A 110,940-nucleotide genomic window follows, 5' to 3' on the forward strand; every position below is an offset into this window, starting at 1 on the left:
CAGCGAGGTGCCGCTGTGCGGGCATGCCACCCTGGCGGCGGCCAAGGTGCTATTCGACATCTATCAGGAACCGGCAGAGGTGCTGGATTTCACCTGTCTGTCCGGAGTGCTGCAGGTCACCCGGCAGGGCGAACGTCTGCAATTGGATTTCCCGGTGCGGCGCGCGGAGTTGGTGACGCGGGAATTACACGAGCAGGCTGAGCGTGCGCTGGAGCGTCAGGTGGAGCAGGTACTGGCGCTGGGTAATGCCGATGGCAGCGTGCAGGAACTGATGGTGGTGCTGGATTCCGAGGCCGAGCTCCGCAAGCTGAAGCCGAACCTGCTCGCGCTGGCCACCTTGCCTGGGCTTGGCGTGCTGGTCACGGCTGCCGGGGCCCAACATGACTTCGTTTCGCGCTACTTCGCGCCCAGTATCGGTATCGATGAAGACCCGGTCACCGGTTCGACCCACTGCATCCTGATGCCCTATTGGGTCGAGCGCCTGGGCCGCAATACGCTCAGCGCTTTCCAGTGTTCGGCGCGTGGCGGCGAGCTGCTTTGTCGTCTGGAGGGTGAGCGGGTGAAGATCGCTGGCCACGCGCGGCATATCGCCAGTGGCCAGCTGATGCTCTGATCAGTTGCTGCTGACTCGGCGCACGCCAGCTGATTCGCTCAGCTGCAATTGCGCGGCGACGCTGCCAAGGGCCGGGAAGGCCACCAGGTGGTCGGCGGCGATGCGGATACCTACTTCGTCGCCCGGCTGGTGATCGGCATGACTGGGGAAGATCGATTCCAGCTGGCTGCCGGTCGGTAGTTGCAGGCGATAGAGCGTGGCCGCGCCGAGGAAGGTCTTGCCGACGATACGCGCCTTCAGTTCGCTGCTTTCGTCCGGAACGATGTCGTCCGGGCGCAGTAATACGTCCACCGCGCTGCCCTGCGCCCAGGTATAGGCACGGTTGCCGCGGATAATACCGAGTTCGGTCTGCACCGTTTCCGGGCTGAGCAACTGGCCGCGGATGAAGTAACCCTGGCCAATGAAGCTGGCGACGAAAGGTGTCAGCGGCTCGTGGTAGAGGTTGAACGGCGTATCCCACTGCTCCAGACGGCCATCCTTGAACACGCCGACGTGATCGCTGACAGCGAAGGCTTCTTCCTGATCGTGGGTCACCAGGATGGCGCTGGTGCCGCGCGTCTTGAGTATCTCGCGCACTTCATGGCTCAAGCGACGACGCAGTTCGCCATCGAGATTGGAGAAGGGCTCGTCGAGCAGTAGCAGCTTCGGCTCCGGTGCTAGGGCGCGGGCCAGGGCCACACGTTGTTGTTGGCCGCCGGAAAGTTCGTGTGGGTAACGTTTTGCCAGGTGCCCGAGCTTGACCAGCTCCAGCAGCTCCTGGGTGATGCGCTCGGCATTGGCCTGCTTACGAATGCCAAAGGCGACGTTCTCCGCCACGCTCAGGTGGGGGAACAGGGCATAGTCCTGAAACACCATGCCGATCTGGCGTTTCTCCGGTGCCAGGGTAAAGCCGGCGCGGGAGATCACCTCGCCGTCGAGTTCGATCTCACCTTCGAGCACTGGCTCGAAACCGGCGATGGCGCGCAGCGTAGTGGTCTTGCCGCAACCCGATGGGCCGAGCAGGCAACCGATATCGCCCGGGTTGAGGTGCAGGTCGAGATCCTGCACCACCTTGTGGGCGTGGTAGCCGCAGTTCAGCCCGCGTAGCTGCAGCAGGGGCTGGCTCATGCGTAGTGGTACGCCGGTTCGACCAGCATCTCCAGCAGCGCCTTCTGTGCGTGCAGGCGGTTCTCGGCTTGATCCCATGCAACCGAGCGCGGGTCGTCGAGCAGGTCGAAGCTGATTTCTTCGCCACGGTGCGCCGGCAGGCAATGCATGAACAGCACGTCTTCGGCGGCGGCGTCGAGCAGCTCGCGGGTGACCTGATAGGGGCGGAACAACGCCATGCGCTGCTCGGCCTCGTCTTCCTGGCCCATCGAGGCCCACACGTCGGTGCTGACCAGGTGCGCGCCGGCCACCGCTTCGCGCGGGTCACGCAGCACCTGCACACGCTCGCCGGCCTGGGCCAGGAAACGTGCGTCCGGCTCATAGCCAGCAGGGCAGGCGACCTTCAACTGGAAATCGAACTGCATCGCCGCTTCGATATAGGAGTTGCACATGTTGTTGCCGTCGCCGATCCAGGCCACCGTCTTGCCGGCGATACTGCCGCGGTGTTCGAGGAAGGTCTGCATGTCGGCGAGCAACTGGCAGGGGTGCAGGTCATCGGACAGGCCGTTGATTACCGGCACCTTGGACTTGGCGGCGAACTCGGTGAGGTTGCTGTGGGCGAAGGTGCGGATCATCACCGCATCGAGCATGCTCGACATGACGATGGCGGCATCGCCGATCGGCTCGCCACGGCCCAGCTGAGTGTCGCGCGGCGAGAGGAAGATGGCCTGGCCGCCGAGCTGGATGATGCCGGCTTCGAAGGACAGGCGGGTGCGGGTAGAGGCCTTCTCGAAGATCATGCCCAGCACGCGATTCTTCAGCGGCTCGAAGAGTACGCCACTGTTGCGCAGATTCTTCAGCTCGATGCCTCGGCGGATCAGTCCCACCAGTTCGTCCGGTGTGTAATCCATCATCGAGAGAAAGTGTCTGACGCTCATCGTTAACTACCTTTATCACTACATTTCGCAAGCTTGCGTTCGGGGATAAAACCGACAAAAACAGCAGAGCTTGCGGCAGGAGGCCGCAGGGTGCGACGAAACAGGGGAAGGCGCGATCCTATAAGGAAATGACGAGACGGCGCAAGTTAACGCCTACGGGCGCGCAGAATGATGTTTTACAAGCCTTTTTAGCCAAAGCGCTGGCGCCAGTGAGATTGACCGCGGCAGTGCCAGGGCTTCATAGGTGGCGCTGCTGAATCGGCAGGCTTGATGCCTGTCGATTCATGAGGCGAACGCTGCTGGCGTCGCCCTTGCGCTCGGCTCATAGTTCATGACCTGCGACCTGACCGGTCGTCTCGGATCAGAACAAGAGGCCAGGCCATGACCAAGTCCCTCCATTACCGTGCATGTCATCTGTGCGAAGCCATCTGCGGCCTTGCCATCGAAACTGAAGTGCAGCCTGATGGCAGCGTGCAGATTCGCTCGATCAAGGGCGATGCCCAGGATAGCTTCAGCCGTGGCCATATCTGCCCCAAGGCCGTGGCGCTGCAGGATATCCAGAACGACCCCGACCGTATCCGTCAGCCCATGCGCCGCATTGGCGAGCAGTGGCAGGCCATCGGCTGGGAGGAGGCGTTCGAGCTGGTGGCTGAGCGCCTGAGCACGATTCAGACCGCCCATGGGCAAAATGCCGTGGCCGTGTATCAGGGCAATCCCAGCGTGCATAACTATGGGCTGATGACCCACAGCAACTATTTCCTCGGTCAGTTGAAAACCCGCAATCGCTTTTCCGCCACCTCGGTCGATCAACTACCGCATCACCTGACCAGCCATCTGATGTATGGCCACGGTCTGCTGATTCCGATTCCCGATATCGATCACACCGACTTCATGCTGATCCTGGGCGGCAACCCGCTGGCCTCCAACGGCAGCATCATGACCGTGCCGGATGTGGAAAAGCGTCTGAAGGCCATCCAGGCGCGCGGCGGCAAGCTGGTGGTGGTCGATCCGCGTCGCAGCGAAACCGCGGCCATCGCCGACCAGCACCTGTTCGTGCGCCCCGGCAGCGATGCCGCGCTGTTGCTGGCGCTGCTCAACACCCTGTTCGAGGAAGGCCTGACCCGTGACAGCCATCTGCCGGTGGAGGGACTGGAGCAGGTGCGTGAGGCGATTGCCGGTTTCGATGCCGAGGCCATGAGCGCGCGCTGTGGCGTGCCGGCAGAAACCATCCGCCAACTGGCGCGGGATTTCGCCGCTGCAGATAAGGCCGTGTGCTACGGACGCATGGGCGTTTCCACCCAGGCGTTTGGCACCCTGTGTCAATGGCTGGTACAGATCATCAATCTGGTAACCGGCAACCTCGATCGCGCGGGCGGCGTGCTCTGCACCACGCCGGCGGTGGATCTGGTAGCGAGCACCTCGGGCGGGCATTTCAATCGCTGGCAGAGCCGGGTATCCGGCCTGCCTGAATACGGTGGCGAGCTGCCGGTTTCGGCGCTGGCCGAAGAGATGCTCACCCCCGGCGAGGGGCAGATCCGTGCCCTGGTCACGGTGGCCGGCAATCCGGTGCTGTCGACACCCAATGGGCGCCAGCTGGAGCAGGCGTTGGACGGCCTGGACTTCATGCTCTCGGTGGATTTCTACATCAACGAGACCACCCGTTACGCCGACCTGATTCTGCCGCCGACCGCGCCGCTGGAGCACGATCATTACGACACCACCTTCAATGTGTTCGCGGTGCGCAACGTCACCCGCTTCAACGAGGCAATCCTGGCCAAGCCGGACGGTGCCTTGCACGACTGGGAAATCTTCGTCGGTCTGGCCAAGGTCTTCGCGGCGCGCAATGGCCTTGAGCTGAAACCGACCATGGCGCCTGAGCAGATGATCGACATGGGCCTACGTTTCGGCCCCTATGGTGATCGCAGTGAGCGCAAGCTCAGTCTGGCTGCATTGCGTGAGCATCCGCATGGGGTCGACCTGGGGCCGCTGCAGCCGAACCTTGCAGCGCGTCTGAAAACGCCGAGCAAGGCGGTGCAGGCCGCGCCTGAGCTGCTGCTGGCCGATCTGGCACGTTTCGCCGAGCAGCAACAACCGGCTGCTCATGAGCTGCTGCTGATCGGCCGTCGTCACGTGCGCAGCAATAACTCGTGGATGCACAACTATCACCGCCTGGTGAAGGGCAAGCCGCGTCATCAATTGTTGATGAACCCGGCGGACCTGGCCAGTCGTGGCTTGGCCGATGGCCAGCGGGTACGGGTGCGCTCGCGAGTTGGCAGCATCGAGGTGGAGGTGGCCGCCAGCGATGAGGTGATGGCTGGCGTGGTCAGCCTGCCCCATGGCTGGGGGCATGCCCGCCCTGGCGTGCAGATGGACATTGCGCGTGCCCAGCCGGGTGCCAGCGCCAATGATCTGACCGACGAGCGCCAGCTCGACGCGCTGTCCGGTAATGCCGTGCTCAATGGGGTGCCGGTGGAGGTGGTGGCTGCGTAGCCCGGATAAAATTCGGGGTTGGCTCGACGCTATTGGGCGACGGCAAGGCCGAGCATTACGCTCGGTTTTTCGCTACAATCGCGCCACCGTGGCGACCGTCGGGTCGCGAAGTCTATGCTGAGGTGCCCCATGGATATCATCGAAACCATCAAAGAGCAGATCGCCAACAACACCGTTCTGCTGTACATGAAAGGCTCGCCCAACGCGCCGCAGTGTGGCTTCTCGGCCCGTGCTGCTCAGGTCGTGATGGGCTGCGGCGAGAAGTTCGCCTACGTCGACATCCTGCAGAACCCGGAAATCCGCGCCAACCTGCCGAAGTACGCCAACTGGCCGACCTTCCCGCAGCTGTGGGTCGGCGGTGAACTGGTCGGCGGTAGTGACATCCTCACCGAGATGTACGAGAAGGGCGAGCTGCAGACCCTGATCAAGGATGCCACGAGCAAAGCCGGCGCCTGATTACTGGTCGTGCAATGCAAAGAACCCGCCTAGGCGGGTTCTTTGGTTTCTGCCATCTGCTGTCTATTTCTGCAGCCACTGGCCGTTCAGTTGGATGAGCTGGCCCTTGGGCGTGCGCTCGATCGCTTTCTTGCCGGCGATGGCCTCCACGTCGCTCAGGCTGATGCCGTTGTCCTTGGCCACCTTCTGGTATTCGGCACGACGTGCCTGGTTGATCAGCCGGGCGATTTCATCGGCCTGGCCGCCGGCTTTGACCACGCCAAGGTAGCCATTGGGTTGCTCGCCCAGCTGGCCACTGGCTTTGGCATCGCCGAGGGCGCTCATGGCCTGGTTGAGGTTCAGTGCGTAGGCCGGCAGGCTGAGGGTGAGTGCCAGCAGCAGGGTCGAAATGTATCGAATCATCGTCTCTCTCCGTAGGACCTGTTCATGCCGAAACAGTGGGCTCAAAACAGACCGCTGCCTTCGCTAAATACACTGTCCAGCGCCTTGTCCACCTTGATGTAGATTTCGTGCTCGACCTTGACGTTCAGGTTGATGTTGATCGGTTCGTTCGGCATCGCCAGTTGTACCGTTGGGGTACAGGCCTGGCACAGCAGCCCCAGGCTCAGGACTGCGAGGAGGCGGTACGTGCGCATGGCGCTACTCCTTTGATTCTTGGGGGACACGCTGGCGCATCCATTGCTGAATCCGTTGCTGGATGATGCCACTTACCTTGTCGGTCAGTTGCAGGCTGGCCAGCAAGGCCGGAATGTCTTCTTCCAGATTGATGTTGAAATGGATGGGCCGGCCCTTCTCGATGGCCGGGTTCAGCCCATGCAGGCGCATGCCTAGCTGCAGTGTGCCGGACTGATCATAGTCGACGCTACTGCTGAGCAGATCGTAGTGGAAGTCCTCCAGTGCGTCGGTGACCAGCTTCATACCCGGGTTGGCCTGGCCCATGGCGCGAATGCGCGGCGAGTGAAAGCTCAGTTGCCCCCCTGGTGGCCTGGCTTCGATCAGGCCCTGTTCGATACTGATGGCGCCGCTCAGGCGCAGCGGCAAGGTGCCGTCGATCAGTCCTTTGCCGGCGAGCCCTTCGGCCGGGTAGACGCGAAACAGCTCCTGCAGATCCAGGCCGCTGAGCTTCAGTGGCAGCAACTGGCTGGGGTGATCCAGTGCCCAGGTCGCCGGTTCCAGGCTCAGGCTGCCGCCGAGAATGCCCAGCTCCGCGCGTTGGTGGGTCAGGTTGCCGGCCAGAGGGCGTTGCAGGCTGGTCTGATAACTGGCTTGCAGCTGCAAGGGGCCTAGGGCGATACCGGGGTTGAGCTGTTTCGCGCTCAGGCTCGGCAGTTCCAGTGTCAGGCGCTCGCCCGCGAGGCGCAGGTGCAGTTCGGCGTCCACACCGCTCAGCGTGCTGCGGTCATAGATGCCGGCCAGGCCTTTGCCGCTGAGCTTCACCCTCAGTTGCAGAGACTTGCCAGTGGGCAGGCTGAGGCTGGCGTCGGCCTGGATACGGCCGTTGTCCAGCGTCAGCAGCGGCGGCCAGCTCGCTAGCGTATGGGCCAGCGGGTTGCCTGCGCGCAGGAAGACTTCATCGACTGTGGCGTTCAGCCCCAGTGCATCGGCGGTGTTGTTCAGGCGCAGCGCCATACCCAGCCCCGAGTCCGCCAGCAATGCACCATCGAGTGCCTGGCTGACGCTGTCAGCCTCCAGCCGGCCTTGCCATTGCCAGCCCTGCGCCTGCAGTTGCGGGTGTTGCAGGCTCTGTATGCGCAGCGTCAGCGGCCCGGACAGCATGGGTGAGTATGGCGCGCCAGCAAGGTCGAGACCGGCGAGTGTTAGTTGAGCTTGCTGCAGCTCAAGATCGCTGCTGCGCAGGCGCTGGATTGCCAGGCGAGAGGTATCGGTGGTCTTGAATTGCACCTGCTGCGTGGTTGCACTACCAGTCAGGCCCAGGTTCAGGTGCAGGCCATCGGCACGGCTGCCTGCCATATCCGCGCGCTTGCTGCGGGCGTCGAGTTGCAGCTGACGGACGTTCAGCGACCAGTCAGGGGATTGATGCAGACCGAGCTCGGCACTTGCTTGCAGCTCTAGTGCTCCCTGGCCGGATAGCTTCAGTTGCACGGTCAGTTCGTTGTCGAGGCTGCTCTGCAGTGGTGTGAGCTGCATCTGCAACTTGTGGGGGCGTAGGCCGCTTGGCAGGGCGGCCAGCCAGGACGCGTCCTGCGTGTCGAGTTGCAGGTTGCCGTGCAGCTTGCGCGCTTGCCAGGTGCCGCTGGCGTTGAGCAGGTCGAGCTGCAGTTCGCCGCTGATCATGCCGACGCCGGGCAGCGGCCAGGACTTCGGCAGCTGGGCATCGACACGCAGCCATCCCGGCGCGGCCAGCAGCTCGCCTAGCTGGCGGGTGGTCTGCGGAAGTTGCAGCTGCCACTGAGCGATGATGCCGGCTTGCTGCGGCGTTGCGGGCAGGTTGGTGGCGTCGAGTGGGGTCCATTCGCTCAGCCAGGCGCCGACCCAGGCGATCTCCTGCAGAGGGGCGAGCAGCAGGTTGCCAGACCACTGCAACGCATCGCCCTGGGCGAGCACATCGCTGTGCAGCTCCATCTGCTGCTGGTCGTCGAGGTGCAGGCTCATCTCCAGCTGGCGTGTGCTGTCCGGCGTACTGTCCAGACCCTGCAGGCGCGCATGTAGCCGTGCACTGTGCGTCTCACGCTCAAGTTGCAGGTGCAATTGCAGTGCATCGTCCAGGTGCTGCAGGCTGAGGTTGCCGTCGAGCGTACATTGACCGCCATGGCAAGGCAGCTGCGCGTGGGCGTCGCGTACGTCGATCTGTCGTGGCAGCCATGGCAGGGTGTTGAGCGTGCGCTCGACGAGGTCGTCGAGGTCACTGTCGGTCTGGTTTTGCGTCGCTGCCGGGGCGAGTTGCCAGGCAACTTGCAGGCCTTGGGCAAGCAGGCGATAGCGCGGCGCCTCGCTGGCCAGCCATTCGAGTTGCAGTTGGCTGGCCTGCGCACGCAACTCACCGCTCTGACGCTGGGTCATACGCACATCGTGCAGCTGCACGCCTCGCCAGGACAGGCTCAGGCCTTGCCAGTCCAGCTCGATGTGCTGCTCCTCGAGCAGTTGCTGCACGCGGTAGCCGGCATAGCAGGCGAGTAGCGACAACACTGCCAGAGTCGCTACGCAGATGCTCAGCCAGAAACGCCGGCGGCTCATGAGTTCTCCTTGCCAGATGCCGTGCAAGGGACGGTACCCCATGCTCGAGTGGGTGCCAAGCGGCTTTCCGTGCTATTGTGTGTTTACAGCTTTTATTGATTTATTTGTTCTAAACACGCGTAGGAGGACATGATGAGTGCAGTGACTCGCAGCCAGCCTGACGCCGATGCGGTACTGGCCAAGGCCTTGCTCAATACTCGTGAGCACCTGGGGCTGACTCAGCAGGAGTTGGCCGATATCGTCGGCGTCCATCGCAGTGCCATCAGCCGCTGGAACGAGCAGGGCGGTTTGCGCCCGCAAAGCAAGACCGGCGAACTGGCCCTGCTGTTGATTCGCGCCTACCGCGCGTTGTTCGCCCTGTTTGGCGGCAATCAGCAGGACATGCGCCATTTCCTGCGCACCGAGAATCGCCATCTGGCTGGCGTACCGCTGCAGCAGATGAGTCAGGTGCAGGGCTTGGTGCGTGTCGTCGAGTATCTGGACGCCATTCGCGGCAAGGTCTGAGCACATGTAGGGTGCGCCATGCGCACCGATTATCGGCGCGGTTCGCGGCAGCGATATGAGGCAGGGAGGTATCGCCATGGACATCTGGCAACTATGCGATGGCGAGCGGCAGGTGCGACCGCTGCGCGGCAAGCTGTTGCGCATGGTGGAGAGTCAGGCGCAGGTCGCGACCCTGCAACTGGTGGATAACCTCGCCGAGCAGGCCTTGCTCGAGGAGTTGCTTGAGAACAGCAAACCGCCGCTGCCGGAGGCTACCGAGCCGCTGCACTATCTGTTGAAGACGCCGTTTCGTTATCCACCGCTGCGCTGGGGGTCGCGCTTCGGTACCGTACACGAACCCAGCCTGTTCTACGCCGCCCTGCGCCTGGAAACGGCGATGGCCGAGGCTGCCTACTACCGTTTCGTCCTGTGGAACGGCATGGCCACTGCGCCGCCCAGTGGCCGCATCCTCTCCGAGCATTCCACCTTCGAGGCGCGCTATCGCGTCGAGCGCGGCATCCAGTTGCACAAGCCTCCCTTCGAGGGGCATGGTGTCCTGTTGGCTCACCCTAGCGACTACAGCGTGCCCCAGCGCCTCGGGGCGGCGATGCGTGCAGCGGGCATCCAGGCCTTCGAGTACCGCTCGGCGCGCTGCCCGGATGGTGGCAGCAATGTCGCGCTCTACGTGCCGGCTGCGTTTGCGGAGAAGCGCCCGCGCAATCTGACCGCCTGGTTGTGTGAAACCACGGGTGAGTACGTAGCGTTCAAGCATGCGCAAACGCCGGATCAACCGCGGCTGTTTCACTGGGAGCAGTTTCTGGTGCAAGGGCAATTGCCTCACCCCGCGTAACGCCTGCGCTGGTGCGGTAGATGCCCCGAAACAGAGCGCTGCGCGGATCTGTCGTAGGGAGTTGTGCACAATGCTGAAGCAGGCTGTCACATCACTGTCAGAAACGCCGCTAACCGCTTGATTTTCCGTGGTTGATTTTTAAGTCAATGAAAAATATGCACTTTTTCCATTGGTGAAAAAATCGACAGTTTGACTGCGAGCCCCATGGCATCAGGCCTGTGAGTTCTTTCGCCCAAGTTGTGCACGGAGTTATCCACAGCTTCTGTGGATTGTGAGGGAACTCTTTCTGGCAGCCGCAATCGATCTGGCAGGCAAGGCTTTACCTTCGAGAAAAAAGGAGTAGAGTGGCGCGCCCCGGCAGTCACCCCCCTCTGTATTTATGCCTCGCGCTTTACCTGCTTCATCCTCTGCGACCCGTCCCGGTTCTTCTCGTCTGCCCATGCGCGTTGCGCTGTGGCTGCTCGACAGCCCGCGTCTGGGGCAAACCCCCAGTGTCAAACGCATCGCCGGCAACCTGCTCAAGCAGCCTGCGCGCAAGGGCTGCGTGCAGGCACAAAGCCGGTTGGGCCAACTGCTCTGTCGCGACTGCGGTAATACCCGTGATCGCCGCATCGGTTATGAGCTGCTGCGCCAGGCTGCGCGCGCGGGCGACCGTGGCGCTCAGCTGGAGCTGGAGCGTCTTTCACGCTGATTGCGTGCTGGCCCCGTGTAAATCGCCGGCGGGTATACTGCACGGCGGTCAAACATGGAGCGTCTATGCCAATCGATCCCCTCTCTCTCGCTATCGGCATCGCCGTTGCGCTGGTTCCGCTATTGGCCGGCCTTTGGTCCTTGCAGCGCCGGCTAGCTCGCGAGCAAGGCGAACAGGCGTTGCTGCAGGAGCGCCTGGAGCATGCGCAGCTCAGCCAGACCGGTTTGCTGGCGCAACTCGATGATTGCCGCGCCGAATTGGCCGAGGTCAGCGAGATCAAGGTGGAGCAGCAGACCGAGTTGGCCGGTTTGCGGCGTGAGAACGAGTTGCTGCAGCAGGAGCGGCAGATTGCCCGCGAGGCCGCGCAGTCTTGGAATCAGCAGCGCGAACGTAACGAAGCTGAATTGCGTCGGCTCACCGCCGAGTGTGCGGCGCTAGCTGCCGAGCTGCAGGAAAACCGCGACAACCAGCAGCAGCGTCTTGATGATCTGCAGGGCGCGCGCAACGAGCTGCGCGCCCAGTTCTCCGAACTGGCAACGAAGATCTTCGATGAGCGTGAGCAGCGTTTCGCGGAGACCAGCCAGCAGCGCCTCGGCCAGTTGCTCGACCCACTCAAGGAGCGCATCCAGGCGTTCGAGAAGCGCGTCGACGAGAGTTATCAACAAGAAGCGCGTGAGCGTTTTTCCCTGAACAAAGAGTTGGAGCGTCTGCAGCAGCTCAATCAGCGCCTGGGTGACGAGGCAACCAATCTGACCCGTGCACTCAAGGGCCAGAAGACTCAGGGCAACTGGGGCGAGTTGGTGCTGGAGCGGGTGTTGGAGCATGCCGGCCTGGAGAAGGGGCGTGAGTACCACACCCAGGTCAGCCTCAAGGGCGCTGGTGGCGAGCGTTTTCAGCCTGACGTGCTGATCCGTCTGCCGGGCGACAGGCAGGTGATCGTCGATGCCAAGGTCAGCCTCAGCGCTTACCAGCAGTATGTCGCGGCAGTGGACGAGCCGATTCGCCAGCAGGCGCTCAAGCAGCACCTGATCTCGCTGCGCAGCCACCTCAAGGGTCTGTCCGGCAAGGATTACCAGCGCCTCGAAGGTTTGCACAGTCTGGATTTCGTGCTGCTCTTCGTGCCCATCGAGGCGGCCTTCGCCGCGGCGCTGCAGGCCGAGCCGGATCTGTTTCAGGAGGCTTTCGAGCAGCAGGTGGTGATCGTCAGCCCGACCACCTTGCTGGCTACGCTGCGGGTGATCGACAGCCTCTGGCGCCAGGAGCGTCAGGGCCAGAATGCGCGCGAGATCGCTGAGCGCGCCGGTCAGCTATACGACAAGTTCGTCGCCTTCGTCGCCGATCTGGACGAGATGGGCAGCCGTCTGCAGCAGTTGGACAAGGCTTACGCCAATGCCCGCAACAAGCTGGTGGACGGTCGCGGCAACCTCATCGGCCGTGTGGAGAATCTCAAGCTGCTGGGCGCTCGTGCGAGCAAGAGCCTGCCAGGCGAGCTGCTCGAGCGCTCCGCTGATCTGCCAGCACTGGATGAGCTGGGCGAGTGAGCTGACACCGCATGCCGCGCCGGTGACACGCTCAGCAGTGGTTACAAGGGCGCAAACCTCCGGCCAAGATCCGGCTAGCCACGCAGTGTCAGGTGGCGACTGAGCAATGCCCGCAGGGCCGCAGGTTTGACCGGTTTTGGCAGGTAGTCGAGGCCGGCGGCATGGACCTCGGCGACCAGTTCCGGGCGACCGTCAGCGCTGATCACCACGCCCGGCACCGGTTCGCCCAGGCGCGTGCGTAGCCAGGCCATCAGTTCGGTGCCGGTTTCGCCCTCGTCGAGGTGGTAGTCGATCAGCGCCAGTTGCGGGCGTACGTCCTCGCTGAGCAGGTGCTCGCACTCCAGACGATTACGCGCTGTCCACACCTGGCAGCCCCAGCGTGACAGCAGGCTGTACATGCCGGTGAGGATGCTGTCTTCGTTGTCGATGCAGATCACCTGGGTGCCCTGCAAGGGCTGGCCATCGACTGCCGGTAAGGCTGGGCCTTGCTGCTTCGGCGCCGGTTTTCTCGCTAGCGGTACGCTGACGCTGAACACGCTGCCTTTACCTGGCCAGGAGCGCACTTCCAGGCGGTGGGAGAGTACGCGGCAGAGACCGTCGGCAATCGCCAGGCCCAAACCCAGGCCTTTCTCGGCGCGCGTCTGGTGGCTGTCGAGGCGCTTGAATTCCTCGAAGATCACCTTGCGCTTGTCCTCGGGGATACCCATGCCGCGGTCCCAGACTTCCAGGCGCAACTGATTGCCTTCACGGCGTACTCCCAGCACCACGCGGCCCTTGGCGTAGCGGAAGGCGTTGGTCAGGAAGTTCTGCAGCACTCGGCGCAGCAGCTTGATGTCGCTGTCGATCCATTGCCGACTGCCGCGTACGCGCAGGTCGATACCCTGTTCGGCAGCCAGCACGCCGAACTCGGCGGCGAGGGTGTCGAACAGGCTGGAGAGGGCGAAGGCGTGACGGTCCGGCGTGATCCGGCCGTTTTCCAGGCGCGAGATATCCAGCAGGTCGGTAATCAGGTCCTCGGCTGAGCGCAACGAGCTGTCCAAGTGCCGGACCAGCTCCTGCGCCTCGTTGGGCAGGGCGTCATCCTGGTGGGCCAGTGCCGCGGAGAAGAGTCGGGCCGCATTGAGCGGTTGCATCAGGTCATGGCTGACTGCGGCGAGGAAGCGCGTTTTCGACTGGTTGGCGGCTTCGGCGTGGGCCTTGGCTTCGGTCAGTGCCTGGTTCAGCTTCGACAGCTCATGGGTGCGTTCGGCAACCCGTCGTTCGAGGCTTTCGTTGGCATCCTTGAGGGCGCGCTCGGCTTCGCGGAATTCGGTGATGTCGGTGAAGCTCATGACGAAACCACCGCCCGGCATGGGATTGCCGATCAGCTCGATCACCCGGCCGTTGGGGAATACCCGCTCATAGCTGTGAGCGGTACCCTGGCGCATCCAGTACAGACGCTTGGCAACGTTCTCCTCCAGGTCGCCGCTGCCGAGCATGCCGCGCTCGGCATTGAAGCGGATGATCTCGGCAATCGGTCGACCGACGTAGATCAGGCCCTCGGGGTACTCGAACAATTCCAGGTAACGGTGGTTCCAGGCCACCAGGCGCAGGTTCTGGTCGACCACGCTGATGCCCTGGGTGATGTTCTCGATCGCACCCTGCAGCAGGGCGCGGTTGAACTGCAGCACCTCGCTGGCTTCGTCGACGATGCGCACCACATCCTCGACCTGCATCTCGCGGCCTTCGATGGCGGCCTTGACCACCGCGCGGGTCGAAGAGGCGCCAAGGACGCCAGCGAGCAGACGTTCGGTGTGGGCGATCCACTCACTATTGGCCGGCTGGTTGGGATCGAAGTCCTTGCCTTTGCCCTGTCGCAGGGCGAAGCGATTGAAGCTCTGGCGTGCGCGTTCTTCGCCGACGAAACGGCTGGACAGCATCAGCAAATCGGCCACCTGCACTGCCAGCAGGCTGCGGTTGCTTGGCTTGGTGCCTAAGTCATGGCCGATGAAGCGCCCGGCTTGCCAGTGTTCGGAAACGCGGGTGCGTGAGAACCAGGAAACCCAGGCGAACAGCAGCATATTGCCGGCCAGTGAAAGCACCACGCCGCGCGTCAGCGGGTCAACCTGTAGGCCGATGGGAGCATAGAGCAGGGTGGCGAGGCCGGGGAAACTGTCCAGCGACCAGCCCATGCCGCGTGCCGCCAGTGGCAGTACCAGGGTGTAGAACCAAAGCATGGCGCCGAAGATAAGACCGGCGAACACGCCGCGGCGATTGGCTTGCTTCCACACCAAGGCGCCGAACATGGCAGGCGCCAATTGGCCGATGGCGGCAAACGACACCTGGCCAATGGTGGCCAGGCTGGCGCCTTCGCCGAGCAGGCGATAGCAGACGTAGGCCAGTAGCAGGATCAGCACGATGCTGACCCGGCGCGCGGTGAGCATCCAGTGACGGAAGGCCTCGAACGGCCGCTCGGTACTCTGCCGGCGCAACAGCCAGGGCAGCAGCATGTCGTTGGAGATCATGGTCGACAGTGCCACCGAGGCGACGATCACCATGCCGGTGGCGGCCGAGGCGCCGCCGATGAAGGCCAGCACCGCCAGGCCTGGATGGGCTTCGGCCAGCGGCAGGCTGATCACGAAGGAGTCCGGTGTCACGCCGGCCGGCAGCAGCATCTGCCCGGCGAGGGCAATGGGCACGACGAACAGCGCAGCCAGCATCAGATAAGCGGGGAATACCCAGCGCGCCAGGCGCAGGTCCTTGGGTTCGATGTTCTCTACCACGGTGACATGAAACTGCCGCGGCAGACAGATGATGGCGATCATCGCCATGCCGGTCTGCACCAGCATCGCCGGCCAGTTCACCGCCTCGTTCCAGAACGCGTCCAGCTCTGCGGTGTTGTGTGCCTTGTCGAGCAGATCATGGAAGCCGTTGTACAGGCCGAAGGTAACGAAGGCGCCAACTGCGAGGAAGGCCAGCAGCTTGACCAGTGACTCGAAGGCAATCGCCAGCACCATGCCGCGATGGTGCTCGGTGACGTCGAGGTTGCGGGTGCCGAACAGAATGGTGAACAACGCCAGGGCCAGTGACACGATCAGCGCGGTGTCCTGGGCGCTGGTGCCGGTATCCTGGGCATGTGCGCCGATCAGCAGATTGACGCCGAGCACGATGCCTTTGAGCTGCAAGGCGATATAGGGCAGCACGCCGACCAGGCAGATCAGCGCCACCACGATGGCCAGCGACTGCGACTTGCCGTAGCGCGCGGCGATGAAGTCGGCGATGGAGGTGATGTTCTCCTGCTTGCTGATCATCACCATCTTCTGCAGCACCCATGGCATGGTCAGCAGCAGGATGGTCGGGCCGAGGTAGATCGGGATGAATGACCACAGTTGCTCGGCAGCCTGGCCGACGGCGCCGAAGAAGGTCCAGCTGGTGCAGTAGACGGCCAGCGACAGCGAGTACACCCAGGCGCGAATCTTCGGCGGCATGGGCGCGCTGCGACGGTCGCCATAGAAAGCGATGGCGAAAAGAATAGTCATGTAGATCAGGGCGACCGCGGCGATCAACCCGGGGGACAACGACATGCAGACTCCGAAACGCGCGCTGAAACGAAAAGAGCCTGACCGCCGAGGCGAGGCTGATGTTGATCAGTGTTGCACAAAGCCACGCGCTGTCGGCTGCGACCAAGGTAGCAGCCAAGCAAGTGTGCTTTGCGACGGGACTCGATTGTGCCGCAGCGCAGGGGCTGATAGCTTGGCTGGTTTGCGACTCTGTCCGAGGAAGGACCCTATGTTCAAGCCGCAGTTGGTGACTTTGCAACGTGGCGCTTTGCGCCTGGAACCGCTCTCCGATGCCGATATCCCTGGTCTGGTGGCGCTGGCCGAGGCCAACCGCGAGGAGCTGCTGTACATGAGCGGCACCCAGCGGTTGGACTGGTACCGCAGCGCCCTGACCGATCTGCGCGAGCAGCGCGCACTGCCGTTCGTCATACGCCTGGGTGACGAAATGGTGGGCACCACGCGTTTCGCCGACTTCATGAACACCCTGCCGGCCTGTGAAATTGGCTGGACCTGGCTTGACCACCGCCAGCATGGCAGCGGGTTGAACGCCAGCATCAAGTATTTGATGCTCAAGCACGCTTTCGAAAACTGGGGCATGGTTCGCGTGCAACTGAAAACTGCCGCCAGCAACCTGCGTTCGCAACGCGCCATCGAGAAGCTTGGCGCCGTTCGTGAAGGGTTGCTGCGCAACCATCGCCGCCTGGCTGATGGCCGACTCGATGACACCGTGCTGTACAGCATCACCGACCTGGAATGGCCGGCGCTGCGTGAGGCGATGGAGGCGGGCTTCAACGCCTGAGCCGTATGCCCAGTCGTGAGCAGACCCGCTTCTGGCAAGCTTCCGCATTGAGCGGAGTCGAGCTGTTGCAGGCGCGCTACCTCGAGCAGCGTTTCGCTCCGCATGTACATGAAGGGTTCGTCTTCACCGTGATCGAGCATGGCGCCCAGCGCTTTCGCCACCGTGGCTGCGATCACCTGGCGCCGCAGGGCAGCATGGTGCTGATCAACCCGGACGAAGTGCACACCGGCTCCAAGGCGCACGAAGACGGCTGGCGCTATCGCGGTTTCTATCCCGACAACGCTCAGGTACTGGGGGCACTGCAGGAGCTGGGTCTGGCCAAGGCCGGCATGCCGTCGTTTGCCTCCAGCGTGCTGCATGATCCGCGTTTGCACGCGGCCTTTCTGCAGTTGCACCAACTGCTCGAACATGGCGCCGAGGCGTTGCAGCAGCAGTTGGCCTGGCGTGAGGCGATCCTGCTGCTGTTCCAACGCCATGCGCAGCTTGCCGAACCGCCTGCGCCTGGGCGCGAGCCCTGGGCCGTGGCCTGCGCCAAGCAAATGCTCGCCGAGCGACTGGTCGAGCCGCCGTCGCTGGAGGAGCTGGCGGCTGCGGTCAACCTCTCACCTTTTCACTTCGCGCGCGTATTTCGCCGCGCGACCGGCTTGCCACCGCATGCCTGGCTCAAACAGCGTCGTCTCGAACAGGCGCGGGCATTGCTAAAGACGGGTTGCACGGCGGTCGCTGTGGCGATGCAGTTGGGCTTCGCCGATCAGAGTCACTTGTCGCGACAGTTCAAGCAGGTTTATGGCGTGAGCCCAGGCGAATATCGCAGCGCAGTGGCACGAAGCTGACAGCAGGAATAAAAAAGGTTCTTCGCATTTTCGCGGGGAGGATGCGCCCGACACCGGACTGGCAAGTTTGTGTGCGTATCGCTTACTGACTTGGCACCATCCATTACCGCGTCTGCTGAACGTTTGGGTTGCGCCCCTACGGGCGCCACACCTTTCTTGCTTGCCCAAGAAAGGTGTGCCAAAGAAGGGCACCCCGACATCCGGGTTTCGCTACGCGAAACTTCCCTCGCGCCGGTGCAGCTCCGGGGGCCGGCTTACAAGGGCCATCCATGGCCCTTTAAGCCTCTCGCCGCATCCATGCGGCTCGCTCCCCTACGCAACACCTCTGCTCGGCCTCCTGAAGGGGACCGGACCGCGAGCTTGCGAAATCTCCGGAAGATCAAAGTCGGTAGCGTTTGGCTTTTGCTCTTCAACTGCGATGGTACAGACGACGCCCAAGTCCCCTTCAGGAGGCCGAGTGGAATCACCATGGAAGGGTTTGAGCGACATGGATGTCGCGAGAGCTGCGATGGGCCAGGGATGGCCCTTCGCAGCGTGCCCCTGGAGTGGTGATGGAACGAGGGAACCCCGGCGCAGCCGGGGCCGGATGGTGGGGTGTCCTTCTCTTTGGTTACTTTCTCTTGGGCAAGCAAGAGAAAGTAACTCGCCCGCAAGGGGCGAAACCCTTCAGATCAGACGACGCGCTAACGGATAGTGCCAGCACCGGCAGCTAACATCTAATTGCCAGTACGGTGTCAATCCGTACCTTCACCAAACTATGCGAAGAGCCAAAAAAAACCGGCGCTCCTTACGGAGGCGCCGGCTCTTTCAGCCCGTTATGTCGATCAGAATTCGTGATCGGCGGTGTCCGGGTTCAGGTCGCTGATGCCTAGCTTGCCCGCGGCCTGTTCGATGGCGCCGGTCTGCTTGACCAGTGCGGCGATGGCGTCACGTACCAGTTGCTGGCCTTCGGCGTTGCCTTCCGCGATCAACTGATCGAAGTGCACGTTGTTCTTCTCGGCACTGTCGACCAGCGCTTGCAGCTTGGCTTCGGTTTCCTGCAGGTCGGCCTTGAGCGTGGCGTCGGTCTGGGCGTCAGCCTTGGCTACCAGTTCGGACAGGCTCGGGCCGGTCAGTGTGCTGCCGTCGACCTTCTTGTACTCGCCCAGGTAAACGTTGCGAATGCCTTTACCGTTGTAGAAGTGCGAGTTGTGGGTGTTGTCGCTGAAGCAGTCATGCTCGTCTTCGGTGGAGTTGGCTTCCAGTGCGACCTTCATGCGCTCGCCCGCCAGTTCGCCGAGCGACAGGCTGCCCATGCCGAACAGCATCTTGCGCAGACCGTTGTCGGGCGAATCGGCGACCAGTTCGCTGCGGTAGTTGCCTTCTACGCCGTCCTTCCACTGCTCGACCATGTCGTTCAGGTCGCTGACCAGCAGGTCGGTGGCGGCTTTCAGGTAAGTGCGGCGGCGTTCGTTGTGGCCACCGGTAGCGCCTTCACCCACCAGGTAGTCGGTGTAGGGACGCTCGCCAGCACCCGGCTCGGTGCCATTGAGGTCCTGGCCCCAGAGCAGGAATTCGATGGCGTGGTAGCCGGTGGCGACGTTGGCCTCGGAGCCACCCAGTTCGTTCAGGCTGGCCAGCAGCTCGCCGTTGATTTCGCTGACGTCGATCTTGTCTTCACCGACCTGGATCTCGGTGTTGGCGATGATATTGGCTTGCGCGCCCGGGTTGCCCAGAGCGTGCTGGTAGTCTTCGGCCACGTAGTCGATCAGGCCTTCGTCCAGCGGCCAGGCGTTGAGCTGACCTTCCCATTCGTCGACCACCGGGTTACCGAAACGGAACACTTCGGTCTGCATGTACGGCACGCGTGCGGCCAACCAGGCTTCGCGCGCAGCTTTCAGAGTCGCTTCGCTGGGGGCGGCGAGCAGGGCGTCTACCGCGCTTTGCAGGGCCTTGCCGGTGCTCGCTGCGTCGCTGAATACGGCCAAGGCGAGATCGGCGTAATGATTGACCACGGCCTTCGCCGCTGCTTCGTCGACCTTCGCCGCAGTGGCTGGCGCCGTGCTCTCGGTGGCAGCAGCAGGAGCAGCTGCCTGGGTCGCGGGGGCTTTGTCTTCGCCGCAGCCAGCGAGGGAAATGGCGATGGCCAGCAGGCTGGCGGAGGCCAGAGGCATACGAATCATGGCGGGGTCCTTTGCATGTACGAAATGTGGACGGTACTCAGTAGTACCTGAAAAACTGCGACATAATGCAAATGTTTCGCATTATGTGTAAAGGCCATTATTTGTCGTTGTGCGGGATATCGCTATCGAGCCAGCTTGTTGCCGTTAGAATGCCAGCACCCGATTCGCAGTTCTGCATGGAGAAAACTGCATGAGCCTGACCGCTGTGATCATCATCGTTGTCCTCGTCTTGCTCGGCGCCTACGCGGTGTCGTTGTACAACGGGCTGGTACGCCTCAAGCATGGCGTGAGCAAGGCTTGGTCGAACATCGATGTGCTGCTCAAGCAACGGCATGACGAACTGCCCAAGCTGGTGGAAACCTGCAAGCAGTACATGCAGTACGAAGGCTCGACCCTGGAGCGGGTGATTGCAGCGCGTAGCGCCGTTGCCAGTGCTCGCGAACAACATGATGTCGGCGCTCTGGGCAAGGCCGAGAGTGGTTTGCGCGCGGGCCTCGGCCAGCTATTCGCGCTTGCCGAGAACTATCCCGAGCTGAAGGCCAACGACAGCTTCCAGCACCTGCAGCAACGCATCAGCGGCCTGGAAAATGGTATCGCCGACCGCCGCGAGCTGTACAACGAGGCGGTCAACCTCAACAACGTGCGCATCGAGCAGTTCCCCGATGTACTCATCGCGCGCATGTTCAACTTCCAGGCTGCCGAGTTGCTGGTGTTCAGCGAGGCGGAAAAAGCCGATGTAGATATGAAGTCGCTATTCAATTGAGCGTCAGCCGATGATGCAGGTCGACCCCTTCGGCTTCTTTTTCACGCTCACGTTCACTATCGGCGCCTGCCTGGGCGGCGCCTGGTGGTGCCTGCGGGGTTGGTCGCAGGCGCGCCATCTGCTCGACACGCCGACCTCGAAGATTCGCTCGGCGGCGCAGGGGTACGTCGAGCTCTATGGTGTGCTCGAAGCCCTGCCGGACATGCAGTTGCGCGGGCCACTGACTGGCAAACCCTGCCTATGGTGGCGCTTTCGTATCGAGGAATATCGTTCCAGCGGCAAGAAGCGCAGCTGGCGGGTAATCGAGAGTGGCGCCAGCGATGCCTGGTTACGCCTGGTCGATGGCACCGGCGAATGCCTGATCGACCCACGTGGTGCCGAGATTCATGCGGCGGTGCGTGACGTCTGGGAAGGCAACTTGCGGCACCCGCTGGGCCCGGCCAAGAGCGGATTGTTCGGTTTTCTCACCAGCGGTCAGCGTTATCGCTACTGCGAGGAACGCTTTCACGTTGGCCAGCCGCTGTATGCCATCGGCGATTTTCGCACCCGTGGCGCTGCGCAGCAGGGGTTCGACAGGCAGGCCGCTCAGGGCGAAGTGATCCGTGAATGGAAGGGCGATTACGTCGGCCTGCTGCGGCGTTTTGACAGCGACGGCAACGGCGAGCTCGACGAGCAGGAATGGAATCGCGTGCGACTGGCGGCGCAGCTGGAGGCAGAGGATCGCCATCGGCAAAAGGCATCCGAGCCGGCGCGGCATCACATGGCCAAGCCTGGCGAACGGCAGCCGTTCATCCTCTCCAATAGCGGTGAGGACGAACTGGCTCGCAGATTCTATTGGCAAGCCGCCGGTGGCGCCGTGATGTGCCTGGCAGGTGCGTTGGCCACGGCCTGGTTATTCGGTGTGCAGAACTGGTAAGCCGGGGTGGCGGGCTAGAACAAAAAACGCCGCGACGAATCGCGGCGTTTTTTTGGCTGACGTTTAGAGCGTCGCGGCTGAGCTCAGTCGTCGTGACTGCTTGAGGAACAGCGTCAAATCGCGCGCTAGCAGCGGCTTGCTGTACAGGTAGCCCTGACCCTCATGGCAGCCCTGGGCGATGATGTAGGCCTCCTGCTCGGCGGTTTCCACGCCTTCGGCGATGACTTGCATGCCCAGGCTCTTGCCCAGCTGAATGATGGCGCGAACGATGGTGGCGTCGTCTTCGTCTTCGAGCAGATCCTGCACGAAGCTCTTGTCGATCTTGATCTTGTCCAGCGGCAGGCTCTTCAGATAGCTCAGCGAGGAGTAGCCGGTACCGAAGTCGTCGATGGCGATCAGCGCGCCGGAGCGGCGCAGGCTGAGCAGGTGCTGGGCGGCGGTGCTGATGTCTTCCATCAGGCCGGTCTCGGTGACTTCCAGTTCCAGGCTTTTGGGCGGCAGACGGTAAACCTGCATCAGATTGTTGACCACGCGCGGCAACTCGGCGTGGTGCAGCTGCACGGTGGACAGGTTGATGGCCATGCGCAGATCGCTGAAGCCCTGGTCATGCCATTCGCGCAGTTGGCGGCAGGTCTGGTCGAGAATCCATTCACCAATGGGAATGATGGTGCCGTTCTGTTCGGCCAGTGGAATGAACAGGTCCGGTGCGACGAAGCCATGCTGCGGGTGCTGCCAGCGCAGCAGTGCTTCGACGCCGACCACGCGGTGGTCGCGATAGTCTATCTGGGGCTGGTAGACCAGGTGCAACTGGTTCTGCGCCAGAGCATCGCGCAGATCCTTTTCCAGCTCACGACGGCGACGCATCTCGCTGTCGACGCTGGCGATGTAGAACTGGTAGCGATTGCGCGAACGACTCTTGGCCAGGGTCATGGTCTGTTCGGCTTTCTGCAGCAGCTTCTCGGTGCTGTCGCCGTCTTCCGGGAACAGGGTGATGCCGATGGTGGCGCGCAGGCGCACTTCGTGCTGATCGAGCAGGAAGGGTAGCTCCAGGTCGTCGAGTACGCTCTGCGCCAGCTCGGCAGCTTCGTAAGGTTGTTCTATATCGGCTTGAACCAGGGCGAACTGGTCGCCGCCCAGGCGGGCCAGGGCACCGAGGCGGCCGCTATGGCTGCGCAGGCGGTCGGACAATGCGAGCAGCAACTGGTCGCCGCTCTGGTAACTGAATTGTTCGTTGATGCCCTTGAAATCATCCAGGCCGACGCAGAGTACGGCTACGCGGCGCTGCAGGCGGCCGGCGTCTTCGAGAATCTGGTCGAGTTGCTGTTGAGTTTGCTGACGATTGGGCAGACCGGTGAGGAAGTCGTACTGAGCCATGCGCAGCAGGCTGTTCTCGGCTTCACGGCGCAGGTGGGTATTGCGCTCGATGGAGGCCAGCAATTGGTTGGCGGTGTTGATCCACAAGCCCAGCTCGTTCTTCTCGTTGCCCTTGAGCATGGGCAGCTTGTGTTCGCTAGGGCGGTCGGGATTGATGTTGGTGAGGTGCTCGATGATTTTCGACAGCGGTTTGGTCAGCAGCCAGTGATAAACCAGATAGAGCACCAGGCCCATGGCCATGGCGCGCAGCACACCTGAGATGAAGATGATCACCGAGTTGGTGACGAAACTTTCACCGTAAGGCGCCGTATCGAGGGTGATGTTGAGGTCACCGTAATACTCGCTGTAGGGGCCGCGGCCGACCAGTTTGGTGGCGAACTGCTGCTCCTGCCCGAGGATCGGGTCGGTCAGCCAGCGAGTCGGCATCTGTGCCAGATCACGAGTGCGCTCGGCGAGCATGGGTTCGTTGGGGTGGCCAATGGAAGCGTGACGCACCGATTCGTGCTGGAACAGCCCCTCGATCACCTGCATGCCCATCTCGCGGTCCAGGCTGTATACCGCCTGAGTGGAAGGGTCACGGAACATGCCGAGGATGCGATGGGCATCGTTGGCCACCGCCTGACGTGTCTTGTAGGCGTCGAAGACAATCTGCGCACAACTCAATACGACCCCGACTACGAGTGCTGATAACAGCACCACGCGGAGCAACTTGAGTGACAAGCTGTTCTTCAATTCCAGCTTCAAAGGCAATTCCTTATGTCGATGCTTACAGCGTCAGTCAGACGAGAGTATTGGCAATCTAGGCCTGGCCGTCAAAGGGCCATCATGCCTGGTGGCACTATTTATTCACAAGGAACGCTCTTGGTGCGCATCGCAGCCTCTAGGTCGGCTCCTTGCTCTGTGTCGGTGCGATTGTTACGGACTTGAGCACCCTTGGTCGCATTGACCCCCTATTGCTATTACGCCTTGTTTCGCGCCGTTCGTCGCCTGTTTCGCGGCTGGCACAAGAGTTGCGAAGGTCGGGCATCGACCAGGAGGGGACTCGTGATGAAAACGCTCATGCTGTTGCTCGTCGCTGTCAGCTTTGCCCCACAGGCTCATGCCGCCAGCGAGGAGGCCGTCAATACGGCCTGGCTGGTGTTGGCCAGCGTGCTGGTGTTCTTCATGCAGGCGGGCTTCGCCTTGCTGGAGAGCGGTATGTCGCGGGCCAAGAACGCGGTCAACGTGATGATGAAGAACTACATGGACGGCTGCGTGGGTGGCATCGTGTTCTGGTTGTTCGGCTTCGGTTTGATGTTTGGCGCCAATGTCACCGGCTGGTTCGGCATGAGTCATTTCGCACCGAATGACGGCGAGCCCTGGGACTACACCTTCCTGCTGTTCCAGATGATGTTCGCCGCCACTGCTGCGACCATCGCCAGTGGTGCCATGGCCGAGCGCACGCGGTATGGCGCCTATCTGATCGGTGCGGTGCTGATCAGCGGTGTGATCTACCCGATATTCGGCAGCTGGGTGTGGGGTGGTTTGTACGGCGGCCAGGGCTGGCTGGCCAAGCTCGGCTTCATCGATTTTGCCGGCTCGACCGTGGTGCACAGCATCGGTGCCTGGTGCGCGCTGGCTGGGATTCTGGTGCTTGGCCCGCGCCTCGGGCGTTTCTCACCTGATGGCAGGGCGCGTTTGATTCCCGGGCACAACCTCGGGCTGGTGGCATTGGGCGGTTTCATCCTCTGGGTAGGCTGGTTCGGCTTCAACGCCGGCAGCAACCTGGAGGTCAGCACCAGTCTCGGGTTGATCGCCCTGAATACGCATCTGGCAGCGGTCGCTGGCGCGCTCGGCGCTCTGTTGGCGCAGCGCAGCACGGCCAGCCCGGTGCTGTTGACCACTACGGTGAATGGCTCGATTGGCGGGCTGGTCGGTATCACCGCCGGCTGCGCCAGCATGGCACCGGGTTTCGCTTTGCTCAGTGGTCTGATCGCCGGGTTTGTCGTGGTCTACGGCATGCGTTTGCTCGATCGCCTGCAGCTCGACGATGTGGTCGGTGCGATTCCAGTCCACGGATTCGCCGGCATCTGGGGCACCCTGGCTGCGGGTCTGTTCTATCAGGGTGACCTGTTCAACTGGGAGCGTGTCGCGGTGCAGGCATTGGGCGCTGCGGCTGCCTTTCTCTGGGCCTTTCCGGTTGCCCTGGTGTTCTACTTACTGTTGGCCAAGACCATGGGGCTGCGGGTTTCGACCCAGCATGAGCAGCGTGGGCTGGATTTTGCCGAGCATGCTGAGGTCGATTATCCGGAATTCAATCTGACGCAGACCTTCGACAGCGAGCAATGGTCGAGGAGGGGCTGAGTATGAGATTGAGCCTGCGTCGTCGCGCGATCTATACCGGCCTGGCCGGACACTTCTCGGATGAAGAAGTCTGGCCATTGCTGGCGCTGTGGGAGAACAAGTACGCGGACCAGCCGCCGTTCGCTCTCAATGAGTTTCTCGCCGAGGTGGTGCTACGTACCGAGCGCAAGCTCGAACGCGCGCGCCTGTATCGTGAGTTGGTCGGCGCCCTGACGGGGCCACCCTCGCAACTGTTGCCTGACCCGGAGGAGCAACTGGCCGCCTGGCGACAGGGGCGCAATGAGGCCGTAAGGCAGGTGGCGACTCCGGATAGCGCCGCGCAAGCGACTTTTCTGGCCCTTAACCAGGCGTTGCTGGAGCAACTCGATGGCACGCAGCAGGCGGCGCTAAGGCGCTTTGCCGCCGGCAACCTGGCCGGCATGGGGGTGAGCTCCGAGCTGTCGACGCGCTTGCGTATCTGGTTGGAACAGGGTGGTGGCGACGGCATCGCCAATCTGGGGCTGGAGCAGCTGCGCAAGCTGTTGAACCTGCTCTATATCGGGCTCTGCGAGTTTCTCGGGCCAGTACGTGCCGATCGCGTGCTGAGTCAGGCGGTCAATCGTGTGGAGGGGCAGGGGGTGGAGTTCTCACCACGTCGACTGCTCTAGATAGCCAGTGTCAGAAACGAAAAACCCGGCCATCAAGGCCGGGTTTTCGCATTACGGGGCTGAGATTCAGGCCGCGTAGTTCTGGGCGACGAAGTCCCAGTTCACCAGGTTCCAGAACGCCTCGACGTACTTCGGACGCAGGTTGCGGTAGTCGATGTAGTAGGCGTGTTCCCAGACGTCGCAGGTCAGCAGCGGGGTGTCGCCGGAGGTCAGCGGGCAGCCAGCGCCGATGGTGCTGGCCAGGGCCAGGGAACCGTCAGCTTTCTTCACCAGCCAGCCCCAGCCGGAACCGAAGGTGCCGATGGAAACCTTGCTGAACTCTTCCTTGAACTTGTCGAAGGAACCGAAGGCAGCGTTGATGGCGTCAGCCAGGGCGCCGGTCGGCTGGCCACCGCCGTTCGGCGACAGGCAGTTCCAGTAGAAGGTGTGGTTCCACACCTGAGCGGCGTTGTTGAAGATGCCGCCCGAGGAAGTCTTGACGATCTCTTCCAGGCTCTTGCCTTCGAACTCGGTGCCCGGCACCAGGTTGTTCAGGTTCACGACGTAGGTGTTGTGGTGCTTGTCGTGGTGGAACTCGAGGGTCTCGGCAGAAATGTGCGGCTCGAGGGCATTCTTTTCGTAAGGCAGCGGCGGCAATTCAAAAGCCATGGTCTATCTCCTACTCAGGTCGTGTGCGGTATGCGCAAGGCCGATCACGGGCGGCCTATGGGCGGCGTCGAGTTTGTACTCTTTGCGCCGCAGACTCGGAATCATAGCACCCGGCCACGGCCATAACCACGCAACATCTGTGTGGGAAAGCCGGTGCCAGGGCCTCTGCAGCATTGGGTTCGACAAGCAGAGGCGCCAGCAGTTGCTTCTTTCGGCGCGCCCGTGCGCAAACGCCAATAGACCTTTAAAGTGCGCCGGCCTTCTTCCAGGCCAGATAACTGCTCACCAGCTCCGGGCCGAGTTCGCCTGGGCGGGCGTCGAGCACCGGTACGCCGTGGGCGGCCAGGCGCTCGTGCAGGTCGGCGCGGGCGTTGAGGTAGTCCAGCGTGCCGCAGTAGGCCAGGGCCTGATCGAATTGCTCTACGGGCGTCTGGCGCAGGCGGTCCAGCGCTTCCTCACGTAGGCTAGTGATCAGCACGCGATGCTGGCGCGACAGGCGACGCACGGCGGCGAGCAGGTCCTGATCGTCCTCATCGCGCAGGTTGGTCACCAGCACCACCAGCGAGCGACGGCGCTGACGCGCCAGCAGCAGATCGGCGGCGGCGCTGAAGTCGGCAGGTTGCTGGCTGGTGTCGAGGTCGTAAACGGCATTGAGCAGCACGTTCAGCTGAGCCGGGCCTTTGACCGGCGCCAGGTAACGCGACTGGTTGCCGGCGAAGGTTGCCAGGCCGACGGCATCGCCCTGGCGCAGGGCGACGTAGCTGAGCAGCAGACAGGCGTTGAGCGCATGGTCGAAGTGCGACAGTTCGTCGTCCTGGCTACGCATACGGCGGCCGCAATCGAGGAGGAAGACGATCTGCTGGTCGCGCTCGTCCTGATATTCGCGAGCGATGGGTGTGCGTTTGCGGGCAGTGGCCTTCCAGTCGATCTGGCGCAAGGTGTCGCCGTCACGAAATTCGCGCAGCTGGTGAAATTCCAGACCCAGGCCACGACGCGGGCGTTGGCGCACGCCCAACTGACTCAGCCAGTCATCCACGGCCTTGAGCTGTGCGCCGTAGAGGCGCGCGAAATCCGGATAGACGCGGCTTTCACCTTCCAGCGGCAGCAGGCGTTTGGCCTGCCACAGGCGCAGCGGGCTGGGCAGCTTCAGCTCGCACAGGTCGAAATGGAAATGCCCGCGGACCAGCGGTTTCAGGCGATAGCTGGCCTGGGTTTGCTGGCCCGGGTGCAGGGTGATGCGTTGTGGCAGGAAGTCGAAGGCCATGCCTTCCGGCACATGGTCGAAGACCTCGATTTCCTGGGTTTGGGCAAAGTCATGATGAACGATCAGTTGCACCTCGCTCCAGCGCCCGAGCGGCAGATTACCCGGCAACACGCGCTCCAGGCGCGGTGATGGCTGACTACGCAGCCACAGGGCGTCGACAGCGGCGATCAGCAGCAACGCCAGCAACAGCCCCCAGGCCACTGGCATCAGGCTGTCTGCCAGGCGAATGCCGAGTAGGGGCAAGGCACCGAGCAATACGGCGGTGGCGAACAGGCCGCCGAGCAGCCCTAGGAGCAGGCGCGAAGGTTTCATAGGCGCGGTGCCGGCACCTGATCGAGCAACTGTTGCAGCACCTGATCCACCGACAGGCCTTCGATATCCAGCTCTGGCGCCAGGCGTACGCGATGGCGCAGCACGGCCAGGGCACAGCTCTTGATGTCATCCGGCAGGACGAAGTCGCCGCCGCGCAGCAGCGCACGCGCCCGGGCGCCGCGTACCAGGGCGATCGACGCACGCGGCCCGGCGCCCATGGCCAGGCCTGGCCAACTGCGGGTGGCGCGGGCTAGGCGCACGGCGTAATCGAGCACCTGATCATCCAGGGACAGATCGCTGGCGATCTTTTGCAGCGCCAGCACGTCCTTGGCTTGCAGCAGGGTGCGCAGCGGGCTGACTTCGAGCATGTCGGCCTTGGCCGAGCGCGTCACCTGGCGCACCATGTTCAGCTCTTCGTCCTGCTGCGGATAATCCATACGCAGTTTGAGCATGAAGCGGTCAAGCTCGGCTTCCGGCAGCGGGTAGGTGCCTTCCTGCTCGATCGGGTTCATGGTCGCCAGCACCATGAACGGCAACTGCACGGGTAGGGCGCGACCTTCCAGGGTTACCTGGCGTTCCTGCATCACTTCCAGCAGGGCGGCCTGGGTCTTGGCCGGTGCGCGGTTGATTTCGTCAGCCAGCAGCAGGTTGGTGAACACCGGGCCCTTGCGCAGCTTGAACTGCTCGCTCTGCATGTCGTACACGGCATGGCCAGTGACATCGCTGGGCATCAGGTCCGGGGTGAACTGGATGCGCGCGAACTCGCCGCCGAAGCAGCGCGCCAGGGCGCGTACCAGCAGGGTCTTGCCCAGCCCCGGCACACCTTCGACCAGCACATGGCCACCGGCGATCAGCGCGGTGAGCACATCGTCGATCACCGCGCTCTGGCCGATCACGGCCTTGCGCAGCTCGGCGCGCAGAGCCTGGGCCAACTGGCTGGCACGCTGGCGCTGCTGAGCTTGCGGGTTGCTCGGCGCGGCGGCCGGGGTTTCCTGCACCGGCAGGTTGTCGTTCTCGGGGATCTCGCTCATAGGGCATTCCTGAGGGTTTGCAGGTGGGCGACCTGGCGGGTGAAGTCACTGGCGGATAGGCGCTGCGGCGGCAATGGGCGCATGGCCTGGCTGATGTTCTTGGCGGGTAGGCGGGTCAGGCGACCGAGCACTTGCCATTGTTCGGCGACGGCGAGTTTCTCGAAACCGGGGTGGCGGCGGCGTGCTCGGCGATTGATGTCCTGTTGCAGGCCTTTGAGCAGGCTGTGCTGACCACTGCGACGGAGGAGGAAGTCGGCACTGCCGCGCAGGTGTTCTTCGAGCTGGCGACGGGCTCTGCTGGCCGGTGCCTGCAGCGGGCCATGGCGCACGCCGACGTGCCACAGGGTGGCGATGATCAACAGCGCCAGCACCAGCAGCGCCAGCGGGAAATGGCGCAGCAGCAGGCGGGCCAGGCCGTCGCTGTCGGCGTGATAGAGCAGGGTCACGGCGCTGTCCTGGCTCAGGTACCAGAGCAGCCAGGCGTGGTCGTATTCGTTTATGTTGCGGTTTTGCCAGATCCACGGATCGCTCAGTACGGTGATCAGGCCATCGCCGTGGTAAAGCTGCAGCAAGTGCGTGGCAGAGTCGCTGTTGGCCCATGCGTGTGCCCGGTTCTGCGCGTCGTACAGATGAAAGTCGGTGTCGAAGGCGATGTAGGCCGGGGCCTGTTCGTTCTCCAGGTAGAGCTTGGTGAGTTGCGGGTAGGCCTCATGCTCCTCGTTTTCCGGCTCGGGCTCACTGGCTTCCTCGTCATCCAGGTCGTCGCTCATGTATTGCTGGATGCCGAGCAGATCGAGTAGCAGGTCGCCGCTCTTGCCTTCCTCTTCGTCCCACAGGCGTTCGGCGATGAACAGCAGGTGACCGCCATTGGCCGTCCATTGCAGCACGCGCTCGACCTGGCGTGGCGTCATGTTGCCGCGGTCGGCCAGCAGCATCAGGGTCTGACCTTCGCTGGGCAGGCCGTCCAGCACGTCCAGGCCTTCGGCGCGGCGAGCGGCGATGCCCTGTTTGCGCAGGAAATGTTCGGCCGCCAGGTAAGGGCTGCTGGCAACCTCGGGAGAAGGGCCGTGTTCGACCACGTCCTCATAAGGTTCGAGCTTGCCCAGCACATAACTGGCGAGCAGTCCCAGGCCCAGCAGCAGGGCCATGGCGAGGATGAAACCGGAGCGCCGACTCATGCTGCACGCTCCTGACCGAAAAGGCGACGCCAGCCCTGGCACAGGCCCTGGCGCAATGACTCGTCAGGCAGGCGATGACCATAGGCCAGGACCTGCCAATGCAGGGTGAGCTGGCGACTGTAGTCTTCCAGATTCTGCTGCCCAAGACCGGCGACCAGATGCAGCACTTCGCCTTCGGTGTGCGACTGTTTCAGGGGCAGACGGTGCTCGTGCAAAAGCCGGCTGAGCAAGGCGCGGTAGAGCAAACCGAGTGCTGCGCGCGGCTGTTCGGCCCAGAGCCGTTCGGCTTCGCTGGCGACGTCATCGGGCAGTGTCTCCGGCGCCAGTTCCAGACCGAACAGCTGTTGCGGCGCGACCTGCCGGCGTCGTGTCGGCAGGCCGATACGTTCGCCAAAGGCCTGCAGCCACTCGCGGTAGCGCCACAGAACGAAGGCCAGCAGCGCCGCCAGCGCCGTCCACAGCAGCACTTCGAAGACTTGCGCGACGACATCCAGGCTTTTCCACCATTCGCCGAGCTTGAGCAGGTTCTTGAGCATATCGAGGAAGGCTTCGACGTCTTCCGGTTTGGGCTCCTCAGCGGGCTTTTCTTCGCCCAGGCGCCAGCGCGTGACGGTTTCGCGGTGCTGGAACGGCGGTTCGTCGAGCAGCGCTTCGATGCTGTCACGCGCGGCCTGGCTGCTCAGCGGCTGCTGGAGCAGGCGTGGTGCGTCGGGGCCTTGTGGGTCGGCCTGCTCGACTTCTTCGCTGACGATTGGCTGCGTGTCTGCCCAGGCGTTGCTTGGCAGCTGCGTCAGCAGCACGGCGCAACCAAGCAACAGGGCGTAGGCGCTGCCGGTCAGACGTTGGCGCAGGCGGCGGAAGGTCAGCTCGATATCCCAGGCTTCCAGGGCGGTGCGGCGGTTGAGGTAGAGGGTGAAACCACAGGCGACGTAGACCGGCTCCCAGATGATCAGCAGGAGCACGTAAAGCAGGTTGGACAGGTGCTCCAGCCACAGCCATTGGCCACTGCTGGCGGCGATCATGCTTTCCCAGGTCCAGTTCAACTCCACCTGCTGTGGCAGCATCAGATAGAACAGGGCGACCAGGCCCATCCACAGGGCGACTTCCAGGTGCATGCCTACCAGCGTCAGCCAGGTAGCGGCGGCGCTGTCGCGCTGGCCGAGCACTACCAGGCGCTGGCTGCGCGCCTGCCCGGCCAGGCCCTCCAATTGCAATACGGGTAGATCGAAGCTGCGTGTTGGGCTCAGTCGGCGCCAGGTCAGGCTGGCCAGCAATTGTGGCCACAGTAGTTTCGGCAGGGCCCGCAAGGCCTGTTTCAACGAGGGCGTGTTGCCGAACAGGGCTTGCGAGAGGATGTACAGCGGCAGCCGTTCATAGGCGGGTTTGAGCCACCAGAACAGGAAGATGGCCCAACCCGGATACTGCCAGAGCAATGCGCAGAGCAGCGCGAACAGCGGCAGGGTGACCAGCGCCCAACTGGCCATCAGCAGGCCGGCGTGACGGCGGGCGAGCAGCACGCCGAGGTCGATGGCTTCCCAGGCGCTGCGCGGACGGATGGCGACGCTGGCTTCAGTCAGGCGCATGCTGCCTCCGCCCGGCTAACAACAGATAACTCAGCACCAGCGCCCAGAGCCCGGCACCGACGGCGTACTTGATATTCGGGCTGGCGAAGGTGGTGGATGACCAGAACGCCTCGATGAATGCGGCCAGCAGCAGGAACAGGATCACCCCAGCCACCAGCTGTATCGCCTTGCCTGCGGCCAGGCGCAAAGCCTCGCCACGGGGCAGGCGGCCGGGGGCGAGCAGCGCCCAGCCGAGCTTGAAACCGGCTGCGCCTGCCAGGGCGATAGCGGTCAGTTCGAAGGCGCCATGGCCGATGACGAAGGACCAGAACGGCTCGCCGTAGCCGATGCGCGTCAGGTGGCCGGCCACTGCGCCGATCATCAGGCCGTTGAACAGCAGGAAGAACAGGCTGCCCAGGCCTAGCAGCAGACCGCTGGCGAAGGTCTGAAAGGCGATGCCGATGTTGTTCATGATGTAGAAGCCGAACATCACCCAGTCGTCGCCCGAACCGCGTTCGCTGAAGCGGCCGAGGCGTCGCGCGTCGGGATCGTACATGCCTTCCATTTCGCTGACCTGATCGGGGTTGACCAGGCTGAAAATCAGCTCGGGATAGAGATAGGTCAGCAGCCCCATCAATGCCAGGCTGCCGAAGAACAGCAGGCTGGCCACGCACACGCAGCGCCACTCGCTACGTACCAGGCGCGGGAAGCCGCCGAACAGAAAGCGGATCATCTGCGCGCCAAGGTGGCTGCGATGGCGGTAGAACTGCTGGTGGCCGCGCATCGACAATTGCTGCAACTGGTCGATCAGGTGGCTGCTGTAGCCGCGCGCCTGAGCCAGCGCCAGATGTTGGCAAAGCTGTCGGTAACTAGCGGCGAAGCCATGGTAGGCCTGCGTTTTGGACTTGCCGCGCTCAAGCGCCTCGAGTTGGCTGTTGAAGGCATCCCAATCTGGCTGATGGCGACTTTCGAACAGGCTCTGTTTCACGGTGCACTTCCCAGCAGGCCGCGCGCGATGCTGTTGAGGCGCGGTTCGGCCTGTTCGGCAGGCACTTGTAATGGCTCGGCCAGCAAAGCAGCCAATTCGGCGCGGCGCGCTGCGGAGAGTTGCCCGCCACGTTCGGCAAAACCGAGGACGGCGCGTTGCTCGTCAAGGTTGAGCGGGAAGGGCGCTGGCAGTGGCTCTGCGTCGGCGAGTAGCGGTTTGCTCAGTGGTGCATCGCGATAGACCACCAGCGTGCCGGCAGCGATATCGCCAAGGCGCTTGAAGGCGGGGTGGTTAAGGCAACTGATGATGCCCAGGGTGTAGCCAAACGGCAAAATATCGACGAAGCGCAGCAGGTTGCGTGTCAGCGATGCGGCCCAGCTGATGGGCGTACCGTCATCGTGCACCACGCGTAGGCCAAGCATCTGCTTGCCGGGAGAACGGCCCTGGTTGAGCACCTCGAACAGCACCATGTACCACCAGGTCACGAGAAACAGCAGGATGGTGCCCAGGCCCATGCCGAACTGACCAAGCAGGCCGAGCACAATGAACGTTGCGCTCAGGATCAGGCCGCGAATGGCCAGGTCGATGGCGAACGCCAGGGCGCGCGGGACCAGCCCGGCTGGTCGCAGATGCAGATCGATACCTTCCGGCGTTTCGACCTGATAGCGAGTATCCAGGGGCGGCAGTGGGGATGAAAAGCTGGCGCTTGAGCGTGAGGGCATCGGCGGACTGCATCAAGGAAAGCCCGATGCTAGCGAGCAGCGGGCCACGAACGCAACCGGGCCAGCGAACTGGCCCGAGTCACGTCGGCTTTACTGGGCGGCCGGCAGCACGCCGAAGATGGTGCGATACAGCACGCCCATGGCCACTACCATCAGCGGGATGCTCCACACCAGGCCGATACCCAGCGGGATGGCGCTGACCATGACGATCAGGCCGAGCACGATGAACAGACCGAAGACCTTGAACCAGTGCTGGGTGATGGCCTTGCGCGAGGCTTCCAGCGCCTGCCAGGGCGACAGGCCGCGCTCGACTACCAGCGGCACAGCCAGCAGGTAGGCGACGCCCAGATAGATGCCGGGGATCAGCAGCAGGATCATGCCGAGGTAGATCAGCAGCATCATCACCACGGCGGTGATGATCAGCGGCACGGTGCGGCCGAAGTGGCTGAAGATTTCGTTGAAGTTCAGCGGCTGGTCGGCGGCGCGGCGAATGCCGACCATGTTGATGCCGGCCATGAAGGGGTAGGCCAGGGCCGATGCCAGCAGCGAAATCAGAATCTCGCCGATGAACATCAGGGCGATGCTATCGCTCAGCGCGCCGAAGATGCCCACTACGCCGCCGAGGATGAACGTGGCGGCCAGCAGTACCACGTAGAACACCAGGAAACCGCCGATGATGATGCCTTTGGTGCCTTTGACCTTGCTCCAGGACTCGCTCAGCAGGTCGCCGATGTTGAAGTCATAGCCGCGTGCCAGGGCTTCTTCGATGCTCGGTACCTGGTTGGACGGCACTTGTTGCAGGTTGCTGGTGGGGGCGGCATAGGGATTGGGGGTGATTGCGTCACTCATGGCTGCGTCCTTGTACAGAGTGGTAGAGAAATGCCAATGCTAATGGTTACAGCATTTTTCTCAAGTGCAGCGCATCCGCTCATACGGCACCTGTGCGCTGGTTCATGCTTTTGCCGGCGGCGGCGAGGCCGGAGGTGAATGATAGACTGGCGCCAATTTTGCCTTGGGTACGGAGCCGCCAATGACTTCCAGCATCTTCTGGTACGACTACGAGACCACCGGTATCAATCCGCGGTGTGACCGCCCGCTGCAGGTGGCAGGTATCCGTACCGATGAGGCGCTGAACGAGATCGGCGAGCCACTGAATATCTACTGCCGCCCCAGTGACGATATCTTGCCGCACCCGGCTGCCTGCCTGGTGACTGGTATCGATCCGCAGCGCCTGCAACAGTTGGGGCTCGACGAAGGCGAGTTCATGACCCGCGTGCATGCCGCGCTCTCCGCACCGGGCACCTGTGGCGCCGGATACAACAGCTTGCGTTTCGATGACGAGGTGACGCGCTACAGCCTCTATCGCAACTTCTTCGACCCCTATGCGCGCGAGTGGCAGGGCGGCAACAGCCGCTGGGACCTGATCGATCTGGTGCGCACGGCCTATGCGCTGCGTCCCGAAGGCATCGAGTGGCCTGAGGAAGAGGGCCGGGTCTCGCTCAAGCTGGAGCGGCTGACCCAGGCCAATGGCATCGATCATGGCCAGGCGCATGATGCGCTGTCCGACGTGCGCGCCACCATTGGCCTGGCACGGCTGCTGCGTGACCGCCAGCCAAAGCTGTACGACTTTCTCTACCAACTGCGCAGCAAGCAGCGAGTGCTGGATCAGATTCGTCTGTTGCAGCCGCTGTTGCACATTTCCGGACGCTTCTCTGCGGCACGTCATTATCTGGCGCCCGTGCTGCCCTTGGCTTGGCATCCGCGCAATCGCAATGCGCTGATCGTCTGTGATCTGCAGACCGATCCGTCGCCCTTGCTGAGTCTGGATGCCGACACGCTGCGTAGTCGTCTTTACACGCGTCGTGAGGACCTTGCCGAGGGCGAGTTGCCGGTGCCGCTGAAGCTGCTGCACATCAATCGCTGTCCGGTAGTGGCGCCGCTTTCGGTGCTGCGCGAGGCGGATCGACAGCGTTTGCAGCTGGACTGGTCGAGTTGTGAGCGCAATGTCGAAGTGTTGAAAAATGAACAGCCGCTTTGGCAGGACAAGTTAGCGATCATTTACCGTGAAGAGGCTTTCGCGGGCAGTAACGACCCCGAGCAACAGCTGTACGATGGGTTTATCGGTGACCGTGACCGTCGTTTGTGTGAGCAGGTGCGTAACGCTCAACCCGATGCATTGGCCAACGACAAAAAGTGGCCATTCGATGATGCCCGGCTACCAGAGTTGTTGTTTCGTTATCGTGCGCGCAATTTTCCCGCCAGTCTGTCAGCGGCTGAATCTCAGCGCTGGGCAGAGTTCTGCCGGCAGCGTCTGAACGATCCGGAGTTCGGTGCCCCCAATACACTGACGCAATTTCACGCAGCGTTGGAGCAGTTGCGCGCTGACTGCAGCCCAAGCCAATTGCAACTTTTGCAGCAGTGGCAGACGTATGCACAGGCGCTGCAGGCGCGTTTCGCTATCAATCCTGCTGGCGTTTAAAGCGGACACCAGGCCGCCGGGGCAATGCACGGAGGCGATGGCCGTTTCTGTGCGTTGTAAGAAAAATCGGGATGCGGGAACTTTTCGTTCGTTCAGCATTACTGCTAACGCAAGCAATTACCCGGAGCGGCTACTTCTGAAAAAACATCGGCAATAAAAAACGCCAGCATGGCTGGCGTTTTGGGTGTCGCTCAGGAGTTAGCCCAGCAAAGTGGCCCAACCTTCGACGACGTCGGCGCCCCACTTGGCTTTCCACTCTTTCAGCGTCTTGTGGTTGCCGCCTTTGGTTTCGATCACTTCGCCGCTGTGCGGGTTCTTGTACTGCTTGACCTTGCGCGCGCGCTTGGCAGCAGCAGGCTTGCTGGCGCGTACGCCTTTAGCGCTTTTGGCTTCAGGATCGAGCAGGGCGATGACGTCGCGCAGCGACTTCTGGTATTCGCCCATCAGGGTGCGCAGCTTGCCTTCGAATTCCAGTTCTTTCTTCAGCTTGTCGTCTTGCGACATGTTCTTCAGACGCTCTTGGAGCTCTTTGATGCTTTCTTCGATGTTGCGGTATTCGTTGATCAGCGACATGGGCATTACCTTGGCGTGAATAAATCTGTGGTAGTCAACAGTGATCCAATAATAGTCACGCACTTATAACAAGTAAACAGCAGGCCACAAAATTACCGAAATGCAATGCAACCCAATGTGTCGTTCAGGCTTAAGTTAAATCGGCTACAGCAACTAGGTCATGAAGTTTTCCGTGCGCTCAAATAGTGCGCTTTCTAGGTGCTCAGTCGCGGGCCGTTGCAGGTGCGTGGCTGCTGCAGTTTTTTCGCCATATCGTTAGAATGGCCGACTTTTGCGCCGCCATTGGGGTTTTAGTTATGCGCACGTTCAGATTAGTCATCTCCTGCCCTGACCGCGTCGGTATCGTTGCCAAAGTCAGTAATTTCCTTGCCACCTATAACGGCTGGATTACCGAAGCCAGTCACCACTCCGATACACAGAGTGGCTGGTTCTTCATGCGCCACGAAATCCGTGCCGACTCGCTGCCGTTCGATCTGGATGGTTTCAAGCAGGCGTTCTCGCCGATTGCCCGTGAGTTCTCCATGGAGTGGCGCGTCACCGATTCGGCGCAGAAAAAGCGCGTGGTACTGATGGCCAGTCGCGAGTCGCACTGCCTGGCCGATCTGCTGCATCGTTGGCACAGCAATGAACTCGACTGCGAGATTCCCTGTGTGATCGCCAACCATGACGATCTGCGCAGCATGGTCGAGTGGCACGGCATTCCGTACTTCCATGTTCCGGTCGATCCCAAGGACAAGGCACCGGCCTTCGCCGAGGTGGAACGGCTGGTCAAAGAGCATCAGGCCGATGTCATCGTCCTGGCGCGCTACATGCAAATCTTGCCGCCGGCGCTGTGTGCCGAGTTCTCTCAGCGTGTGATCAATATCCACCACAGCTTCCTGCCCTCGTTCGTCGGCGCCAAGCCCTATCACCAGGCCTCGCTGCGTGGCGTGAAGCTGATCGGTGCAACATCTCATTACGTTACCGAAGAACTGGATGCCGGCCCGATCATCGAACAGGATGTAGTCCGCGTTACCCACCGCGACGATATCGAGGAAATGGTGCGCCTGGGCAAGGACGTGGAGAAGATGGTGCTGGCGCGTGGGCTACGCTATCACTTGGAAGACCGAGTGCTGGTGCACGACAACAAGACGGTGGTGTTCGACTGATCTTGCTGCGTGGGCCGGCCCGATGCACGTCAGAGGAGAACGCCCATGCTCAAGTCCATCAAGGTGCGCGACTACATGACTCGCCATCTGGTGACCTTCAGGTCGGATACCGATCTGTTCACCGCCATCAATCGATTGCTGGAACACCGTATTTCCGGGGCTCCGGTGGTCGATTCCCAGGGCCACCTGATTGGCTTGCTGTCGGAGGGTGACTGTTTGCGTGGCATTCTCTCCGGTGCCTACTACGAAGCTGTTGGCGGTACCGTCAGCACCTACATGACCACCGAAGTCGAGACGGTGAGCCCGGAGGCGGACATCATCGAGCTGTCAGAGCGCTTTCTGCGCGGGCGACGTCGGCGCATGCCGGTGATCGAGAGCGGTCGTCTGATCGGTCAGATCAGTCGTCATGACGTGCTTCGTGCCGTCAAGGAGTTCGCCCAACATGAGCAGGGTGAACTGAGCGTCGGTTGAGGAGAGGTGCAATGAGCGATCCGCTGGACAAGGCGACCTCCAAGGCGCCCCCGACACTGGGGGAAGGCTGCGTGCGGCGTTACGATCCTGATGCATTGAGCGAAGAGGATGGTACCGAGTTCGCCGATGCGGCCGAGCTGTGGCGCCAGTTGCAGGAAGATACCCAGGACAAGCCTGAGCACGAGCGATAAATAAGAAGGGCGCCGCGGCGCCCTTCTTTTTGTCGACAGATTCAGATGCGGAAGCTGTCGACCAGGTGCTTGAGGCGCACGGCTTGTTGCTCCAGGTCGCCGCAGGCACGCAGGGTGGCCTGCAGGTTCTCCACACCTTCCTGGTTGAGGGTGTTGATCTCGATGATGTCCATGTTCAGTGACTCGATCACCGAGGTCTGTTCCTCGGTGGCAGTGGCCACCGACTGGTTCATCCCATCGATCTCGCCGATGCGGGCGGTCACCGTGCCCAATCGTTCGCCGGCCTGATTGGCGATGTCCACGCTTTCTTCGCTGTAGCGTTGGCTTTCGGTCATGGTGGTGACCGATTCTCGTGATCCGACCTGCAGTTCCTCGATCATCTTCTCGATTTCCTGCGCCGATTCCTGAGTGCGGTGTGCCAGGTTGCGCACCTCGTCGGCCACCACGGCAAAACCGCGCCCCGCTTCGCCGGCACGAGCCGCCTCGATGGCGGCGTTGAGTGCGAGCAGGTTGGTCTGCTGGGAGATGCTCTTGATCACTTCGAGAATCTGGCCGATGTCCACGGTCTTGCTGTTGAGCATTTCGATCTTCGCGCAGGCGTCGCTGATCTTGTTCGATAGCTCGCTCATCGAACGGATCGCCTGCTGCACCACCTTGCCGCCGTCTTCTGCCTGATGACGGGCATCCGATGCCTGATTCGAGGCATCGGCGGCGTTGCGCGCGATTTCCTGTGCAGCTGCGCCGAGCTGATTGATCGCCGCTGCCACGCTGTTGGTGCGACTGGCCTGTTCGTCGGAGTTGGCCATCGACGAGTTGGAGGCATTGACCACCAGCTTGGCCACTTCATTGACCTGTATGGTGGCCGATGACACTTCACGGATGGAGCTGTGGATACGTTCGACGAAGCGATTGAAGGAGCTGGCGAGGGCGCCGAATTCGTCGTTGGATTGAATCGCCAGGCGCTTGGTCAGGTCACCTTCACCCTGAGCAATGTCTTCCATGGCTTTGCCCATGGTGTTCAGCGGTTGCATCAACACGCGGATCAGCAGGCCGAGCAGGACAATGATCAGCACCACGGCAATCACCGTGACGATGATGGCCGAGGCGCGGAATTCGCTGAGCATGGAATAGGCCTTGGCCTTGTCGACCGACAAGCCGATGTGCCAGTTGACCGAAGGCAGGCCCTTGACCGGCGTGAAGGTCAGGATGCGGGTGTTGCCATCGAGCTGAGCCTCGCTGAACTCGTTGCTGATGCGTGGCGTGTTCTGCGGGTAGATGTCCTTGAGATTCTTCATCACCAGGCTCTTGTCCGGGTGGACCAGAACCTTGCCATCGGCGCTGACCAGAAATGCATAGCCGATCCCGTCGAAGTCCAGCGCGTTGATGATGTCGACCAGGGTTTGCAGGCTCAGGTCACCGCCTACCACACCAGCCGGCCTGGCCGGGGTTGCGATGGTGATGATCAGCTCGCCAGTGGCGGCATCGACGTAAGGCTCGGTAAGGGTGGTGCCGCCGGCGGCCAGAGCGTCCTTGTACCAGGGGCGGCTGCGTGGGTCGTAGTCGGCGGGCATCTGTTCGTCCGGGCGCATGGTGAAATCACCGCTTTCGGTGCCCAGATAGGTAAAGGCGAAGGAAGAGGTCAGCGCCTTCTGCTCCAGCAGTTTGACCACGCGCTCCGGTTCGCTGTCGTTACTGATCGATTGTGCTGCGCTTTCCACCAGCAGGATGCGTCCTGACAACCAGTTCTGAATATTGCTGGCGGTCACGTTGCCCATCTCCTGCAGATAGTTTTCCAGATCGTCGCGAATGGCGTTGCGTTGCAGGTAATCGTTGTACAGGGTGAACAGCGAGAAGGCGGCGATCACCACCAGAGAGGCTGCGAGCAGAATCTTGTGGCTGAACTGCAGGTTTTTGCTCATGTTGTCTTGCGTCCGGATGGCTCTGGAACCAGTCTTGTATTCCACGGCGCGCTTGCAAGGGCGCTTCGTGGGCTGTTGTGGCAGAGGGAATGGGTGTTTGTTCTGCCTTTTTGTCGGTATATCTGCAGTAAAGCTTTAACCCGAGGGATGGCAAGATGCCTTTGAATTCACAGTTCGTATTGGGTGCTGGCAGTGATGGTCAGGCGGTTGGTCAGCCTTTGCGTCTGGCCAACCGTCACGGCCTTATTGCGGGTGCTACCGGCACCGGCAAGACGGTAACCCTGCAACGGTTGATCGAGACGTTCAGCGACGCCGGGGTGGCGGTGTTCGCCGCTGACGTCAAAGGGGATCTGTGTGGTCTGGGCGCTGCCGGTGCGCCGCAAGGCAAGGTCGCCGAGCGTATCGCCAGCATACCCTGGCTGAATCATCAACCACAGGCCTACCCGGTGACGCTGTGGGATGTGCATGGCCAGAGTGGCCACCCACTGCGTACCACCCTCAGCGAGATGGGGCCGTTGCTGCTTGGCACCTTGCTCGAGCTGACCGACAGCCAGCAGGCCGCTCTCTACGCGGCGTTCAAGGTGGCTGACCGCGAAGGTCTATTGCTGCTCGACCTGAAAGACCTGAAGGCGCTGCTCGGCTATCTCAAGGACAATGCGCAAGTGCTGGGCCCGGACAGCGCACTGTTCACCAGCACCTCGGCGCAGGCGTTGTTACGTCGTCTGGCAGGGCTGGAGCAGCAGGGCGCCGAAGCCTTGTTCGGCGAGCCTGCGCTGCAGCTCGAAGATCTGTTGCACCCTGACCGCGACGGCCGCGGTCGTGTGCACCTGCTCGATGCCTCCCGCCTGGTTCATGAGGCGCCCAAGGTTTATGCGACCTTCCTGTTGTGGCTGTTGGCGGAACTGTTCGAGCAACTGCCGGAGCGTGGCGACGCCGATAAACCGGTACTGGCGTTGTTCTTCGACGAGGCACATCTGCTCTTTCAGGGCACCCCAAAGGCCCTGCAGGAGCGTCTGGAACAAGTGGTGCGACTGATTCGTTCAAAGGGCGTCGGGGTGTATTTCGTCACCCAGTCGCCGAGCGATCTGCCGGACGATGTCCTGGCCCAACTGGGGTTGCGTATTCAGCACGGCCTGCGTGCCTTCACCGCCAAGGAACAGAAATCCCTGCGAGCAGTAGCTGACGGTTTTCGCCCGAATCCGGCGTTCAGCACGCTCAGCGTGCTCACCGAGTTGGGGATTGGCGAGGCGTTGGTCGGTACACTGGAGGAGAAGGGCACGCCGGCCATGGTTCAGCGAGTGGCCATCGCTCCGCCGCAATCGCGCATCGGCCCGCTGAATGAATCCGAGCGTGCGGCGTTGGTGCGTCAGTCACCCTTGGCTGGGCGTTACGACAAACCCATCGACCGCGAGTCGGCCTATGAGCTGCTGACTGCTCGTGCTGCGCAGGCATCCGCTGAGGTATCCGTGCAATCGAGTACCAAGGGCAAGTCCGCAGCGCAGGAACAAGGGTTTGGACAGATGGCGGGCGAATTGCTCGGCGGTGCGATGAAGAGCGCCCTGAGGCAAGCGGCCAATCAACTCGGTCGGCAACTGGTGCGGGGGCTGATGGGGTCGCTTATGGGTGGCAAGAAGCGCTGAAGTCACTGGCAGCCGCGTTTCGCGCGGCTGCAATGCGTCCTCGGACGTCAGTCGTATTCGCTGGCGGCTTCTTTCTTTTCCAGGCGTTCTTTCTCGATTTTCTCGATTTCTTTATCGAAGGCCTGGTCGAGCAGGCTGGGTTTCTTGCGCCAGGGTTTGCGATCGGGGTCCGGTTGAGCGGCGTAGGTAATGACCTCTCCGCCGTATACATCCTTGTAACGCTGCGCCTGGCGCTCGAGTTCGGCGCGCAGTTCGTCTTTCGTCACTGTTTTTACCTGTAGGTTGTGATCGGCCCACATGACAGCTGAAACGCCAGGTTTCATTGTTGCGCTGAGGGATCAATCTAAAGTGCTTCGCCTTGGTAGGCAGGGAGAAAAATTTGCAAAGTTTCACGCTTTGCATCTTTCTCTTTTCTCTTCAGTTACTTATCTATTTGTAAGTTTTTTTCGAGAAAAGTTGCATGGAGCAACTGGCGGGTATTATCACCAACGCCTTTTGAATGTCCAGTAATCAGCCCACAAGCGCCTGATAGTGCAGGCTGAAACTCATCTGGCAACTTTCCTTCGCTGCCAGTAGCTTTAGCCCAGGCTGCCCCGGTAAATGATGGGCGTTGACCGGATGGGTGACGGGTTCGAAACAGAAGAAATTCTGTGCCTCTGGGCAGAACAATAGAAACACATCGCAGCCCTCCGCCTCGCAGACTAGCTGATAACCGGCGTCTGCTTGAATGATGAGAGCCTTGCCGGGCCAGTGGGTAAAGGCATTATCGACAAGTTGCTGTGGCAACAAGGTGGGCTCGGTGAAGTTCCAGGCCTGCGGTAATTCGACCCACTGACTGGACAGTTTGTCTTCACCGCATAACCAGACGCCGCCTGCTTGCGCTTGCACGCGCGTGTGCGCAGTGCGCGGCAGATAAGGATGCAGGCCGAGCCCATACCAGGTGGGCTGCTCGCCAAGATGGGTGGCTTGTAACGTCAGTCGTAAGCAGCCGTCAGTTAGTTGTATGTGGAAATTGGCGCGATAGGGAAAAGGCGATTGGCTCTGCAGTTCCAGACTGGCGCTGTCGGACGTCACATCGACTACCTGCCAGGGCTGTTGCCAGGCACTGCCGTGTATCGGCAGTGCTTCGTGTTCAGTGTTGGCGTTCAGTGCTTGCCAACCGGTAGGCGTAGCGAAGCCGCCGCCGCCAATGCGATTGGACCAGGGCAGCAGCGGGTAGCAGGCCAGGCGCCGAGGGTTGGAGGTGGCCAGCGCCAGTTCGTCACTGTGGCGCAACAGCGGCTGACCATCGCTGAGACGCACCCAGTTGACCAGACTGGCACCCAGTTCCGGGGCGAGGGTCAACTGTGTCAGGCTATCGCTCAAGGTCAGCAGAGTCGTTGGCATTTGACGCTCCTAGGGCTTTAATTGTCGGCAATTCATAGTGTCATCGTACAACTGCTAGGCTATCATTACGGCAAAGCCTCAAGTCTTAATTCGAGAACTCGTCCGCCATGGAAATGCAAAACGCTCAACCTCGTGCTCGTCGCAAGCACCGCAGTCTGGCTCAGGAACTGGTAGCCGATCTGTCGCAGCGCATTCGCGATGGGTTGATCAAGCGCGGTGAGAAGCTGCCGACAGAGTCGGCGATCATGGAAGAGCAGGGCGTCAGTCGCACCGTGGTGCGCGAGGCGCTGTCGCGTTTGCAGGCCGCTGGCCTGGTCGAGACTCGTCACGGCATCGGCACCTTCGTGCTGGATACGCCCAGCGCCAGTGGTTTTCGCATCGACCCGGCGACAATCGTCACCTTGCGCGATGTGCTGGCCATTCTTGAGCTGCGTATCAGCCTTGAGGTGGAGTCTGCCGGGATGGCTGCTCAGCGTCGTAATGACGTCCAACTGAAGGCCATTCGCGAGGCGCTGGATGCCATCAACGAGAGTGCGATGCATGCCAGCGATGCAGTTTCCTCGGACTTCCATTTTCACCTGCGCATTGCCGAGGCCACCGGCAACCGCTACTTCACCGATATTCTCAGTCACCTGGGCACCAGCATCATCCCGCGTACCCGGGTCAATTCCGCCAGCTTGGCGCGTGACGATCAGACCCACTACATGGCGCGCCTGGAGCGCGAGCATGAGCAGATCTTCGAAGCCATCGCGCGCCAGGATGCCGAGGCGGCGCGGGCAGCGATGCGCCTGCACCTGACCAACAGCCGCGAGCGTCTGCGTCAGGCGCACGAAGCAGCCGAGGCGGAAGCGCTGCACGGCTGAAACTTGTTGAATGCACTCGGCGGCCTTGAGCCGCCGAGTGCGTTTTAGCGGTAGGGAAAACTGGACGCGCATGCCGCCCTCTAGCGGCGGTAGGCCAGGGCGACGATGCCGCCGACCACGATCAGACCACCGACGACCTGCAACGCCCCCAGTACCTGACCCAGAACCAGCCAGCCCAGGATCATGCCGGCCACCGGCTCCATGTTCATCACGGGTGCATTGCGCGCGATGTTCAGGCGCGGCATGCAGATGAACAGGGTGGAGAAGGCCGCGCCGTAGAGCAGCACCAGGCAGGCCAGTGCGATCCAGCCAGCGCTGGCGTTGGGCAGGCTCAGACCGCCCGGAATCAGGCCGCTGCTACCCAGCAGGGTCGAGGCGCTAAACACCACCGCCAGGGTCAGCATGCTGCGCACCGAGCCGGCAATTTTCGACAGGCGATTTTCGGTGATCCATAGCGCCACGGCGAACACGGCGGCAGCGGTCAGACTGAACAGGATGCCGGCGACCCACTCACCATCTGGCGCATCGGCGCTGGCCAGGCGACCCGGAACATCGAGCACCAGCACCAGGCCGAAGAGAATCACGCCCATGATGGCCAGCGCCTGGCGGGTTGGCGCCGCACCGCCGAGCGCCCAGGTGAGCAAAGCCAGCAGGATCGGTGAAAGGTTGACCACCAGCAGTGCCAGCGCCACTGGAATACGCGCTACCGCCGAGTAGATGCAGAAGCTCTGGATGGCGATCAGCAGGCCCAGCAGGATTTGCCAGCCCCAGGTAGCGCGACCCAGTTTCAGCGATTCACGTCGCCACAGTACCAAGGCGGCCAGCGCGACCAGCGTCACGCCGGCACGCGCGAGCATGGCTAGCAGCAGTCCGGTGTCGTGGTCGAAGGCGATCCGCGCAGCGATGTGGTTGCCCGCGAACGAGCAAGCCAGTGTGGCGAGGATCAGGACGGCGATGTGACGCGGAAACGGGGTGGAACCTTGCATGACGAAAGTCCTATTGGTCATGGCCTTTTCAGAGCCTATCCAAAGTCTGCTGCGCGTCGGCCATGCTGCGTTGAAACCAGGCTCAGAATGCTCATTTACAGCGCGTAAAGTCGAGCGCGACTCCGACCGTTCTTTACCTGGTTTCGCCTTGCATGGCTCTAGCTCGCGAGACTTTGAAAAGACTCTTGGCCCTGAAGCAAAACGCCGCCCGATTGGGCGGCGTTGTCGTTCAATGCCCGGGTTGCTGTCAGAGCACGACGCTCGGCAGCCACAGGGAGATAGCCGGGACGTAAGTCACCAACATCAGCACCATGAACAGTGCCACGTAGAACGGCAGCAGTGCCTTCACGGTGTTTTCGATGGTGACCTTGCCGATTGCGGCGCCGACGAAGAGCACAGCCCCTACCGGTGGCGTGATCAGGCCGATACCCAGGTTGACCAGCATGATCATGCCGAAGTGTACCGGGTCTACACCGAAAGAGGTGACGACAGGCAGCAGAATCGGGGTGAGGATCAGGATCAGCGGCGCCATGTCCATCAGCGTGCCCAGCACCAGCAACATGAAGTTGACGCACATCAGGATCACGTAGCGGTTGTCCGAGAAGGTTAGGAACGCGGTGGTGATCTTCGACGGAATTTGCATCAGGGTCATGATGTAACCGAACGCGGCAGCGAAGGCGATGAGAATCATCACGATCGAAAGCGTACGCACGGTGCGATGCAGCATCTTCGGCAGTTCACTCCACTTGTAGTCGCGGTAGATGAACATGGTCACGAAAAAGGCCCAGATCACGGCCACTGCAGCGGACTCGGTGGCGGTGAAAATGCCGGAGAGAATGCCGCCGAGGATGATGAACATGGTCATCAGGCCCCACAGCGCTTCCACACAGATCTTGATCGCCTGGCGCAGCGGAATGACTTCGCCCTTCGGGTAGTTGCGCTTCTTGGCGAACCACAGGCACAGCGTGGCCAGGGTTGCGCTCATCAACAGGCCCGGGCCGATACCGGCCACGAACAGCGCGGCGATGGAGACGGTGCCACCGGCCGCCAGCGAGTAGATCACCGAGTTGTGGCTGGGCGGGGTGAGCAGCGCCTGTACCGAGCCAGAGACGGTGACGGCGGTGGCGAACTCACGTGGGTAGCCCTTCTTTTCCATTTCCGGGATCAGCACCGAACCGACCGAGGCGGTATCGGCCAGGGAGGATCCGGAGATGGCGCCGAAGAAGGTAGAAGCGGTGATGTTGACCAGTGACAGGCCACCGCGGACGAAGCCAATCAACACCCCAGCGAACGCCACCAGGCGGCGAGCCATGCCACCTTCGGCCATGATCGCGCCGGCCAGGACGAAGAACGGAATGGCCAGCAGGGAGAATTTGTTCACACCGCCGGAGATCTGGATCATCACGGCATGCAGGGGAATATCGATCCACCAGGCGCCGATCAGCGCGGAAACGCCGAGCGAATAAGCAACCGGAACACGCAGCAGGATAAGGACAATAAAACTGCCCAGGAGAATGGCGGCATCCATTTACACTGCCTCCTTGGAATCTTCAGTGTGTTCGAAGTCGACGGCACGGCGCTTGTGTTGATCGCCGTACAGCAGTTGTTCGATGACGAACAGGAGGGTGATGAAACCGCCCAGCGGAATGGGCATGTAGCTGATGCCGACACGTACCGAAGGCAGTGTGCTGAGGTACTGGTTCCAGGTCGCTGCGCAGAGCTTGTAACCCCAGATCAGCATGAACAGCGCGATGCCGCCCATGACCAGGCGCACGAACAGCGTGATCAGCGGCTCCAGTGACTGAGGCAGGCGATCGGTCAGTGAGGTTACGGCCATGTGGGCACCCGCGCGGTAGCCGGCAGCGGCACCGACGAAGGTGAACAGCACCATCAATAGCACTGAGATAGGCTCGGGCCAACCCAGCCCTTGACCCAGCACATAACGGCTGAAGACGCCCCAGGGGATGATCGTGGCCATGATCACGATCGCCAGGCCGGCGGTCGCGATACAGGCACGGTAGATGGCGTCATTGACGCCCAGAACCAGGTTTTTCATGAGACTTCACCGGTTGCGCGGCGCAGGCGAGATGCCGGCGCCGCGCGCTTGCGCGTGGATTACTGAACGGCTTCGATGCGCTTGATCAGGTCGGCGAACTGAGCACCGTACTTCTCACGAACCGGGGCGGTAGCGTCGTAGAACGGCTTGGTGTCGACTTCGATGAACTCGACGCCTTCAGCCTTGAGCTTCTCGTCGCTGGCCTTTTCCTTGGCAACCCACAGGTCGCGCTCTTCCAGCTGGGCTTCTTTGGCCAGCTTCTTGACCAGTGCTTGCTGATCCGCAGTCAGCTTGTTCCAGGTGGTCTTGGACATCAGCAGCGGCTCGGGCAGGATCAGGTGATGCGTCTGGGTGTAATACTTGGCCGCGCGGAAGTGGTTGTGCTCGAGCAGGGTCGGCGAGTTGTTCTCGGCGCCGTCGATCACGCCGCTCTGCAGGGCGCTGAAGATCTCGCCTGTGTCCATGGCGATGCCGTTGGCGCCCATGGCGTTGAGGGTGTCGATGAACAGCGGGTTGCCGATCACACGGATCTTCATGCCCTTGAGGTCTTCGAGTTTGCGTACCGGCTTCTTGGTGTAGAGGCTGCGGCTACCGGCTTCCATCCACGCCAGGCCGACCATGTTGAAGTCGGAGTTGGTGATGGCGTCGAGGATTTCCTGACCGATTTCACCGTCGACCACTTTGCGCATGTGGTCGATATCGCGGAACACGAACGGCATGTTGAAGACGTTGGTGGCAGGCACTACCGGGCCGACCGAGCCAAGGCTGACGCGAGTCAGCTGGACGGCGCCGATCTGGGTCTGTTCGATCACTTCCTTCTCGGAACCCAGCACACCGCCTGCGAACATGCGGTATTTGATTTCACCGTTGGTGGCCGCTTCCAGTTTCTTGCCGAGGCTCTCCATGGCGACCACGGTCGGGTAGCCGGCCGGGTGGATTTCGGCAATTTTCAGGGTCGTCTCGGCCTGCACGAAGGAGGACAGACCGAGCGCTAGAGGAAGTGTGGCGAGAAGCAACTTACGTTTCAGGTTCATGCGGAAAACTCCGTCTTGTTGTTGTTGGTGTACAGCAGTGTGAGTCCGGTGCCGCGAACGGCCCGGGGTGAATCGGGTCAGGGATGGAAAACCGGCTCCTCTATGCCGCAGACGCCGGCTTGCAGAGCGAACACACCGCCGGCCAATGGCTGGTCGGAGAGGTCGCCGCCGGGGCGGATCGAGGTAACGAACAGGGTGTCCAGATTCGCGCCGCCGAAGGCGCACATGGCGGGCTTCTTCACCGGTACGGCGAGTGAACGGTCGAGGCGGCCATCGGGGGTGAAGCGGTGGATCAGGCCTTCATCGTTGCCGCAGATCCAGTAGCAGCCGTCGACGTCCATCGCTGCGCCGTCGGGGCGGCCTGGATGCTGCTTCATGTCGATGAACAGGCGGCGGTTGCGCGGCGTGCCGCTCTCGGTGTCGTAATCGAAGGCCCAGACGCTTTGTACGCTCGGGTGCGAATCGGACAGGTACATGGTGCGGCCGTTAGGGCTGAAGGCCAGGCCGTTGGGCACGATGAGGTCGTCGAGTACCTTCTGCAGCTGGCCGTCGTAGCGATACAGCGCGCCGACGCGTGCGCCCTTGGCCATGTCCAGCAGCATGGTGCCGGCCCAGAGGCGGCCTTGGCGGTCGCAGCGGCCATCGTTGAAGCGCATTTCCGCGCGGGCATGTTCGACCTGCGCCAGGCGCTCGGCTTTTACGCTGCCATCGTCTTGCGGACGCAGGTGGAAGATGCCGCTCTGCATGCCTGCGATCCAGCCACCAGCGGGATGCATGGCGATGCAGGCGAGCATCTCGTCAGCCTGCCAGCTCTGCGTCTGACCATCAGCCGCGGACCAGCGGTGCAGGCGGGCGGCAGGGATATCGGCCCAGTACAAAGCCTGTTCGGCAGCGTTCCAGACTGGGCTTTCACCCGTGGCGTTGCGCGCATCGACAATTAGTTCGGCTGTCATGGCATTCAGGCGCTCTATTTTGTTGTTATGGCGTAGGGCAGCGGTGGCGCCGTGTTCAGTCGTCGCCGAACGGGCCAGCGGCGACGAAGGCTCCACCCTGGTAAATACGTGCGGGGTCGTCGGCTGCAGGCATTGGCTGTGCTTCCACCTTGTCGCGGAAGATTTCCGAACTGTCCTTGGGCTGGAAGCCCAGGTGCGCGGCCTTGCTGTTGTCCCACCACACGTCGCGGTTGTTAGACATGCCGTAGACCACCGTGTGACCAACGTTCGGGGCGTACAGGCAGCGTTCGATCAGGTGGGTGAGGTCGTCGTAGCTCAGCCAGGTGCTCATCATGCGGCGGTTGGCTGGCTCGGGGAATGACGAGCCGATGCGGATGCTGACGGTCTCGATGCCGTAGCGATCGAAGTAGAAACTGGCCATGTCTTCGCCATAGGACTTGGACAGGCCGTAGTAGCCATCCGGGCGACGCAGGCAACTGGCGTCGAGGTGTTCGTCCTGCTTGTAGAAACCGATGACATGGTTGGAGCTGGCGAACACCACGCGTTTCACGCCGTGACGACGGGCCGCTTCGTAGACATGGAATACGCCGCTGATGTTGGCGCCGAGAATTTCCTCGAAGGGACGCTCGACCGATACACCACCGAAGTGCAGGATGGCGTCGACGCCTTCGATCAGTTGATGCACGGCGGCGTTGTCTGCCAGGTCGCAGCGCACCACTTCTTCGTGGGGGCCGGCAGCAGGGGCCATCTCACCGATATCGGAGAGACGCAGGATAGTGGCGTAGGGGCGCAGGCGTTCGCGCAGTACCTTGCCCAGGCCGCCGGCGGCGCCGGTCAGCAGCAGGCGATTGAAGGGGCGCAGTTCGCTGGAGGTCGTGGTCATGGCGGGGCCTGGACTCTTGTTGCTTGTTGTTATTGGTTTGTCATACGTTGTCGTATGACTTGGATCGATTATCAGCACCCACTTCGGCAATGTCAACGCGACAGAGGTGGAAATCGAGGTCTTTCGTTTGCTCGTAACTGAGCCGATTCAGTCTGCTCAGTGAGTCGATCTGGGGAGCGGAAATATAGCTTGGTTGGCTCTATCACGGCAGTTAATCGTGTTGGTAGAGTTTTTTCGAGCAGTGCGGGTGGCATCAGGCTGGTGCAGGGTCGGTATGCTCGATGCCTGTTTGACTAAAGTTGTATGACAACATATCTCGATCAGGTTGGCGTGCCTCCTTATGCGAGGTGTTCGAGTGACTGGAGGCGTGACATGGGCAGGAAACCTGCTGGCATCCGCAGCAGTGCGGCCCCGACTTTGATCGATGTCGCCAAGGTTGCAGGGGTGTCGCCGATTACCGTATCGCGTGCGCTCGGCCGGCCTGAAGTGGTCACCGATGCGACCCGTAAGCGCGTGCTGGAAGCGGTTCGGGCGACCGGCTATGTCCCCAACCTTGCCGCGGGGGCGCTGGCTTCAAGCCGTAGTCGGCTGGTGGCGATTTTCCTGCCGACCATTGCCAACTCGATCTTCGCTGACACCGTGCAGGCGCTGACCGACCGCCTGGCAGCGGCGGGCTATCAGACCCTGCTGGGCCTGACCGGCTATCGTCCGGAGCAGGAGGAAGCCTTGCTCGAGGCGGTGTTGGGGCGTCGACCGGATGGCATCGTGCTGACCGGTACCGAGCACACCCAGGCCAGCCGCGAGCGCCTGGCGCGAGTCGGTATCCCCCTGGTCGAGGCCTGGGATCTGTGTGAGCACCCGGTGGATATGCTGGTCGGCTTCTCGCACGAGGCCGTTGGCCAGGCGGTGGCAAGCTATCTGATCGGCAAGGGCTACCGTCGCGTGTCGGTGGTGGGCATCGATGATCCACGTGGCATGCGCCGTTATCGAAGCCTGACGGAGGCGCTGCAAGGCTTTGTAGACGCGCCGGTGGCCGCACAGATTTTGCCCGCGCCAGCGACTCTGGCGGTTGGCCGCGAGGGGCTGGGCAGACTGCTGCGCGAGGGCGTCGCTGGCGACGTGGTGGTCTGCAGTTCCGACACCGTGGCGCAAGGGGTGATGGCCGAGGCGCTCAGCCGCGGCCTGCGCATTCCTGAGGATCTGGCGGTGATGGGTTTCGGCGACCTGTCCAGCGCCGCCCATACCCATCCGCCGCTTTCCACCGTGCGAGTGGACGGGCCGCGTATCGGCTGCGCCATCGCCGATGCGCTGCTGGCGCGTATTGCCGAGCCGGCGGCTGCGCGTCAGCCGCTGCGCATGGATGTCGGTTTCGAGTTGATCGAACGCGGCAGCGCCTGATCAGGCTAGACGCAGGTGGTTGTCCCACAACCCGGCGGGTAGCTGCAGAGCCTGGGTAGCTATGCGTTCGCCGCGGCAGTCGTACAGGCGACAACGGCCCTGGCCCGAGGTCACCACGAAACCATCGGCCACCGCACCGACACCTGCGCAGTCCGGCAGCGGCAAGTCCAGGCGCACCTGTGCACTGTCCAGATCCCAGATGAAGAAGCGGTTGCCGCGCGGTGCGGTCATCGCCAGCAGGCGCAGCTCGTCATGGATCGCGACGCTGGCGGTGTACTGGTTCATCGCCGCACGCTGAGGCTCGCCTAGGGCGAACGGCTGGAAGGGCTGACCGGGGCGTTTGATCGCCAGTAGCGGCACTTGATCGTGCAGGTCGCCCATGTACTGCTGGCCGCTGACCACCGTGCCGTCGCGCGCGACAGCGAGGTGGCGGATGCTGTTCTGCTGGTCGGCCAGATACTCCTGGCTGACCAGGCTGCCGTCGCGCTGCATCAGCACCAGGCTGGCCTGCATGGCGTCTAGGTTCATGTCGACGCGGCTTTCCGCCTCGGTGCGGATGCCGCCGTTGGCCACCACCAGGGTTTCGCCATCGGGCATCCACAGCAGTTGGTGCGGGCCTACGCCGTGGCTGCTGTGTTCAGCCGCGCGCAGCAACTGCTCACCCTGCAGGCGATAGGTGCCAATCACGCCACGACCTGGCTCGGTGGTGTCGTTCTCGGTGGCGTACAGCCACTCGCCGCCCTTGTGGAACACCGCGTGGCCGTTGAAATGACGCCCGGCCGGCGAGGACAGCGTTTGCAGCAGGCGACCGTCGCGGGTGTCGATCAGGTAGCTCTCGGTGCTGGGGCGGCGGCCGACGAACAAGGCCATGGGCAGGCTGGGGTGCGGCACCACGTCATGGCAGCGTTCGTTCACCGGAGTGGCGAAGGCGCGTTCACCGTCGAGGCGATAGCCGACCGCGTAGTGGTTGCCGTCGCCATCGTCACGGGCTGACAGCAGCAACGGTTGTCCTGATGGGCCGAACAGCGTCCAGCCGCCAAAGGCACCCGCGGCCGCCAGGCTGGCGGCGGCTGCACTGAGGCCGAGGAAGGCTCTGCGTTGCATGCTCAGTCTCCGTCGTGGGCGTTGAAGCCGATCTGCACGCCGAGCGCTTTGGCCAGCTCGCTTTCCTGCAGGCGGTGCAGGCGATTGAGGCTGTCGTACAGCTCGTTCAGGGCGGTGCGACCGGCTTCGTCGGCGAGCAGTTCGACCAGTGGGCTGTCGAGTGCAGCTAGGCGCTGACGGGTGTCCTGGTAAGCGGCGTCGATGCGTTTGGCCAGGTCGACCTGATCCTCGCCCAGTAGCGATTGAATGCCATCACGGTTGCTGCCGTGCCACAGCAGTTCGGCATTGGCCAGCGCCGCACCCTGGTTGGCCAGGCTGGCGGCACTGCGCCAGGCTTCGGCCTGGTAAGGCTGGGCGATGCCCTTGCTCTGGCGGCCCATCGGGGCACCGAGCTTCTTCTTCAGGCCGTCCAAAGCGCTGACCTGAACCCGCAACAGTTCGGCGATGGCCTCGTTGGCGTCGGCGTAGCGCTCGTTGGGAAACTGCTTCAGCTGTTCGGCCATGCCAGATTTGGCTTGCCACTCGCCGACGATCTCCGCGGCCAGGGCTTGCTGGTGCTTGCCGATGGCCTGCAACAGCGGGCAGTAGCGAGCTTTCTGCTCGGTCTGGGCGAGGTCCAGGTTGGGGTCGAAGAGAATGTATTCGTAGGCAGTCAGGCCCTGCACCACCACGCTGGCATTGGACAGGTCATCCGCGCTCAGCTGCGGCTTGTTCTTCAGCAGGGCTTCGACCTGGCGCTGGACCAGGTTCTTCTTGTCTGGCCAGAACTGAATCTGCCAGGCGCGGTTGCCTTCGGCCAGCGGTCCGATCAGCAACGGCTGCAAGCCGGCCCAGGCACTTTGGGCGCCGAGAAAGGCCTGGCGAGCGGTGCTCAGATCGGCGTTGCCGGCGCAGAAGGCTTCGGCATTCACGGCCAACTGGCGGTCGGCCTCCTGCCAGCTGCTGTAGGCCGGCAACAGCACGCCATCGGTCAGCGCCGCGCTGACCTTGGCTTTCGGGTCCTGCTGGCCGCAGCCGACCAGGGCCAGGCCGAGCAGAGAGGCGATCAGGGTTTTGTGCAACATCGCAGGCTCCTTAAAGAGAATTCAGGAAGGCGAGCAGCGCTGCTCGCTCATCGCTATCGAAACGCAGCACCTGCTGCTTTGCCGCTTCGGCCTCGCCGCCGTGCCAGAGAATGGCTTCCAGCAGGTTACGGGCACGGCCGTCATGCAGGAACTGAGTATGGCCATTGACCGTTTGCGTCAAACCAATGCCCCACAGCGGCGCCGTGCGCCATTCACGACCGTTGGCGAGAAACTCCTCGCGGCCATCGGCCAGCCCCTCGCCCATGTCGTGCAGCAGCATGTCCGTATACGGCCGGATCAGTTGGCTGGCCAGTTCCGGCTCGGCGGCATCAGCCGATGTGGTGAAACTGGGAGTGTGGCACTTCTGGCAACCGGCCTGGTGGAACAGGCTCTTGCCCTTGAGCACGTCGGGCGAGTCGACGTCACGCCGTGCCGGCACGCCCAGATTACGACTGTAGAACAGCACGCTGGCGAGGATGTTGTCGCTGACTTCCGGTTCGCCGCCATGGGGCGCGGCCAGGCAATCGGTTTGCGCCGTGGTGCAGTTGTCGTGAGGGATCAGCGAGCTGGTCAGGCCCATGTCATTGGCGAAGGCTTCGGCATTTTGCTGATTGAGGTTGGGTTGGCCAGCCTTCCAGCCGAAGCGGCCAAGTGCACTGCGCTGCTGCTGGCGGTCCCAGACCCAATTGGGACGACCGGAAATACCATCGCCATCGGCGTCATCCGGATCGGCGCCGGCCAGGATGTCTTCTTCGGCGATGGCTTCGAGCAGGCCGAGGCCGATCATCGGCGGGGCGATGCGTGCCGAGAACCGGGTATCGGGGTGCATGTCGCCGTAACCGAGCTGGCTGATGACCAACTGCGGCTTGCGCAGCTCCACCTGCGTGCCGTCGGCGAAACGTACCGGCACGTCGCTGTAGTTCACGCGGACCTTGCCTTCGGGGGTGACGCCGGGGTTGGCCATGTCCTGCATCTGGGTGCCGTAAGTGGGCTCGGCGACCACGCCCTGGTGGATCAGCACCTCGGCATGTTCCGGGCCGGCCGGTATAGACAGACGCACCAGCATCGAGGTGGCGCTGACCGCATCTGGCCCTGGCGGATGGCCGCGACCGTCCTTGATATGGCAGTTCTGGCAGGCATTGGTATTGAACAGCGGGCCCAGGCCATCGCGTGCTGTGGTGGTAGCTGGCGCCGTGACCCAGGGATTACGGAAGAAGCTGTTGCCCACGGCGAAATCCAGGCGACGGCTGGGTGCGAGGTTCGCCGAAGGCAGGGAGAAGGCGTTTTGATCGAACTTGCGTACCGTCGCCGCACCGGCCGAGAGGTGTTCACCAGGCTCTGCCTGGGTGAACTCAGGCTGCTGTTCGCAAGCGATCAAAGACAGGGCCAGAAAGGGCAGCAGGCAGCGCTGGAGCGGCGACATCAAGGAACAATCCGAACTGGCAGGGAAGCGGGGCGCCAAGATTAGCAGGCTAACGGAATTTAAATAAGATGGATTAGCGTTATCTAGACGCGGCCAGAGGTCGCGGGGGGATGCCGGCATCATTCCTTCCCTGCCATCAGCTTCTTCGATTATCTATGCAATGGCTGCGGCTTCAGAGAATGGTGCTGATTGAGAGCAAGAACATTCAAGACCTGCCAGGGGCGTTTGGCTAAGCTCGCCTGCCCAAGGAGGTTCCATGTCCCGTCAACACGAATTCACCCAGGGCGCCCGCGACATGCTGCCCATGCTGCTCGGCGCAATTCCATTCGGCATCATCTTCGGCAGCCTGGCAGGCGCTGCCGGGCTCGACCCCTGGCAGACCCAGGGCATGTCCTTGCTGGTTTTCGCCGGTTCGGCGCAGTTCATCGCCATCAGCCTGTTGAGCGGTGGCGCCGGTATCGCCGTGGTCCTGCTGACCACTCTGGTGGTCAATCTGCGCCATGCCCTGTACAGCGCCAGCATGCAGCCCCACGTCCGCCATCTGCCCAAGCGCTGGCGCGTGCCGTTGGCCTTCGGCCTGACCGATGAGGCCTATGCGGTGGTGGTGCAGCGCTATGCGCAGGGTGGCCAAGGCACCTACCGCCATTGGTACTTTCTCGGCGCGGCCCTGGCCATGTACTGCAACTGGCAGCTGTGCACGCTGGTCGGCGTGCTGTTCGGCCAGGCGGTGCCCAATATCGGTGAATGGGGGCTGGATTTCGCCATGCTGGCGACCTTCATCGGCATCGTCGTGCCGATGTTACGTAACCAACCGCAGGTCGCTGCGGCCCTGGTGGCGGGCGCCGTGGCGCTGGCGTGTCATGCCTTGCCCTACAAGCTTGGGCTGATGGCTGCTGCGGCCAGTGGCATCGTCGTCGGCGTGTGGTTGGAACGGCGCAAACCGGCGCTGCAGGAGGAGTTGCTCTGATGGATATCTGGTTGCTGATTCTGGGCATGCTGGCGATCACCTTCATCACCCGCTACAGCCTGTTTGCCTTCCCTGATCTGCGTTTTCCGCCGCTGATCAGGCAGGGGCTGCATTACGTGCCGACTGCGGTGCTGACGGCCATTGTGGTGCCCGGCATGCTGATGCCGGACGGACAGGTGTGGATGCTGAGTTGGAGCAACGCATACCTGCTGGCAGGTGTGGCGGCCATTGCCATCGCGGCGTTCACGCGGCACTTGCTGGCGACTATCGGTGGGGGGTTGCTGGTGTTCTTTCTGCTGCGCTGGGCGTTCGGGCAGTTACCGATCTGAGTGGCGCCTGCCCTGGCTTTGCGTAGGGTGCGCTGCGCGCACCAGGCAGGTACCGCTGTGTTCGCGGTGCGCGTGGTGCACCCTACCGGGATGGGGCGATGGAAACCCGCTACACCAGCGCGCTGACCTTCAGGTCGCGCTGGCTCAGGCGCAGGTACTGCTCGTCTGCCTTGAGCAGCAGCGCCTGGTCGTCGACGCTCAGTTCCTCGTGCGCACGCCCTTCGGCCTGGCTGCGGTAGAGGCTTTCCCCTGGGCGACGACGCAGGCAGTGATAACGCTGCTGGCGCGGTTCCACCTTGAGGCTGAGCATGTCGATGTAGGCGACCTGCATCTCATCACTCTGCCCGGCTTCCAGGGCGCTGCGTTGCAGGGCTGGGGTGTGGGTGAAGGGCGAGGCCGAGAGCATGACGTGCTGGCATTGCTGCAGATCGGGACGCGGTACGCCATTGAGCAGCCAGTTGCCGCGCAGATCACGCTGCAGGCAGAGGTTGCGCTGGCCGTGGTTGTCGACTTTCAGCCAGAGACGGCGGAAGCGCCAGCGCGGGTCGCAATCGATCAGATAGTTGGCAACGATGCTGTCGCCCTTGATGACTTGCATGAGATGGCTGGTCGCATGGATGCCATTGGCATCCTGGCTCAGACGCAGGGTTTCCACGCCGGGGGTGTACCAGGGTTTCCATACCAGGGTTTGCTGCATCGGTCGACTCCATGCCGAGCGCGAAACAGGAGGGAAGGGCGCCACTGCGCGCAGAACACGTTCCCTCGTGTTCCATGTTTGTTATGGCGCGCAGGATAAAGCGATAGCGATGTGATGTCTGTCAGCTTTTGCCGACAGTTGCGCAGGTTTTTGCGCTATAGATTCAGCCTTTCGACTTCAGCGGTTGCTGTTCGAACTTCACGCCGTCCAGGCCATGCACCATCAGCGCGCGGATGTTGCCATGGTCACTGCCTTGCGGCGTGGCCAGCACGCTGCGGTAGTGCTCGCCGAAAGCACGCAGCGCTTCTTCCGTGCTCAAGCCTTCCAACAGAGCCAGGCCGAGGGTCTTGCAGGAGCCTTCGTTCTGCCCGGCTGCGTTTTCCACGTCACCGTTGCGGAACGCGCTGGGCTGATAGTCGTAGTGCACGGCGACGAACGCCAGGGTTTCACTGAAGGCGTAGTCATCCTGTTGCAGGCGCTTACGCAGCTCGTTGAGAGCGGTCATTCATGCTTTCCTTTTGCGAATGCAGCGTTCTGCTCGGCGGAGGCTTCTTTCTGATACTTGGCCTTCCAGTCGGCATAGGGCATGCCGTAGACGGTCTCGCGGGCCAGGTCGGCGCTGATCTCGACACCGAAGTCGTCGGCGGCGGCCTTGTACCACTTGGACAGGCAGTTGCGGCAGAAACCGGCCAGGTTCATCAGGTCGATGTTCTGCACGTCAGGACGGCTGCGCAGGTGCTGCACCAATGCGCGAAAGGCTGCAGCTTCCAGTTCGAGGCGTTCTTGCTCGGTCATGGTGGGCTCTCCGGGATTAGGTGGCGGCGATGATAAGAGCCGCGCAGGGAGGCGACAAGCCGCCGAAGGCGGCTGTCAGCGATGGCCTGCCAGAGTAATGGATACCGACTCGGCGAAACGCAGGGCATGCGGTTTGTCCACTTCCACTTCGGCGTAACGCACGGCCTGATGGGTCATCACCAAGTCGAGGATTTCCTGGGTCAGGCGCTCGAGCAGGGCGAAGCGATTGCCTTCGACATGGGCGATGATCGCCTTGGTGATGGTGCGGTAGTTCAGCGCATGCTCGATGTCGTTGACCTCTACCGCATCGACGGCGGGGTAGAGGATGGTCAGGTTGATCAACACGTCCTGCTTGTTGTTGATCTCTTCTTCCTTGATGCCGATGTAGGTGCGCAGGCGCAGGTCCTTGACGCGGATACGCGCCATTCCGGGTTCCAGTCGCGGCATTAGTTGTTCCGTCCGATCAGTTGCAGGAATTCGTGGCGAGTGTTGCAGGACTCGCGGAAAGCGCCAAGCATCACCGAGCTGCTCATCACCGAGTTCTGCTTCTCCACGCCACGCATCATCATGCACATGTGCTTGGCCTCGATCACCACCGCGACGCCAGCGGCATTTGTCACCTGCTGGATGGCATCGGCGATCTGCTTGGTGAGGTTTTCCTGGATCTGCAGGCGCCGTGCATACATGTCGACGATGCGCGCCACTTTGGACAGCCCGAGTACCTTGCCGGTGGGGATGTAGGCGACATGTGCCTTGCCGATGAAGGGCAGCAGGTGGTGTTCGCACAGCGAGTACAGCTCGATGTCCTTGACGATCACCATCTCGTCATTGTCGGACTCAAACAGCGCGCCGTTGACGATCTCGTCCAGCGACTGCTGGTAACCATGACATAGATACTGCATGGCCTTGGCGGCACGTTTGGGCGTATCGAGCAGACCTTCGCGCTCTGGGTTTTCACCGAGGCCTACGAGAATCTCGCGGTATTGCTGGGAAAGAGGTTGGCTCATGGCAGTGTCCTGAGCAGCCGCGTCACTTGAGGTGGCGGCCGCCGTTGAGGGTAAGGGTGGTTCCGGTTACGTAGGAGTTGTCCAGCAGGTAGCGCAAGGTCTGGTAGAAGGCCTGCGGGCCGGGTTCTATGCCCAGCGCCGATTTGGCCAGCGTCTTGGTACGGTAGGTGTCGTCATCGTCAGTGTTGAACATCAGCAAGGCCGGGGCGATGGTATTGACCTTGATGCGCGGCGCCAGACGTGCGGCGAACGATAGCGTCAGGCTTTCCAGGCCTGCCTTGCTGGCGCAGTAGGCGGGGCGATTGGCGCTGCCCTTGCGTACCACGTCATCGCTGACGTGAACGATATCGGCCTGTTCCGACTGCAGCAGCAGGTCACTGCAGTGCAGGTTGATCAGGTAGGGCGCGAGCATGTGCACGCTGAACAGTTGGCGAAACGCATCGGCTTCTTCGCCGTGTGTTTCGGCCAGCCAATCCGAGGCGTTGTGCACGATCGCGCGCAGGCCGTTGCACTGCGCCTTGAGCTGTTCGATGAAAGCCAGAATGCCGGTCTCGTCACTGAAGTCGGCCTGCAAGGCGACGGCGCCACGCTCACGCAGCTGCGCGATGCTGTCGCGCTCGTGGCGGTAGCTGATGATCACCGGCTGGCCCGCGTCGAGCAGGCGCTCGGCACAGTAGAGGCCCACTCGCTGGCCGGCGCCGGTAATCAGGATGGGAAAGCTGGCAGCGCTCATGTGCGACTCGCATGAAAAATGGAAAGGCCGGACGTTTACGTCTCAGGTCACTTGACCCGTGACAAGCGATACTCGGCAGACCTCGGATAAAGTTATACCAGAGCTGCAGCTTGTACAATCGTGCGTGCCATGTGTTTTTGCTATGAGGGTCGGTGTGTAAGCCTATTTAACTGAGTTTAAAGGCTTTTTACCGGAGTTCTGGGTAGGTGCTTTCTATACTTTACTTGTACGGATTGTTGTTTTTGTATAGGTGTCGGCGGCTTGTAAAACGAAATCGGCCAGCGCGAGGCTGGCCGATGGGGGAGGAGGGAGCGATCAGGATTTACCGAGGCTGGCGGCGCGTCGGCTCAGGCGCTGCGGGTAGTTGCCCTGCAGCCAGGGTTCCAGCAGGCGCGTGGACAGCGGAATGAACAGGTAGGTCATCAGGGGTGTCAGGGCCAGCGTCGACAGCAGTACGCGGGTTACCAGCGACAGGTCGGCAAGCCAGGGGCCGAACAGCAGATTGAAAGCCAGCGACACCGGAAAGAACGCCAGCCAGATCGCCACGCTTTGCTTCCAGCGCGGAGCTTGGCGGTGGGCGCTGCCGAACCAGGCATCGAGGCCGACTGCGCGCTTTTCCTGCGGTTGGGCGAAAAGTCCCGCACCACGCTGCAGCCACGCCTGGCGCGAAGCGGAATGCTCCCAGGAGGCCATGGTCTGTTCGTCGCTGAAGCGGAAGACGATCTGAAACTCATCGTCATCGGCGGGCGGTGCCAGCACGCCGGAGCCGAGATAGCCCGGAAAGTCGGTGGCCAGGTGTTCGCCTTCACGCAGCCAGGCGATGAAGTCGTGATAACGACCATTGGCGACGCGGCGCGCCACCATCAGGGTTACGGGGGACATTGTGTATCTCCTCGAGTATTGCCGCCAGCCGGGGTGTGGCGTAGGGCGCGATCGAGCACGGGGTGGTGTGCTCGACGAAAATTGCAGCAAGGATTATTCCCGTTTTACGAAAATTAGCCAGCCCCGCCTGACAAGGGGCTCCAGACGGGTTAAAGGAGAAATCTTGTCCGGGATTTGCACCATTCAAGGGCATGGGCTGTGTGCGATGGTTCGGTGAAGGGCGTCAGGCATGGATAAACACCGCGCTTGAGGCTGCCGTTATCCTTGATGTTGTGCTTGGTATGGTTTTGTACATATCTTGCACAATGCCAGTGAGCTGTTGCTGGGTTACAATTGCCGAATATTCGTTGCCGTGATGCCCGAAACCATGCCCGAACTCGCCTCCGTCACATCGCTCGCGTCCAGCGCTTTGAAACAGGAAGAGCTGTTCCCCATTCGCGAGGTTTCCCGCCTTACCGGTGTCAATCCGGTCACCCTGCGTGCCTGGGAGCGGCGTTACGGCCTGATTCAGCCGACACGCACCGATAGCGGCCATCGCCTGTATTCGCAGGCCGACATCGACGCGGTGCGCAGCATCCTCGCCTGGATCGAGCGTGGCGTCGCGGTCAGCAAGGTTGGTTCGATCCTGGCCAAGAGCGCCAGCAGTCGCAGCGTCGCCACGCCCGCCTACAACGACGTCGTCAGTGACGACTGGAGTCAGTGGCAGGATCAACTGCGCAGCGCGCTGCAGAACTTCGATGAGTCTCGTCTTGAGCGTGTGTACGGGCAGATTTTCTCCTGCTATCCACTGCAGGTGGTATTTCAGAGCATCTTCATGCCGGTCTGGCAGGAGCTTCTGCTGCGTCAGGACGAAGTCGGTCAGCGCGGCGAGTGGCTGATGCTCGACGGCTTCCTGCGTGGGCGTTGCTGGCAGCGACTGCAACTGGGACGCGATGATTCGCGCGAGCGCGTGCTACTGGTGGCGCTACCTGGCCACTGCCGAGAGCTTGAGCTGCTGGTTGCAGCGTTGCTGTTGGGCAATCAGGACGTCGACGTGGCGGTGATGGGGCCCGGTGTTCCGATGGCCGATCTGGCCCTGGTTTGCGAACGCATGCAGCCGCAGGCGCTGGTGGTTTTCAGTAATCAGCCGCCAGGTGATGAATTTCCGCGGCAACTGGCGCGTCTGGCGCTTGGTCTGGAATGTCCGGTGCTGCTGGCCGGAGACAGTGCCGATCTGGCGGAGGAGAGCTTGGCCGGCTCGCCCATCGCGTGCCTGGGTAACGAAGGGCGTCTGATGCAGCGTCGTCTGCAGCAGTTCCTGGCTGGCCATCTCGATACCTGAGATGGCCCTGGCTGCTGAGTCTCAGTTGGCTGCTACGGTCTGCGGTTGTTGTTCGTTGTGCTGTTCGAACAGGTACTGACGCAGGGTCTGTTCATCTTCTTCATGTAGCGTCTGCAGGCTGTAGGCGTAACACGTCTGGCTGACACGTCTTGCCAGTTGCGCGCGCAGTTGAACGCGACGCTCCTGGGGCAAGATCAGCTGTAGCAGCTGATCCTTGGCCGGCATGCCTGCTTTGCTGTATTCCACCAGGATTCCATTGTTCGATAGCTCCAGCGCCTTCAGGCCGCTGGGCTGGTCGCTGCTGTCCAGCAGTGTCAGCGTAGTGGGTAGAACGAGGCGCCATGGGCGTTCGTTCACCCCTTGTTCGAAGATCAGCGGGGCCCCCAGTTCCAGGCGCGACTGGCTGTGGTCGTCCTGAATCAGGTGCAGGGGAAAGCTCAGATGCTGATTGTCGGTATGAGTGTCCAGGCTTAGCTGCTCTTCGTTGCCCAGGCGAGCCAGAAGCTCACTGAGTCGATCGCCCAGAGCCAACTGCGGCGCTGCGGTAGAGCGCCGCTTTTGCGGAGGTTTGAAGAGGATCTTCTGGAGGAAATCCAGTTCGTCCTGAGTCAGCAGCGGGTCGCTTTGCATGGAGTAAATACTGCAAGGGGGCAAACCCTTCTGACTGCCGCGCCAGACGATAGTTTTATCCGTTCGTCAGCTTTTCAGACGCGCCAGTTCGGCCTTCAGCTCCGCCACCTCCACCTCCAGCTCGCGTACGCGCTGCTTGGCTTCGACCTGTTCGGTGACATCCTTCTGGATGCCGATGTAGTAGGTCAGTTGGTCGCTTTCATTGAGCACTGGAGTGATCGACAGCTCGTTCCAGAAAGCGCTGCCGTCCTTGCGGTAGTTGCGGATGATCTGTCGGCAGGGTTTGCTGGCCTTGACGGCTTCGCGAATGGCCTGCAAGCCGAACTGGGCCCGGTCACTGCCCTGCAGGAAGCGGCAGTCCTGGTAGAGGATGTCATCGCTGGGGTAGCCAGTCAGGCGTTCGAATGCCGTGTTGGCGTAGATCAGGATATTGTCTTCGCCCTCCTGCTCGGCCACCACGATTCCATCGTTGGAGGCGTCGACTACCAGTTGCAGCAGTTTGGCATTGATCATGAGTCCGGTTCCGCGATGGATATGCGCTGCATTCTAAAACATCGGGTCGGGCTGTCTACTTGCGGCATAATGCGCGGCGTTTTTCCTGTTTCCGGAGTTGTCATGAAAGTCGCCATTGTCTCGGGTTCGGTCTACGGTACGGCCGAAGAAGTTGCACGCCACGCCGAGCGCCAGCTCAAGGCCGCCGGGTTGGATGCCTGGCACAAAGCGAATATGAGCCTCGAGGAGTTGCTGGCCTTCGCGCCCGACGCGTTCCTCACCGTGACCTCCACCACCGGCATGGGCGAGCTGCCTGACAACCTGCTGCCGCTGTACAGCGAACTCCGCGATCGTCTGCCGGCCTGGAGCGGCAAACCGGCTGCGGTGCTGGCGCTGGGCGACTCCAGTTACGACACCTTCTGCGGCGGCGGCGAGCTGATTCGTGAGCTGTATGCCGAGCTGGGGCTGCGCGAAGTGGTAGAGATGCTGCGCCTGGACTCCAGTGAGACGGTGACCCCGGAAACCGATGCCGAGCCCTGGCTGCAAGCATTCGCTGCCGCGCTGAAGGCCTGACATGCGCCCAATACCCCGAGCAGGTATGAGCGGCCGATAAAAGCGGCGAATACCTCACCATCGCACCGCGGCGCGCCAGCGCCGTGACCTGCAAAGCCATCAAGATGGCTGCCAGGGCAACTACCGCCAGCGGCGCGCCTGGCTAGACTGCGGACACCACCGATCAACAAGAATATCGAGGTGACTGCCGTGAATGCTCCGCTGAAACTCCCTGCTGTGAAGAATCTGGTTTCCGAGGCCGAATGGCGCGCGCGCGTCGATCTCGCTGCCTGCTACCGACTGATCGCCCTCTATGGCTGGGACGACCTGATCTTCACTCACATCTCCGCCAAGATTCCGGGCACCGAGGATTTCCTCATCAACCCCTATGGCCTGATGTTTCACGAAATCACCGCGTCGAGCCTGATCAAGGTCGACCTGGCGGGCAACAAGTTGATGGACAGCCCGTTCGACATCAACCCGGCCGGTTACACCATCCACAGCGCCGTGCACGAGGTGCGCCACGACGTCGGCTGCGTACTGCACATCCATACGCCTGCCGGTATTGCCGTATCGGCGCAGAAGCAGGGCTTGCTGCCGCTGTCGCAGCAGTCGCTGTTCGTCCTCGCCAGCCTGGCCTACCACGGCTATGAAGGGGTGGCGCTGAATCATGACGAGAAGGCGCGGCTGCAGGCGGACCTGGGCGACAAGAATTTCATGATCCTGCCCAACCATGGGTTGCTTACTGCTTTCGGCGGCATCGCCGACGCTTTCCTGGGTATGTTCATCCTGCAGCGTGCCTGCGAGATCCAGATCATGGCGCAGAGCGGCGGAACCGAACTGATCCATATTCCGCAGCAGATTCTCGACGGTGCGCGGGCGATGATCGCCGGTGTGATGAAAACGCCACAGGGCATGGGTGGCTCGCTGCCCTGGCCGGCGCTGCTGCGCAAGCTCGACCAGCAAATGCCGGGCTACGATCAGTGAGCGACTTGCCAGGCATCGCCCTGGACGACTGGTGCGCTCAGAGCCGGACACTGGATTTTCGCGGCCATGCCATCCGTTACTGGGTCGCCGGTGACGCCGATGCCGAGCCGCTGCTGCTGATTCACGGCTTTCCCAGCGCCAGTTGGGACTGGCATCGTCTGTGGGCGCCGCTGGCCGAGCGTTACCGGGTTATCGCCTGCGACATGCTCGGCTTCGGTTATTCGGCCAAGCCGCGCGGGCATGCCTATAGCCTGCTGGCGCAGGCCGACCTGCAGCAGGCGCTATTGGCCCACATCGACGAGCAGCGCGCGGTGCACGTGCTGGCCCATGATTACGGCGACAGCGTCGCGCAGGAGCTGATCGCGCGGCATCGGGAGGGGCGGCTACAACTGGCGAGTTGCGTGTTCCTCAATGGCGGCCTGTTCCCCGAAACGCATCATCCGGTGCGGGTGCAGAAGTTGCTGCTCGGGCCGCTGGGACCGCTGATCGGGCGTCTGTTTTCGCGGCGCAAGCTGGCGCAGAGTTTTGCCCGTATCTTCGGCCCGCACACCCAGGCCAGTGAGGCCGAACTGGATGCCCTGTGGCAACTGGTGGCCTACAACAACGGCCCGGCGGTGATGCATCGTCTGATTCGCTACATGCCCGAGCGCCGCCAGCAGCGGCAACGCTGGGTGGCAGCGATGCGGGCGACGACCCTACCGATGCGGGTGATCGATGGCGCCTTCGATCCCATTTCAGGAGCGCACATGGTGACGCGTTACCGTGAGTTGATCGCGGACGCCGACACGGTGCTGCTCGACGGCATCGGCCACTATCCGCAGCTGGAAGCGCCGGCTGCGGTGCTTGATCATTACCTGCAATTTCGCCACGCAAGGAGCTTGCATGCGTAGACGTACCCTGTTGAAAGGCGCTGCGCTCGGTGGTGTCGCAGCGCTCGGAGTTGGTTACTGGGCGTTGCCTGCGGGGCCGCGACCTGCGGCTGTCAGCCTGGAGGGCGCGCGCCAGGTGTTGGCGGATCTGCACGGCAAGACGCTGCAAAGCCTGCGTGGCTGGAATCCGGCCGAGGTGTTCAATCACTGCGCGCAGAGCATCGACTATTCCATCGACGGTTATCCCGAACTGAAGCCGGCCTGGTTTCGTCACAGTGTCGGGCCAGCCGCATTCGCCGTGTTCAGCGCCCGTGGCGCCATGCGTCATCCGCTGGATGACGCGATCCCCGGCGCCGCCACGCTCAGCGAGCCGGCCAGTCAGGTGCTGGCGTTGCAGCGCTTGCAGGCGGCGTTCGAACGCTTTGCCGGTCACGCGGGCGAGCTACAACCGCACTTTGCCTACGGTGCGCTCGATCATGCCGAGTATGCCGAGGCGCACGTGCTGCACCTGTACAACCACCTGAGCTTGATCCGCATTGCTTGAGCACGCGTGAATTTGAACCAGTTGGCGCTGAAACAATTTTTGTCGAACCTCTGCCGCCGAGAGTGACTCAGTAACTCTGTCACTCACAGGAAAGTAGAGGTTAACCATGAACAAGAAGTTATCTGCACTGCTGCTGAGCGGGATTCTGGGCGCGATGGCTTTGCCTGCCTTCGCTAGCAGCGACACCAATGCTCCGGGCACCCCGGGGACTACCACGCCGACCACTCCGGGCGACACCAATCCGATGAACCCGGGCGATGACGGTGAGGGCATCCCTCCTGTTCAGGGGCCCAACACCGATGGCAACCCCGGTGGTGATGGGGCTGGTTCGGGTGATGGCAGCGGCAGCGGCGGCGACGGCTCGGGTTCCGGCGCCGGTAACTGAGCCGCATAAGGTCGCATTATCGGCCGTCATTCAGCAGCCCCGCGCGCCTTGTGAAGCGCGTGGGGCTGTTTGACACTCGGCGCATTAACAACCTGCCCCGAGGACGCTGTCGATGAGCGATGCCATCCGTTTCGAAGATCAAGTAGTCATAGTCACCGGTGCCGGCGGTGGCCTGGGCCGTGCCCACGCGCTGTTGTTCGCCCGCCACGGTGCCAGGGTGGTGGTCAACGACCTCGGTGGTAGCACCCACGGTGAAGGAGCCAACGCCTCTGCTGCCGATAAGGTAGTGGAAGAGATTCGCGCCTTCGGTGGGACCGCGGTGGCCAACCATGATTCGGTGACTGACGGCGACAAGATCGTGCAGACCGCGCTGGATCATTTCGGTCGTATCGACGTGCTGGTCAACAACGCCGGTATCCTGCGCGACAAGAGCTTTCACAAGATGGAAGATGCCGACTGGGATCTGGTTTACAAGGTCCACGTCGAAGGCGCCTACAAGACCACTCACGCTGCCTGGCCTCACTTGCGCGAGCAGAACTTCGGCCGCGTTATCTTCACCTCGTCCACATCTGGTATCTACGGCAACTTCGGTCAGAGCAACTACGGCATGGCCAAGCTCGGCCTGTACGGGCTGACGCGCACCCTGGCCATCGAAGGCCGCAAGAACAACATCCTGGTCAATGCCATCGCTCCCACCGGTGCCACGCGCATGACCGAAGGACTGATCCCTCCGCAGGTGTTCGAACAGCTCAAGCCCGAGCTGGTCAGCCCGTTGGTGGTGTATCTCGGTAGCGCAGCCTGCCAGGACACTGGTGGTCTGTTCGAGGTCGGTGGTGGTTGGGTCGGCAAGGTGCGCTGGGAGCGCAGTCTCGGCGCAGGCTTCGACCCCAAGGCCGGTTTCAGCCCGGACGACGTGGCGGCCCAGTGGCAACGCATCTGCGATTTCGAGGGCGCTGCGCACCCGGCGGATAACGTCGAAGCACTCAAGGAAATGATGGCGAACCTGCAGAAGTACGCGCTCTAGACTGCAAGCGATCACCGTAAGGCCGGTAGCGATCAGGCAACGCGGTGTTTCGTGGTCCGGCTCTGGTTCGCGGCGGGGCGCCGCCCCTCCACAGTCGCTGTATCGGCGCTTGACCATTTGCGGAGTAGTACTCGGCTGTTACCTGTCGGAAGAAATAGGGGCGAATAATGGCGTTCGTTCCACCTACCTTCAGGAGACGATCATGGCTGCCAAGAAGATTCTCATGCTGGTCGGCGACTACGCCGAGGACTACGAAACCATGGTGCCGTTCCAGGCACTGCAGATGGTTGGCCATACCGTGCATGCGGTCTGCCCGGACAAGGTGACCGGGCAGACGGTACGCACCGCCATCCACGATTTCGAGGGCGACCAGACCTACAGCGAAAAGCCCGGCCACAACTTCGCCCTCAACTATGACTTCGCCAAGGTGCGTGCCGACGATTACGACGCGTTGCTGGTACCCGGTGGCCGTGCGCCCGAGTACCTGCGCCTGAACGCCGATGTCATTGCTCTGGTCAAGGCGTTCGCGGCGGCTGATAAGCCCATTGCTGCCGTCTGCCACGGTGCCCAGCTTCTGGCGGCAGCAGGGGTGCTGGAGGGACGTGAATGCAGCGCCTATCCTGCTTGTGCGCCGGAAGTGGCGCTGGCCGGTGGCAAGTACGTGGAAATCCCGGTGGACCAGACGCACGTACAGGGCAAGCTGGTCAGCGCGCCGGCCTGGCCTGCGCATCCGGCATGGCTGGCAGCGTTTCTCAAGGTGCTCGGCACGGAAATTCGTCTCTAACCTCCGTAGCCGGATGTTATCCGGGGCAGCGCCATTGTCGGCATCCCTGGGTTGCATCCGGGCTACGCCGCTACTGAGGAGATAAAGCCGATGTGCGAACTGTATGTGAAGGCCGACCCCATCCTCTACGAATCGCGCTCACGCTCATTGCGCATCCGCGGTGTGGTCACCACGTTGCGTCTGGAAAATCAGTTCTGGGACATCCTGCGCGAAATCGCCGAAGTCGATGGCATGACCACCAACCAGCTGATCGCCAAGCTGCATGACGAAGTCATGGATTTTCGCGGCGAAGTGGTCAATTTCGCCTCGTTCCTGCGTGTCAGCTGCACCCGCTACCTGGCACAGAAGGCCGGGCGTCAGGTGCCGCTGAGGGTGGTTGGGGCCAGCGGCTGAGTCACTGGTACATCCAGAAGTTCGGATGTTCCTGCGCACTAGGGGTGTTCGGTTGCTGGCTAGGCTGGGAGGGTTGGAAGAAGCGTTTGATCAGGCTCATGCGACGTTACTCCTGTAGGGGTTGTTGAACAGGTGGGCATGATCGGAGATGCGCTTCGATTGATAAAACGGATTGTCTCTATCTTGGTGATTGGGTATGGCTATACCTGATCTTGATACGTGCCATCGCGATCACTCAAGCATGGTTGCCGGGACGCCGGGGCAGGCGCACGCTGACGCGCAGGCCGCCAAGCGGTGACTCGTCCAGGGCGATGCTGCCCTGATGCAATTCCACCACGCGGCGCACGATGGACAGCCCCAGGCCAGCGCCCTGGCCTTCGCCAACGCGGAAGAATCGCTCGAACAAGCGCTCGCGCAATTCCACCGGCACGCCTGGGCCGCTGTCGAGCACTTGTAGCACCAACTCTTGCGGCGTGGCCTGGAGTTGCACCTGAATGCAGCCGCCTGCCGGGGTGTATTGCACGGCATTGCTCACCAGGTTCTGCAACAGGATGCCCAGGCTGGGCGCATCCGCCGGCACGTGGTAATCAGCTGGCTCCTGGGCGTCGAGAATCAGCTCCTGGCCACGACTGAGTGCCAGCGGTGTCAGCTCGGCCAGTTCGCCACGCAGGAAGGCCAGCAGGTCCAGATCGTCCATGTTCAGGCGAATGCCGTTGGGGTCCAGACGCGCCAGTGTCAGCAGTTGCGCCACCACTCGTGTGGCACGGTCGACCCCGCTGCTCAACTGTCGCAGTGCTTCGTCACGATCACCGGCATCCGGTGTTTCCAGCGCGTTCTGTGCATGGATACGCAACACCGCCAGGGGCGTGCGCAGCTCGTGGGCGGCATCGGCGATGAAACGTTTTTCCTGTTCCAGCAACTGCCTGACCTGCATCAGCAGGCGGTTGAGCGCAGCGGCCATCGGCTCCAATTCATTGGGCAGCGGCGGAAAGACCAGCGGCGCCAGGTTGTCCGGCGCGCGGCCGCGAATGGCGTCGGCCATGCGCTTGAGTGGATACAGCCCCCAGCCGACGGTCAGCCACAGCAGCAGGCCGACGATGGGCAGGCCGATCAGCAGCGGTTGCAGGCTACGCCGGGCGATCTTGCCGATCAGTTCGCCGCGCACGTCTTCGCGCTCTCCCGCCAGTACCCAGTGATAATCGCGGCTGTCATGCAGCACGAACACGCGCCAGCGATGCTCGCCGATGCTCAGGGTGTGATAGCCGATCAGGTAGCGTGCCAGTTGTGCCAGGCGCTGCTGCATGGGTTGGTCGTTGTCCGGCAGCACCAGGCCGAGCTGGGTGATCATGTCGTTGAGCAGGCCAGGCGGAGCGCTGGCGGACTGGAGCAGCAGCTCACCATCCTTGTCGAGCATCTGGAAAGCCAGCTTGCCCTCGTATTCGTGACCGAGCAGGTTGTCCGGGTTGCGCGCGTTGTGCAGCAGCAGGGCTTCGTCGAGTACGGCCTGCATTTCGCGGCGTTCGCTGTCGCTCAGGTCGTGACGCACCAGGCCCATGAGCAGGCGCGCGGTCTGCGACAGCTGGGCATCGAACAGCTCGCGCACTTCATGCACCGAGTCGTTGTAGATCTTGTGGCTGATCAGCCCGAAGCTGCCGGCGACCAGCAGCAGAAGCAGGGCGAGCAGACGGGTGCGAATGGAGCCGAAGGTTTTCAGCACGCTCATTTGTCCACCAGATAACCGACGCCGCGTACCGTGCGGATCAGTTCCGGGAAGAATTTCTTGCGCAGGTGGTGCACGTGCACTTCCAGGGCGTTGCTTTCCACTTCCTCATCCCAGCCGTATAGCGCCTGTTGCAACTTGTCGCGGGTCAGCACGCGGCCGGGCTGGATCAGCAACTCGTGCAGCAAGAGGAACTCCTTGCGCGGCAGGTTGATGGTCTGGCCCTGGTATTCGACCACCTGGCTGGCCGGGTCGAGGCTGATACCGCGGTACTCCAGCGCCGGCTGCGGGCGCTGGAAACTGCGCCGCAGCAGCGCACGCAGGCGCGCCTTGAGTTCGGCGACGTCGAAGGGTTTGATCAGGTAGTCGTCGGCGCCGGCATCGAGCCCGGCGATGCGGTCACTGGTGGCATCACGCGCGGTCAGTATCAGCACCGGCACCGGATTGGCCGCGGCGCGCAGGTGCTTGAGCACCTGCAGGCCGTCCATGCGCGGCAGGCCGAGGTCGAGAATGGCCAGCTCGAAACTCTCGTGGCTCAGCGCATGCAGCGCGCTGGCGCCGTCCTGCAGCCAGTCCACGGTGTAGCCTTCGGGTTTAAGCGCGGTGCGAATGCCTTCGCCCAGGGCCTGATCGTCTTCGACGAGAAGAATGCGCATGGCAACTCCTGTAGGGATGCGTCCGAGTTACTGGAGTTTACTCTCGACTTGCTGCAAAAGCGCCGTGGCTTCTGCGCGGCGGCCCTTGTCGGCCAGTTCACGGCCGGGGCGATCCTTGGCGGCCAGGGCCTTCTCCAGGGCTGCGCGGGCCTCCTCGTAGCGTTTCTGCCGCTGCAGGAAGTCGCCATAGAAGTAATTCGGGTCGAGACCGTCCGGGTTGATGGCCAGGGCCTGGATAAGCATCTTCTCGGCCTTCTCGTCATCGCCGAAGCCGATCGGCCAGCCCGGTACCTGATAGTACAGGCTGCCGAGGCTGGTGTAGGCCGAGCCGGCCAGGGCTTGCGGATCGATGGCCAGGGCCTGTTCCAGGCTGGCCTTGGCTTCCTTGACCAGGCCCAGGGCGCCAAGACCGCCCTTGGCGCCGGCCTCGGTGCTGAGGATGATGCCGCGCCAGATCAGCAGCTCCGGTGCCTTGGGCTCGCTGACCAAGGCCGCGTCGGCTTGCGTGACGAGCTTGGCGAAGGCCTCTTCACGCTGCTTCTCCGGCGTCTGGTAGTTGATCTCTGCCCAGCGTGTCTGCAACTGATGCAACTGAGCCTGGCCGTTGTCACTGAGGGCGAAGGCGGGCAGGGCGGTGAAGCCGAGGGCGGCGATGATCAGGGTGCGAAATGCGTTCACGGGAAATCTCCTCAGTGCTTGTGGCGGGCAAAGCGTTGAATGATCGGCAACTGCTTGCGCAGGGCCTGGTCGACCACGCGTGGCAGCAGACCGTTGAGGCGCACGAACAGACGTTCCGGCCAGCCCAGGTGACGTTCCTCCTGCTCGCGGCGGATGGTGTCGAGCAGTTCCTCGGCCACCTGCGCGGGGTCGTCCATGGCCACGCCAAGCTCATCGTTCATCGCCACCACGCTAGGGGCGTTCATCGACGTGCGGGTGGCGCGCGGTGCGAAGTAGAGGACGCGTACGTGAGTGTCGGCCAGTTCGCGGCGCAGGGCCTCGGAGAAGCCGCGCACGGCGAACTTGCTGGCACAGTAGGCGGCAAAGCCGGGGTAGCCGATGGCGCCGAAGGTGGAGCCGACGTTGATCACCAGCGCACGCCGTTGCGCGCGCAGCAACGGCAGCAGGCGTTGGGTCAGCTGCAGCGTGGCGGTGACGTTGAGGCCGATCAGCTCGGCGATCTGCTGCTCGTCCTGCTGGTCGAGCAGGCCGAAGCGGTTGACCCCGGCTGCGTTGATCAGGCAGTTCAGCCCGCCGAAGTTCTGCGCCGCGGCGACCAGTGCATCACGGCCGCTGCGGGTGGCGATGTCGGCCTGCACCAGCTGCACGTTCTGCGGGAAGCGTTGCCGCAGCGGTTGCAGGGGCTCCAGGCGACGGCCCACCAGCAGCAGATGGGCACCTTCGCTGGCCAGACGATGCGCCAGGGCCAGGCCGATGCCTCCACTGGCACCGGTGAGCAGGGCACGGCAATCCGTCGGTTGCATGACCTTACTCCTCGCTCGACAGCGGCAGGCTGCGGAACATGTCGCCGTACAGGCGGTAGACGACCTTGGCGGTGTGCACCACGGCGGCCTTGTCATCGTCGTTGTCCAGTTGGTTCATCAGCTTCTTGAAGAACTCGATGTGCTCCAGGTCCAGGCTGCCGTGGGAGTTGAGGTAGCTGAAGGCCTTGTTCGGCAACTGCAGCTTGTCCTGGATGATGCCGGCGGCCTGGGTGGCCAGGGCGATGCTGGTGCCTTCGAGCACGTTGACCATGCCGAAGAAACTCACCGGATTGTGCCGGGCGATGCGATCGTAGACGTAGGCCACCATCAACTCGGTCGGCAACTGCGGAGTGCCGTGGCGCACCGCTTCTTTATCGGCACCACAGGCGGCGATGTCGTTGAGGATCCACTCCTGGTGGCCGGTTTCCTCCTCGATGTACTCGGCGATGGCCTCGCGCAGCCATTCCAGACGTTCCGGCAGACGCGCACCGCAGGCCATCAACAGCGGCACGGTGTGCTTGACGTGGTGGTATGCCTCGGTAAGGAAGGCGATGTAGCTGCGCAGGGCGACCTGGCCGGTCATGGCCTGCTGGATGATCGGTGCGCCGAGCAGGTAGTCGCGCTCGGCTTGGGTCTGGGCCAGCAGGGATTCGTAGAAGCTCATGCGTGTACTCCTTCTGCCACCAGGTCATGGATGGCGCTTTGGTAATGGTTGAGCAGGGCAGCGCGGCGCAGGCGGCCATTGGCTGTAGCCAGGTCATTGCTCGCGCTGAAAGGGGCATCGGCGCGCAACCAGTGGTGCACGCGGGCGTAGTCCGGGAGGCCGTGATTGACGGCGTCCACGGCTTCCTGCAACTGCACATCAGGGGTATTGGCGAAGCGCGGCACCAGCACCGCGACGTTGGCTGACAGCGCCTCGCCGTGCAGCCAGGCCTGGGCGATGGGCAACTGTTGCACCAGCTCGGACTCGACCCATTCCGGGTTGACGTTGCGCCCGAAGGCGGTGATGAACTGATGTTTCTTGCGCCCGTGCAGCACCAGAAAACCGTGCTCGAAATGACCGAGATCGCCGGTGCGCAACCATTCGCCTTGTGGCGCCGGGTCGCCGATGTAACCGAGCATGCGCGCGCCCTTGACCTGCACTTCGCCGTCGTCAGCCAGCATGACCTGCAGATGACCGAGCGGCTTGCCGGTGCTGCCGATACGGCGCTGCTCGGGGGTGTTCAGGCACACCACCGAGGCGCACTCGGACAGCCCGTAACCCTCGAAGATCGGCAGCCCCAGCGCATCGGCGCGCTGCAGCAACTGGGCCGAGACGCGCCCGCCACCGACGGCGACGAAGCGCAGCGAGTTCGGTACCGGCAGTTTGCGCTCGGCCGCGCTGACCAGCGCCAGCAGCAGTTGCGGCAGCAGAATCAGGCTGTGCGGCTGGGCGGCTTGCAGCGCCTGCAGAAAACGCATCAGGTCGAAGCCGCTGGCGCCGCTCAGGCCGATCTGCGCCATAGGCATCAGCTCGATCCGGGCGCCGGCCAACAGCGGCGCGTAAACGCCGGCGATATTCTCCAGCAGGGTCGCCAGCGGCAGGATGCACAGGTGCCGCTGCACCTCGCGGCTGGCGCTGGCGTTGATCAGGCTTTCTGCCACCGCGAGTTGCGTGTCCAGATCCAGGCACACGCCCTTGGGTTGGCCGGTGGTGCCGGAGGTGTAGGTGATCTTGCAGGTGCCCGGATGCAGCTCTGCAGGCTGCGGGACCGTGCGGTGATAAATATCGTTTTCCACGCTGGCGAAGCCGGGGGCACCAGCGCCGATCAGGCAGTCGATGCCGGCACTGTCGAGCACATGGCGTTGCTGCTCGGCGGAGAAGAACCCCGGTACCGGCACGCAGACCAGGCCTGCATGTAGCGCCGCCAGATCCCACAGCACCCAGTCGATGCCGTTGTCCAGAGCCAGCGCCACGCGGTGGGCGCCGAGGGCGCGCAGGTGCCTGCTGCGCACAGCGACCGCACCGAGCAGTTCGGCATAGGTCAGGGTACGTTCGCCTTCGGCCAGGGCGATGTGCGTACCGAACTCGCCGAGGCGGGCGAAGAAGGATTCAGCTGCAGACCACATCGGGCATGTCCTCCAGGGCATACAGCGGTTGATGACCGAGACGCGGATAAGCGCCCAGCTGCAGCAGACGCTGATGGCCGCCATGGATGTCGCCGGCCATGACCAGAGGGCGGTTGTCGTAGTAACTGCCCCAGTCGGCCAGTTCATCGCCCATGCGTGCCGGATCGGCTTCACCGAGGGCGATGGGGGTCAGGCCCAGGCGCTGGAAACTGTTGAGCAGGGTTGGAGTGCCAGTGAAGGTGACCCAGCGAAAACCCAGCGCCACCAGCAGATCGGTCAGGGCGACGATAAGCAGGCGCGCGGCGCCGGGACTGTCGGCGGCCAGGTTACCGACTTCCACCAGCTCGCCACGGCTCGGCACGCTGTTGCCCAGGCGTGCGCCGATGGCGCTCTGGATCGGCTCGTCCAGGTAACGTTCGAGAAACAGCGGGCCGCTGTTGCCGCTGCGCACGCCGACTGCGCCGAGCAACTGGCCGGTCTGGTTTTTCAGGCCGAACAGGCAGGGCATGAAGTGACGGATACGTGCGCCGTGCTGCAGTTCGAAGCGCTGGCAGACGAACTGCTCCAGGGCAACGCGACGTGCGCTGCCGGGAGACGCCAGGTGGAGTTCGTAACTATCGCCGCGCCCGATACGGGCAACGGGACGATCATGATGCGCCCAGGGTAGTTCCATGCTCGGAACCTCGGTGATGAACCTGGGGGCGATTGTGTGAGTGGTTGGCTTAACGCTGTATTAAGCCTTTGCAGAATGTTTCAGGCGTTGCGCAGATGGACGCCCACGTGGCTTGCGTGCTTTTCAGCCGACCTGCGCAACCCAGTCGTTGAGGTTGTAGTAGTTGCTGATACGCGCCACCTTGCCGTTCCTGATCTCGAAGAATGCACCGGCCGGCAGCACATAGGTCTGGCCGTTGGCCGGTGGCAGGCCCTCGTCGTCGGCCAGGTACTCGCCGTGTACCACGAACTCGGCAGCGGCGCGGCTGCCGTCAGCGTTCTGCATCACCACGATGTCGCTCAGGCGTTCGCGGTAGCAACGGTTCATCTTGTCCATGAAGGCAGCGAAGGTGGCCTTGCCGACCTGACGTTCACCCTGGTTGATGTCGTGCACCACGTCGTCTGCCAGCAGGTCGAGGAAGGCGGGCATGTCGCCGGCGTTGAAGGCGGCATAGTAGGCCTGAACCAGTTCGGTGGCGGTCATGGCTAAGTTCCTTTCGTAGCGTGGTTAGTGGTTCGTTGGCCCGCATGATAAGTTCACCGTTTACCGCTGGTATAGCTGCCGGCGTCACCCTGTTGCTGGCGAGCGACTGCAATGGATATCCGACTGCTCCGGGGGGCGGAGATCGAACCCCATATCGACGACTTGGCGCGCCTGCGCATCCAGGTGTTCCGCGAGTTTCCCCACCTCTACGACGGCAACCTCGACTACGAGGCCGAGTACCTGGCTACCTACGTGCGCAGTGTCGATAGTCTTTGCGTGCTGGTACGTGACGAGGGCCGTGTGGTCGGCGCGTCCACGGCACTGCCGCTGGCCGATGAAACCGAGGAATTCCAGCAGCCGTTCATCGCTGCGGGGTGGAATCCGGCGCGCATCTTCTACTGCGCCGAGTCGGTGGTGTTGCCGGCCTGGCGCGGGCGTGGACTCGGCGTGCGCTTCTTCGTCGAGCGCGAGGTCCATGCGCGCAAGCTGGGCGGCTTCGACTGGTGCGCCTTCTGCGCCGTGCAGCGCCCCGTCGATCATCCGAGGCGGCCAGCCGACTATCAGCCGCTGGACGCCTTCTGGGCGCGCCGCGGCTATCGCCATCACCCCGAATTGCTCACCTATTACCACTGGCGCGATCTGGATGAAGCCGAGGAGTCGGCCAAACCCATGTCGTTCTGGTTGAAGGAGCTCGCTTCATGATCAAGGTCGCCGCCTGTCAATATCACATCGACCTGTTCGTCACCTGGGACGAATATGCCGAGCACCTCACCACGCTGTGTGAGGACGCAGCCGGGCAGGGCGCCGAGTTGCTGCTGCTGCCGGAATACGCCGGCCTGGTGCTGACCGGCCAGTTGCCGGAAGCCGAGCGCGGCGACCTGCACGGCTCCATCGCCGGCATCCAGCCGCTGCTGTCACGCTGGCTGGAACTGTGCGAGAGCCTGGCGCGGCGGTTGAGTATCTACCTGCAGCCCGGTTCGGTGGCGGTGCTGGATGATGACGGCATCTATCGCAATCGCGCTTGGCTGTTCGGTCCGGACGGCTGCCTGGGCACTCAGGACAAGCTGATCATGACCCGCTTCGAGCTGGAGCAATGGCACATCGCGGCGGGTAACGGCCTTAAGGTGTTCGATACCGCGTTGGGTAAGCTGGGTATCCTGATCTGTTACGACAACGAGTTTCCGCTGCTGGCGCATACCCTGGCCGAAGCCGGGGTCGACCTGATTCTCGCGCCCAGTTGCACCGACACCGTGGCCGGTTTTCACCGCGTGCGCATCGGCGCCCAGGCCCGTGCGCTGGAGAACCAGATCGCCGTGCTGCATTCGCCCACCGTCGGCCTGGCACCCTGGTCGCCGTCGCTGGACGAAGGCTATGGCCGCGCCTCGCTGTACGTACCATCGGACTACGGCATGCCGGCTAGCGGCATCGTCGCCGAGAGCGAGGAGCTATGCCCCACGCGCAGCCACTGGCTGATCTGCGAGCTGGATCTGGATGAAGTACGCCGCGTGCGTGAGCAGGGCCAGGTGTTCACCCGTCGTGACTGGCCACGGCAGTTCGATGACGGCCGGCTGGTGCTACGTTGACCGCGATGCAGGCGCCGCACGATTCGCCCCAGGCCGCCTATCAGCGTGCGCTTGCTGCCGGTTTCGTGGTCGATGCCGCGCAGCGCCGTGCGGTCGAGGCGCTGCAGCACTGTCATGAGGCTGTTGAGCGAGGTGAGCGGCCTCTTGGCGTCTACCTCTGGGGGCCGGTCGGGCGTGGCAAGACCTGGCTGATGGACAGCTTTTTCAACGCTTTGCGCGTGCCGGCACGGCGGCAGCATTTTCATCATTTCATGCAGTGGGTGCATCGCCGGCAGTTTCAGCTCACTGGCAATGCCGACCCGCTGCGCCTGCTGGCCGAGGAGTTGGGGCGTGAGGTGCGCGTGCTGTGTTTCGACGAGCTGTTCGTCAGCGATATCGGCGATGCCATGCTGCTCGGCCGCCTGCTCAGTCTGGTCGTGGAGCAGGGTATGGTGCTGGTGGCGACCTCCAACCAGCCGCCGGATCAGCTCTACGCAGAGGGCTACAACCGCGAGCGCTTCCTTCCGGCTATCGCCGCGCTCACGGCGCACATGCAGGTGGTGGCGGTCGACGGCGAGCAGGATCACCGCCTGCATCCCGGTGCAGAAGTGCAGCGCTATTGGGTACGGCAGCCGCAGGCGTTGGGCGAGCTGTTCACTCAATTGAGCGAGGGGCAGGTCATTAGCGGTGAACCTGTGGAGTTGGCCCACCGCAGCGTGGTGACCCTCGGTCAAAGCCCGGCGGCACTATGGTGCCGTTTCCGCGATCTATGCGAGCAGCCATTGGCAGCGGTGGATTTCATCGAATTGTGCGAGCGCTTTCCGGCCATCCTGCTTGGCGAAGTGCCGCGCCTGGGTGGCGAGCAACGCGAGGGGCGCATCGCCCGTGGCACCGAGGACGGTGCCGAACGGGTCGATGCCGGGGATCGGCAGTTGCCGGCTTTGTCTCGTAACGACGATGCGGTGCGCCGCTTCATCGCCCTGGTCGACGAGTGCTACGACCGTCGCGTGCCACTTTACATTGACGCCGCGGTGGCCTTGGATGAACTCTACACTCAGGGCTACCTCGATTTTGCCTTCCGCCGTACGCTCAGTCGCCTTCGCGAGATGCAAATGCAGCGATTTGGCGCCAGCTGATTCAGCCGGCCAGATACTGCTCAGTCGAAACCACGTTCGCGTAGGCGAAGGCCAGTGCGGCCATATAGGCGGCATGCACCTGGGCGGCCGGAATCGATTGCCCCTCGAATTCCTGGTCGCGCGTCGCGCAGGCATCGTGAATGACCGTGGTGGCATAGCCGAAGTCGCTGCAGGCGCGGGCTGCAGCGTCGATGCACATATGACTCATGGCGCCAACCAGGGTGATCTGCTCGATGCCGGCGGCGTCGAGTTGAGCCTTGAGGTCGGTGCCGAGAAAGGCGTTGACCTGATGCTTGAGCACCACCACTTCGCTCGCCAGCGGCTGCACCTGCGGATGGATGTTCGCACCAGCGCTGCCGGGAACGAAGAAGGGCGCGTCGGCGCTTTCGAATTCATGGCGTACATGGATCACCTTATCGCCCGCCTGGCGTGCTGCCGCCAGCACGCGGGCGGCGTTGGCGGTTGCTCCGTCCATGCCTTCGAGCGACCACTTGCCGCCGGCAAAATAGTCATTCTGGATGTCGATCAGGATCAGGGCGCGCTTGCTCATGGGTGTCTCCGTGGGATGATGTGCGGCAAACCTTATCGCCCTGGCGCGCCTGCGAGGATGGGCGCGGCCGACAATCTGCGGGGAAAAACTGACAATGAGCGAGCGCTGTCTGGAGATTGGCCTGTTGCGCTACCCCGGTGCCCAGCTGGCAGCGGTGTATGGTCTGGGCGATCTGTTCGCGGTGGCCAATCGCATGGCCGCCGGGCAGGGGCGTGAGGGGTTGCCTCGGCTGCGGGTCAGTCACTGGCAGGCCGATGAAACAGGACAGCTTCAGCGCATGTTCGACAGTCTGCCGCAGGCCGAGGGTACGCCGCAGGTGGTGATCTTGCCGCCCTGTCTGGACGATACTGCCGAGCAGCCGCTCGCGGCCGTCTACCGTGACTGGCTGCGTGCACAGCACGGCGCCGGCGTGCTGCTGGCTTCGGTCTGTGCCGGTGCCTTTGCACTGGCCGAGTCCGGTTTGCTCGATGGGCGCACGGTGACTACCCACTGGGCGCTGGCAGCGCAGATGGCGGCGCGTTTTCCGCAGGTGCAGGTACTGCCCGAACGAATGGTGATCGATGACGGTGACCTGATCACCGCCGGTGGTCTGATGGCCTGGACCGATCTCGGTCTGGCCGTTGTTACTCGCCTGCTGGGGCCGACCATCGCCGCCGAGACCGCGCGCTTTCTGGTGGTGGACCTGAACCGCGAATCGCAGCGCCATTTCAGCAGCTTCGCGCCCAGCCTCGATCACGGCGATGCCGCAGTGCTTGCCGTGCAGCGCTGGTTGCAGGGGGAGGAGGGCGCCGAGGCGAGCCTGGCCGATATGGCCGCGCGTGCCGGGCTGGGGGAGCGCACCTTTCTGCGTCGCTTTCGCGCCGCCACCGGGCTGAAGCCCACCGAGTACTGCCAGCAGCTACGTGTGAGCAAGGCGCGCGAAATGCTCGAGTTCACTCGCCAGAGCATCGACCAGGTGGCCTGGCAGGTGGGGTATCGCGACAGTGGCGCGTTTCGCAAGGTCTTCACTCGTCTGGTGGGCCTGTCGCCTGGCGATTACCGGCGGCGTTTCGGCACCACTGCGCGTTAGACCGAGTCTTCCGCCGCCAGGCCCGCTGGATTATCGCGAGTCGGCATGGCAAGAATTTCTGGCAGTACTTCGCGGGCGAAGACCTTGTGCAGTCGGCGCAGCTCGGCCACCGGGTCGAGGTTATGGTCGACGCGGATGTCCCACAGCGGATACTCCTCCTGATCGACCACGTAGATCACCGCGGAGGATTCGCCATGACGGTCGCCGCCGCAGCGGTCGCCAGCGGCCAGGGCTTCGATCAGGCGTTCGATCAGTGGGCGTTTCTCCGCGTGGCGGAAGGCTTCGGCCACGGCGTCCAGAACCTGCGGGCCGACCAGGCGATTGCCCTGCACGGAGAACTGTTCGCCGCTCAGCGAGCCAGCCCAGGGAATGCACTTTGCGCCGGTCCAGCAGGCGCTGTCGCCCTGAGCGTCGATCAGCGCGCACTGGCGCAGCTCCATGCAGGGATCGGTATCTATTAGTCGCTCCAGCGTTTCCTGCGCCGAAAGACCCTGGCGCAGCAGAGCCAGGCCATCGAGACCCAGGTAGGGGTTGACCTTCGCCTGAGTCGCCACCGCGCCGGCACCGGCTGCGGCGTGACTGAGCAGTTTGCCGACGGCGGGCATGGCGGTGGCTGCAGCGACGCCGAACTGTCCACTGCGCGGGCACCGGGCGATGATGGAAAAGGTCATGGCAACTCCTGGGCGATTTTTCAGCTTAGGCCTCCCGCAGGCCGGTATCGTTCCGCTAGCTGGCCGATGCCGCGACCTTTGCCAGATCGGCCAGGGCATCGTCTAATGCGCGCTGTTCACTGCCTGCTATGAGGAATACCGCATGATCCTTGGCCAATCGCTTGCGCAATGGCGCGCCGAGTTTCCGCTGCTCGACGAGCTGATCGCCCTGCGCGAGACTCATTGGTTCAACCCGGCTGTGGCTCCCTTTGCCGAGGCACTGGGTGATGTCGGTTTGAGCGCTGCGGATGTGGCTGATGCCCGCGCGCGCCTTGAGCGCTTTGCGCCTTATCTGGCCCGAGTGTTCCCGCAGACGACCGCCAGCGGCGGCATCATCGAGTCGGACATTCTGCCTCTGCCGCATATGCAGGCCTTGCTGAGTGCAGAGATTCTCGACGAAGGCGAGATTGGCGCTCTATGGCTCAAGCGTGACAGCCATCTGCCCATTTCCGGTTCGATCAAGGCCCGCGGCGGTATCTACGAGGTGCTCAAGCATGCCGAGGACCTGGCGTTGGCGGCCGGGCTGCTCAGCCTCGACGACGACTACGCCTGCCTCGACAGCGACGCGATGCGCGCTTTCTTCGGCGGCTATCAGGTTGCCGTTGGCTCCACCGGCAATCTGGGCCTGTCCATCGGCATCATCAGCGCGCGCCTGGGTTTCCAGGCCACGGTGCATATGTCCGCCGATGCGCGTCAGTGGAAGAAGGACAAGCTGCGCGCCCATGGCGTGACCGTGGTCGAGTACGCCAGCGACTACAGCGTTGCCGTGGAGCAGGGGCGGCAGCAGGCCGAAGGCGATCCGCGTTGCCACTTCGTCGATGACGAAAATTCCAGGCACCTGTTCCTCGGCTACGCGGTGGCCGGCGAACGCCTCAAGCAGCAACTGGCGACGGCCGGTGTCGTGGTCGATGCCGAGCATCCGCTGTTTGTCTACCTGCCCTGTGGCGTCGGCGGTGGGCCGGGTGGCGTGGCCTTCGGCCTGAAGCTGGCGTTCGGCGATGCGGTGCACTGCCTGTTCGCTGAGCCGACGCACTCGCCGTGCATGCTGCTCGGCGTGCACACCGGCCGACATGAAGAGCTGGCAGTGCAGGATTTCGGCATCGACAACCGTACCGCGGCCGATGGCTTGGCAGTCGGTCGACCATCGGGCTTCGTCGGCCGCGCCATGCAGCGACTGATTGATGGTTACTACACGGTCAGCGATGAACAGCTGTTCCGCTACCTGGCGTTGCTGGAACAGACCGAGGGCCAGCGGCTGGAGCCTTCGGCCCTGGCCGGCATGCCGGGCGTATTGCACGTGCTGGGCGAGCAGCAGGGCTACCGCCAGCGCATGGGCCTGACGCCGCTGCGCATGTCGCAGGCGACGCATCTGGTCTGGGCAACGGGTGGCAGCATGGTGCCCCAGGCTGAAATGGACAGTTACCTGACGCGTGGCCGGCAACTGTTGCAGGACGCCTGACGGGCTGCGGATTCATGCCCTGAAAACGCAAAAGCCCGGCATATGCAGGCCGGGCTTTTTGCTTTGCAGCGTTGACGCTTACTTCACTTCCACCGCCAGGCTTTCGGCGATCTTCTTGTTCCAGATCGCCGGGCCGGTGATGTGTACGGACTCGCCGTTGGTGTCGACCGCGACGGTCACCGGCATGTCCTTCACTTCGAACTCATAGATGGCTTCCATACCGAGTTCTTCGAAGGCCAGCACCTTGGACTTCTTGATCGCCTGGGCCACGAGATAAGCAGCGCCGCCGACAGCCATCAGGTACACGGCCTTGTTGTCCTTGATTGCGTCGATGGCGATCGGGCCGCGCTCGGATTTGCCGATCATGCCCAGCAGACCGGTCTGCTCGAGGATCTGACGGGTGAACTTGTCCATCCGTGTGGCAGTGGTCGGGCCAGCCGGACCAACCACTTCGTCACCGACCGGATCGACCGGGCCGACGTAGTAGATGAAGCGACCTTTCAGGTCCACCGGCAGTTGCTCGCCCTTGTTCAGCATGTCGACCATGCGCTTGTGCGCAGCGTCGCGGCCGGTGAGCATCTTGCCGTTGAGCAGGACGGTCTCGCCCGGCTTCCAGCTCTGCACGTCTTCCGGGGTCAGGGTGTCGAGGTTGACGCGGCGCGCGCTCGGGCCGGCTTCCCAGACGATTTCCGGGTAGGCGTCCAGATCCGGTGCTTCAAGTTCGGCCGGGCCGCTGCCATCGAGCACGAAGTGGGCGTGACGGGTGGCGGCGCAGTTGGGGATCATGCACACCGGCAAGCTGGCGGCGTGGGTCGGGTAATCCATGATCTTGACGTCAAGCACGGTGGTCAGGCCGCCCAGACCCTGAGCGCCGATGCCCAGCTGGTTGACCTTCTCGAACAGCTCCAGACGCAGCTCCTCGATACGATTCTGCGGGCCGCGAGCCTGCAGTTCGTGGATGTCGATGTGCTCCATCAGCACTTCCTTGGCCATCACCGCGGCCTTCTCGGCGGTGCCGCCGATACCGATGCCGAGCATGCCGGGCGGGCACCAGCCAGCACCCATGGTCGGCACGGTCTTCAGCACCCAGTCGACGATGGAGTCGGACGGGTTGAGCATGGCCATCTTCGACTTGTTCTCGGAGCCGCCGCCCTTGGCCGCGACGTCCACTTCCACCTTGTCACCGGGGACGATGGAGTAGTGGATCACCGCCGGGGTGTTGTCCTTGGTGTTTTTGCGGGCACCTGCCGGGTCGGCCAGGATCGAGGCGCGCAGGACGTTTTCCGGCAGGTTGTAGGCGCGACGCACGCCCTCGTTGATCATGTCGTCGACGCTCATGGTGGCGCCGTCCCAGCGCACGTCCATGCCGACCTTGATGAAGACGGTGACGATGCCGGTGTCCTGGCAGATCGGGCGGTGGCCAGTGGCACACATGCGCGAGTTGATCAGGATCTGCGCCATGGAGTCCTTGGCGGCCGGCGACTCTTCCTTCAGGTAGGCCTCGTGCATGGCCTGGATGAAGTCGACGGGGTGGTAATAGGAGATGAACTGCAGTGCGTCGGCAACGCTCTGAATCAGGTCGTCCTGCTTGATCACGGTCATTGGGGCGCTCCTCTATCAGGGAACATCAACAAGGAAGCGCCGGACAAGACCCGGCGCAACGGCGGAAGGGCAGCTCTGAAAATTATCTTTGATATTTTTCAGAGCTGCCCAAAAAGGCGCGGCAGTATACCGCAGCCAGCCGTGACGGGCACAGCAGCCAAAAGTCGATGGCAAGCGCAGTGGGCGGTTATCGGGCGTTTGCAGAACGACCTCGGTTTTGGCTTTCTGCGTCGCTGCGCCAACTACATCCACACGGTCGTGCCTTGTCAGCGCTATTTGATAATTGGCGGGACGCCAGCCGGGTCACATGCTCATTCATCGCTTGTAACGTCGAGCGCGACTGCAAGCGTTATCGACTGTTCTCTCTTGCGCCGACTGGCTCGCCGCGATTTTAGGCGGCCCCCTACTGCGGCCTAGGTTTTTTGTGATCACAGGGGTAGAGTACGGCCAGATGCCAGTATGGGATGGAGCCCATGAGCTCAACGACTCGCCGGGGAACGCAACGCAGCCTGCAGAGCCTCCTGCTCAAACGCTTCGCCATGGCCTTCGCTACTTACGCGATGATGGCGCTCGTCTGCTGGTTTGCTGTGTTCAATGGCCTTTTCCTCGGTTCCATCAGCACCGCTGCCTGGCTGACCCTGGGTGTTTTCGGCAGCCAATTGGTATTTCTCTGGCTGTTTCTGTCCGGCCGCAACCTGCGATGTGAAGATCCCAGCCTGACCGAAGCCCAGGTACTGGTGGCGCTGGCCTGGCAGCCACCGGTGCTGGCGTTGTTCGACAGCGCGCGCGGCGTGATGATGGTCTTCTACGTACTGATTCTGCTGTTCGGCGTGTTCCAGCTGCCGCCGCGGGTGTTCGTGCGTTGCGCCGCGTTTGCTTTCTTCGGTTTCACGGCGATGATACTGGTCGAGGCCTACCGCATGCAGTTGGTGGACCCGAGCATGGCCTGGCTACAGGTGTGGGTGCTGTTCATCCTGTTGGTCTGGCTATGTCTGTTCTCCAGCTACGTGCAGGCCATGCGCAAACGCATGCGCCAACGCCGCTTCGCCCTGCAAGCGCACCAGGACACCCTGCGTGGGATGATGCGCCAGCTCGAGGACCTGGTCGCCACCGATGAGCTCACCGGCCTGTTCAATCGTCGTCATTTCCTGCGTCTGGCCACCCGCGAACTGGGGCATCTGGACCACGGGCGGCATCACGGCCTGGCGCTGATCGACCTGGACCATTTCAAGCGAATCAACGATGCTCATGGCCATGCTGCGGGTGATCGGGTGCTGCAAACCTTCGCCGCGGTGGCCCGTGCCTGTCTGCGTGACGGCGACATCATTGCCCGCTATGGCGGTGAGGAATTCGTGCTGCTATTGCCCAATACCGATGCTGATCAGTTCACCGCCTGCTGCGAGCGCTTGCGCGAAGCCTTCGCCAAGGCCGAGCCAGTGGGCGTGAAGGTCGATAATCTGAGCCTCTCCGCCGGCATGACACTGTTGGTCGCCGGTGACGATCTCGATGAAGCGCTGCAGCGTGCCGATCAGGCGCTCTATCAGGCCAAGCGCGGCGGCCGCAATCGTTGCGACGCCAGCTGGGAGAACGCGGGTGCCTGAGCTGCGCGTCGGTGACCAGCTACTGCAAGTCGCCCAGCAAACCAACCTGCTCGATGCGTTGCTCTGCGGCGGTGTGGCGGTGCCCTACAGCTGTCGTGCCGGCAGCTGCCATGCTTGCCTTGTGCGTTGCGTTGCCGGCGAGCCGCTGGACCGTCAGCCGGAGGCACTGGCGGTCGACAAGCGTGCCGAGGGCTGGCGCCTGGCCTGCCAGTGCCAGGTGATCGAGGATCTGCAGGTAGAGCCCTTCGACCCGCAGCGTGACGGCCTGTCAGCCAAGGTGCTCGCACTGGACTGGCCCAGCCCACAGGTTTTGCGCCTGCGCTTGCAGCCGGCCAAACCACTTCGCTATCGCCCCGGCCAGCACCTGCTGCTATGGAATGAGCAGGGTGTAGCGCGTCCCTATTCGTTGGCCAGCGTGCCGGGTGAGGACGACTGGCTGGAGTTTCACATCGACTGCCGCCTGCCCGGCGCGTTCTGCGATGCTGCGCGGCGCTTGCAGGTTGGCGACACGCTGCGGCTCGGCGAGCTGCGCGGTGGAGCCCTGCATTACGACGCCGATTGGCAGGCGCGACCAATATGGTTGCTTGCCGCCGGTACGGGGCTGGCGCCGTTGTACGGGGTCTTGCGTGACGCGCTGCGTCAGGAGCACCAGGGTGCCATCCGCCTGCTGCACGTGGCGCATGAGCCGGCCGAGCATTATCTGGCGCACGAACTTCAGGCACTGGCGGAGCAGCACGCCAACCTGCAGGTGGAACTGGTGACGGCGGCGCAGTTGCCGGCTGCTTTGGCCGAACTGCGCCTTGTTTCGCGGCAAACCCTCGCCTTACTCTGCGGCCATCCCTCGACGGTCGACAGCTTCGCGCGGCGCCTTTATATGGCCGGTTTGCCACGCAGTCAGATGCTCGCCGACGTCTTTCTCACTCGCGCATAGGCTATGCCGGGCCGGTCAGGCCTTGCGCCGGTGCGTATGACGCACCCATTGGAGCCCTGGCATGAGCGAGCACCTGCATATCGAGCGCGACGGCGGTCTGTTGACCCTGGGCATGCACCGTCCGGACAAGAAGAATGCGCTGACCCGCGCCATGTACGCCGGCATGGCCGAGGTGCTGGACGAGGCCGAGCGCGACCCGGGCGTGCGCGTGGTGCTACTCACTGGTGGTGAGGCGTGTTTCACCAGCGGTAACGATGTCGCCGACTTCATCAAGGCGCCGCCCACTGGCCTGAACAGCGAAGTGTTCCAGTTCATGCGCGCGCTGTTCGAATTCAGCAAACCGGTGGTCGCCGCAGTGGCTGGTCCGGCGGTGGGCATTGGTACCACCTTGCTGCTGCATTGCGATCTGGTCTACGTCAGTCGTGATGCGCAGTTGAAAATGCCCTTCGTCAATCTTGGTCTGTGCCCGGAGTACGGTTCCAGCCTGATTCTGCCGCGTCTACTGGGACACGCACGGGCCGCCGAGTTGTTGCTGCTCGGGCATGGCTTCAGCGGGGAGCAGGCGGCAGAGTGGGGTATCGCCAACCAGGCGCTGGAGGATGGCGTCGCGACGTTGAACAAGGCGCGCGAGATGGCACAGCGTTTTCTCCAGCTGGCACCCTCGGCGGTCGCCGACAGCAAACGCCTGATGCGCGCGCCGGATCGCGAGCAGCTGCGCCAGGTGATCGAGGAGGAGGGTGCGCTGTTCGGCCAACGTCTGCGTTCGCCGGAGGCCATCGAGGCGTTGACGGCCTTCATGCAGCGCAGGAAGCCGGATTTTTCCAAATTCGCGTAGGGCGCGTCGCGCGCACCAGGGCTGGTTGTGGCTGGAAGACAGTGCACCACGAAAAATCGGTGCGCACGGCGCACCCTACCGGCAAGCGGCTCACTACCAAAAAACAAAAGGCCGCTCGATGAGCGGCCTTTTGCGTTCAAGGGTGGATCACACCATCTGATCGCCGACGTGGAGGATCTTCATGGTGTTGGTGCCGCCGGTACCGTGGTAGCTGTCGCCCTTGGTCAGGATGACCCAGTCGCCCGGCTCGACCACGCCGCGCTTGAGCAACTCGTCCACCGCCGCCTGGCTGACCTTGTTCGCTGGCAGCGAGGCCGGGTCGAACGGCACGGTGTAGACACCACGGAACAGCGCCACACGGGCCTGGGCTTCGCGGTGTGGGGTGAAAGCGAAGATCGGGATCGACGAGCGGATGCGCGACATGATCAACGGGCTGTAGCCACTCTCGGTCAGGCTGATGATTGCCTTCACGCCGGGGAAGTGGTTGGCGGTGTACATGGTCGCCAGGGCGATGCTTTCGTCGCAGCGCTCGAAGGTGCGGCCCAGGCGGTGGCTGGACTGCTTGCTGGTCGGGTGCTTCTCGGCGCCCAGGCACACGCGGGCCATGGCCTGCACGGCTTCGACCGGGTATTCCCCAGCGGCGCTCTCGGCCGACAGCATCACCGCATCGGTGTAGTCCAGCGCGGCGTTGGCCACGTCCGAGACTTCGGCGCGGGTCGGCATCGGGCTGTGGATCATCGATTCCATCATCTGCGTGGCGGTGATCACTGCTTTGTTCAGGCGACGGGCGTGGGCGATGATCTTCTTCTGGATGCCGACCAGCTCGGCGTCGCCGATTTCCACGGCCAGGTCGCCACGGGCGACCATCACCGCGTCACTGGCGCGGATCAGGCCGTCCAGCGCTTCGTCATCGGCCACGGCTTCGGCGCGCTCGATCTTGGCCACTAGCCAGGCGGTGCCGCCGGCTTCGGTGAGCAGGCGACGGGCGTAGTCCATGTCGGCGGCATCACGCGGGAAGGACACAGCCAGGTAATCCAGGTCCATTTCGGCGGCGACCTTGATGTCGGCCTTGTCTTTCTCGGTCAGCGCTGGCGCAGTCAGGCCGCCGCCACGGCGGTTGATGCCCTTGTTGTCCGACAGCGGGCCGCCGATCAGTACGCGGCAGTGCAGCTCGTCGGCGCCCTTGAGTTCGACGCGCATGACCACGCGGCCGTCGTCGAGCAGCAGTTCGTCACCGACATCGCAGTCCTGGATCAGCGCCGGGTAGTCGATGCCGACCACTTCCTGGGTGCCGGCCGTGCGCGAGTGGCTGGAGGAGAGGCGGAACAGGTCGCCCTCCTTGAGCTCGATACGCTTGTTCTCGAACTTGGCGATGCGGATTTTCGGGCCTTGCAGGTCGCCGAGCAGGGCGACATGGCGGCCGTGCTTGGCGGCCAGCTCACGAACCAGGGCGGCGCGCGCCTTGTGGTCGTCCGGCGTGCCGTGGGAGAAGTTCAGACGGGCCACGTCGAGACCGGCGAGGATCAGTTGCTCCAGCACTTCCGGCGAGCTGCTGGCCGGGCCCAGGGTGGCGACGATTTTGGTGCGGCGAAAGGTCATGCACGAACTCCCTAGTGAACTATGACCGGGAGGCTACTACGGCGTCGGGCTGTAGTCATTGTTCCTGTGCACTACCCTTTGCGCTCCGGTTTGATCACCAGCAGATCGCACTCGACGCGTTCCAGCACCCGCTCTGCGGTGTGGCCGATCAGCAGGCTGTCCAGATGGCCGCGGGCGATGGCGCCCATTACCAGCAGGCCGATATTGTGCTCACGCACGAAACGCGGGATGACTTCCTCGGCAAAACCTTCCTGCAGGTGGGCTTGCGCTCTATCGATGGCGTGCTGGGCGATCAGCTTGTCGAAGGCCTGGCGATGTTCTCGGCTGCACTGGGTCACGTAGTCTTCATATTCCTGCGCTACCTCGGCGTCGAACAGCAGCGAGCGTGGCAGCGGTGCCTGCGCGTGCAGGTACTCAGCTTGCAGGCCAAGCGCAGCCTGCAGAGCCTGGCTGGTGCGAATCAACTGATGATCGAGGGCGGCAGGTTTGTCGGCACTGTGCAGCGGGTCGAGCGCGACGCACAGGCTCTGGCCGCGGGGCTTGGCATCGTGCACCAGCCACAGTGGCGCCGGGCAGCGTCGGATCAGTTGCCAGCTGGTATCGCTGAACAAGAGGCGTCGTAGTGCACTGCTGGGGTGGGTCGACTTGAACAGGATGTCCGGCTGCAGCACGGCAACGCGGGCGAGTATCTCCTCGTGGCTGCGTTTGCCCCAGCGTACGTCCACTTCGATTCTGAACCCTTCATCGCTCAGGTGGGCGACGCTGGCGCGTAGCGCCTCATGACTCTGCCGCAGGATGGCTTCACGGGCGCGGTTGAGCAACTGACTGTCCAGCAGGCCGCTCTCCAGGCTCGGGTGATACTCGACCTGCAGCAAGTGCAGGGCGGCGCCGGTCTCGCGCGCCACTTCGACGGCCCGCTGCAGGGCCGGTTGTTGCTGATGTTCGGCGTCGATGACGACCATCAGTCGTTGCAGTTTCATGGCAGCGTCCTCATCTGGAGTCTGTGCCTGCATTACAGGCCATGTTCAGGCGAGCGGCATTGATATGGATCAGCGATTTGGCGCTGGTTCGAGAGGGCGAGTGGTCGTGGCGCTGGCGCGGACAAATAGGTGAGGCAATGGCGTCATGCGGGGCGTTGCCAGAACAACTATTGCTGTTCAGTTTTCCCCTCGGCTGTCGATACACTGCTCATTGGAGGAATTGCCCATGCGTACCCTGATCATTCTGGCCGTGGCCCTGGTTGCCACGGGCTGTACCCGTGTCTCGCTCGACCATCATCTGAACAACGCCTACCGCGCCTACAACGAAGGTGATTGTGCGCAGGTCGCGCTGGAGCTGTCGCAGGCCGAGCGCAAGAGCCGCTCGCGCAATTACCTGCAACCTGAGATTTCCCTGTTGCGCGGTCAATGCCTGGAGCGCGAGAGCCTGTTCGTCGATGCCGCGCAGACTTACCAGTTCATCATCACGCGTTATCCGGCCAGCGAGTACGCCTACCGTGCCCGCGCGCGTCTGCAGACGCTGGAGCAACTGGGGCATCACAGTCCGGCGCCGGCAGCCAAGGTCAGTCCGGCCACACTCTGAGCCTTCGGTCGTTCGGCGTTCTTCAGGGGCGCGTGGCGGTATAAGCTGGCGTATGTCTCTCATGGAGGATGAACATGCGTCACTGGTTGTTGATCGCTGTACTACTGCCCTCGCTGGCGACGGCGGAAATCTATCGCTGGACGGACGAGCAGGGGCGGGTGCATTTCGGCCAGAGGCCCGTTGCCGGGGCTGAAACCGTGCAGGTAAAGCCGCAGGTGATCGAGCGCGATCAACATACGCGTGAGCGTGAGGAGCGCCGTCAGCGTTTCTACGATGCGCGGCGTGAAGAGCAACAACAGGCTGCGGCGACAGCAACTGCGCAGCGCGAAGAGCGGGCCAGTGAATGCCGTGATCTGCGCCGACACCTGGCGCAGATGCCGGAGGGCTTTCGCTACTATCGCGAAGGCGCCGGCGGCGAGCGCATCTACTACAGTGATGAAGAAACCGACACCGCTCGTCGCCAGTTGCGCGAACGGATAGCCCAACGCTGTTCTTGAGGGTGGTTAAGTGGTCGTAGTAGGGCCATACTCAAGTCCCTTTGTAGCGATTTGCCACTATGCGTAGCCAGCGCCGAATCGAACGCCATCAGTTGCCCTACTACCTGAAGGTGTTCAATCGCATTACCGACAAACCGATGGGCTCCATCGGCAATGTCTCCCTCGACGGTCTGATGCTGATCAGTCAGTTGCCGATGCTGGTGGGCGCACGCTTCGACATGCGCCTGAAGATTCCAGGCCAGCATGGCATGCATTTCATCGACTTCTCCGCCAACTGCCAGTGGTGCCGTGAAGACGTCAATCCCGGTGTCTATGATTCCGGCTTCGCTCTGGTGGCACCACCTGCCGACTACGTCGAGATGATCGACGCGCTGCGTTACTACTTCAGCTTCCACAGCCTGGCGGCGTCTGCCTGATATTTCGCTGGTTCGAGGTTGTCGTACGCGGCGGCGTCAATGCATCGCTGGCGCACGTGCCAGGCTGCGCAAGCGCTGGCTCAACTGCAGGCGCAAACCTTCCTCCTCGCAGAACAGCAGCGCGTGCTCAATGTCATAGCGCTCACCCTGTGGGCAATCCAGTTGCCGATAGACGTCCGCCCGAGCCAGATGATCGACCAGGTTGGGCGGGCCGAGCTGCAGGACGCGCTCGGCATCCTTGAGCGCTGCTTCCGGAGCATCGTGCTGCATGTGCAACAGGCGCAGGTTGCGCGACAGACGTCGCAGCATGTCTGCGGCATCGGCTGTCTGCAGGTGCACCGCGCTGAGTTCGACATCCGGGCCCAGCTGGCGATAGAGCTGATCACGGCAGTCGCGGGTGTACAGGCGGCGTCCGCCGCAAGGGTCGAGCAGGTGATCGGCGCCAGGTACACGGAGCATGAAGTGACCAGGGAAATTCACGCCCTGGAGTGGAATATCCAGGCAGCGCGCCAACTCCAGTGCAATCAACGCCAGGGTCAGCGGCTGGCCGCGTCGGTGGCGTAGCACTTCATGCAGCAGGGCATGGCGCGGTCGTGTCACGCCTTCGTCGTCTTCCTGATAGTCGAGTTCTGCCAGTCGGCGCAGCAGCGGTTGTGCCAGTTCGCGAGGGGGCAGGGCGGGTAACCCGGCGCTGACCTGCAATAACAAACTGTGCAGGTCGCTCAGTATCTGCGCGGGCTGAAGCTGATCATCGTGTTCGGCAGCGATCCACAGTGCCGCCTCGAACAGGGCGGGAGGGTCGCGTTGCAGGCACTGCAGGCAGGCTTGGCGTGGGCTCATCGCATTCTCCGCTGACTTCTGCTCTTTTAGCTCCTGGCAAGGTCGTCGTCCAGTGTGGCTCTCCTATACTGAGGCCTGAAGTCCAACCGGGAGCTCGCCCATGTTCAGCATGATGGAAGCCGCCCGCCTCGAGGCCCTGCATCTGGCCGAGGATCCGGCCAGCGGTCTCAAGGCCGTTATCGCCATTCACAACACCCGTTTCGGGCCAGCGCTCGGCGGTTGTCGCTACCTACCCTATGCCGATGAACAGAGCGCCATTGGCGATGCCATCCGCCTTGCCCAGGGTATGAGCTACAAGGCGGCGTTGGCTGGGGTCGATCACGGTGGCGGCAAGGCGGTGATCATCCGCCCGGCTCATCTGCAGAGCCGCGCCGCGCTGTTCGAAGCCTTCGGTCGTTTTATCGAAACCCTTAATGGCCGTTACATCACCGCCATCGACAGTGGCACTTCCAGCGCCGACATGGATTGCATCGCCCAGTACACCCATCACGCTACCAGTACGACCAGCGAGGGTGATCCGTCACCGCACACCGCCTTGGGTGTGTTCGCGGGCATCCGCGCTACCGCCCAGGCGCGTCTTGGCAGCGATGATCTGGAAGGGCTGCGAGTCGCTGTTCAGGGGCTGGGCAATGTCGGTTTCGCCCTGGCCGAAGCGCTGCATGCCGCGGGCGTGGAACTGTTGGTGAGCGACCTCGATGCCGGGCGTGTGCAACTGGCCGTCGAGCAACTGGGGGCGCATCCGATTACCAGCGATGCGTTGCTCACCACGCCCTGCGACATTCTCGCGCCCTGTGGCCTGGGTGGTGTGCTGAATGCGCAGACGGTTGCCCATCTACGTTGCGCTGCGGTGGCAGGGGCTGCCAACAATCAGTTGGCCGGCCCTGAAGTGGCCGATCAGCTGGAAGCTCGCGGAATTCTCTACGCGCCGGATTACGTGCTCAATGCCGGAGGACTGATCTACGTGGCGCTGCGTCATCGCGGCGAGGATCTAGCGGCGATCACCGCGCACCTGGCGCAGATCAGCCGGCGCCTGACTGAAATCTACGCCCATGCGCAGGCTGAAAAGCGATCCCCGGCGCGCGTTGCCGACCACCTCGCCGAGCGCCTGCTGTACGACGCGTAGTCGCTAGCCGAGGCTTGCGCGGTCAATGAGCGTCGAATTCGCCCTGATAGCACACCGGCGAACTCGGCGAATCATGGCGCAGTAGTTCCTCTTCGAGAAAATCGGCCAGCACACGTGCGTTGTTGTGCGTTTCGTCGCGTGCCGCATAGAGCAGCGTCACCGTGCCCTGTGAGGCCCGGTGCAGCAGGCGCTGCCAGTGTTCGGGGTGGGCGCACAATTCGCGGCGGTAGGCCGTACGGAACGCCTCGAAGGCCTCGGCGCGGTGGGCGAAGGACTTGCGCAGTTCAGTGGAGGGCGCGACATCGGGTAGCCATTCATCGAGCGCCAGGGCATCTTTGGACATACCGCGAGGCCAGAGGCGGTCGACCAGCACGCGCTGCCCGTCGCTGGCCTCGGCCTTGAGATAAACCCGCTTGCACTGGATCATGGAACTGCCTCCTGCGCCTGCGGCAATGCCGCACTTGGCGCGGTTTGCCGGCTCGATTAGCGTGTGTAGGGGAGGAGTCACCATGGACTATTTCATCATCGTCGTCACCACGGCCGCCGGCCTGTACTTTCACTGGTGGCTGTTTCGCCGTATTCGTCAGTGGACCGATCGTGACCTGGCGCTGTCTTTCGCCGAAGGTAACGAGCACAAGCGTCAGTACATGCTGGAACAGTTGGCCCGTGCCCGACGTGAGGGTGTAAAGCGGCGGGACTTGCCGGTCTGGCTGGAGCAGGCCGCAGCGCATTATCCAGTCAGTAACCCATAGGTCGAGGCCCCGTTGGCGGAACGAGGCCGCGGTTCCTGGTCATTCGCTGGCGGTGTCGATTTCCAGTTCGTCGAGCGCGTCAGGCTGGCTCTTGAACGCCTTGGCAAAGACGTCGCGATTCTTGGCCATGAAGATACCCAGCTCCTCGCCCTGTTCCTCGCTCAGGGACGGCACCGCCTTGTGCAGAACCTCGCTCAGGCGCTCGGCCAGTTCCAGCATCTTGTCGTAACGGTCGGCTTCGGCCTTATCCATGAACAAGCGCTCCGGATCGCGGCTGCTGCGGTACACCACTTCGACGGCCATTCATCACCTCGTCTGCCTTCATGCGTGTTGATCAGTAATTAACTGGTTTTTTGTACAGTGGTTGCGAGAATAAAGGACTCGCTGCCGTTTGGCCAGTATTGAGTTGATCGGCCTTCCCGGTGATTCGTTGAGTGAGGTCCTTGATTTCTGACTGGACTCGGCAGAAGCGCACCGCGCGCAACAGGCATGGTGACAGTATTTTTCAAATGCAATATATTCGCATTCGTTTCTGACCTGTCCCATGGAACACTCTCGGCGATGGCCCAACCCCTTCCAGGCGATTCCCTCGCAACGCTCTATCGTGGCCATCACTGCTGGCTGCTCGGCTGGCTGCGCCAGCGTCTGGCCTGTCCGCAGCAGGCAGCCGATCTGGCTCAGGATACCTTCGTGCGCCTGCTGGTGCAGCGCGAGGCGCAGGCTCCGCGTGAGCCGCGGGCCTTTCTCGCCACGGTCGCCCGTGGCCTGCTGATCGATCACTACCGCCGTGCCAGTCTGGAGCGTGCCTACCTGGACGCCTTGGCGCAGTTGCCCGAGCCAGAGGTGCCGTCACCGGAGAGCCAGGCGCTGGTCATGGAGACCCTGTTGGCCATCGACCGGCTGCTTGACGGTCTCAAGCCGGTGGTACGCGAAGCCTTCCTGCTGTCGCAACTGGACGGCCTGACCTATCCGCAGATCGCCGAGCGGCTGGGCCTGTCGGTCAGTTCCATCCAGCAGTACATGACCCAGGCCTTCACTCATTGCTACCGGGTGGCCTACGCATGAGTGCGCTCGACGAGACGGTGCAGCAGGCGATTGCCTGGCGCGTGCGCCTCGCGTCGGGTATCGCCACGGCGCAGGAGTTACGGCTGTGCGCCGACTGGCGGGCAGCCGATCCGCAGCACGAGCAGGCCTGGCAGCGCCTGGAGCACCTGGGCCAGCAGTTTGCCGGGGTCTCGGCGCCGCTGGCCAGGCAGACGTTGGCGGGTGCTCAAGTGGATCGTCAGCGGCGCCGCGCGCTCAAGCAACTGGGCCTGTTCGGCAGCCTGGTGGCCTCCGGGGTGCTGGGCCAGCACCTGCAGCCCTGGCAGCCGTTGCTGGCGCAACAACGTACCGGCACCGGTGAGCGGCGCCGCCTGCAGTTGGCCGATGGCGGCACACTGCACCTCAACAGCGATACCGCGCTGGATATCCACTACAGCAACGAGCGCCGCTTGATCCAGCTGTATCAGGGCGAGATCCTCGTACAGACCGCCGCCGACCCGCTCGGTCGGCCGTTCCTGGTGAGTACCGAGCAGGGCTTGCTACGCGCCCTCGGCACCCGTTTCCAGGTGCGCCAGCAGACGGATGGCTGTGAGCTGGCGGTCTATGAGGGGGCGGTCGAGGCGCGGCCCAGGGGTGGCGTGGCGCAGCGCATCGAGGTTGGCCAGCGAGTGCAGTTGAGCGCTGGCGCGCTGCACGAGTTGGGCACTGCCAATGTCGATCGTGGGCGCTGGGTCGATGGTCTGCTGGTGGCCCACGACATGCCGCTGGCGGAGTTTCTCGCCGAGCTGGGTCGCCAGCGACCGGGCGTGCTGCGCTGTGCGCCGGAGGTGGCCGGGTTGCGTATCTCCGGGGTCTTCCCGCTGGACGACAGCGACCGTGTGGTGGCGATGCTGGCGCGTACCCTACCGGTGCGGGTGGTCTATCGCACCCGTTATTGGGTCAGTCTGCAGGCTGCATGAAATTAATTCTCAAATTCTTTTGCAGTTTTTTCTCGTTCGTCCGGCTTCTCAGGCAATCGTTACCTAACGCTATGCCGAAGGAGTCGTCATGTCCCGCGTTGTCCGTCGTTCCCAGCCCCTGGCACGTGCCGTGCGCGCAGCGCTGCTGAGCCTCAGCTTGCCACTGGCGTTGTTGCCCGTGGTGACCCCGGCCTGGGCCGCGCAGTCTTATCAGGTCAGTGCCGGGGCCCTGGATGCGGCGCTTACCGAATTCGCCCGGCAGTCCGGCGTGCTGCTCAGCTTCGACCCGGCGCTGACCCGCGGACGCAGCAGCTCCGGCCTGCAAGGGCACTATTCGCTGGAGCAGGGCTTCGCCCAATTGCTGGTCGGCAGTGGCCTGCGCGTGGTACTGGACGGGCAGGGCGACTATCGCCTCGAGCCGGCGCCGCAAGCGGCAGCTGACAGCCTCGAGCTGCAGAGCCAGACCGTGACCGCCCAGCCGGCTGAGCGCGCCAACGGCCCGGTCGGCAGCTATGTCGCCAGCCGCAGCGCTACCGCCACCAAGACCGACACGCCGCTGCTGGAAACTCCACAGGCGATCAGCGTGATCAGTCGCGAGCAGATGGATGCCCGCGGCGTCACCACCCTGGAAGAGGCGCTGCGCTACACCCCGAGCATCAGCGTGCCCTACGGCTTCGACACCCGTTACGACTGGTTCAGCATCCGTGGTTTCGATGCCAAGACCCGGGTATTTCGCGACGGCCTGGTGCAACCGACCAGCACCTACGGCCTGCCGCGTCTGGACAGCTGGGCGATGGAGCGCATCGAGGTGCTGCGTGGTCCGGCGTCGGTGCTCTATGGCCAGGCCGAGCCTGGCGGCATCGTCAACCAGGTGAGCAAGCGGCCCAGCGAAACGGCGCGCAATGAAGTGCGTTTACGCGCCGGTAGCGACGATCTGGCGGAGCTGGCCGGCGACTTCGGCGGGGCGTTGAGCGACGACGGTTCGCTGCTCTATCGGGTGGTGATGCTCGGTAACGACGCCAACGCCCAGGTCGACAAGACCGGCATGCAGCGGCAGATGCTGGCGCCCAGCCTGACCTGGCGGCCGAACGCCGACACCGAGCTGACAGTCCAGGCCGCCTACCAGAAGGATGACGGGCGTTACGGCTTCAGTACTCACTTTTCGCCGTACCTGCGTGACACCTTCAACCTGCCCTACGACCGCGATCCTGACTTCTTCGATGGCGAGCCGGATTTCAACGACTTCCAGCGCAGCTATTATTCCGTCGGCTATCAGTTGTCACACCGTCTCAATGACACCTGGACCCTGCGGCAGAATCTGCGCTACGACGAGACCAACCTGGAATACAGCTACATCAACGCCTATGCCGTGTTGCCGTCCGATGGCCGCACCCTGCTGCGCAGCGCCGGCGTGCAGGACGAACACATGAGTGGTTGGGGCGTGGACAACCAGGCCGAAGCCAGTTTCGCCACCGGCAGCGTCGAGCACAACCTGTTGCTCGGCCTCGACTGGCGCCGCAGTCGTTCCAACGAGGCGGCCTATTATGGCGCCACGGTGCCGCCGCTGGATCTGCTCGAACCGCAGTACGGTCGGCCACTCGTATCGCCTGCCATCGATCGCAAGCAGAGCCTGCTGACTCGCCAGACCGGCCTCTACCTGCAGGACCAACTCAAGCTCGGCGACCACTGGCGGCTGTTGCTTGGTGGTCGCTACGACTGGGCGCAGAACCAAATCGACGACGCTCTGCAGGCCGACAGCAAGACAACCAGCGAAGCATTCAGCGGTCGCGCAGGGCTGGTCTATGTGTTCGACAACGGCCTGGCGCCCTATGTCAGCTACAGCGAATCGTTCAACCCGGTCAGCGGCAGCGATACCCTCACGGGCAAGCCGTTCGACCCGGAGCGTGGCAAGCAGTACGAAATCGGCGTGAAGTACCAGCCTGAGGGCGCGCGCAGTTTCGTCAGCCTGGCACTGTTCGACCTGACCAAGCAGGACTACGTGCTCAATGACAGCAGCAGTGATCCGGGGCGCACCCTGCGCCGCCAAGTGGGGGAGGTCAGCTCGCGCGGCATCGAACTGGAAGCCTTGGCCAGCCTGGCCGAAGGCCTGGATCTGAGTGCCTTCTACAGCTACACCGACGCTTTCGTCAGCAAGAGCCCCAACGCCTGGGAAAAGGACAGTCGCCTGCCACGTACCCCACGTGATTCGGCCGGCGTCTGGCTCGACTACACCCAGCTCAGTGGGGCACTCAAGGGCTTCGGCGGCGGTATCGGCGTGCGCTACGTCGGCGAGAGCCGGTATACCGGGCGCAACGCCGCGCTGGCGTTCAACCCGACGCTGGAACCCATCGTCAGCGTCGAGTCCGAGGCCTACACCCTGGTCGATGCCAGCCTGCACTATCAACTCGATCGCATGCGCCTGGCGCTCAACGCCAGCAACCTGCTGGACAAGGAATACGACACCTCCTGCAGCGAAGTGACCTGTTACTACGGCTACGGTCGCACCCTGACTGCCAGCGCCAGCTACAGCTGGTGAGTGCAGACGGCCGCCGGATGGCGGCCGTTTTACGTCTGGTGTTGCACATGAAAACGCTATTGAAGACCGGCGCTCGGTCACAGGGCGTTCGCCAGCATTCCGATCATTCACACAAGAGTTGGCCATGAAGATGACCCGCTGGAATATCGCTTCGCGGATCCTGGCCGCACTGTTCGGTGGCTATGCCCTGGCCTACGGGTTTACCGCGTTCTTCTCCGTCTACCTGCCGCTGACGCGCGCTGACCGTGTGGTGTTCGCCAGCCTGCTGTGCTTTGCCGTATGGAGCGCTGCAGCGATCTATGCGTTCGCTGCGCGCAGCGCCCTGCGTGCCTGGCTGCTGCTGGTGGGGCTGACAGTGTTGGCGTGTCTGGCTGCCTTCCTGCCCGCCGAATTCGGAGCGCGCCCATGAGCCTGCGTCAATCCATGGCCGGTTTGCACACCTGGGGCGGCCTGCTGCCCAGCTGGCTGCTGTTCGTCGTCCTGTTCAGCGGCACCGTGGCCTGCTTCGAAAAGGAACTAGAGCGCTGGATGCGCCCGGCGCTGCACCTGCCGCAGGGCTCCACGCTGAGCGCCGAGCAGTTGCGTGGCTGGCTGCAGGCCAACGTCACGGACGAACTGCACGCCTTCTGGCTGCGTCCACCGAGCGAGCGTGCTCCGTTCTGGCAACTGGCCTGGGAGGTCGACGGCAGTGAGCATATCGAGCGCCGCACCTTCGCCCCGCACGGTCTGCAACCCTTGACCGAAACCCAGGGCGGCGAGTTCTTCTTCAAGCTGCACTATGAGCTGCACGGCGGCATGCTCGGGCGCTATCTGGTTGGTCTGGCCGGCATGTTCATGCTGGTGGCGCTGATCTCGGGGGTGATCATCCACCGGCGCATCTTCAAGGATTTCTTCACCCTGCGCCCGGCAGCCAACGGCCAGCGCGCCTGGCTGGACGCGCACAACCTGTTCGGCGTGGCTGGCTTACCCTTTCACCTGCTGATGGCCTACACCGGCGTGGCGATCTTCGTCGCCTCCTACATGCCGGCTGGCGTTCAGGTGGCTTACAAGAGCGACCTCACTCACTTCTTCAGCGAGGTGATGGGCGGATATCACCGCGAGGAGCTGCATCGTCCGGCGGCTGCAGCGGTTTCCCTTGATACGCTGATCGAGCAGGCGCGCACGCGCTGGCAGGGCGGCGAGCCGGGCTGGATCAGCGTGCATCACCCGGACGATGCCTCGGCAGTGGTGGAGATGCGCCGCGCGGATAGTTCGCGCATCGCCAACCCGGCCGATACGCTGACTTTCGATGCCGGCACCGGCGAATTGCTGCATGAACAGCGCGCGCCAGCCGGCTACAGCACCTACCTGTGGTTGGCTGGCCTGCATATGGCCCAGTTCGGCGGCGCTCTGGTGCGGGCGGTCTATCTGCTGCTGGGGTTAGCCGGCTGCGCCATGCTGGTAGCCGGCAGCCGGGTCTGGCTGAGCAAACGTGCGGCCCGTGGCGGTCAGGGTATTGGTGTGGTGCGTGCGCTCAACGGTGCGGTGTTCGTCGGCCTGCCGCTGGCCAGCCTGGCTCTGCTGTGGGGCAATCGCCTGCTGCCAGAGAATCTGCCTGCGCGGGCCGGTTGGGAGGGCTGGGGGTTCGTCGCCAGTTGGTTGCTGCTGGCGGTGTGGGCAGTGCTGCGTCGGCACAGCCCGCACCTGCTGCGTCAGCAACTGGCCCTCGGCGCGCTGCTGGCTCTAGGGCTGCCGCTGCTGTCCGGGCTGCTGGCGCCGCAGGGTCATCTGCTGGCCAGCCTGGCACGCGGTGACTGGGCGTTGGCCGGTATCGATCTGTTCCTGTTGCTGACTGGCCTGCTCTGCGGCTTGTGCGTTTGGTGTCTGGGCGTACCGTCGGCGCTGCAGGTCAGGCCGGCGCAGGCATCGCGCGAGCCGGTCGGGGAGGTGCGCTGATGCTGCTCGCTTTTGCCTTGGCCTATCTCGGCATGTTGGCCCTGTGCCTGGCCATGTCGCGTCATCACAAAGCGTTGCTCGGTGGCGAGCCCGGGGCTTTGCGTCAGCGCGTTCTGCGCTGGGCTGCAGCGCTCTGCTTCGCGCTTGCCCTGGGTTTGTGCAGCCTGAGCCAGGGTGGCGAGATCGGCGCGGTGCTGTGGCTGTGCCAACTGATGCTCGCCGCACTGCTGCTGGTCGCCGTGCTGGCCTGGCGTCTGCGCTGGGCTGTGCCGGTCGCGGCGCCGCTCCTGGCGAGCGGGATGCTCAGTTGGTGGCTCTGAAAGGCCTGCGGCAATCCGCGCCTGTGTCTTTGCGTCACATCCCTGCATCATCCTGAAGCTGGTGTTTTTCCTGCATGATCGCTGGGGACGGGCCTCCATTTCGGATGTCCGGGCCGTTATGCAGGGCTTTGGGGAGTGACACGATGAATTGGGCGGAACGTCTGCGTATGGGCATGCATGGCCTGGCGGAATCCTTGGGTAATCTGCTGATGGAGGCCTTCCATTACCTGGCGCTGTTCGCCATCGGGGCGATCACGGCCTGGGCGGGGGTGATGACCTTCATCGGCATGCTGGAGAAGGGCCATATCACGGTCGATGACATTCTGCTGCTGTTCATCTACCTGGAATTGGCGGCGATGGTGGGGATCTATTTCAAGACCAACCACATGCCGATTCGCTTCATGATCTACGTGGCGATCACTGCATTGACTCGTTTGCTGATTTCCGACATTTCCCACACCCACAAGCCGAGCTGGGGTGTGGTGATGGTGTCGGGGGCGATCCTGCTGCTGGCGCTGGCGATCCTGGTAGTGCGTTACGCCTCGTCACGCTTTCCGGCCGTGGCCGGCCCGCACCCGCGCAGCAAGGCGCGCAACCGTGAGGATGCCGAGGCCGAGCGCGACGATACCTCGGATTGAGTCGCCGTTGCGCTGTCAATCGAGCGGCGCGAACAGCGCCGCCAGATCGTCTTCGTCGAGTTGCCACTGGCCCTGGCTGCCGCCGTCGAGCACGCCTTTGGCCAGACTGGCCTTGGCTTGCTGGAGTTGCTGGATCTTCTCTTCGACGCTGCCACGGGCGATCAGCTTGTAGACGAACACCGGCTTGTCCTGGCCGATGCGGTAGGCGCGGTCGCTGGCCTGGGCTTCGGCGGCCGGGTTCCACCAGGGATCGAAGTGGATCACCGTGTCGGCGGCGGTCAGGTTGAGGCCGCTGCCGCCGGCCTTGAGGCTGATCAGGAACACCGGAAACTCTCCCGCCTGGAAGCGTTGTACCGGTGTGCGTCGGTCCTGGGTGCTGCCGGTCAGCTTGGCGTAGGCGATCTTGCGGGCCTGCAGCTCTGCCTCGATCAGCGTCAGCATCGAGGTGAACTGAGAGAACAGCAGCACGCGGCGGCCTTCGTCCACCAGTTCCTGAAGCATATCCAGAAGGGCGCTGAGCTTGCCGGAATCGTTTGCGCTCAACTCGCCGTTATCCTCTCCGAGCAGGCGCAGATCGCAGCAGCTCTGGCGCAAGCGCAGCAGCGCCTCGAGGATGACGATATGGCTGCGCGCCAGGCCCTGGCGGGTGATTTCCTCGCGCACCTTCTGGTCCATCGCCAGGCGCAAGGTTTCGTAGCGGTCGCGCTGCAGCTGGGTCAGCTCGACCCATTGGGTTATCTCGGTCTTCGGCGGCAGTTCGCTGGCCACCTGTTCCTTGTTGCGGCGCAGCAGGAAGGGGCGGATGCGCCCGTTCAGATGAGCGAGGCGATGGCCGTCGCCGCGTTTCTCGATGGGCGTGCGGTAATCGCGGGTGAAGGCCTTGGCGTCGCCGAGCCAACCCGGCATGAGGAAGTGGAACAGTGACCACAGCTCGCCCAGGTGGTTTTCCAGTGGCGTGCCGGTCAGGCACAGGCGCAGCTCGGCCTGTATCTGAGCCGCTGCGGTGGCCGCCTTGCTGCGCGGGTTCTTGATGTTCTGCGCTTCGTCGAGGATCAGCAGGCGGTAGCGGTGTTGATTCAGCGCCTTGAGGTCGCGTGGCAGCAGGGCGTAGGTGGTCAGGATCAGGTCGTGCTCGGTGATCTCTTCGAAAAGCGCCTTGCGCTTGCTGCCATGCAGTGCCAGTACGCGCAACTGTGGGGTGAAGCGCGCCGCTTCATCCTGCCAGTTGGGAATCAGGCTGGTGGGCATGACGATCAGCGCGGGCTTGTCGAGACGACCCGCCTGTTTCTCGCAGAGGATATGCGCCAGGGTCTGCAAGGTCTTGCCCAGACCCATGTCGTCGGCCAGCACGCCACCGACGCGCAGTTCGGCCAGGGTCTGCATCCAGTTCATGCCCTGCAACTGATAGCTGCGCAGTTCGGCCTGCAAGCCCGCGGGTGGTGAAACTTCACGCACTGCCAGACTCTGCAGGCGTTGGGCGAAACCGCGCAGTTCATCGCCGCCTTGCCAGCTGAGTTCAGGACCCTGCGCCAGTTCGGCCAGGCGCGCGGCGTCGGCGCGACCCAGGCGCAGCGGCAGGTGGTCTTCGCCGGGGTCGCGGAAATACAGCTCGCCGAGTGTGGCCAACAATGGCTTGAGGCGGGCGAAGGGCAGAGCGATGCGTTTGCCGCTTTGCGGCAGGTTGACCAGCAGGCGATCTTCGTCGGCGCGCTGGGCCAGTGCCTCGGGCGCCAGCAGCCAGGGCGTGCGGCGAATGGCCTGGAGCAGGATCGGCAGCAGGCTCAGGCGCTGCCCTTCGACTTCGATGCCCAGCTCCAGATCGAACCAGTTCTGCTGCGGGTCTTCCTCGACCTCGGCATACCAGTCATCGACCTCGGTGAGGTTGTACTGGAAGTCGGGGCGCATGTGGATCTGCCAGCCTTCGGCGCGCAATTGCGGCAGTTGCTGCTGGACGAAATCCAGCCAGTCGCGCTCGCGTTCCAGCTCGAACGGCTCGCCAGCTTCGGCCGGTAGCGCTTCGCTCTGGCGCAGGGCTACCTGCAGACCGAGGCTTTCCAGGCGTTTGCGCAGCGTGGCTTCGGCTGCTCCGTCACGGATCAGGCGCAGGTTGGTTTGCTCATCCAGGCGCTTGACCAGGTCCTTGGCCGGCTTGCCGAAGACCTTGTGCCCGGCATAGTCGAAGGCCAGTGCGGCGCGGTGCTGGGTTTGTTCCTGCATGCGTCCCTTGCGTGCGTCGAAATGCACGCGCACCTGGCTGCCGAGGCTGAGGACGGCGGTGGGGGCAAGGCCTTCGAGGCGCGTTTCAGCCAGCTCCTTGTCCAGCACGATGATGTCTGACAGGTCGCTGCCGGCGCGCTGCTGAGCTTCAAGGGTGAGAAGGGCGGCAACCACGTGCTTGCAGTTGAAACCGACCGGGCAGTTGCAGTGGCCGGTCACGCTCCATTTGCGCCCATAAGGATGCAGCGTGATGCGTTGCTGGTAGGTCTGCCCACCTGAGCCCCGGCAATTGGCGAGCAGGCTGTGGTCCTTGAGGCTGAGCAGTTTGCTGCGCTTTTCTTCGGCGTAGCCGGTGCCACGGCGCAGGTCGCCCGCGCCGAATTCGGAACGCCAGTCTTCCTGGCGTAACAGGTGGATATCCAGAGGCATCAGCGAAGCCTCGTGGCTAAAGGGAATGGGCGCATGACTGGGCCGTGGCAATGCAAAGCCGCAGATTTTCGCATAGCCGCGTGACGATTAGCAGGCGTGGCGCAGAGATTGCCGACGGCAGGGCGGGTGGCGGCTTTCTCCCGCCCTATACGAATGCAGCGCGGTACTGTCTGGGCGTTGCACCCAATGCCTGGCGAAAACGGTTGCTGAAATGGCTGGCGCTGGCGAAGCCGCAGGCCAATGCCACCTCGCTCAGAGCAGGGGCTGGCTGACGTAGCATCTGGCAGGCTCGCGCCAGACGCCGAGCCAGCACGTAACGATGAGGTGGCAGGCCGAAGCTGCTCTGGAACATGCGCGCGAAGTGGTATTCCGACAGCGCACAGAGTGCGGCCAGTTGGCTCAGCGGCAGCGGCGTGTCCAGGTGCTGCTCGATGAACTCGCGCACACGCCGACGTTGCTGCGGTGCCAGTCCACCCCTGAGACGCAGCCCCTGACGTTGGCCAACCTGGTTGAGCAGGGCATGGTCGAGCAACTGGTGCGCCAGGCTGCTGGCCAGCAGGCGTTCGCCCGGCTCCTGCCAGTCGAGGGTGCACAGCTGGCGGAAGCGCGCGGACTGTTCGGCGTCTTCGAGGAAGGTCGCTTCTTCCAGTTGCAGGCTGCGCGGCTCGCGATCGAGCAGGGCAACCGCGCCAAGGGCGAACTGCTCCTGCTCTATATAGAGGTGGGCAAGCTGAATCTCGCCATTGATGATCCACGCCGACTGGTGTTCGGCCGGCAGGATGCACAGTTTGTCTGGCGCGCCCTTGTTGCCGGGCTGCTCGCGGCGAAAGGTGCCAGTGCCGCCGCTGAGGTAGCACGACAGCGTGTGATGGCTGGGGGCAAGGTAGTCACGCGCATCATGAGCGTTGCTCCAGCGGGCCACGGCCATGCCGTTGCCCAGCTCGGCCATCGCGTGTAGCCGAGCGTTGGGCGAGCGGCTCATGCTCTGGAATACCTGCAGATGTTCGAATTGCGCCATCACCTTCTCCCGAATGCAGCCATGCTACGCCTGCCAGTAGGCAAAACCAGAGGCGAAGAAAAAAATGCGCAAGTTTGTGAAATTCTGGGGTCGTAATTTCTGGAACGCCTTTCAATAGTGCTTAAGTTTTTTTGCGCCAACTCGCGGCGCGGCACGAGGACTCGGAGTATCGTGGTGGCCATTCAAACAATGATTCGCATCCCGGTGCCGTTCCCGATGAAATACCTGCGTCAGTTCGCTCTTGCCTCTGCCTTGATTACCCCCAGCCTGCTGGTTGCTGCGCCTTCGATCGATGATAAATCGGCCTTCATCGCCGACCTGGTAGGTCGCATGACACTTGAGGAAAAGGTCGGCCAATTGCGCCTGATCAGCATCGGCGGTGACATGCCGCGTGAGCGCATCCGCGAGGAGATGGCGGCGGGTCGCATCGGCGCCACCTTCAACTCGGTGGTGCGACCGGAGAATCGCCCGATGCAGGAGGCTGCCCTGCGTAGCCGCCTGGGCATCCCGGTGTTCTTCGCCTACGACATCATCCATGGTCATCGCACTACCTTCCCCATCGGCCTGGGCCTGGCGTCCAGCTGGGACATTCCTGCCATCGAGAACAGCGCCCGGATCGCGGCTTTCGAAGCCAGTGCCGATGGCCTGGACATGACGTTCGCGCCGACCGTCGACATCTCCCGCGATCCACGCTGGGGACGCACTTCCGAGGGTTTCGGCGAAGACCCCTACCTGGTTTCTCGTATCGCCACGGCCATGGTGCATGGCTTTCAGGGTAAGGATCCCAGCGACCCGCAGCGCATCATGGCCAGCGTCAAGCACTTCGCCCTGTATGGCGCGGTGGAGGGCGGGCGCGACTACAACGTGGTCGACATGAGCCCGATGCGCATGTACCAGGACTACCTGCCGCCTTATCGCGCCGCCATCGATGCTGGCGCCGGCGGGGTTATGGTGGCGCTGAACGCGATCAATGGTGTCCCTGCTTCGGCCAATACCTGGCTGCTGCGTGATTTGCTGCGCCGCGACTGGGGCTTCAAGGGGGTGGCGCTCAGCGATCATGGCGCGATCACCGAGCTGCTGCGCCATGGTGTGGCAGCCGATGGCCGCGAGGCGGCAAAACTGGCCGTCACCGCAGGTGTTGGGATGAGCATGGCCGACACGCTCTACGATCAGGAGCTGCCGGCGCTGGTGCGCAGCGGCGCGGTACCTCAGAGCGTGCTGGATGAGGCCGTCACCCATGTGCTGAACACCAAGTACGACCTCGGCCTGTTCCACGATCCGTTCCGCCGTATCGGCCGCGCCGAGGACGATCCCGCCGACGTCAATGCCGAAAGCCGACTGCACCGCGCCGATGCGCGGGCCATGGCGCGCGACTCCCTGGTGCTGCTGGAAAACCATGGCGACACGCTGCCCCTGAGCAAGAAGACCACTGTAGCGTTGATCGGTCCGCTGGCCGATTCGCCGGTGGACATGCTCGGCAGTTGGTCAGCGGTGGGCGTGGCCGAGCAGGCGGTGACCCTGCGCAAGGGCATGGAAGCGGCGCTCAACGGGCAGGGCAAGCTGCTCTACGCCGTTGGCGCCAACGTCACCGACGATGCCCATGTGATCAATTACCTCAATCAGCTCAACTGGGATCGCCCGGAAGTCGTGCTGGACAAGCGCACCCCGCAGGCGATGCTGGAGGAGGCGGTGCGTGTGGCAGCCCAGGCCGACGTCATCGTTGCTGCAGTGGGCGAAGCGCGCGGTATGTCCCACGAGTCGTCCAGTCGCACCCGGTTGGACCTGCCGGACAGCCAGCAGGCTCTGTTGCGCGCGCTCAAGGCCACCGGCAAACCGCTGGTGCTGGTGCTGATGAACGGTCGACCGCTGGCGCTGGGTTGGGAGAAGGAAAACGCCGATGCGATGCTGGAGACCTGGTACAGCGGTATAGAGGGTGGCAACGCCATCGCCGACGTGCTGTTCGGTGAGCACAACCCCGCCGGCAAACTACCGATCACCTTTCCGCGTTCGGTCGGGCAGATTCCCACCTACTACAATCATCTGCGCCTGGGCCGCCCATACACGCCCGGCACGCCTGGCAACTACACCTCGCAGTATTTCGAGGAGCCCAACGGTCCGCTGTATCCGTTCGGCTATGGTTTGAGCTACAGCGATTTCCAGCTGTCGGCGCCGAAGCTGTCTGCCGAGCGCATGGCACCGGGCGAGAAGATTCGCGTCAGCGTCACGCTCAAGAACGCCGGACCAAGGGCTGGCTCCACCGTCGTGCAACTGTATCTGCACGACGAGGCCGCCTCGGTGATCCGTCCGGTGAAGGAACTCAAGGATTTTCGCAGGGTCAAGCTTGGGGCAGGCGAGGCACGCGAGCTGAGTTTCGAGATCGACGAAGCCATGCTGCGTTTCTACAACGCCGGCCTGCAGCATGTCAGCGAGCCAGGTGCCTTCCGTGTCCAGCTAGGGCTGGACTCGGAGAGCGTGCAGGAGGCGCGTTTCGAATTGTTGCCACGCCAATGAGGGTGTGGCCCTAGGAGGCGAAAATATACTCGCTCGAGCACCTGTGCCGGACTTCACGATCTGGTAATAATGCGCAGAAAGAATCCGCGCATGCGGAGACGTCACCGTTCGGTTGGCTGTCTGCATTGTGCTCGCGCTGTATTTGTACCCTTCGCCCGTTTTCAACTCTCTGCAGCGGCCGCCCCCGGGCTTGCCGCTGCTTGTCAGTACGTGTTGCCCTGGAGGCTGTGTGTCGATGAGTCGTTGTTCTGGAGCCCGTATGGGCAAGGCCGGCAAGCTGGCCCTTTGTGTGCTCCCCCTGCTGTTCGCTGCCCAGGGCTGGGCCTTCGATCTGGATGATGTGGCGGTAAAGGCCAAGGCGCTTGCTGCCGAACGCTACAATGCGCCGCAAAGCAATCTGCCGGCTGCGCTGCGCGAATTGCCGTTCGCTGGCTATCAGAAAGTGCGCTTCCTTGAGGAAAAAGCACACTGGGCTGATGGCAAGACGCCGTTCCGGCTGTACTTCTTCCACCAGGGCATGCACTTCGATGTGCCGGTGAAGATCAACGAAGTGACCGCCGAAGGCACCCAGGAAATCAAGTACGACCCGTCGATGTTCGACTTCGGCGATCTCAACCTGAACCCGGATGACCTCAAGGATCTGGGCTTCGCCGGCTTCAAGGTGATCAACGAGATCAATACCAATGGTCGGCACGATGAGGTGATGAGCGTGCTGGGCGCCAGTTACTTCCGCATCGTCGGCAAAGGGCAGGTGTTCGGCCTTTCCGCGCGTGGCCTAGCCATCGACACCGCGTTGCCATCGGGTGAAGAGTTCCCGCGTTTCAGCGAGTTCTGGATCGAGAAGCCGCAGCCCGATCGCCGCAGCCTGGTGATCTACGCACTGCTCGACTCGCCGCGCGCCACCGGCGCTTACCGCATGGAAATCAAACCGGGGCGCGACAGCGTGCTCGAGGTGCAATCGAAGGTCTACCTGCGTGAGAACGTCGAAAAGCTCGGCATCGCGCCGCTGACCAGCATGTACCTGTTCGGGGCCAACCAGCCCTGGCCGCGCCCGAATTACCGCCCGCAACTGCATGACTCCGATGGCTTGGCCATCCATGCCGGCAATGGCGAGTGGATCTGGCGTCCGCTGAACAACCCGCAGCGTCTGAACGTCAGCAGCTATCGTATCGACAACCCGCGTGGTTTCGGTTTGATGCAGCGTGGCCGTGACTTCAACCAGTACCAGGATCTTGATGACCGCTACGAGCTGCGCCCGAGCGGTTGGGTGGAAACCGTCGGTGACTGGGGCGCCGGTCATGTCGAACTGGTGGAGATTCCCACGCCGGACGAAACCAACGACAACATCGTCGCCCTTTGGCGCCCCGAGAGGCTGCCGGCACCGGGCGAGTCGCTGGATGTGGCCTATCGCCTACACTTCAGCCGTGACGACGCCAAACTGCACGATCCGCAACTGGCCATGGTCAGCCAGACCCGGCTTTCGGAGGGTGATATCAAGCAGGCCAACCTGATTCGTCAGTCCGATGGCAGTACCGCGCTGGTGGTCGATTTCGTCGGTGAGGAGCTGGCCAAGCGTTCGCCTGACGCGGCGCCGACTGTTCAGGTCAGCGTCGATGGCAACGCCGAGTTGCTGGAAGACAGCCTGCGTTACAACCCGGTCAGCAAAGGCTGGCGCCTGATGTTGCGCATCAAGGTCAAGAACCCGGCGCAGCCGGTGGAGATGCGCGCTGCCCTGGTCGAGGACGGCAAGCCCTTGTCGGAAACCTGGAGCTATCAGCTGCCTTCCCATGAATAACACTCTAGACCCTATGCAAATCCAGGAGTATCTGGGAGAACTGCCGCTCGATCATGAGCGGCAGCAGGCCTTGGCTGATCGCGTCGAAGAGGAGGGCGGCGATCTTGCGACACTGCATCGCGCCCTGCACGAGGACGATCAGCTAGCGACCGAGCCCCAGGAGGAAACCCGCGAGATGCTCGACTCGGTGCCAGCCCGCCTGGCATTGGGCTGGCCGGATGCGCTCGAGCGCGGTTGCCGTATCGTCCAGGATCATCAGGGCCGTCCGACCATCGATTCGACGCCGCCGATCAAGCGCACGCGCATGGTGCCGGAGCCTTGGCAGATCAACATCCTCGATCGTGGCTGGCGCCGTCTGAAAGGCGAGAAACCTGCGCCGCGGCCGCGTACGCGTGAGAGCGAAGACTTCGCCGAAGAACGTTGGCGGCATGTTGCGGCGGTGCGCCGAACCGCACTGCTGGTGCTGATGATCACGCAGACGGTGGTCGCCACCTGGTACATGAAGTCGGTGCTGCCTTATCAGGGCTGGTCGCTGGTCGATCTTGGCCTAGTGTTCGACCAGCCGCTGCGCGAGTCAGCGCGGCAGATCCTGCCGTACGTGGTGCAGACCAGTATCCTGGCATTGTTCGCCCTGCTGTTCTGCTGGGTGTCGATGGGTTTCTGGACCGCGCTGATGGGCTTCTTCCAGCTGCTCAAGGGGCGTGATCGCTATAGCATCTCCGCGAGCAGTTGTGGTGATGAACCGATCTCGCCACGGGCGCGTACCGCACTGGTGATGCCGATCGCCAACGAGCACGTGCCGCGTGTCTTCGCCGGCCTGCGCGCGACGTTCGAATCGCTCAAGGCTACCGGGCAGCTCGATCATTTCGACTTCTTCGTTCTCAGCGATAGCAACGACCCGGATATCTGCGTGGCCGAACAACAGGCCTGGATGGAGTTGTGCCGCGAAGTGGAAGGCTTCGGCCATATCTTCTATCGCCGCCGTCGGCGTCGGGTGAAACGCAAGAGCGGCAACATCGACGACTTCTGTCGGCGCTGGGGCAGCAACTATCGCTACATGGTAGTGCTCGATGCCGACAGCGTGATGAGCGGCGATTGCCTGACCCGCCTGGTGCGCCTGATGGAGGCCAACCCCGGGGCTGGCATTATCCAGACCGCACCCAAGGCATCGGGCATGGACACCCTGTACGCGCGCCTGCAACAGTTCGCCACCAGCGTCTACGGACCGCTGTTCACCGCAGGGCTCAACTTCTGGCAGCTGGGTGAATCGCACTACTGGGGCCACAACGCGATCATTCGGGTCAAACCCTTCATCGAGCACTGCGCTTTGGCGCCCTTGCCGGGCACTGGTTCTTTCGCTGGCGCGATCCTCTCCCACGACTTCGTCGAAGCCGCGCTGATGCGTCGTGCCGGTTGGGGTGTGTGGATCGCCTACGACCTGCCGGGTAGTTATGAAGAGCTGCCACCGAACCTGCTCGACGAGCTCAAGCGCGACCGTCGCTGGTGCCACGGCAACCTGATGAACTTCCGGCTGTTCCTGGTGCGTGGCATGCACGCCGTGCATCGCGTGGTGTTCCTCACCGGCGTCATGTCCTACCTGTCGGCGCCGCTGTGGCTGTTGTTCCTAGTGCTGTCGACCTGTCTGCTGGCGATCCATACGCTGATGGTGCCGGAGTACTTCCTGCAGCCCAATCAGCTCTACCCGTTGTGGCCGCGCTGGCAACCCGA

Annotated in this window: 110 protein-coding genes (2 of these 110 running past the window's edge); 54 read left to right on the forward strand and 56 right to left on the reverse strand. The window is 62.9% G+C overall.

Annotated features, from left to right (window positions below; all coding sequences use genetic code 11):
* Positions 1–613, forward strand: partial view of a PhzF family phenazine biosynthesis protein gene (locus CXP40_RS15095; protein ID WP_106734419.1) — the 3' portion only. It extends 194 nt beyond the left edge of the window; 613 of the gene's 807 nt are visible here — the last part of the coding sequence; its start codon lies off the left edge, out of view; it ends in the stop codon at positions 611–613.
* Here CXP40_RS15095 and CXP40_RS15100 read toward each other — a convergent pair whose 3' ends face one another.
* Together CXP40_RS15100 and argF are read right to left on the reverse strand one after the other, a co-directional pair.
* Positions 614–1,720, reverse strand: a complete 1,107-nt coding sequence (locus CXP40_RS15100; protein WP_106734420.1) for an ABC transporter ATP-binding protein — start codon at positions 1,718–1,720, stop codon at positions 614–616.
* Entirely contained in the window at positions 1,717–2,637 is a 921-nt protein-coding gene (gene argF / locus CXP40_RS15105; protein WP_106734421.1) for an ornithine carbamoyltransferase, read from the reverse strand. The genes CXP40_RS15100 and argF overlap by 4 nt, the downstream gene beginning before the upstream one ends.
* Before the next feature lie 381 nt (positions 2,638–3,018).
* On the opposite strand from argF, the gene CXP40_RS15110 reads away from it, so the two are divergent.
* Both CXP40_RS15110 and grxD read left to right on the forward strand, forming a co-directional pair.
* The gene (locus CXP40_RS15110) at positions 3,019–5,127 is read left to right on the forward strand and encodes a molybdopterin oxidoreductase family protein (protein WP_106734422.1); all 2,109 of its coding nucleotides are present in this window, start codon (positions 3,019–3,021) and stop codon (positions 5,125–5,127) included.
* 129 nt (positions 5,128–5,256) lie between these two features.
* On the forward strand, positions 5,257–5,583 hold the full coding sequence (gene grxD, locus CXP40_RS15115; protein WP_037003146.1) for a Grx4 family monothiol glutaredoxin: 327 nt from the start codon (positions 5,257–5,259) through the stop codon (positions 5,581–5,583).
* A 63-nt stretch (positions 5,584–5,646) separates the two neighbouring features.
* Here grxD and CXP40_RS15120 read toward each other — a convergent pair whose 3' ends face one another.
* The 3 genes from CXP40_RS15120 to CXP40_RS15130 are packed head-to-tail and all read right to left on the reverse strand — an operon-like array spanning position 5,647 to position 8,778.
* Entirely contained in the window at positions 5,647–5,985 is a 339-nt protein-coding gene (locus tag CXP40_RS15120) for a YdbL family protein (RefSeq protein WP_106734423.1), read from the reverse strand.
* Positions 5,986–6,026: 41 nt separating this feature from the next.
* On the reverse strand, positions 6,027–6,218 hold the full coding sequence (locus CXP40_RS15125; RefSeq protein WP_099525739.1) for a YnbE family lipoprotein: 192 nt from the start codon (positions 6,216–6,218) through the stop codon (positions 6,027–6,029).
* Between the two features lie 4 nt (positions 6,219–6,222).
* Positions 6,223–8,778: a YdbH domain-containing protein gene (locus CXP40_RS15130; RefSeq protein WP_106734424.1), complete on the reverse strand. Its 2,556-nt coding sequence runs from the start codon at positions 8,776–8,778 to the stop codon at positions 6,223–6,225.
* 132 nt (positions 8,779–8,910) lie between these two features.
* Between CXP40_RS15130 and CXP40_RS15135 the strand changes: the two genes are divergently transcribed.
* From CXP40_RS15135 to rmuC, 4 genes are all read left to right on the forward strand, one after another.
* Positions 8,911–9,282: an antitoxin Xre/MbcA/ParS toxin-binding domain-containing protein gene (locus tag CXP40_RS15135; protein ID WP_099525737.1), complete on the forward strand. Its 372-nt coding sequence runs from the start codon at positions 8,911–8,913 to the stop codon at positions 9,280–9,282.
* Between the two features lie 76 nt (positions 9,283–9,358).
* Positions 9,359–10,111, forward strand: a complete 753-nt coding sequence (locus CXP40_RS15140) for an RES family NAD+ phosphorylase (protein ID WP_106734425.1) — start codon at positions 9,359–9,361, stop codon at positions 10,109–10,111.
* Positions 10,112–10,550: 439 nt separating this feature from the next.
* The gene (locus tag CXP40_RS15145; protein WP_013716752.1) at positions 10,551–10,802 is read left to right on the forward strand and encodes a sel1 repeat family protein; all 252 of its coding nucleotides are present in this window, start codon (positions 10,551–10,553) and stop codon (positions 10,800–10,802) included.
* A gap of 179 nt (positions 10,803–10,981) precedes the next feature.
* On the forward strand, positions 10,982–12,343 hold the full coding sequence (rmuC, locus tag CXP40_RS15150; RefSeq protein ID WP_177429680.1) for a DNA recombination protein RmuC: 1,362 nt from the start codon (positions 10,982–10,984) through the stop codon (positions 12,341–12,343).
* Positions 12,344–12,417: 74 nt separating this feature from the next.
* On the opposite strand, the gene CXP40_RS15155 is transcribed toward rmuC, so the two are convergent.
* Positions 12,418–15,906, reverse strand: a complete 3,489-nt coding sequence (locus tag CXP40_RS15155) for a PAS domain-containing hybrid sensor histidine kinase/response regulator (protein ID WP_106734427.1) — start codon at positions 15,904–15,906, stop codon at positions 12,418–12,420.
* Positions 15,907–16,111: 205 nt separating this feature from the next.
* On the opposite strand from CXP40_RS15155, the gene CXP40_RS15160 reads away from it, so the two are divergent.
* The gene (locus tag CXP40_RS15160) at positions 16,112–16,681 is read left to right on the forward strand and encodes a GNAT family N-acetyltransferase (protein ID WP_106734428.1); all 570 of its coding nucleotides are present in this window, start codon (positions 16,112–16,114) and stop codon (positions 16,679–16,681) included.
* A 5-nt stretch (positions 16,682–16,686) separates the two neighbouring features.
* Positions 16,687–17,514 (forward strand): AraC family transcriptional regulator, encoded by an 828-nt coding sequence (locus tag CXP40_RS15165; RefSeq protein ID WP_106734429.1) that lies wholly within the window; start codon positions 16,687–16,689, stop codon positions 17,512–17,514.
* An 824-nt stretch (positions 17,515–18,338) separates the two neighbouring features.
* Here the strand turns inward: CXP40_RS15165 and CXP40_RS15170 are convergent.
* Positions 18,339–19,676 (reverse strand): imelysin family protein, encoded by a 1,338-nt coding sequence (locus tag CXP40_RS15170; protein ID WP_106734430.1) that lies wholly within the window; start codon positions 19,674–19,676, stop codon positions 18,339–18,341.
* Positions 19,677–19,866: 190 nt separating this feature from the next.
* Between CXP40_RS15170 and CXP40_RS15175 the strand changes: the two genes are divergently transcribed.
* Positions 19,867–20,439 carry a LemA family protein gene (locus CXP40_RS15175; RefSeq protein ID WP_074917075.1) on the forward strand — a complete coding sequence of 191 codons (573 nt, stop codon included), beginning with the start codon at positions 19,867–19,869 and terminating at the stop codon, positions 20,437–20,439.
* 10 nt (positions 20,440–20,449) lie between these two features.
* Positions 20,450–21,355, forward strand: coding sequence for a GIDE domain-containing protein (locus CXP40_RS15180; protein WP_106734431.1), 906 nt, complete (start codon positions 20,450–20,452; stop codon positions 21,353–21,355).
* Positions 21,356–21,418: 63 nt separating this feature from the next.
* Here CXP40_RS15180 and CXP40_RS15185 read toward each other — a convergent pair whose 3' ends face one another.
* Positions 21,419–23,473: a bifunctional diguanylate cyclase/phosphodiesterase gene (locus CXP40_RS15185; protein ID WP_106734432.1), complete on the reverse strand. Its 2,055-nt coding sequence runs from the start codon at positions 23,471–23,473 to the stop codon at positions 21,419–21,421.
* A 303-nt stretch (positions 23,474–23,776) separates the two neighbouring features.
* Here CXP40_RS15185 and CXP40_RS15190 point away from each other — a divergent pair, with 303 nt between their 5' ends.
* Both CXP40_RS15190 and CXP40_RS15195 read left to right on the forward strand, forming a co-directional pair.
* On the forward strand, positions 23,777–25,072 hold the full coding sequence (locus CXP40_RS15190) for an ammonium transporter (protein WP_106734433.1): 1,296 nt from the start codon (positions 23,777–23,779) through the stop codon (positions 25,070–25,072).
* 2 nt (positions 25,073–25,074) lie between these two features.
* A complete protein-coding gene (locus CXP40_RS15195) occupies positions 25,075–25,719 on the forward strand; it encodes a hypothetical protein (protein ID WP_106734434.1) in 645 nt (214 codons plus the stop codon).
* Between the two features lie 66 nt (positions 25,720–25,785).
* Here CXP40_RS15195 and CXP40_RS15200 read toward each other — a convergent pair whose 3' ends face one another.
* The 8 genes from CXP40_RS15200 to CXP40_RS15235 form a co-directional block, all read right to left on the reverse strand.
* Positions 25,786–26,367: a superoxide dismutase gene (locus CXP40_RS15200; protein ID WP_003462535.1), complete on the reverse strand. Its 582-nt coding sequence runs from the start codon at positions 26,365–26,367 to the stop codon at positions 25,786–25,788.
* 244 nt (positions 26,368–26,611) lie between these two features.
* Complete coding sequence (locus tag CXP40_RS15205; RefSeq protein WP_106734435.1) at positions 26,612–27,943, reverse strand: DUF58 domain-containing protein; 1,332 nt, start codon at positions 27,941–27,943, stop codon at positions 26,612–26,614.
* Positions 27,940–28,974 (reverse strand): MoxR family ATPase, encoded by a 1,035-nt coding sequence (locus CXP40_RS15210; protein ID WP_106734436.1) that lies wholly within the window; start codon positions 28,972–28,974, stop codon positions 27,940–27,942. Before CXP40_RS15210 ends, CXP40_RS15205 begins: the two co-directional genes overlap by 4 nt.
* A complete protein-coding gene (locus CXP40_RS15215; RefSeq protein ID WP_106734437.1) occupies positions 28,971–30,152 on the reverse strand; it encodes a DUF4350 domain-containing protein in 1,182 nt (393 codons plus the stop codon). Before CXP40_RS15215 ends, CXP40_RS15210 begins: the two co-directional genes overlap by 4 nt.
* Positions 30,149–31,735, reverse strand: a complete 1,587-nt coding sequence (locus tag CXP40_RS15220; RefSeq protein ID WP_106734438.1) for a DUF4129 domain-containing protein — start codon at positions 31,733–31,735, stop codon at positions 30,149–30,151. Before CXP40_RS15220 ends, CXP40_RS15215 begins: the two co-directional genes overlap by 4 nt.
* Positions 31,722–32,702, reverse strand: a complete 981-nt coding sequence (locus tag CXP40_RS15225) for a stage II sporulation protein M (protein ID WP_106734439.1) — start codon at positions 32,700–32,702, stop codon at positions 31,722–31,724. The genes CXP40_RS15220 and CXP40_RS15225 overlap by 14 nt, the downstream gene beginning before the upstream one ends.
* A complete protein-coding gene (locus tag CXP40_RS15230; RefSeq protein WP_106734440.1) occupies positions 32,699–33,424 on the reverse strand; it encodes an RDD family protein in 726 nt (241 codons plus the stop codon). Before CXP40_RS15230 ends, CXP40_RS15225 begins: the two co-directional genes overlap by 4 nt.
* A 90-nt stretch (positions 33,425–33,514) precedes the next feature.
* Positions 33,515–34,273 (reverse strand): hypothetical protein, encoded by a 759-nt coding sequence (locus tag CXP40_RS15235; protein ID WP_106734441.1) that lies wholly within the window; start codon positions 34,271–34,273, stop codon positions 33,515–33,517.
* A gap of 181 nt (positions 34,274–34,454) precedes the next feature.
* On the opposite strand from CXP40_RS15235, the gene sbcB reads away from it, so the two are divergent.
* Positions 34,455–35,903: an exodeoxyribonuclease I gene (gene sbcB, locus CXP40_RS15240; RefSeq protein WP_106734442.1), complete on the forward strand. Its 1,449-nt coding sequence runs from the start codon at positions 34,455–34,457 to the stop codon at positions 35,901–35,903.
* A gap of 198 nt (positions 35,904–36,101) precedes the next feature.
* Here sbcB and mvaT read toward each other — a convergent pair whose 3' ends face one another.
* Positions 36,102–36,476, reverse strand: a complete 375-nt coding sequence (gene mvaT / locus CXP40_RS15245; RefSeq protein WP_099525718.1) for a histone-like nucleoid-structuring protein MvaT — start codon at positions 36,474–36,476, stop codon at positions 36,102–36,104.
* 296 nt (positions 36,477–36,772) lie between these two features.
* Here mvaT and purU point away from each other — a divergent pair, with 296 nt between their 5' ends.
* The 3 genes from purU to CXP40_RS15260 are packed head-to-tail and all read left to right on the forward strand — an operon-like array spanning position 36,773 to position 38,286.
* Positions 36,773–37,624, forward strand: a complete 852-nt coding sequence (gene purU, locus CXP40_RS15250) for a formyltetrahydrofolate deformylase (RefSeq protein WP_099525717.1) — start codon at positions 36,773–36,775, stop codon at positions 37,622–37,624.
* A 45-nt stretch (positions 37,625–37,669) separates the two neighbouring features.
* On the forward strand, positions 37,670–38,095 hold the full coding sequence (locus CXP40_RS15255) for a CBS domain-containing protein (protein WP_099525716.1): 426 nt from the start codon (positions 37,670–37,672) through the stop codon (positions 38,093–38,095).
* An 11-nt stretch (positions 38,096–38,106) separates the two neighbouring features.
* Entirely contained in the window at positions 38,107–38,286 is a 180-nt protein-coding gene (locus CXP40_RS15260) for a hypothetical protein (RefSeq protein WP_106734443.1), read from the forward strand.
* Between the two features lie 41 nt (positions 38,287–38,327).
* Here CXP40_RS15260 and CXP40_RS15265 read toward each other — a convergent pair whose 3' ends face one another.
* Positions 38,328–40,205: a methyl-accepting chemotaxis protein gene (locus tag CXP40_RS15265; RefSeq protein WP_106734444.1), complete on the reverse strand. Its 1,878-nt coding sequence runs from the start codon at positions 40,203–40,205 to the stop codon at positions 38,328–38,330.
* 155 nt (positions 40,206–40,360) lie between these two features.
* On the opposite strand from CXP40_RS15265, the gene CXP40_RS15270 reads away from it, so the two are divergent.
* Positions 40,361–41,845, forward strand: a complete 1,485-nt coding sequence (locus CXP40_RS15270) for a helicase HerA-like domain-containing protein (protein WP_106734445.1) — start codon at positions 40,361–40,363, stop codon at positions 41,843–41,845.
* Between the two features lie 47 nt (positions 41,846–41,892).
* On the opposite strand, the gene CXP40_RS15275 is transcribed toward CXP40_RS15270, so the two are convergent.
* Both CXP40_RS15275 and CXP40_RS15280 read right to left on the reverse strand, forming a co-directional pair.
* Positions 41,893–42,111 (reverse strand): hypothetical protein, encoded by a 219-nt coding sequence (locus CXP40_RS15275; RefSeq protein ID WP_099525712.1) that lies wholly within the window; start codon positions 42,109–42,111, stop codon positions 41,893–41,895.
* A gap of 244 nt (positions 42,112–42,355) precedes the next feature.
* Positions 42,356–43,231, reverse strand: coding sequence for an aldose 1-epimerase (locus CXP40_RS15280; RefSeq protein WP_106734446.1), 876 nt, complete (start codon positions 43,229–43,231; stop codon positions 42,356–42,358).
* 107 nt (positions 43,232–43,338) lie between these two features.
* On the opposite strand from CXP40_RS15280, the gene CXP40_RS15285 reads away from it, so the two are divergent.
* Positions 43,339–44,094, forward strand: a complete 756-nt coding sequence (locus tag CXP40_RS15285; RefSeq protein WP_099525710.1) for a FadR/GntR family transcriptional regulator — start codon at positions 43,339–43,341, stop codon at positions 44,092–44,094.
* Positions 44,095–44,174: 80 nt separating this feature from the next.
* Here the strand turns inward: CXP40_RS15285 and CXP40_RS15290 are convergent, their stop codons facing one another.
* The 6 genes from CXP40_RS15290 to CXP40_RS15315 all read right to left on the reverse strand — a co-directional run bounded on the left by CXP40_RS15290 (position 44,175) and on the right by CXP40_RS15315 (position 50,006).
* Positions 44,175–45,080 (reverse strand): DMT family transporter, encoded by a 906-nt coding sequence (locus CXP40_RS15290; RefSeq protein ID WP_106734447.1) that lies wholly within the window; start codon positions 45,078–45,080, stop codon positions 44,175–44,177.
* A 247-nt stretch (positions 45,081–45,327) separates the two neighbouring features.
* On the reverse strand, positions 45,328–46,608 hold the full coding sequence (locus CXP40_RS15295) for a TRAP transporter large permease (RefSeq protein WP_106734448.1): 1,281 nt from the start codon (positions 46,606–46,608) through the stop codon (positions 45,328–45,330).
* The gene (locus tag CXP40_RS15300; RefSeq protein ID WP_106734449.1) at positions 46,609–47,136 is read right to left on the reverse strand and encodes a TRAP transporter small permease; all 528 of its coding nucleotides are present in this window, start codon (positions 47,134–47,136) and stop codon (positions 46,609–46,611) included.
* 59 nt (positions 47,137–47,195) lie between these two features.
* On the reverse strand, positions 47,196–48,170 hold the full coding sequence (locus tag CXP40_RS15305) for a TRAP transporter substrate-binding protein (protein WP_106734450.1): 975 nt from the start codon (positions 48,168–48,170) through the stop codon (positions 47,196–47,198).
* 77 nt (positions 48,171–48,247) lie between these two features.
* Positions 48,248–49,123: an SMP-30/gluconolactonase/LRE family protein gene (locus CXP40_RS15310; RefSeq protein WP_106734451.1), complete on the reverse strand. Its 876-nt coding sequence runs from the start codon at positions 49,121–49,123 to the stop codon at positions 48,248–48,250.
* A gap of 55 nt (positions 49,124–49,178) precedes the next feature.
* A complete protein-coding gene (locus CXP40_RS15315; RefSeq protein WP_106734452.1) occupies positions 49,179–50,006 on the reverse strand; it encodes an NAD(P)-dependent oxidoreductase in 828 nt (275 codons plus the stop codon).
* Positions 50,007–50,378: 372 nt separating this feature from the next.
* On the opposite strand from CXP40_RS15315, the gene CXP40_RS15320 reads away from it, so the two are divergent.
* Positions 50,379–51,404, forward strand: coding sequence for a LacI family DNA-binding transcriptional regulator (locus CXP40_RS15320; RefSeq protein ID WP_106734453.1), 1,026 nt, complete (start codon positions 50,379–50,381; stop codon positions 51,402–51,404).
* Here the strand turns inward: CXP40_RS15320 and CXP40_RS15325 are convergent, their stop codons facing one another.
* Genes CXP40_RS15325 through CXP40_RS15335 form a run of 3 tightly spaced genes read right to left on the reverse strand, consistent with a single transcriptional unit; the run spans position 51,405 to position 54,995 of the window.
* Positions 51,405–52,508, reverse strand: a complete 1,104-nt coding sequence (locus CXP40_RS15325) for a DUF1513 domain-containing protein (RefSeq protein WP_106734454.1) — start codon at positions 52,506–52,508, stop codon at positions 51,405–51,407. It lies immediately after the preceding gene.
* A 2-nt stretch (positions 52,509–52,510) separates the two neighbouring features.
* Complete coding sequence (locus CXP40_RS15330) at positions 52,511–53,572, reverse strand: imelysin family protein (protein WP_106734455.1); 1,062 nt, start codon at positions 53,570–53,572, stop codon at positions 52,511–52,513.
* A 10-nt stretch (positions 53,573–53,582) separates the two neighbouring features.
* Positions 53,583–54,995: a di-heme oxidoredictase family protein gene (locus tag CXP40_RS15335; protein ID WP_106734456.1), complete on the reverse strand. Its 1,413-nt coding sequence runs from the start codon at positions 54,993–54,995 to the stop codon at positions 53,583–53,585.
* Between the two features lie 256 nt (positions 54,996–55,251).
* On the opposite strand from CXP40_RS15335, the gene CXP40_RS15340 reads away from it, so the two are divergent.
* On the forward strand, positions 55,252–55,962 hold the full coding sequence (locus CXP40_RS15340) for an AzlC family ABC transporter permease (RefSeq protein WP_106734457.1): 711 nt from the start codon (positions 55,252–55,254) through the stop codon (positions 55,960–55,962).
* The gene (locus CXP40_RS15345) at positions 55,962–56,291 is read left to right on the forward strand and encodes an AzlD domain-containing protein (RefSeq protein WP_045734925.1); all 330 of its coding nucleotides are present in this window, start codon (positions 55,962–55,964) and stop codon (positions 56,289–56,291) included. Before CXP40_RS15340 ends, CXP40_RS15345 begins: the two co-directional genes overlap by 1 nt.
* Before the next feature lie 109 nt (positions 56,292–56,400).
* Here the strand turns inward: CXP40_RS15345 and CXP40_RS15350 are convergent, their stop codons facing one another.
* The 7 genes from CXP40_RS15350 to CXP40_RS15380 all read right to left on the reverse strand — a co-directional run bounded on the left by CXP40_RS15350 (position 56,401) and on the right by CXP40_RS15380 (position 60,405).
* Complete coding sequence (locus CXP40_RS15350) at positions 56,401–56,988, reverse strand: putative glycolipid-binding domain-containing protein (RefSeq protein WP_099525695.1); 588 nt, start codon at positions 56,986–56,988, stop codon at positions 56,401–56,403.
* Between the two features lie 163 nt (positions 56,989–57,151).
* The gene (locus CXP40_RS15355) at positions 57,152–57,493 is read right to left on the reverse strand and encodes a HopJ type III effector protein (RefSeq protein WP_106734458.1); all 342 of its coding nucleotides are present in this window, start codon (positions 57,491–57,493) and stop codon (positions 57,152–57,154) included.
* Positions 57,490–57,783 carry a DUF1244 domain-containing protein gene (locus CXP40_RS15360; protein ID WP_106734459.1) on the reverse strand — a complete coding sequence of 98 codons (294 nt, stop codon included), beginning with the start codon at positions 57,781–57,783 and terminating at the stop codon, positions 57,490–57,492. Before CXP40_RS15360 ends, CXP40_RS15355 begins: the two co-directional genes overlap by 4 nt.
* Before the next feature lie 75 nt (positions 57,784–57,858).
* Complete coding sequence (folX, locus tag CXP40_RS15365) at positions 57,859–58,230, reverse strand: dihydroneopterin triphosphate 2'-epimerase (protein ID WP_003462464.1); 372 nt, start codon at positions 58,228–58,230, stop codon at positions 57,859–57,861.
* Positions 58,230–58,790, reverse strand: a complete 561-nt coding sequence (folE, locus tag CXP40_RS15370; RefSeq protein ID WP_003462453.1) for a GTP cyclohydrolase I FolE — start codon at positions 58,788–58,790, stop codon at positions 58,230–58,232. Before folE ends, folX begins: the two co-directional genes overlap by 1 nt.
* A 22-nt stretch (positions 58,791–58,812) precedes the next feature.
* Positions 58,813–59,523 carry a dihydromonapterin reductase gene (gene folM, locus CXP40_RS15375; RefSeq protein WP_106734460.1) on the reverse strand — a complete coding sequence of 237 codons (711 nt, stop codon included), beginning with the start codon at positions 59,521–59,523 and terminating at the stop codon, positions 58,813–58,815.
* 315 nt (positions 59,524–59,838) lie between these two features.
* Entirely contained in the window at positions 59,839–60,405 is a 567-nt protein-coding gene (locus CXP40_RS15380; protein WP_106734461.1) for an antibiotic biosynthesis monooxygenase, read from the reverse strand.
* 367 nt (positions 60,406–60,772) lie between these two features.
* Between CXP40_RS15380 and CXP40_RS15385 the strand changes: the two genes are divergently transcribed.
* Positions 60,773–61,726: a MerR family transcriptional regulator gene (locus tag CXP40_RS15385; protein ID WP_106734531.1), complete on the forward strand. Its 954-nt coding sequence runs from the start codon at positions 60,773–60,775 to the stop codon at positions 61,724–61,726.
* 21 nt (positions 61,727–61,747) lie between these two features.
* Here CXP40_RS15385 and CXP40_RS15390 read toward each other — a convergent pair whose 3' ends face one another.
* Together CXP40_RS15390 and CXP40_RS15395 are read right to left on the reverse strand one after the other, a co-directional pair.
* Positions 61,748–62,356 carry a hypothetical protein gene (locus CXP40_RS15390; protein WP_106734462.1) on the reverse strand — a complete coding sequence of 203 codons (609 nt, stop codon included), beginning with the start codon at positions 62,354–62,356 and terminating at the stop codon, positions 61,748–61,750.
* 66 nt (positions 62,357–62,422) lie between these two features.
* Positions 62,423–62,869, reverse strand: coding sequence for a PAS domain-containing protein (locus CXP40_RS15395; protein ID WP_106734463.1), 447 nt, complete (start codon positions 62,867–62,869; stop codon positions 62,423–62,425).
* Positions 62,870–62,971: 102 nt separating this feature from the next.
* Here CXP40_RS15395 and CXP40_RS15400 point away from each other — a divergent pair, with 102 nt between their 5' ends.
* From CXP40_RS15400 to CXP40_RS15435, 8 genes are all read left to right on the forward strand, one after another.
* Positions 62,972–63,421: a flavodoxin gene (locus CXP40_RS15400; protein ID WP_106734464.1), complete on the forward strand. Its 450-nt coding sequence runs from the start codon at positions 62,972–62,974 to the stop codon at positions 63,419–63,421.
* A gap of 189 nt (positions 63,422–63,610) precedes the next feature.
* Positions 63,611–64,387, forward strand: a complete 777-nt coding sequence (locus tag CXP40_RS15405) for a class II aldolase/adducin family protein (protein WP_371916964.1) — start codon at positions 63,611–63,613, stop codon at positions 64,385–64,387.
* On the forward strand, positions 64,384–65,277 hold the full coding sequence (locus CXP40_RS15410) for an alpha/beta fold hydrolase (protein ID WP_106734466.1): 894 nt from the start codon (positions 64,384–64,386) through the stop codon (positions 65,275–65,277). Before CXP40_RS15405 ends, CXP40_RS15410 begins: the two co-directional genes overlap by 4 nt.
* Entirely contained in the window at positions 65,270–65,800 is a 531-nt protein-coding gene (locus tag CXP40_RS15415; RefSeq protein ID WP_106734467.1) for a DUF1569 domain-containing protein, read from the forward strand. The genes CXP40_RS15410 and CXP40_RS15415 overlap by 8 nt, the downstream gene beginning before the upstream one ends.
* A 106-nt stretch (positions 65,801–65,906) precedes the next feature.
* Positions 65,907–66,185: a hypothetical protein gene (locus CXP40_RS15420; protein WP_106734468.1), complete on the forward strand. Its 279-nt coding sequence runs from the start codon at positions 65,907–65,909 to the stop codon at positions 66,183–66,185.
* Between the two features lie 112 nt (positions 66,186–66,297).
* Positions 66,298–67,209 carry an SDR family oxidoreductase gene (locus tag CXP40_RS15425; RefSeq protein ID WP_106734469.1) on the forward strand — a complete coding sequence of 304 codons (912 nt, stop codon included), beginning with the start codon at positions 66,298–66,300 and terminating at the stop codon, positions 67,207–67,209.
* A gap of 199 nt (positions 67,210–67,408) precedes the next feature.
* Positions 67,409–67,993, forward strand: coding sequence for a DJ-1/PfpI family protein (locus CXP40_RS15430; protein ID WP_177429681.1), 585 nt, complete (start codon positions 67,409–67,411; stop codon positions 67,991–67,993).
* Between the two features lie 90 nt (positions 67,994–68,083).
* Positions 68,084–68,386: a ribbon-helix-helix domain-containing protein gene (locus CXP40_RS15435; protein ID WP_017675012.1), complete on the forward strand. Its 303-nt coding sequence runs from the start codon at positions 68,084–68,086 to the stop codon at positions 68,384–68,386.
* Between the two features lie 235 nt (positions 68,387–68,621).
* Here CXP40_RS15435 and CXP40_RS15440 read toward each other — a convergent pair whose 3' ends face one another.
* The 8 genes from CXP40_RS15440 to CXP40_RS15475 all read right to left on the reverse strand — a co-directional run bounded on the left by CXP40_RS15440 (position 68,622) and on the right by CXP40_RS15475 (position 75,547).
* Positions 68,622–70,109 (reverse strand): ATP-binding protein, encoded by a 1,488-nt coding sequence (locus tag CXP40_RS15440; RefSeq protein ID WP_106734471.1) that lies wholly within the window; start codon positions 70,107–70,109, stop codon positions 68,622–68,624.
* Positions 70,106–70,762, reverse strand: a complete 657-nt coding sequence (locus CXP40_RS15445; protein ID WP_106734472.1) for a response regulator transcription factor — start codon at positions 70,760–70,762, stop codon at positions 70,106–70,108. The genes CXP40_RS15440 and CXP40_RS15445 overlap by 4 nt, the downstream gene beginning before the upstream one ends.
* 27 nt (positions 70,763–70,789) lie before the next feature.
* A complete protein-coding gene (locus CXP40_RS15450; protein WP_106734473.1) occupies positions 70,790–71,440 on the reverse strand; it encodes a tetratricopeptide repeat protein in 651 nt (216 codons plus the stop codon).
* An 11-nt stretch (positions 71,441–71,451) separates the two neighbouring features.
* Positions 71,452–72,243, reverse strand: coding sequence for an SDR family oxidoreductase (locus tag CXP40_RS15455; protein WP_106734474.1), 792 nt, complete (start codon positions 72,241–72,243; stop codon positions 71,452–71,454).
* Between the two features lie 4 nt (positions 72,244–72,247).
* Positions 72,248–72,907: a TenA family transcriptional regulator gene (locus tag CXP40_RS15460; RefSeq protein ID WP_106734475.1), complete on the reverse strand. Its 660-nt coding sequence runs from the start codon at positions 72,905–72,907 to the stop codon at positions 72,248–72,250.
* On the reverse strand, positions 72,904–74,352 hold the full coding sequence (locus CXP40_RS15465) for an AMP-binding protein (protein WP_106734476.1): 1,449 nt from the start codon (positions 74,350–74,352) through the stop codon (positions 72,904–72,906). Before CXP40_RS15465 ends, CXP40_RS15460 begins: the two co-directional genes overlap by 4 nt.
* Positions 74,336–75,025, reverse strand: a complete 690-nt coding sequence (locus CXP40_RS15470; protein ID WP_106734477.1) for a thermostable hemolysin — start codon at positions 75,023–75,025, stop codon at positions 74,336–74,338. The genes CXP40_RS15465 and CXP40_RS15470 overlap by 17 nt, the downstream gene beginning before the upstream one ends.
* 123 nt (positions 75,026–75,148) lie before the next feature.
* Complete coding sequence (locus tag CXP40_RS15475; RefSeq protein ID WP_106734478.1) at positions 75,149–75,547, reverse strand: nuclear transport factor 2 family protein; 399 nt, start codon at positions 75,545–75,547, stop codon at positions 75,149–75,151.
* A gap of 111 nt (positions 75,548–75,658) precedes the next feature.
* Here CXP40_RS15475 and CXP40_RS15480 point away from each other — a divergent pair, with 111 nt between their 5' ends.
* The 3 genes from CXP40_RS15480 to zapE are packed head-to-tail and all read left to right on the forward strand — an operon-like array spanning position 75,659 to position 78,245.
* Complete coding sequence (locus CXP40_RS15480; RefSeq protein WP_106734479.1) at positions 75,659–76,249, forward strand: GNAT family N-acetyltransferase; 591 nt, start codon at positions 75,659–75,661, stop codon at positions 76,247–76,249.
* Positions 76,246–77,130 (forward strand): carbon-nitrogen hydrolase family protein, encoded by an 885-nt coding sequence (locus tag CXP40_RS15485; protein WP_106734480.1) that lies wholly within the window; start codon positions 76,246–76,248, stop codon positions 77,128–77,130. Before CXP40_RS15480 ends, CXP40_RS15485 begins: the two co-directional genes overlap by 4 nt.
* Positions 77,131–77,135: 5 nt before the next feature.
* The gene (zapE, locus tag CXP40_RS15490; RefSeq protein ID WP_106734481.1) at positions 77,136–78,245 is read left to right on the forward strand and encodes a cell division protein ZapE; all 1,110 of its coding nucleotides are present in this window, start codon (positions 77,136–77,138) and stop codon (positions 78,243–78,245) included.
* A 1-nt stretch (position 78,246) separates the two neighbouring features.
* Here zapE and CXP40_RS15495 read toward each other — a convergent pair whose 3' ends face one another.
* Positions 78,247–78,795: a cysteine hydrolase family protein gene (locus CXP40_RS15495; protein ID WP_106734482.1), complete on the reverse strand. Its 549-nt coding sequence runs from the start codon at positions 78,793–78,795 to the stop codon at positions 78,247–78,249.
* Between the two features lie 94 nt (positions 78,796–78,889).
* On the opposite strand from CXP40_RS15495, the gene CXP40_RS15500 reads away from it, so the two are divergent.
* Positions 78,890–79,864 carry a GlxA family transcriptional regulator gene (locus CXP40_RS15500; protein ID WP_106734483.1) on the forward strand — a complete coding sequence of 325 codons (975 nt, stop codon included), beginning with the start codon at positions 78,890–78,892 and terminating at the stop codon, positions 79,862–79,864.
* On the opposite strand, the gene CXP40_RS15505 is transcribed toward CXP40_RS15500, so the two are convergent.
* On the reverse strand, positions 79,861–80,535 hold the full coding sequence (locus CXP40_RS15505) for a DUF1028 domain-containing protein (protein ID WP_106734484.1): 675 nt from the start codon (positions 80,533–80,535) through the stop codon (positions 79,861–79,863). The genes CXP40_RS15500 and CXP40_RS15505 overlap by 4 nt on opposite strands.
* A 142-nt stretch (positions 80,536–80,677) precedes the next feature.
* Between CXP40_RS15505 and dsdA the strand changes: the two genes are divergently transcribed.
* Positions 80,678–82,033, forward strand: coding sequence for a D-serine ammonia-lyase (gene dsdA, locus CXP40_RS15510; protein ID WP_106734485.1), 1,356 nt, complete (start codon positions 80,678–80,680; stop codon positions 82,031–82,033).
* Positions 82,034–82,111: 78 nt separating this feature from the next.
* Here dsdA and CXP40_RS15515 read toward each other — a convergent pair whose 3' ends face one another.
* Positions 82,112–83,635 (reverse strand): fumarate hydratase, encoded by a 1,524-nt coding sequence (locus CXP40_RS15515; protein WP_106734486.1) that lies wholly within the window; start codon positions 83,633–83,635, stop codon positions 82,112–82,114.
* Between the two features lie 473 nt (positions 83,636–84,108).
* Here CXP40_RS15515 and CXP40_RS15520 point away from each other — a divergent pair, with 473 nt between their 5' ends.
* The 3 genes from CXP40_RS15520 to CXP40_RS15530 all read left to right on the forward strand — a co-directional run bounded on the left by CXP40_RS15520 (position 84,109) and on the right by CXP40_RS15530 (position 87,002).
* On the forward strand, positions 84,109–85,236 hold the full coding sequence (locus CXP40_RS15520) for a diguanylate cyclase (RefSeq protein ID WP_106734487.1): 1,128 nt from the start codon (positions 84,109–84,111) through the stop codon (positions 85,234–85,236).
* A complete protein-coding gene (locus CXP40_RS15525; protein ID WP_106734488.1) occupies positions 85,229–86,167 on the forward strand; it encodes an iron-sulfur-binding ferredoxin reductase in 939 nt (312 codons plus the stop codon). Before CXP40_RS15520 ends, CXP40_RS15525 begins: the two co-directional genes overlap by 8 nt.
* A 61-nt stretch (positions 86,168–86,228) precedes the next feature.
* Positions 86,229–87,002, forward strand: coding sequence for an enoyl-CoA hydratase (locus CXP40_RS15530; protein ID WP_106734489.1), 774 nt, complete (start codon positions 86,229–86,231; stop codon positions 87,000–87,002).
* Positions 87,003–87,149: 147 nt separating this feature from the next.
* Here CXP40_RS15530 and pyk read toward each other — a convergent pair whose 3' ends face one another.
* Positions 87,150–88,601 carry a pyruvate kinase gene (gene pyk, locus CXP40_RS15535; protein ID WP_106734490.1) on the reverse strand — a complete coding sequence of 484 codons (1,452 nt, stop codon included), beginning with the start codon at positions 88,599–88,601 and terminating at the stop codon, positions 87,150–87,152.
* Between the two features lie 71 nt (positions 88,602–88,672).
* Positions 88,673–89,581, reverse strand: a complete 909-nt coding sequence (locus tag CXP40_RS15540; protein ID WP_106734491.1) for a universal stress protein — start codon at positions 89,579–89,581, stop codon at positions 88,673–88,675.
* A gap of 226 nt (positions 89,582–89,807) precedes the next feature.
* On the opposite strand from CXP40_RS15540, the gene CXP40_RS15545 reads away from it, so the two are divergent.
* The 3 genes from CXP40_RS15545 (at position 89,808) to CXP40_RS15555 (ending at position 91,095) form a co-directional block, all read left to right on the forward strand.
* A complete protein-coding gene (locus CXP40_RS15545; protein ID WP_099525661.1) occupies positions 89,808–90,182 on the forward strand; it encodes a tol-pal system YbgF family protein in 375 nt (124 codons plus the stop codon).
* 74 nt (positions 90,183–90,256) lie between these two features.
* A complete protein-coding gene (locus CXP40_RS15550; protein ID WP_106734492.1) occupies positions 90,257–90,679 on the forward strand; it encodes a DUF4124 domain-containing protein in 423 nt (140 codons plus the stop codon).
* 59 nt (positions 90,680–90,738) lie between these two features.
* Entirely contained in the window at positions 90,739–91,095 is a 357-nt protein-coding gene (locus CXP40_RS15555) for a PilZ domain-containing protein (protein ID WP_074938394.1), read from the forward strand.
* 36 nt (positions 91,096–91,131) lie between these two features.
* Here the strand turns inward: CXP40_RS15555 and CXP40_RS15560 are convergent, their stop codons facing one another.
* Positions 91,132–91,935: a SirB1 family protein gene (locus tag CXP40_RS15560; RefSeq protein ID WP_106734493.1), complete on the reverse strand. Its 804-nt coding sequence runs from the start codon at positions 91,933–91,935 to the stop codon at positions 91,132–91,134.
* Between the two features lie 100 nt (positions 91,936–92,035).
* Between CXP40_RS15560 and CXP40_RS15565 the strand changes: the two genes are divergently transcribed.
* Positions 92,036–93,058 (forward strand): Glu/Leu/Phe/Val dehydrogenase dimerization domain-containing protein, encoded by a 1,023-nt coding sequence (locus CXP40_RS15565; RefSeq protein ID WP_106734494.1) that lies wholly within the window; start codon positions 92,036–92,038, stop codon positions 93,056–93,058.
* A gap of 22 nt (positions 93,059–93,080) precedes the next feature.
* Here CXP40_RS15565 and CXP40_RS15570 read toward each other — a convergent pair whose 3' ends face one another.
* Positions 93,081–93,485: a DUF488 domain-containing protein gene (locus tag CXP40_RS15570; RefSeq protein WP_106734495.1), complete on the reverse strand. Its 405-nt coding sequence runs from the start codon at positions 93,483–93,485 to the stop codon at positions 93,081–93,083.
* Between the two features lie 82 nt (positions 93,486–93,567).
* Between CXP40_RS15570 and CXP40_RS15575 the strand changes: the two genes are divergently transcribed.
* Complete coding sequence (locus CXP40_RS15575; protein ID WP_106734496.1) at positions 93,568–93,810, forward strand: hypothetical protein; 243 nt, start codon at positions 93,568–93,570, stop codon at positions 93,808–93,810.
* Between the two features lie 39 nt (positions 93,811–93,849).
* Here CXP40_RS15575 and CXP40_RS15580 read toward each other — a convergent pair whose 3' ends face one another.
* Positions 93,850–94,113 (reverse strand): YebG family protein, encoded by a 264-nt coding sequence (locus tag CXP40_RS15580; protein WP_013716633.1) that lies wholly within the window; start codon positions 94,111–94,113, stop codon positions 93,850–93,852.
* A gap of 258 nt (positions 94,114–94,371) precedes the next feature.
* On the opposite strand from CXP40_RS15580, the gene CXP40_RS15585 reads away from it, so the two are divergent.
* The 7 genes from CXP40_RS15585 (at position 94,372) to CXP40_RS15615 (ending at position 101,242) form a co-directional block, all read left to right on the forward strand.
* Positions 94,372–94,875, forward strand: a complete 504-nt coding sequence (locus CXP40_RS15585; RefSeq protein WP_106734497.1) for a sigma-70 family RNA polymerase sigma factor — start codon at positions 94,372–94,374, stop codon at positions 94,873–94,875.
* Positions 94,872–95,813 (forward strand): FecR domain-containing protein, encoded by a 942-nt coding sequence (locus CXP40_RS15590; RefSeq protein ID WP_106734498.1) that lies wholly within the window; start codon positions 94,872–94,874, stop codon positions 95,811–95,813. Before CXP40_RS15585 ends, CXP40_RS15590 begins: the two co-directional genes overlap by 4 nt.
* A gap of 88 nt (positions 95,814–95,901) precedes the next feature.
* Positions 95,902–98,349 carry a TonB-dependent siderophore receptor gene (locus tag CXP40_RS15595; RefSeq protein ID WP_106734499.1) on the forward strand — a complete coding sequence of 816 codons (2,448 nt, stop codon included), beginning with the start codon at positions 95,902–95,904 and terminating at the stop codon, positions 98,347–98,349.
* 124 nt (positions 98,350–98,473) lie between these two features.
* Positions 98,474–98,758 carry a DUF3649 domain-containing protein gene (locus CXP40_RS15600; RefSeq protein ID WP_106734500.1) on the forward strand — a complete coding sequence of 95 codons (285 nt, stop codon included), beginning with the start codon at positions 98,474–98,476 and terminating at the stop codon, positions 98,756–98,758.
* Positions 98,755–100,284 (forward strand): PepSY domain-containing protein, encoded by a 1,530-nt coding sequence (locus CXP40_RS15605; protein ID WP_106734501.1) that lies wholly within the window; start codon positions 98,755–98,757, stop codon positions 100,282–100,284. The genes CXP40_RS15600 and CXP40_RS15605 overlap by 4 nt, the downstream gene beginning before the upstream one ends.
* Positions 100,284–100,604, forward strand: a complete 321-nt coding sequence (locus tag CXP40_RS15610) for a DUF3325 domain-containing protein (protein WP_371916965.1) — start codon at positions 100,284–100,286, stop codon at positions 100,602–100,604. Before CXP40_RS15605 ends, CXP40_RS15610 begins: the two co-directional genes overlap by 1 nt.
* Positions 100,605–100,747: 143 nt before the next feature.
* On the forward strand, positions 100,748–101,242 hold the full coding sequence (locus tag CXP40_RS15615) for a phosphate-starvation-inducible protein PsiE (RefSeq protein WP_106734502.1): 495 nt from the start codon (positions 100,748–100,750) through the stop codon (positions 101,240–101,242).
* A 15-nt stretch (positions 101,243–101,257) separates the two neighbouring features.
* On the opposite strand, the gene CXP40_RS15620 is transcribed toward CXP40_RS15615, so the two are convergent.
* Positions 101,258–103,888: a DEAD/DEAH box helicase gene (locus tag CXP40_RS15620; protein ID WP_106734503.1), complete on the reverse strand. Its 2,631-nt coding sequence runs from the start codon at positions 103,886–103,888 to the stop codon at positions 101,258–101,260.
* A 145-nt stretch (positions 103,889–104,033) separates the two neighbouring features.
* Positions 104,034–104,906, reverse strand: coding sequence for a helix-turn-helix domain-containing protein (locus CXP40_RS15625; RefSeq protein WP_106734504.1), 873 nt, complete (start codon positions 104,904–104,906; stop codon positions 104,034–104,036).
* Positions 104,907–105,122: 216 nt separating this feature from the next.
* Here CXP40_RS15625 and bglX point away from each other — a divergent pair, with 216 nt between their 5' ends.
* The 3 genes from bglX to mdoH form a co-directional block, all read left to right on the forward strand.
* Positions 105,123–107,417, forward strand: coding sequence for a beta-glucosidase BglX (bglX, locus tag CXP40_RS15630; RefSeq protein ID WP_177429682.1), 2,295 nt, complete (start codon positions 105,123–105,125; stop codon positions 107,415–107,417).
* A 259-nt stretch (positions 107,418–107,676) separates the two neighbouring features.
* The gene (locus CXP40_RS15635; protein ID WP_106734505.1) at positions 107,677–109,212 is read left to right on the forward strand and encodes a glucan biosynthesis protein G; all 1,536 of its coding nucleotides are present in this window, start codon (positions 107,677–107,679) and stop codon (positions 109,210–109,212) included.
* Positions 109,205–110,940, forward strand: partial view of a glucans biosynthesis glucosyltransferase MdoH gene (gene mdoH / locus CXP40_RS15640; protein WP_106734506.1) — the 5' portion only. Its footprint extends 805 nt past the window's final position; 1,736 of the gene's 2,541 nt are visible here — the first part of the coding sequence; its start codon is at positions 109,205–109,207; its stop codon lies beyond the right edge, outside the window. The genes CXP40_RS15635 and mdoH overlap by 8 nt, the downstream gene beginning before the upstream one ends.

It is taken from the genome of Pseudomonas sp. YY-1 (genome assembly GCF_002843095.1).
Classification (GTDB): domain Bacteria; phylum Pseudomonadota; class Gammaproteobacteria; order Pseudomonadales; family Pseudomonadaceae; genus Aquipseudomonas; species Aquipseudomonas sediminis_A.

Bases quoted from the DNA above. Each gene is read 5' to 3' on its own strand.
- CXP40_RS15100 (WP_106734420.1), bottom strand. From the start codon at position 1,720: ATGAGCCAGCCCCTGCTGCAGCTACGCGGGCTGAACTGCGGCTACCAC.
- argF (WP_106734421.1), bottom strand. From the start codon at position 2,637: ATGAGCGTCAGACACTTTCTCTCGATGATGGATTACACACCGGACGAA.
- CXP40_RS15110 (WP_106734422.1), top strand. From the start codon at position 3,019: ATGACCAAGTCCCTCCATTACCGTGCATGTCATCTGTGCGAAGCCATC.
- grxD (WP_037003146.1), top strand. From the start codon at position 5,257: ATGGATATCATCGAAACCATCAAAGAGCAGATCGCCAACAACACCGTT.
- CXP40_RS15120 (WP_106734423.1), bottom strand. From the start codon at position 5,985: ATGATTCGATACATTTCGACCCTGCTGCTGGCACTCACCCTCAGCCTG.
- CXP40_RS15125 (WP_099525739.1), bottom strand. From the start codon at position 6,218: ATGCGCACGTACCGCCTCCTCGCAGTCCTGAGCCTGGGGCTGCTGTGC.
- CXP40_RS15130 (WP_106734424.1), bottom strand. From the start codon at position 8,778: ATGAGCCGCCGGCGTTTCTGGCTGAGCATCTGCGTAGCGACTCTGGCA.
- CXP40_RS15135 (WP_099525737.1), top strand. From the start codon at position 8,911: ATGAGTGCAGTGACTCGCAGCCAGCCTGACGCCGATGCGGTACTGGCC.
- CXP40_RS15140 (WP_106734425.1), top strand. From the start codon at position 9,359: ATGGACATCTGGCAACTATGCGATGGCGAGCGGCAGGTGCGACCGCTG.
- CXP40_RS15145 (WP_013716752.1), top strand. From the start codon at position 10,551: ATGCGCGTTGCGCTGTGGCTGCTCGACAGCCCGCGTCTGGGGCAAACC.
- CXP40_RS15155 (WP_106734427.1), bottom strand. From the start codon at position 15,906: ATGTCGTTGTCCCCCGGGTTGATCGCCGCGGTCGCCCTGATCTACATG.
- CXP40_RS15160 (WP_106734428.1), top strand. From the start codon at position 16,112: ATGTTCAAGCCGCAGTTGGTGACTTTGCAACGTGGCGCTTTGCGCCTG.
- CXP40_RS15165 (WP_106734429.1), top strand. From the start codon at position 16,687: ATGCCCAGTCGTGAGCAGACCCGCTTCTGGCAAGCTTCCGCATTGAGC.
- CXP40_RS15170 (WP_106734430.1), bottom strand. From the start codon at position 19,676: ATGATTCGTATGCCTCTGGCCTCCGCCAGCCTGCTGGCCATCGCCATT.
- CXP40_RS15175 (WP_074917075.1), top strand. From the start codon at position 19,867: ATGAGCCTGACCGCTGTGATCATCATCGTTGTCCTCGTCTTGCTCGGC.
- CXP40_RS15180 (WP_106734431.1), top strand. From the start codon at position 20,450: ATGATGCAGGTCGACCCCTTCGGCTTCTTTTTCACGCTCACGTTCACT.
- CXP40_RS15190 (WP_106734433.1), top strand. From the start codon at position 23,777: ATGAAAACGCTCATGCTGTTGCTCGTCGCTGTCAGCTTTGCCCCACAG.
- CXP40_RS15195 (WP_106734434.1), top strand. From the start codon at position 25,075: ATGAGATTGAGCCTGCGTCGTCGCGCGATCTATACCGGCCTGGCCGGA.
- CXP40_RS15200 (WP_003462535.1), bottom strand. From the start codon at position 26,367: ATGGCTTTTGAATTGCCGCCGCTGCCTTACGAAAAGAATGCCCTCGAG.
- CXP40_RS15205 (WP_106734435.1), bottom strand. From the start codon at position 27,943: ATGAAACCTTCGCGCCTGCTCCTAGGGCTGCTCGGCGGCCTGTTCGCC.
- CXP40_RS15210 (WP_106734436.1), bottom strand. From the start codon at position 28,974: ATGAGCGAGATCCCCGAGAACGACAACCTGCCGGTGCAGGAAACCCCG.
- CXP40_RS15215 (WP_106734437.1), bottom strand. From the start codon at position 30,152: ATGAGTCGGCGCTCCGGTTTCATCCTCGCCATGGCCCTGCTGCTGGGC.
- CXP40_RS15220 (WP_106734438.1), bottom strand. From the start codon at position 31,735: ATGCGCCTGACTGAAGCCAGCGTCGCCATCCGTCCGCGCAGCGCCTGG.
- CXP40_RS15230 (WP_106734440.1), bottom strand. From the start codon at position 33,424: ATGCCCTCACGCTCAAGCGCCAGCTTTTCATCCCCACTGCCGCCCCTG.
- CXP40_RS15235 (WP_106734441.1), bottom strand. From the start codon at position 34,273: ATGAGTGACGCAATCACCCCCAATCCCTATGCCGCCCCCACCAGCAAC.
- sbcB (WP_106734442.1), top strand. From the start codon at position 34,455: ATGACTTCCAGCATCTTCTGGTACGACTACGAGACCACCGGTATCAAT.
- mvaT (WP_099525718.1), bottom strand. From the start codon at position 36,476: ATGTCGCTGATCAACGAATACCGCAACATCGAAGAAAGCATCAAAGAG.
- purU (WP_099525717.1), top strand. From the start codon at position 36,773: ATGCGCACGTTCAGATTAGTCATCTCCTGCCCTGACCGCGTCGGTATC.
- CXP40_RS15255 (WP_099525716.1), top strand. From the start codon at position 37,670: ATGCTCAAGTCCATCAAGGTGCGCGACTACATGACTCGCCATCTGGTG.
- CXP40_RS15260 (WP_106734443.1), top strand. From the start codon at position 38,107: ATGAGCGATCCGCTGGACAAGGCGACCTCCAAGGCGCCCCCGACACTG.
- CXP40_RS15265 (WP_106734444.1), bottom strand. From the start codon at position 40,205: ATGAGCAAAAACCTGCAGTTCAGCCACAAGATTCTGCTCGCAGCCTCT.
- CXP40_RS15270 (WP_106734445.1), top strand. From the start codon at position 40,361: ATGCCTTTGAATTCACAGTTCGTATTGGGTGCTGGCAGTGATGGTCAG.
- CXP40_RS15280 (WP_106734446.1), bottom strand. From the start codon at position 43,231: ATGCCAACGACTCTGCTGACCTTGAGCGATAGCCTGACACAGTTGACC.
- CXP40_RS15285 (WP_099525710.1), top strand. From the start codon at position 43,339: ATGGAAATGCAAAACGCTCAACCTCGTGCTCGTCGCAAGCACCGCAGT.
- CXP40_RS15290 (WP_106734447.1), bottom strand. From the start codon at position 45,080: ATGCAAGGTTCCACCCCGTTTCCGCGTCACATCGCCGTCCTGATCCTC.
- CXP40_RS15295 (WP_106734448.1), bottom strand. From the start codon at position 46,608: ATGGATGCCGCCATTCTCCTGGGCAGTTTTATTGTCCTTATCCTGCTG.
- CXP40_RS15300 (WP_106734449.1), bottom strand. From the start codon at position 47,136: ATGAAAAACCTGGTTCTGGGCGTCAATGACGCCATCTACCGTGCCTGT.
- CXP40_RS15305 (WP_106734450.1), bottom strand. From the start codon at position 48,170: ATGAACCTGAAACGTAAGTTGCTTCTCGCCACACTTCCTCTAGCGCTC.
- CXP40_RS15310 (WP_106734451.1), bottom strand. From the start codon at position 49,123: ATGACAGCCGAACTAATTGTCGATGCGCGCAACGCCACGGGTGAAAGC.
- CXP40_RS15315 (WP_106734452.1), bottom strand. From the start codon at position 50,006: ATGACCACGACCTCCAGCGAACTGCGCCCCTTCAATCGCCTGCTGCTG.
- CXP40_RS15320 (WP_106734453.1), top strand. From the start codon at position 50,379: ATGGGCAGGAAACCTGCTGGCATCCGCAGCAGTGCGGCCCCGACTTTG.
- CXP40_RS15325 (WP_106734454.1), bottom strand. From the start codon at position 52,508: ATGCAACGCAGAGCCTTCCTCGGCCTCAGTGCAGCCGCCGCCAGCCTG.
- CXP40_RS15330 (WP_106734455.1), bottom strand. From the start codon at position 53,572: ATGTTGCACAAAACCCTGATCGCCTCTCTGCTCGGCCTGGCCCTGGTC.
- CXP40_RS15335 (WP_106734456.1), bottom strand. From the start codon at position 54,995: ATGTCGCCGCTCCAGCGCTGCCTGCTGCCCTTTCTGGCCCTGTCTTTG.
- CXP40_RS15340 (WP_106734457.1), top strand. From the start codon at position 55,252: ATGTCCCGTCAACACGAATTCACCCAGGGCGCCCGCGACATGCTGCCC.
- CXP40_RS15345 (WP_045734925.1), top strand. From the start codon at position 55,962: ATGGATATCTGGTTGCTGATTCTGGGCATGCTGGCGATCACCTTCATC.
- CXP40_RS15350 (WP_099525695.1), bottom strand. From the start codon at position 56,988: ATGCAGCAAACCCTGGTATGGAAACCCTGGTACACCCCCGGCGTGGAA.
- CXP40_RS15355 (WP_106734458.1), bottom strand. From the start codon at position 57,493: ATGACCGCTCTCAACGAGCTGCGTAAGCGCCTGCAACAGGATGACTAC.
- CXP40_RS15360 (WP_106734459.1), bottom strand. From the start codon at position 57,783: ATGACCGAGCAAGAACGCCTCGAACTGGAAGCTGCAGCCTTTCGCGCA.
- folX (WP_003462464.1), bottom strand. From the start codon at position 58,230: ATGCCGCGACTGGAACCCGGAATGGCGCGTATCCGCGTCAAGGACCTG.
- folE (WP_003462453.1), bottom strand. From the start codon at position 58,790: ATGAGCCAACCTCTTTCCCAGCAATACCGCGAGATTCTCGTAGGCCTC.
- folM (WP_106734460.1), bottom strand. From the start codon at position 59,523: ATGAGCGCTGCCAGCTTTCCCATCCTGATTACCGGCGCCGGCCAGCGA.
- CXP40_RS15380 (WP_106734461.1), bottom strand. From the start codon at position 60,405: ATGTCCCCCGTAACCCTGATGGTGGCGCGCCGCGTCGCCAATGGTCGT.
- CXP40_RS15385 (WP_106734531.1), top strand. From the start codon at position 60,773: ATGCCCGAACTCGCCTCCGTCACATCGCTCGCGTCCAGCGCTTTGAAA.
- CXP40_RS15390 (WP_106734462.1), bottom strand. From the start codon at position 62,356: ATGCAAAGCGACCCGCTGCTGACTCAGGACGAACTGGATTTCCTCCAG.
- CXP40_RS15395 (WP_106734463.1), bottom strand. From the start codon at position 62,869: ATGATCAATGCCAAACTGCTGCAACTGGTAGTCGACGCCTCCAACGAT.
- CXP40_RS15400 (WP_106734464.1), top strand. From the start codon at position 62,972: ATGAAAGTCGCCATTGTCTCGGGTTCGGTCTACGGTACGGCCGAAGAA.
- CXP40_RS15415 (WP_106734467.1), top strand. From the start codon at position 65,270: ATGCGTAGACGTACCCTGTTGAAAGGCGCTGCGCTCGGTGGTGTCGCA.
- CXP40_RS15420 (WP_106734468.1), top strand. From the start codon at position 65,907: ATGAACAAGAAGTTATCTGCACTGCTGCTGAGCGGGATTCTGGGCGCG.
- CXP40_RS15425 (WP_106734469.1), top strand. From the start codon at position 66,298: ATGAGCGATGCCATCCGTTTCGAAGATCAAGTAGTCATAGTCACCGGT.
- CXP40_RS15435 (WP_017675012.1), top strand. From the start codon at position 68,084: ATGTGCGAACTGTATGTGAAGGCCGACCCCATCCTCTACGAATCGCGC.
- CXP40_RS15440 (WP_106734471.1), bottom strand. From the start codon at position 70,109: ATGAGCGTGCTGAAAACCTTCGGCTCCATTCGCACCCGTCTGCTCGCC.
- CXP40_RS15445 (WP_106734472.1), bottom strand. From the start codon at position 70,762: ATGCGCATTCTTCTCGTCGAAGACGATCAGGCCCTGGGCGAAGGCATT.
- CXP40_RS15455 (WP_106734474.1), bottom strand. From the start codon at position 72,243: ATGCAACCGACGGATTGCCGTGCCCTGCTCACCGGTGCCAGTGGAGGC.
- CXP40_RS15460 (WP_106734475.1), bottom strand. From the start codon at position 72,907: ATGAGCTTCTACGAATCCCTGCTGGCCCAGACCCAAGCCGAGCGCGAC.
- CXP40_RS15465 (WP_106734476.1), bottom strand. From the start codon at position 74,352: ATGTGGTCTGCAGCTGAATCCTTCTTCGCCCGCCTCGGCGAGTTCGGT.
- CXP40_RS15470 (WP_106734477.1), bottom strand. From the start codon at position 75,025: ATGGAACTACCCTGGGCGCATCATGATCGTCCCGTTGCCCGTATCGGG.
- CXP40_RS15475 (WP_106734478.1), bottom strand. From the start codon at position 75,547: ATGACCGCCACCGAACTGGTTCAGGCCTACTATGCCGCCTTCAACGCC.
- CXP40_RS15480 (WP_106734479.1), top strand. From the start codon at position 75,659: ATGGATATCCGACTGCTCCGGGGGGCGGAGATCGAACCCCATATCGAC.
- CXP40_RS15485 (WP_106734480.1), top strand. From the start codon at position 76,246: ATGATCAAGGTCGCCGCCTGTCAATATCACATCGACCTGTTCGTCACC.
- zapE (WP_106734481.1), top strand. From the start codon at position 77,136: ATGCAGGCGCCGCACGATTCGCCCCAGGCCGCCTATCAGCGTGCGCTT.
- CXP40_RS15495 (WP_106734482.1), bottom strand. From the start codon at position 78,795: ATGAGCAAGCGCGCCCTGATCCTGATCGACATCCAGAATGACTATTTT.
- CXP40_RS15500 (WP_106734483.1), top strand. From the start codon at position 78,890: ATGAGCGAGCGCTGTCTGGAGATTGGCCTGTTGCGCTACCCCGGTGCC.
- CXP40_RS15505 (WP_106734484.1), bottom strand. From the start codon at position 80,535: ATGACCTTTTCCATCATCGCCCGGTGCCCGCGCAGTGGACAGTTCGGC.
- dsdA (WP_106734485.1), top strand. From the start codon at position 80,678: ATGATCCTTGGCCAATCGCTTGCGCAATGGCGCGCCGAGTTTCCGCTG.
- CXP40_RS15515 (WP_106734486.1), bottom strand. From the start codon at position 83,635: ATGACCGTGATCAAGCAGGACGACCTGATTCAGAGCGTTGCCGACGCA.
- CXP40_RS15520 (WP_106734487.1), top strand. From the start codon at position 84,109: ATGAGCTCAACGACTCGCCGGGGAACGCAACGCAGCCTGCAGAGCCTC.
- CXP40_RS15530 (WP_106734489.1), top strand. From the start codon at position 86,229: ATGAGCGAGCACCTGCATATCGAGCGCGACGGCGGTCTGTTGACCCTG.
- pyk (WP_106734490.1), bottom strand. From the start codon at position 88,601: ATGACCTTTCGCCGCACCAAAATCGTCGCCACCCTGGGCCCGGCCAGC.
- CXP40_RS15540 (WP_106734491.1), bottom strand. From the start codon at position 89,581: ATGAAACTGCAACGACTGATGGTCGTCATCGACGCCGAACATCAGCAA.
- CXP40_RS15545 (WP_099525661.1), top strand. From the start codon at position 89,808: ATGCGTACCCTGATCATTCTGGCCGTGGCCCTGGTTGCCACGGGCTGT.
- CXP40_RS15550 (WP_106734492.1), top strand. From the start codon at position 90,257: ATGCGTCACTGGTTGTTGATCGCTGTACTACTGCCCTCGCTGGCGACG.
- CXP40_RS15555 (WP_074938394.1), top strand. From the start codon at position 90,739: ATGCGTAGCCAGCGCCGAATCGAACGCCATCAGTTGCCCTACTACCTG.
- CXP40_RS15560 (WP_106734493.1), bottom strand. From the start codon at position 91,935: ATGAGCCCACGCCAAGCCTGCCTGCAGTGCCTGCAACGCGACCCTCCC.
- CXP40_RS15565 (WP_106734494.1), top strand. From the start codon at position 92,036: ATGTTCAGCATGATGGAAGCCGCCCGCCTCGAGGCCCTGCATCTGGCC.
- CXP40_RS15570 (WP_106734495.1), bottom strand. From the start codon at position 93,485: ATGATCCAGTGCAAGCGGGTTTATCTCAAGGCCGAGGCCAGCGACGGG.
- CXP40_RS15575 (WP_106734496.1), top strand. From the start codon at position 93,568: ATGGACTATTTCATCATCGTCGTCACCACGGCCGCCGGCCTGTACTTT.
- CXP40_RS15580 (WP_013716633.1), bottom strand. From the start codon at position 94,113: ATGGCCGTCGAAGTGGTGTACCGCAGCAGCCGCGATCCGGAGCGCTTG.
- CXP40_RS15585 (WP_106734497.1), top strand. From the start codon at position 94,372: ATGGCCCAACCCCTTCCAGGCGATTCCCTCGCAACGCTCTATCGTGGC.
- CXP40_RS15590 (WP_106734498.1), top strand. From the start codon at position 94,872: ATGAGTGCGCTCGACGAGACGGTGCAGCAGGCGATTGCCTGGCGCGTG.
- CXP40_RS15595 (WP_106734499.1), top strand. From the start codon at position 95,902: ATGTCCCGCGTTGTCCGTCGTTCCCAGCCCCTGGCACGTGCCGTGCGC.
- CXP40_RS15600 (WP_106734500.1), top strand. From the start codon at position 98,474: ATGAAGATGACCCGCTGGAATATCGCTTCGCGGATCCTGGCCGCACTG.
- CXP40_RS15605 (WP_106734501.1), top strand. From the start codon at position 98,755: ATGAGCCTGCGTCAATCCATGGCCGGTTTGCACACCTGGGGCGGCCTG.
- CXP40_RS15610 (WP_371916965.1), top strand. From the start codon at position 100,284: ATGCTGCTCGCTTTTGCCTTGGCCTATCTCGGCATGTTGGCCCTGTGC.
- CXP40_RS15615 (WP_106734502.1), top strand. From the start codon at position 100,748: ATGAATTGGGCGGAACGTCTGCGTATGGGCATGCATGGCCTGGCGGAA.
- CXP40_RS15620 (WP_106734503.1), bottom strand. From the start codon at position 103,888: ATGCCTCTGGATATCCACCTGTTACGCCAGGAAGACTGGCGTTCCGAA.
- CXP40_RS15625 (WP_106734504.1), bottom strand. From the start codon at position 104,906: ATGGCGCAATTCGAACATCTGCAGGTATTCCAGAGCATGAGCCGCTCG.
- bglX (WP_177429682.1), top strand. From the start codon at position 105,123: ATGAAATACCTGCGTCAGTTCGCTCTTGCCTCTGCCTTGATTACCCCC.
- CXP40_RS15635 (WP_106734505.1), top strand. From the start codon at position 107,677: ATGGGCAAGGCCGGCAAGCTGGCCCTTTGTGTGCTCCCCCTGCTGTTC.